Below are 112,767 nucleotides of genomic sequence, written 5' to 3' on the forward strand. Positions count from 1 at the left end.
TGGGTACCGCCGGATACTGCCCCGGCGCCGGTTGCCATTCGCAGGCTGACAGAGGTCACCTGGCGTGACCTGGTGCAGACCATCGACGCGGCCAACCTCAACCTGGTGGATCAGACCACGGCCTTTATCGCCGCCCTGGCCATTAAGCCAACAGCCTTGTCGCTGGGTTTTGCGGTCGAGTCGCGCGTGGGTTCGGCTGCATATGTTCGTGTGGGCCCAGGGGACTTTTGCCCAACCGGGTTGCTGGTCGCAGGCATCTCTTCCACGGCAACCAGCATCCAGCTCGGCGCCCCTAACAGCCTGGACCTGGTTGAGGTGGGCAGCGCAGCGTTGATCGACAATGAGATTGTGCGGGTCGACGCGATCAATCTCGAAACGCTCAGCGTGACTATCGCCCGCGGCTGTGTGGATACCGTACCGGCTGCCCACAGCGCCGGGGCGCGGGTATGGTTCTTTGAAGACTATGTGGGCGAAGACCCCACCGAGTACTCCTCCGGGGTGAGCGTCCAGGTGCGGCTACGCACCGTCACCAGCTCGGGAACGTTGGCTCCCGAGTTGGCCGGTACCGACACGCTTGCGCTTATTGCTCGGCAGGCGCGCCCTTATCCTCCGGGTCAGTTCAAGGTCAACGGACAGAGCGCGCCTAGCGTGATTGAAGGTGGCATTACATTGACCTGGTCCCATAGAGACAGGCTCACGCAAGCTGATCAATTAATTGATACAAGCATCGGAAACATCGGCCCAGAGGCTGGGACCACCTACAGCGCACGCATAGTGCGTGTTGACACCGGGGCGGTACTCGCCAGTCAGACTGCGATCAGCGGCACATCTAGCACTCTCTCTCCCCTATATGAGGGGCAAGTGCGCGTTGAGCTTTGGTCTGTGCGGGGTGGCCTGGAGAGTTTCCAGCGACATAGCCATCAGTTCACTCTGCTGCAGCCGCTGGTGGCTCCCTCCAGCCTCAGCGCCACGTATTTGGAGTCCTAAGATGGGTGTGCGGCTGACTTGGCATAACAACAGCGTTGGTGATAACAACGTCGTTTATCGCAGCTCCACCCCGATCGACCCTGAGGCGCTGCCTGTCCCACTAGCCGTACTGGCTGCCAATCAGGCTAGCTACGACGACCTCAGTGCGGTGGACGGTGAGACTTATTTCTACAGGGTCGCTTTGGTGCGCGGCGCTTCGAGCGCGCTTAGTGATGAGCTTTCTTTTGAGGTTCTTCCGCCAGCCGTGGGACCATTCGGCCCCTTGGTTTCGAGTTTGGCTCCTGCGTGCTGGCTCAGGCTCAATGAGACTACCGGCGCCGTTGCATATGACAGCTCTGGCAACAATCGAAATGCGTCATATGCGGTCAGCGCCGAATCGTTGACATCCGCAGGGCTGCTGGTTGGTGATGATGATAAGGGCATCGTCTTGCCGCCGACGCTGACACCTCTGGTGCTGTCATCTGCCCCAGTTGCGTCTGGTGGTGATTGGACTTTTGGAGTAATCGTCAGGCCAACTTCGGTACCGCCGCAGACCGCTCTTGGGGTCTTGCTTCAGTTGGGCGCCAATGGCACCGGCTGCCCTGAGCTTGATGTTATCGATAGGTCCGGCGGTACCTTCGGCTTTCGTGTTATGGCCTCTGGTACCAGCCAGCTTTTTGCGTCTCCATCGAGTTGGTCATATGGATCGGCTGTGGTCGTCTACCTGCGGCAGAGCGCAGCAGGGCGGCATCTCTTTGTTAACGGCGCGGCGCAAGGGAACACAACCGGGCGGTGGGGCAGTTTTACTGGCACCACCCGGCTTGGCTTCTCACGTTTCGGTGCGGATGCCTATCCGCTCCCTTGCGGGCTAGATGAAGTCCAGTTCTACGGGGCGGCGCTTTCCGACGCTCAGATTGCTGAGCTAACGGATGCGGCGCTGGGCATTTTGTGAAATTCCTTTGCCGCATGTGAAACTATCTCCGCGCCTCATTTATCGCGCATTCGCGCCAGTTTTTTCGCGCGGCGCTACAGCTATGCTCGGGTCATGACTGCTCCCGACTCGCTGCACGATCTGCTGCTGGGCTTGCGTACCCCGGCTGTGCGTGACCTGGCCTGGGCGCTGTTCTCGCCACCCATGCTGGGTGAGACCCCGAAAGTCCAGCGTCATCCGCTACAGGCCAGTTGCTGGACGCGGCAACCGCAGCGGCTGGCTGACTGGCTCGTGCAGCAGGACAACGATGCCGGTGCCCTGCATGCCTGGCTGGCCACGAAACCGGTGCGCCGCCTCGGCCTCTATTACGAACGCCTGTGGCAGTTCGCCCTGCATGCGGCACCGGATGTCGAGGTCGTCGCCGCCAATCTGCCGATCCGCCAGAACGGCCAGACGCTGGGCGAACTGGACCTGCTGCTGCGCGACGAAGAAGGCGAACACCATCTTGAATTGGCAGTGAAGTTCTATCTCGGCACGGACGGCAGCGACACCGCTGACTGGCTCGGCCCGGGCAGTCATGATCGGCTCGACCTGAAACTGAGCCACCTCGCGCAGCACCAGTTACCCCTGTCTTCGCGCCGGGAGGCACGGGGAGCGCTGAACGACCTGCAACTGGGCGAAACTCGATCCGCCTTCTGGCTCGGCGGCTACCTGTTCTATCCCTGGCCCGACGACTCCCCCGCGCCTCGCGGCGCCACGTCCGAACACTGCCGTGGGCGCTGGCTGCACCAGCGCGACTGGAATGACTTCGCCGCGACAAAGCCGGGCGCGCACTGGCAGCCGCTACCGCGCCTGGCCTGGTTGGCGCCGGCTCTGGTGAGTGCCGACGGAGTCTGGTCCGATGAAATGCTCCAGCAATGGCTGAACACGCTGCGCCCGGAGGCTCAGGCGCAACTGTTGGTAAGACTGGAGGAGGATCATGCCGGGAATTGGCGAGAGGTGGAGCGGATCTTTCTGGTCAATGATCAGTGGCCAACGCGCTCGTAGCCGGATGCAATCCGGAATGCATGCGCCTGCAATCCCCGGATTTCATCCGGACTACGCTTGCCCAAGAGCAAGCGCTGTTCAGCGGCTGCGCTCGGTACGCCCACCGGAACGAGCCAGATACCCTGCGCCGCTTTCACAGAGCAGCGCATCACGCTGCACCGCCGGCAGGACGTCCAGGCCACCGCGCAAGGCGTAAACGCTGTAACCCAGTTGCGAGAGTAGAAACACCGCGCTGCTGCTGCGCTTGCCGCTGTCGCAGTAGCACAGGTAGGTGCGTGATCGCTCCAGCAGGCGCGCCTTCAGACGCAACAGCTGCAGCGGCATGTGCAGCGCTTGCGGCGCATGTGCCTTTTCGTACTCTTCCAGCAGGCGTACGTCGAGCCACTGCGCGCCCTGCGTCAGTAACCTGGCGCCCTCGCCCAGCGACACCTCGGCCACCACGGGTGCCTTGAGCAAGGCAAAGAAATCCTGACGATCCAGACGCAACACACTGCCGGCCTCGACCATGGTCACCGTGGCATTTCGCGGCCGGTCGGCAAGCAGGGCCTCCTCGCCGAAACATGCGCCAACCTCCAGCTCCGCCAGCACCTGGTGCTCGCTACCAGCACCTCGGATCACCTCGGCGCGGCCGCTTTCCAGAAAATAGCAGCAATCGCCAGTGGCACCCTCTTCGATAATCTGGCTGCCAGCCGCCAGCTCGATCTTCTGCAAGCGAGCGAGCATGCTCTGCACGTTGGCCGGCGGCACCTTGGCAAACAACGGGTTTTCCAGCAGCCGCTCCAGCCACTCGACATCGACGCCGCTCTGCTGCAGCGCCAGCAACAGGTCCTGATGGGCCAGACGCCAGGTCAGCAGGCGATCGAGCGTGGCACTGTCGATCATCAGCACGCTGACATCGCTCACGGCGCGGGCGTCATGTAACCGCGGCAGGCCGGGCGACAACGGGTGGCAGCTGATCTCGCTACCGGCCTGCACCCTCTGCGCTCTGCCCTCGGCATCCTGCAGCTGCAACTCGCCGGCCAGCAGATAGCAGGTCAGGCGCGCCTGATCCCCCCGACGAAACAGCAGTTGCCCGGCCAACAGAGGCTGCGGCACCAGCTGGCTACGCAACTCGCGCCATTGCTGCTCAGAAAGCACGTTGAGCGGCGTCAGGCTGCGCAGTTGTTCGGGGGTAAGGGGTTCGCTCATGAGGATTTCCAGGCTCCGCTGGTCAGACCTGAGTGTAGTCGGCGCTGGCACCCATCAACACCCGACGCCCTTGCAAGCCGCCAGTATGAATGAATATCAGCCGACTGCCGCGCGCAAGTTGACCGCTCTTGCAGAAATCGCGCAGCGCCATAAGCGCCTTGCCGGTATACACAGGCTCCAGCGGCACACCGCTGGCCTGCTCGGTTTCCAGGATGAACTGGCGCAGTGGCTCGTCGAGACGCGCAAAACCGCCGCGCGCGGCGTCGATCAGTTGGTAGCGCCGCTCCGACGCCCCGGCCTCGTCCAGCAGCCTGGCGACCTGAGTGGCGACGCCATGGTCGCTCGGTACGGCCTGCGCGCCGAACACGATGCGCCGAACATCACCCAGCAGCACACCGGCCAGGGTGGTGCCGGTCCCCGTAGCCAGCCACCAGGCATCGAAATCAGACCAGCCGATATCTGCCAGCTGCGCTTCGGCCATCGCCACCAGACAGCTGCAGCCATTAGCGCCCTGAAGGCCCAGACCGCCCTCGCCGATCACCTGGAAACCCGGATAGCGGGCGAGCCAGGGCGCCCAGAAGTTCGGCTGATGCCGCGCACGGTAGCCGCCGTAACCCAGCCAGTGCAGCGCCATGCCCATGCGCTGCAGGTCATCGACGGTCGGGGTCTGCTGCGCTTCACCACGCAACAGACCGACGCAGGAGAAACCGAAACGCCGGCCCGCCGCGGCCAGCGCATGCAAATGATTGGAGTGCGCTCCTCCCAGGCTGATCACCCCCGGCGCGCCAGCCGCAGCGGCCTGCTCAAGATAGGGCGCGAGCTTGAACCACTTGTTGCCAGACAGCAGCGGGTCGACAAGATCCAGGCGCAGGCAGGCGAGCTCGACGCCGGCAGCCTCGAGCCAGTCCAGTTGCAGAGGTTGTAGCGGCGCCCGCGGGCGCCAGGTGGGAATCCGTATTGGCAAGGTCAGCTGACGGTGCGCAGACGACTGCTCGCCTTGTGCCGCGCGCAGCAGTTCGAATCACCCAGAGTGAAACGGCTGGGCGTATCGACACGATCGATGGGAATGGCGCAGCGCTCCCCACTGGGCAAGGATGCATCGCAGCTGGGCTGCTGATAATGCGCCAACCAGTGCCGATACTGCTCTTCGGAAACGAAGCATTTGCCAGCGGCGTAGGCCATGGGATTGTCCTGATAGCGGGCGACATCCTGCAGGGGAATGGTCAGGTGCCCGGCGCCGGGATGGTACACCACGAACACCACGCCAAGCTTGGCCAGACGATCCAGCACCTGGTCACCGCCCTGACTGGCGAACGCATCGCGCTCACGCTTGAGGCGTTCGATTTCCGCTTGCAACTGGGCATCCAGCTCGTTGCGATAGGCCAGTTCGACGTCGCGTATGGCGATCTGTTCCTTGTACTCCGCCACGGCCGCAGCGACCTTGGCGCGCATTTCACCATCGTACTGCGCACGCAGGATATCGCCCTCGGTACGACCATGACGCTCGAGGGCACGCAGTTGTTGAGTCATTTCCTCACGGCTGCTCTGGAAACTTTCGGCCTGGGCGGCCAGTTGCGCCTTGAGGTTGGCGTTGAGCTCCTCCTGCTGGCGCAGTGCCTGATGCAGCCCATGGATCTGCGCCTGCAGATTCTTGCTCTGCTCCTCGCTGGCCAGTTTGAACTTGGCCAGTTCGTCTTCATGCTGCTGGGTCAGGCTGGTGATGCGCAGGCGCTGCTGCTGAATCAGCTGCGCGGTCTTGGCACGATGCTCATGATCCATCTTCTGCGCCAGTTGCTCGGCCACTTCCTTGGCCGGGTCGGGCGCATACCATTTATCTTCGGAAGCTACCTGCAAACGCTCGGCAACCACCGACTGGGCACTGTCATCCTCGATCAAGAGCCCGAGCTGATTGCGTTTGACTGCATCGCGCAGCAATACCAGATCGTTCTGTGCGGGGGCCAGGCTGGGGTCCCACAGGTGCATCTGATGCCAGGACACCGGGCACTGGCTGCGACAGGCCAGGCGAATCGGCCCGGCGCCAAGATCCGGACCACGCCCGGCACGTTCGGCCAGATGTTGCAGAGGAATGTTCCAGCCCTTGTCGGGGCGACCGTCCTCGTCGAAATCCAGAAAGAAGAATACCGCCGCCCTGACCAGCAGCCGCGGGTTGATCACCACGAATACCGCGCGCATCTGTTCGTCGGCGAACTCGGGCATGTTCACCACACCATCGAGCAAAGCTTCGAACTCAGGGAACATCATCTGTTTGCAGATACCGCGTTCACTGAAGAACATCACGGCTTCCACCATCTGCGGCTTGTTCTGCATGCTCATTGAGGACCCTCTGGACCAACCGGGAATACGCGCGCGCATAGTCGCGTGCCGGAGCAGCGCATACTCCGGCACTGATATCGTCCTTGATATCTGAGGCAAGTCTAGGGGAAAACCCGACCACAGCAATGTGACTGGGTTGGCACTCACTCTGCGAGCCAGGCCGAATAGACCACCGCTTAGCGCAAAAATGTGACAAGACCGGAAAGTACGAAAGCTGCCAGCGGCCCGGTCCGCCTGGATGCTTAACAGCCTGCCAAGCACAACTCGATCGGCGGATTCTTGCTTTTCACCCCTGCCTCACAAGCGGAATTTTGCCTATTTCAGCCAGTGCCATTGGGCTCATCCGCTCTAGACCGGTGGTCCGACATCCTGGCACGTCACCTGCTCTGGCACTTACAAGCTCGCGTGCCTGTCGCGCGGCCGGACTGATAAAAAAGACAAGAGGTCAGCCATGTTCCGCCATCACTTCACTGCCAACCCCTCATCGTTCAATCCGCTTCGCGAGTGCCTATCCCGGCGCCAGAAGACTGCCTGCACAGCACTGCCGCGTCCTTAGCTAAAAACAACAACAACGGAGAATTCCCATGCACTTAGCCAAGCGCCTTGGCCTGCTCGCCGCTGCCGCGATTTTGGCCAGTAGCCCCAACGCTCACGCCAACCCAACCTCGATCAACATCCTTACCGGCGGTACCAGTGGCGTTTATTACCCGCTGGGTATGAGCCTGTCCGAGCTTTACAGCGAGCGCATCGCAGACTCGAACACCAGCGTACGGGCCACCAAGGCCTCGGTAGAGAACCTCAACCTGCTGCAGATCGCCCGTGGCCAGTTGGCCTTCGCCCTGGGCGACTCCGTTGCCGATGCCTGGAAAGGCGATGAAGAAGCTGGCTTCAGAGCCCCGCGTGATCGCCTGCGCGCTATCGCCGGGATCTACCCGAACTACATCCAGATCGTTGCCAGCAAGGCATCGGGGATCACCCGCCTGGAGGATCTGCGCGGCAAACGTATTTCCGTCGGGGCGCCGCGCTCAGGTACCGAGCTCAACGCCAGGGCCATCTTCAAGGCCGCGGGTCTCAGCTACGCGGATATGGGCCACGTCGAATTCAAGCCCTACGCCGAATCGGTCGAACTGATCGAGAAAGGCCAACTGGACGCCACCCTGCAGTCGGCCGGCCTGGGTATGGCGGCGATTCGCGACCTGGCCGAACGCGTGCCAATCACCTTCGTCGCCATCCCAGAGCAGGTGGTGTCACGTATCGGCAGCAGCGCCTATCAGTCAGGCACCATTCCTGCCGGCACCTACAAGGGCCAGGCCAACGACGTGACGACGGCGACCATCACCAACGTCCTGGTCAGCCAGACCAGCGTTTCCGACGCCGTGGCCTATCAGATGACCAAGTTGCTCTTCGAGAACCTCGACCGACTGGCCGAAGCGCATCCAGCCGCCAGGGACATCAGACTGGAACGGGCGACCAGTGGCCTGCCGATTCCGCTGCATCCCGGCGCCGAGCGCTTCTATCGTGAGGTGGGCGTTCTCAAGTAGAGCGCCCCTCAGCCCTTGGCGGCGGCGAGAAAGGGCGCCAGGCGCTGCGCCATTTCCGCGCCGAGCGCCTGCAGCCCGCTCATCGGGCGCACCATCACCTCGAACTCGACGATTCGCCCCGAGTCGTCGAAGCGAATCATGTCGATGCCCTTCAACTCGCGCTCGCCAACCTTGGCGGAAAACTCCAGCACCACACTGAGGCCATCGGCAGTTGCCAGTTCGCGGTGATAGGCAAAATCCTCGAACACCTTGAGCACGGTATTGAGGATCAGATTGACCACCTGCGCGCCAGGATAAGGGGTGTGCGCCATGGGCGAACGGAACACGACCTGAGGATGCAGCAACTCGGGCAAGGCGCTCAGATCCTTGGCGGCGACAAACTGGTGCCAGCGTTCGAGGCTGGTCGCAGCAGCAGGTTGTAGCTGGGCATTGAGAGACATCGGCTTCTCCTTGTTGTTTTAAGGCCAGAAAGCAAACGCCCCGCACTGAGCGGGGCGTCGGTTCGATCAGAGTTCGGCCGCCAGGCGCGAGCCCTGGTTGATCGCCCGCTTGGCGTCGAGCTCGGCAGCGACATCCGCACCGCCGATCAGGTGCACACGCTGGCCGGCGTTTTCCAGACCTTCCTGCAGCTCGCGCAGCGGGTCCTGGCCGGCGCAGACGATCACGGTATCGACTGGCAGCACCTGCTGCTCACCACCGGCAATGCGGATATGCAGGCCGGCATCGTCGATCTGCACGTACTCGACGCTGTTGAGCATCTGCACGCTCTTGTTCTTCAGGCCGGTGCGGTGAATCCAGCCGGTGGTCTTGCCCAGGCCATCGCCGACCTTGGACTTCTTGCGCTGCAGCAGGAACACCTGACGCGCCGCCGGGTGCGGATGCGCCTCGATCCCTGCCACGCCACCACGCGCTTCAAGCGCGGTGTCGATACCCCATTCCTTCCAGAACTCGTCACGGTCGAGGCTGGTGGCCTTGCCCTGGTGCGTGATGAATTCGGACACATCGAAACCGATACCGCCGGCACCGATGACAGCGACCTTCTGCCCGACCGGCTTGCGCTCGAGAATCGCGTCCAGGTAGCTGATCACCTTGGCATGCTCGATACCCGGAATATCCGGCGTACGCGGGGCAATACCGGTCGCCAGGATGATTTCGTCGAAGCCTCCGTTGAGCAGATCGTCCACCGACACACGGGTGTTCAAGCGCACGTCGACGCCGGTGGTTTCCAGCTTGCGCTTGAAGTAGCGCAGGGTCTCGAAGAACTCTTCCTTGCCCGGTACACGCTTGGCCACGTTGAACTGGCCACCGATCTCGCCAGCCGCGTCGAACAGGGTCACGCTGTGGCCGCGCTCGGCGGCGACGGTGGAAGCCGCCAGCCCGGCCGGGCCGGCACCGACCACGGCGATCTTCTTCACCGCGGTGGTGGGGATGTAGTTCAGCTCGGTCTCATGGCAGGCGCGCGGGTTGACCAGGCAACTGGTCAGCTTGCCGCCGAAGGTGTGATCCAGACAGGCCTGGTTACAACCGATGCAGGTGTTGATCTCATCGCTGCGGCCTTCGGCGGCCTTGTTGACGAAGTCCGGGTCGGCAAGGAACGGGCGCGCCATCGACACCATGTCGGCATCGCCCTCGGCCAGCACCTGCTCGGCGACTTCCGGGGTGTTGATGCGGTTGGTGGTGATCAGCGGAATCGACACCTCGCCCTTGAGCTTGGCGGTGACCTTGGTGAAAGCCGCACGCGGCACCTTGGTGGCGATGGTCGGGATACGCGCCTCGTGCCAGCCGATACCGGTATTGATCAGGGTGGCGCCGGCCTGCTCGATGGCCTTGGCCAGCAGCACGATCTCGTCCCAGGTGCTGCCACCCTCGACCAGATCGAGCATCGACAGGCGATAGATGATGATGAAGTTCGGCCCGACCGCCTCACGCACGCGACGCACGATTTCCACCGGCAGGCGCATGCGGTTCTCGTAGCTGCCACCCCAGCGGTCGGTGCGGTGGTTGGTGTGGGCGACCAGGAACTGGTTGATGAAATAACCTTCCGAACCCATCACCTCGACACCGTCGTAGCCCGCCTGCTGGGCCAGCGCGGCGCAATTGACGAAGTCGGCGATCTGCTTCTCGATACCCTCTTCGTCCAGTTCCTTGGGCTTGAAAGGATTGATCGGTGCCTGGATGGCGCTCGGCGCCACGGACTTGGGGCTATAGGCATAACGCCCGGCGTGCAGGATCTGCATGCAGATCTTGCCGCCGGCCTCGTGCACGGCCTGGGTGACGATCTTGTGCTTCTCGGCCTCTTCCATCGTGCTCAGCTTGGCCGCGCCGGAATACACGCCGCCCTCCTCATTCGGGCCGATGCCGCCGGTGACCATCAGCCCGACGCCGCCACGGGCGCGCTCGGCGAAGTAGGCCGCCATGCGCTCGAAGCCGCCCGATTTCTCTTCCAGGCCAGTGTGCATGGAGCCCATCAGCGTGCGGTTGCTCAGCGTGGTGAAGCCGAGGTCGAGCGGGGCCAGCAGGTGCGGGTAACGAGCAGTCATGGAATTCTCCACATCGCGGTGCAGTTCACGGATTGCCGCGGTCCCATGGTCACGCGGTCGGTTATGGAGCCAGACGATAAAGAGGCTGCCAGCCATGCTCAATGATCAAAACTAACAAGATAATGATCAAAACTAGCAATAGAGGTTGGCAGCGCGGCTCGACCGACCTAACCTGCACCGCAACCAAACCGAAAAAATCCAATGCGCCTACTGATCACCCTTCTGCTCGCGCTCGCACTGCTGACCGGTCTTGGCAGCTACGCCCACTGGATCGCGCAGCGCCCCAGCAGCCATTACCTGTCCGACCTGCGCAGCCAGGTCGCGCTCGATATCGGCGAGCCCAGCACACGCGGCAACCTGCTGGGCATCCAGCCTGAACTGTTCGCCGCCGACTACCAGAGCCTCGCGCGACTGCGCCTGAAGCTGGCCGCCTACCTCGATCACGCCCGTGACCAGGGCATGCTCAATGAGCGCACCGTCGTCGTGCTGCCCGAACATATCGGTACCTGGCTGCTCGCCGTCGGCGAGAAGGAAGAGCTCTACCGCGCCACCGAGCGCCGTCAGGCCATGCACTGGCTGGCGGCGAGCAATCCACTGGATTTTCTCGGCGCACTGCTCAGTGCTGGAAGCGACGCGCGCCTGGATGACGCCATGTTGCGCACCAAGGCCAAGGCCATGGCGCGCGACTATCAGCAGCTGTTTGGCGATCTGGCCCGCGACTACCAGATCACCCTGGTAGCAGGCTCGATCGTTCTGCCCGAGCCCCGCGTGGAACGGGGTCGCCTCGAAGTCGGTCGCGGGCCGCTGTACAACGTCAGCCTGGTGTTCGATCAGGCCGGTAACCCGCAGGGCCAGCCGCAACGCCACGCCTTTAGTGCCGGCGCACTCGCCACCAGAGCGCCGGAAGCCCTTCAGGTGCTGGAGACCCCGGCAGGCCGGCTTGGCGTACTGCTAGGCGGCACTATCGAACAGTTCCAGGCGAAGGCAATCGATGGCGAGGCAGTAGAGCTGCTGGCCATGCCCAGCGATCTGGATGGCCTGACGGACGATGCCGACTTCACCGAACAGCTGCAGGCCCACGGCATTCGTGCGGGAGTGAAAGTCCACCTGCGCGGCCGATTGTGGGAGCGTAGCGGTCAGTCCCAGGCGCTCGCCTTCGATGCCGGACGCAGCGAACGAGGCGCTAGCGAGCGCGGTGCGCAACTGATCAATCTATGGCTATAAAAGCATCACGCGTTCGCCTCGGCGATCTCTCCGTCGGCTTTACCCAGGCACTGGCCGACGCACTGCGCGAACAGGGTCAGCGCCCCGAACCCCTGCTCGAACAATTTGGCCTGGATGCCGCACGGCTCAGCGAGCCGCGCGCACGCCTGTCGATCCCGCGCTTCATGCGCCTGGGCCATAGCGCCATCGCCCTATGCGGCAACCCCGCCCTAGGCCTCGACATGGGCCGTCACAGCCGCCTCAGCCAGGTTGGCCTGGCCGGCATCTGCGCCGCGCAGGCGCCTGATCTGCGCGAAGCGGCACGCACCCTGACCCGCTTCGAGCCGTTGTACGCCGCCAACTATCGCGGCCGTTCGGGCTTCAGCGAGGATGCGCGCGGCGCCTGGCTGCATTTTTATTCCATCAGTCCCTACAACGCCTACAACCGTTTCGTGGTGGACTCGGTGCTGGCCGGCTGGCAGACCAACCTGAGCCAGGTGGTCGACCGCCCCATTACCCCGGAAAAAGTCGAGATCGAATTTCCCGCACCGGACTACGGCGAACGCTACGAAGCGCTGTTCGGCTGCCCCGTCGAGTTCAGCGCTGGCGCCAATCGCCTGCGCCTGAGCAGCGAAACCCTGGCCCTGCGCAACCCACAACATTGCCCAGGCACCTGGCGGCACCTGCTGGAGCTGTGCGAACGCGAACTGGAACAGCTGACCCGCACACGCAGCCTGCGCGAACGGGTCATCCAACTGCTCGGCCCGCTGTTGCACGGCCACGAGCCGGACCTGCAGGAAGTGGCGCGCAGCCTGCACCTGCCGAGCTGGACGCTGCGGCGCAAGCTGGCCGAGGAAGGCACGCAGTTTCGCACCATCCTCAACGACACCCGCCGTGACCTGGCCACGGCCTATATTCGCGATACCGAACTGGCCTTCGGCGAGATCGCCTATCTGCTCGGCTTCGCCTCGGCCGAAGCCTTCCAGCGCGCCTTCAAGCGCTGGCTCGGGCAAACACCCGGCGACTACCGCCGCGCGCAACGCAGAGCGGGCTGATCGCACGGCAACCTTGATCGTCAAGCTCTCGCAACTTAGAATCCTTTTCATCCGCGTTTGCGGTCGCTTCTTACTCCTTTCATTCCGTGCCGGCCCGCCGCGCGCGCCAACGACCCCGCGAACATGTCCAAGAAATCCCGTTCCAGACTCTGGTTTCTCGTCCACAGCTGGCTGGCCCTACCGGTCTGGTTCTTCCTGCTGATCATCTGTGTCACCGGCACCCTGGCCACGGTCAGTCAGGAGATCGTCTGGCTGGCCAACCCGGACGTACGCGCCAGCAAACCGTCCGATGATGCGCAGCGCCTGAGCTTCGGCCAGATACTGGAAGCGATCAATCGCGCCGAGCCCGAGCTGATCGTGCAGTCCATCGGCCGCCCGGACGAAGATCACTTCGCCCTCACCGCGCGCGTCAGCTATCCCGACGGCAGCTCGCCGTTGCTGTACGTCAACCCCTATAGCGGGGCGATCCAGGGGGTCAGCCCGGAGTTCGACTTCCGCCAGTTCACCCGTGCCCTGCATGGCTGGTGGCTGGTGCCGTTCACCAACGGCTACAGCTGGGGCTGGTACCTGGTATCGCTGATGGGGCTGCCGATGCTGCTGTCGCTGATCACCGGCCTGGTGGTCTACAAGAAGTTCTGGAAAGGCTTCTTCAGCCCACGCCTGCGCATAGGCCAGGGCGCACGCATCTTCTGGGGCGACTTCCACCGCCTCTCCGGCATCTGGTCGATCTGGTTCATCGCGGTCATTTCCATCACCGGCATCTGGTTCCTGATCCAGGCGATTCTCGGCGATACCCACGTGTCGATTTCCACCGAAGGCGTGCCGCCAGTGGTGGCGCGCGAGGAAGTACCGCTGGCGCCGAGCGCTGCCGAAGTGCCGCGCATCAGCCTGGACGCCGCCGTACTCAAGGCCACCGACGTCATCCCGGGCCTGGAGCCAAGTTTCGTCAGCCTGCCGGGCTATGCCTACGGTCATTATTCGGTCTGGGGCCGCGGCTGGTATCCGCTGATGTTCCAGTCCGCCTCGATCAACCCCTACAACGGCGACATCGACGCTACCCGGCTGCTCAGCGACCGCTCGGGCCTGGAGTTCGTCACCGAGTCCATGCGGCCGTTGCACACCGGCGACTTCGGTGGCCTGTGGGTCAAGCTGCTGTGGTTCGTCTTCGGCCTGCTGCTGAGCATGATGGTGCTCAGCGGCCTGCTGATCTGGACCAAGCGCACCGCCCAGGCCACGGTCGCAGCGGTCAAGCGGCCGGCACGCGCCGCCAAGCCGGCCCCGATCGTCGCCACCCGTGAAATCTCGGAGAGTAGCCCATGAGCAAGGCCGCAATCGCCCCCGCCCCGTCCGCTCTGGGCCGTTTCTGGTACAGGTGGCGCTTCCACCTGAACGTGCTGCTGGTGCTGATCCCCCTGGGCTTCATGCCCAAGTATTTCCAGGATGTCGCGCTATTCCGCGGCGACAGCGGCCTCGGCGAGCGCGAGTTCGGCGAGGTCCAGGTCGGCCCCTGGAGTCTGCGCCTGGCCGAGTTTCGCAACCAGCCGCCGCAACTGGAAGGCCCGGCCGGCTATATGAAGAGTTTCAACGCCGCGCTGTGCCAGGCGTGCATCAGCCAGGTCAAGGTGGTCTACCTGCGCATCGGCAAGCCGCGCAACTTGCGCGCCGCCGGCGGGTTGTTCTTCGGCAGCCCCTACCGCATGGGCACGAGCATTCCCGTACCGCCACGCACCAAGCCCGATGCCGAGTTGTGGATCACCGCCGAGGGCTGGGACGGCACGGTGCATCAGGCATCCATTCCCCTGGCCGAGGCGTCGCCCGCCACCATCGCCTGGCTGAAACAACAAGGAGGCAAACCATGACCCAAAGCGCCCGCATCGGTCTGCTGATGCTCTGCACCGGCCTGTCCCCTCTGGCTCTCGCGCACAACCCGATCTGCGAATGCGAGGAGCACGGCAGCGGCGAAATCGTCTGCACCGGCGGTTTCTCCGACGGCAGCGGCGCCCCCGGCGTGACCCTCGACGTGATCAGCTACGACGAAGAAGTGCTGGTGCCCGGCAAGCTCGGCGAAGACTCCAGGCTCAGCTTCAAGCGCCCGGACGGCGAGTTCTACGTGCTGTTCGACGCCGGCCCCGGCCACGTCGTGGAAATCGACCACACGGAAATCGCCAGCCAATGACCACCCAAGTGGTACGCCCGGCAGGCGCCGGGCATGAAAGCCTGTGGGTGGCCGTCCTCAGCCTGGCGATCATCCTGCTGGCCGCGACAGTCATCAGCCTGCGTAGCGAGAGCCACGAGGAAGAAAGCGTCGCGGCCCATCAGATCGACGCCCGCCGTGATCTCAACGCCGCCGAGCAAGGCATCCATACCGAGCTGGTGGTGGCCTTCGACGAGATTCTCATGCTGCAGGATGAACTGCAGGCCCTGCCCAAGCCGCAGCAACTGGCCGAAGAAGGCATTCCACCCTTCACCAACGACGCCAGCACCGTCACCCGTGGCCACCATGTCTGGCAACTGCTGCAGGTCGGTGATGACCATGCCTACCAGGGCCTGAGCGGTGACAGTGCCGTCGCCGGCTCCTTCCTGCTGCTGCCAAGCGCAGCGGGGGCCGACATCTGGCTCAACCGCGCCAGCGATGCCAGCGCCCCGCACAACCTGCATGCCGATGCCCTGATCGCCGCCGGCTGGCGCCAGGTCGCCAGCCAATACGACGCCGGCGTCACCCGCCAGCATCGCCACTGAATATCGGAACCCTCTTCATGCCCTCTCGCTTCGTCTCCCGCCGCCTGCTGGCCAGCCTTCTGCTGAGCCTGGGCGCCGCCCTCGCCCCTGTGCTCGCCAGCGCCGACAACCACCGCCTGCGCATCGGCATCACCCTGCACCCTTACTACAGCTACGTCAGCAATATCGTCGGCGACCGCGCCGACGTGGTGCCGCTGATCCCGGCCGGCTTCAACCCGCACGCCTACGAGCCGCGTGCCGAGGACATCAAGCGCATCGGCGGCCTCGACGTGGTGGTGCTCAACGGCGTCGGCCACGACGATTTCGCCGATCGCATGATCGCCGTCAGTGAGAACCCGCAGGTGCCGGTGATCGAAGCCAACGCCCGCGTTCCTCTGCTCGCCGCCACCGGTCAGGCCGCACGCGGCGCCGGCAAAGTGGTCAACCCGCACACCTTCCTCTCCATCACCGCCTCCATCGCGCAGATCAACAACATCGCCCGCGAGCTGGGCAAGCTCGACCCGGACAACGCCAAGTTCTACAGCCAGAACGCCCGCGCCTACGGCAAACGCCTGCGCGGCCTGCGCGCCGAAGCGCTGGGCAAGCTGACCGACGCCAAGGGCAGCGAGCTGCGCGTGGCCACCATCCACGCCGCCTACGACTACCTGCTGCGCGAGTTCGGCCTGGAGGTCACCGCAGTGGTCGAGCCGGCCCACGGCATCGAACCGAGCCCCAGTCAGTTGAAGAAGACCATCGACCAGCTCAAGGAACTGGACGTGCAGGTGATCTTCTCGGAGATGGACTTCCCCTCCAGCTACGTCGACACCATCGAGCGTGAATCCGGCGTAAAGATCTACCCGCTGACCCATATTTCCTATGGCGAGTACACCGCCAGGAAATACGAAGAGGAAATGGCCCGCAACCTCGACACCGTGGTACGCGCCATTCAGGACGAAGGCGTATGACCGCACTCGAAACCGCACCGCCGCGCCTGCTGGGCCCCGGCATCGAATTCGCTGGTGTCGACCTCAACCTCGGCCGCACGCGGATTCTCGACAAGGTCAGCTTTCAGGTGCGCGCCGGCAGCGTGCACGCCCTGGTCGGCCCCAACGGCGGCGGCAAGAGCTCGCTGATCAAGACCCTGCTCGGGCAGATGCCGCACCAGGGCGAGCTACGCCTGCACTGGCCGGCCGCCCCCGGCACCATCGGCTACGTACCGCAGGCGCTGGAATTCGACCGCGGCCTGCCGATGACAGTGGACGATTTCATGGCTGCCATGTGCCAGCGCCGTCCGGCCTTCCTCGGCCTGTCGCGACGCCACGCGCCGGCCATCGAACAGGCGCTGGCGCGGGTCGGCATGCTGGATAAGCGCAAGCGGCGCATGGGCGCATTGTCCGGCGGTGAGCGCCAGCGCGTGCTACTGGCCCAGGGCCTGGTGCCCGAGGCGCAACTGCTGGTGCTCGACGAACCGATGTCGGCACTGGACGAACCCGGCGTGCAGGTGTTCGAGCAACTGCTGCGCGACTGGCGCCAGGCCGGCACCACGGTGCTGTGGATCGAACACGACCTGCAGGCCGTCGGCCGCCTCGCCGACCGTGTCACCGGGCTCAACCGACGCGTGCTGTTCGACGATGCGCCGCAACAGGTGCTGACCCCCGAGCGCCTGCTCGAACTGTTCTCCAGCCATCCGCGCCCGCAAGAGGCCTCGTCATGAGTTTCGAAGACATCCGCCTGGCGATCCAGGCCTGGGCCAGCGCCGGCTATTTGCCCGAGGCCCTGGCCTACGGTTTCGTGGTCAACGCCCTGCTCGCCGGCCTGCTGATCGGCCCCGTGCTCGGCGGTCTCGGCACGCTGGTGGTGGTCAAGCGCTTCGCCTTCTTCTCCGAGGCGGTCGGCCACGCCGCGCTGACCGGCGTGGCGATCGGCATCCTGCTCGGCGAACCCTACACCGGCCCCTACGGCAGCCTGTTCGGCTACTGCCTGCTGTTCGGCATCCTGCTCAACTACCTGCGCAACCGCACCGGCCTGGCGCCGGACACCCTGATCGGCGTGTTCCTCTCGGTGTCGCTGGCGGTCGGCGCCAGCCTGCTGCTGGTGCTCGCCGGCAAGATCAACATCCATATCCTGGAGAACGTGCTGTTCGGCTCGGTGCTGACGGTCAACGCCCAGGACCTCGCGGTGCTGGCGCTGGTCTCGCTGCTGGTGCTGGGCCTGGCGCTGCCGCTGTACAACCGCATCATGCTGGCCAGCTTCAACCCGCAACTGGCCAGCGTGCGCGGCGTCGCGGTGAAGCCGCTGGACTACCTGTTCGTGATGCTGGTGTCGCTGGTCACCGTGGCCGCGGTCAAGGTCATCGGCGCCATCCTGGTCGGCGCCCTGCTGGTGATCCCGGCAGCCGCCGCACGGCTGCTCAGCCAATCGCTGAAGAGCTTCTTCTGGCTGTCGGTCCTGATCGCCACGTGCAGCACCCTGGCCGGCATCTTCCTGCCGATCGCCCTGGAGCTGCCGGTCCCCTCCGGCGCCGCGATCATCATGATCGCCGGCCTCGCCTTCGCCCTCGCCGCCATCGCCCGCGGCACACTGCCTAGCCTGAAAGGGAACCTGGGATGAACCTGCAACGCCTCAGCCTCGCCCTCGCCGCCTGCGCCCTGCTCGCCGGACCGCTGCACGCCGAAACACAGCCCGTGCGCATTCTCGCCAGCCTGCCGATCACCTACAGTCTCGGCGCCAGCCTGCTCGACGGCAGCGTCGTGCAGCTGCAACGCGCCGCGCCGGCCAACCTGCCGGCCAGCCGCCAGCTCTCGTATTTCGCCGGCCGCGGCGCGGGTGCACTGGAGAAGGCCGCGCGAGACGCCGACGCGGTGATCGCCCTGCGTTCGCTGTGGCCGGACGACCCGCTCTACCCGCTGGCGCGGCGCAGCAATATCCGCATCGTCGAAGTCGACGGCGCGCGCCCTGTGGACGGCGCCCTGCCCGGCATCGCCCTGCGCAGCGACGGCGGTGACGCCCTGGCCAGTCAACCCTGGCTCAACATCAACAACCTGGGGCGCATGGCCGATGTGATCGCCGCCGACCTGAGCCGCCTGGCACCAGAGGCCAAACCACAGATCGAGGCCAACCTGGCGACGCTCAAGCAGCGCCTGCTCAAGCTCAGCGCCGCCAGCGAAAACCGCCTGGCCGAACTGGACAACCTCAGCGTGGCCAGCCTGTCGGATCACTTCGACTACCTGATCGACGGCCTCAACCTCGACCTTGTCGAGCTGAGTGTGGCGAAGGACGCCGAATGGACCGCCGAAACCCTGGCGCAACTGAGCGCCGATCTGCGGGACAACGACGTCGCTGCCGTGCTTGTCCAGCGCCAGCCGCCAGCCGATCTGGCCAAGGCGATCAGCGATGGCGGCAGCCGCCTGGTGCTGATCGAAGACAGCCAGGACACCCCCATCGCCGGGCTGGAAACGGCCATCGGCCAGGTGCTGGACGCCCTGTCGCCCTGAGCGAAGCTCAGCGCCTCTGCCCGGGGCCTGGGTAGCCCGGATGAAATCGGGGAATGCCGACAATGCCGCACCCCGGATTGCATCCGGGCTACGAGAGCGCGCGGCAGCCGCTTGAGCAGCGCCTCATCCGGATCGGACCAGCACCCGAACCTGTTTTCGGCGAGCGCAGCGCGCTTTGTACCGGCCCTTACAGCTCGGTAGCGTCCTCGTCGCCATCCACTGCGCCCTGCTCAAGGGCGCTCAGTTCCAGCAGTTCTTCCTGATAATCATCCATTACTCGACTCTCCCGCATGAACCGTTCAACGACGAAACAAGCTGCATGTTCATCAGGCTAGAACGGCGGGATGAAGGCAATATGACGAAAAGTCGCGGGCAGGTGAAATGGCCATCGACACTCACGAATCACGAAGAACAAGCGCTGCCTGCGCAGGAGAGGCTTTAGCCGCGATGACAAGCATGCAAAGCTCGCCGCCTGAGCACTTGCCACAGCGAAGCGGATGCACAAACGACGGCCAATAAAAAACCCGCTGATCTCGCGATCAGCGGGTTTCGTATATGGCGCAGCGGACGGGACTCGAACCCGCGACCCCCGGCGTGACAGGCCGGTATTCTAACCGACTGAACTACCGCTGCGTGTCGGTTGGACTTTCGTCCAGAAAACGTTTGAAGCGTTATTACATCTGATGGCGCCTTTGCAGACTTTGCCATCTCAAACCGATGAAACATCGATCTGGAAAATATGGCGCAGCGGACGGGACTCGAACCCGCGACCCCCGGCGTGACAGGCCGGTATTCTAACCGACTGAACTACCGCTGCGCGTCGGTGGACTTTCGTCCTTCTCTCTAAGGCTATGGTGGGTGATGACGGGATCGAACCGCCGACCCTCTGCTTGTAAGGCAGATGCTCTCCCGGCTGAGCTAATCACCCATGTGCCTTAGCGAGGCGCGCACTTTATGCAGGCGGCGATGCTAAGTCAACACCCTGCTTGAATTTTTTCTGAAAAAGTCGGGTTCACCGCCCACCTCATTCCATCTCTGTGCACAACTCGGCCGCACGCAACAGAGCGGCAGTGAGGCTGTGGCGCTCCCAATCGGCCAGCGCGGCGAAACGCTGGTTGAATTCCGGCGGCATCAACGACGGTGCCTGCTGAATCAGCTCGCGCCCGGCAACGCTGATCAGCAACCACTGGCGACGGCGATCCTGGTCATCGCGCTGACGCTGTAACAGGCCGTGCTCTTCGAGACGATCAAGCAGACCGGAAAGCGTCGCCGCCGTGAGGCTGACGCGGCTGCTGAGCACGCTGGCAGTCATGCGCGTCTCGCTGGCCAGCACCTGAAGCACCATCAGCTGCATGGGCGTCAGCCCACCAAAACGTGCCAGACGCTTGGCATGCACCTCCCCCGCCTGCTGCAGACGTCGCAGGGCCTGGAACAGGGGCATTTCAAAGGCCATGACAGATGACAAATCTATTTCATCAGGAACTTTTTTATCAGTCATAAGCACCAATTCATAACAACCAAAACTTTGACATGAAAGCATTATTTTGTTTTGGTGTAAAAGGCTCGACCACGAGCCACTCCCCAACGGCAACACCGGTAAGGAACTATGTGCGGAATAGCTGGAGAACTTCGTTTTGATCGACGCCCCGCGGACCTGGCGGCAGTCGAACGCATCACCCACCACCTGGCCCCTCGCGGCCCCGACGCCCACGGTTTTCATAGCCAGGGCCCCATCGCTCTCGGCCATCGCCGGCTGAAGATCATGGACCTGGCCGAAGCCTCGGGCCAGCCGATGATCGACAGCGATCTCGGTCTGTCCATGGTGTTCAACGGCGCCATCTACAACTACCCCGAGCTACGTGCCGAGTTGGAGGCGCTGGGTTATCGCTTCTTCTCCGGCGGTGACACCGAAGTACTGCTCAAGGGCTATCACGCCTGGGGCGAGAAACTGCTACCCAAGCTCAACGGCATGTTTGCCTTCGCCGTCTGGGAGCGTGACAAGCAAAGCCTGTTCATCGCCCGCGACCGTCTCGGCGTCAAACCCCTGTACCTGTCGCGTACCGGCGAGCGCCTACGCTTCGCCTCGTCGCTGCCGGCCCTGCTGCAAGGCGGCGATATCGCCAAGACGCTGGATGCCGTCGCTCTCAACCACTATCTGAATTTTCACGCGGTGGTACCGGCGCCGCGCACCATCCTGGCGGGCGTGGAGAAACTGCCGCCGGCCACCTGGATGCGCATCGACGCCGACGGCAAGATCGAGCAGAAAACCTGGTGGACGCTGCAATTCGGCCCGCAAGATGATGAAGCCGGCTACGGCCTGGAAGAGTGGCGCGAGCAGGTGCTCGATACCATGCGCGAAGCCGTGGCGATTCGTCAGCGCGCTGCCGTGGATGTCGGCGTGTTGCTCTCCGGCGGCGTCGACTCGAGCATGCTGGTCGGCCTGCTGCGCGAAGCCGGCGTGGAAAACCTGCTGACCTTCTCCATCGGTTTTCAGGATGCCGGCGGCGAGCGCGGCGACGAGTTCCAGTATTCGGACCTGATAGCCCAACGCTTCGCCACCCGCCACCACCAGCTGCGCATCGGCGAGCACGAGATTCTCGATCAGTTGCCGCAGGCCTTCCGCGCCATGAGCGAGCCGATGGTCAGCCACGACTGCATCGCCTTCTACCTGCTCTCGCGTGAAGTCGCCAAGCACTGCAAGGTGGTGCAAAGCGGCCAGGGCGCTGACGAACTGTTCGCCGGCTATCACTGGTACCCGCAGGTCGATGGCGCCAAGGATGCCTTCGCCGCCTACCGCGCCGCCTTCTTCGACCGCGAGCATGACGAATACGCGGCCTGCGTACAGCCCGCCTGGCTGACCGGCGACATGGCCGGCGAGTTCGTTCGCGAGCACTTCGCCATGCCCGGTGCCGACGCTGCGGTAGACAAGGCGCTGCGCCTGGACAGCACGGTGATGCTGGTCGATGACCCGGTCAAACGCGTGGACAACATGACCATGGCCTGGGGCCTCGAAGCGCGCACGCCGTTCCTCGACTATCGCGTGGCCGAACTGTCGGCGCGTATCCCCGCGCAGTTCAAGCTGCCTGACGGCGGTAAACATGTGCTCAAGGAAGCGGCGCGCAAGGTCATCCCCAGCGAGGTGATCGACCGGCCCAAGGGCTACTTCCCGGTGCCGGGTCTCAAGCATCTCGAAGGCGCCACCCTGGGTTGGGTGCGCGACCTGCTGCTCGACCCCAGCCAGGATCGCGGCCTGTTCAACCCGACCATGCTCGATCAGTTGCTGACCAACCCGCAGAGCCAGCTGACGCCGCTACGCGGGTCCAAGCTGTGGCAACTGGCGGCGCTCAACCTGTGGCTGAGCGAACAGGGCCTGTAACTCACGTGGAGCGGCCCTCGGGCCGCTCCTGCAGGATCAATGGTCGTAGCCCGGATGCACTCCGGGATTTGTCGCGACTCAATGACGATCCGGCTCAGACCGGACGTAGTGAACACGGACAGGGACTATTCCATGCGCTCCACTGCCTTCAATCAACGCCTGCTGCGCGGCCAGACACCCTCCTACGAGCGTCTGCAGGCACGCCTGGCCGAGGATCACACCAGCCAGCCCAGTCAACCGCAATCCATCCATTGCGGCTGGGGCCGCCTGCTGATCGGCCATACCTACCCCGACGCCACGGCGCTGGCCGAATCCCTGCTGGGCGAACAGCCCGGCGAACGCGATATCGCGCTTTACGTGGCCGCACCGCATCAGGTGCTGGCCCATGCGCCGCAGCAACTGTTCCTCGACCCCTCCGACACCCTGCGCCTGTGGTTCACCGACTACCGCCCAGCGCGTCGCAGCTTCCGTGGTTTCCGTATTCGCCGGGCGCAGAACGACGCGGACTGGCAGGCGATCAACTGCCTGTACCAGACCCGCGGCATGCTGCCGATCGACCCGGCCAAACTCACCCCCTACAACGAGGGCGGCCCGACCTACTGGCTGGCCGAGGACGAAGACAGCGGCGCGGTGATCGGCAGCGTCATGGGCCTCAACCACCAGCGCGCCTTCCGTGACCCGGAAAACGGCAGCAGCCTCTGGTGCCTGGCGGTCGACCCGCAATGCAGCCGCCCAGGCGTCGGCGAGGTGCTGGTCCGTCATCTGATCGAGCACGGCATGAGCCGTGGCCTGAGCTACCTCGACCTGTCGGTGCTGCACGACAACAAGCAGGCCAAGAAGCTCTACGCCAAGCTCGGCTTCCGCGAACTGCAGACCTTCAGCCTCAAACGCAAGAACGGCATCAACCAGCCGCTGTTCCTCGGCCCTGGCCCGCAGGCCGAGCTCAACCCCTACGCGCGCATCATCGTCGACGAGGCGCTGCGCCGCGGCATCGAAGTGCAGGTGGACGACGCCGAGGCCGGGCTGTTCACCCTCAGCCACGGCGGTCGACGCATCCGTTGCCGCGAATCGCTGTGCGACCTGACCAGCGCCGTGAGCATGACCCTGTGCCAGGACAAGCGCCTGACTCATCGCGCCCTGTCGCGCGCCGATCTCAGCGTGCCGGCGCAGCGCCTGGCCGGTAGCGCCGAAGACAATGCCACTTTTCTCGCCGAGCATGGCTCGGTGGTGGTCAAGCCTGTCGACGGCGAACAAGGCCAGGGCGTGGCGGTCGATCTGCGCACGCCGGGCGAAGTGCAGGAAGCCATCGAGCGTGCCCGCGTGTTCGACCAGCGCGTGCTGCTGGAGAGTTATCACGAAGGCCACGACCTGCGCGTGCTGGTGATCGGCTACGAGGTAGTGGCCGCGGCCATCCGCCGCCCGGCCGAAATCATTGGCGATGGCCGCCACAGCATCGGCAAGCTGATCGATGCGCAGAGTCGTCGCCGCCAGGCCGCCACCGGCGGCGAAAGTCGCATCCCCAAGGACGCCGAAACCCTGCGCACTCTGCACGGTGCCGGCCTCGACTACGACAGCGTGTTGCCCGCCGGTGAGCGACTGGCCGTGCGCAAGACCGCCAACCTGCACACCGGCGGTACCCTGGAGGATGTAACCGCGATCCTCCATCCGGCCCTGCGTGACGCCGCCATCAAGGCTGCGCGCGCGCTGGAAATACCCGTGGTCGGCCTCGACCTGCTGGTGCCCGCCGCCGACCAGCCGCATTACGTGTTCATCGAAGCCAACGAACGCGCCGGCCTGGCCAACCACGAACCGCAGCCAACCGCCGAGCGCTTCGTCGATCTGCTGTTCCCGCTCAGCCAGAGGCCGAGCTGACCCTTCTCCCCCGGCCCTTTCCCACATGCGGGAGAGGGGAAAACCCAACGCCGAGGAGCTTGCATGCAACAACTACCCGAACCCGATCTCGACTACATGCAGAAGGTGCTGCTGGAGATGCTTGCCATCCCCAGCCCCACCGGTTTCACCGACACTATCGTGCGCTACGTCGCCGAGCGTCTCGAAGAACTGGAAATCCCCTTCGAGCTGACCCGCCGCGGCACCATCCGCGCCACCCTGCGCGGGCGTCAGAGTGAGTACGAACGTTTCGACCGTGCCGTTTCCGTGCACCTCGACACCATTGGCGCCATCGTCCGCGAGATCAAGGACAACGGCCGTCTCGGCCTGGCGCCGGTGGGCTGCTGGTCGAGTCGTTTCGCCGAGGGCAGCCGCGTCAGCCTGTTCACCGACAACGGCGTGATTCGCGGCAGCGTGCTACCGCTGATGGCCTCGGGGCACGCCTTCAACACCGCCGTCGACACCATGCCGATCAGTTGGGATCACGTCGAACTGCGCCTGGACGCCTACTGCGCCACCCGCGCTGATTGCGATTCACTGGGCGTTTGCGTTGGTGATTTCGTCGCCTTCGATCCGCTGCCGGAGTTTTCCGAGAGCGGCCATATCAGCGCCCGTCACCTCGACGACAAGGCTGGCGCCGCAGCACTGCTGGCGTCACTCAAGGCAATTCGCGATCAGGGCCTGCAACCGATGATCGACTGCCACCCGCTGTTCACCATCACCGAGGAGGTTGGCTCCGGCGCCGCCGCGGCCCTGCCCTGGGATGTCAGTGAGTTCGTCGGCATCGACATCGCTCCGGTCGCGCCAGGCCAGCAGTCCAGCGAGCACGCCGTCAGCGTGGCCATGCAGGACTCCGGTGGCCCCTATGACTATCACCTGTCACGCCAGTTGCTGCGTCTGGCGGCCGAACAGGAAGTACCGGTACGCCGCGACCTGTTTCGCTACTACCACAGCGACGCGCAATCGGCGGTCACCGCCGGCCATGACATTCGCACGGCGCTACTGGCGTTCGGCTGCGACGCCACTCATGGCTATGAACGCACCCATATCGACAGCCTCAAGGCCTTAAGCCGCCTGCTCACCGCCTACATGATGAGCCCGCCGGTATTTGCCAGTGACGCCCAGCCGGCGCAGGGTTCGCTGGAGCGCTTCAGCCATCAGCTGGAGCACGACGCGCAAATGGAAAGCGATACCCGCGTCCCACCTGTGGACAGCCTGGTCGGGCAACATGATCGGGACGCTTGAAGGCTTCGGCGCATAAAGGCAAAGTGACGCAAAAGGACGACAGGGGAGCATCAGCTCCCCTTTTTCTGGCCTGCAGTCAGTGGCCAACCTTCGGGCCGTCGCCAAGCGACGTTGAACATGACCCCCCGGCCATTTCCCATGGCCCTCTGAGGTTCACGGATGCCTCGCCTTTGTCTGGCCTTATTGCTGTTCTGGCTCGCCTGCCCAAGTTGGGCCCTTACACCTGCGCCGCTGGATAGTGACGACCTGCGTCTATCCCTGGGCCCTTATACCGGTTATTACGAAGACGTGGACGGCACCCTCAGCGTCGAGCAGGTGCGAGCCATGGATGACGACGCTTTCCGTAAACCCGGCGGCGAGCACGCCAACCTTGGCAAGAACGCATCGGTGTGGTGGTTCAAGGTTCGGCTGGTCAATACGCTGGAGCATGAGCTGGGCGGCTATCTCGAAGTCAACTATCCGCTGCTCGATCGCCTCCAGGTTCACCTGATCGGCCCCGACGGCACGCATCTGGAACAGGAAAGCGGCGACAGCTTCGCCTTCTCCCAGCGGCCGGTACAGGTACGTAACTTCTGGTTTCCCATGCAGCTGGAGCCTGGCGTCAACACCCTGCTGATCCGCGTGGAAACCAGCAGCACAGTGTTCGTGCCGCTGTTCTTCGCCACCTACGGTGCCAGCGCGGCGGCGCAGGAGAACCTGATGGGCTTCAACGGCGCGTTCTACGGCGTGCTGTTCGCCATGTTCTGCTACAACCTGTTCCTCTACCTGTCGCTGCGCGAATCGGCCTATCTCTGGTACCTGGCCTACAACCTCAACGTCGGTCTGCTCGCGGCCTGCTTCGACGGCATGCTGTTCAAGTTGCTACCCGAGCACGTGGCCTTTCAGTCGGTCAGCATCTACATCCTGATGTACGTGCACTGCCTCACGGCGATCCAGTTCAGCCGCCATTTCCTGCATGCACGCCAGTATTTCCCGCGTCTGGACACCGGCCTGCGCCTGCTGATGCTGATCTGCGTCGGCTGTCTGCTGTCGGTGCCGCTGATCGGCTTCGCCGCCTGGAACATCCTGGCCAGCGTTACCGTGTCCCTGGTGTCGCTGATCCTGCTGCTGACCGGCATCTACGTGTGGCGTCGTGGCGTGCGTTATGGCTCCTACTACACCCTGGCCTGGGCCATCCTGCTGTTCGCCTTCATCCAGGCCACCACCGGCTCGCTGGGCCTGGAGGTGTTCGGCGTGTTCGGCGCCACGGTGGTGAAGATCGGCGTGACCATCGAGCTGATCACCCTGTCCATCGGTCTTGCCGACCGCATCAACCTGCTCAAGGAAGAAGGCTTCCAGTCGCGTCGTGCGGCCGAGCAGGCCGCCTTCGAGAACCAGGCCAAGAGTCGCTTTCTGGCCAAGATGAGCCACGAGATCCGCACTCCGCTCAACGGCGTGCTGGGCATGCTGCAACTGCTGCGCGAAACGCCTCTGGATCGCAGCCAGCGCTTCTACGTCGACACCATTTCCAGCTCCGGTAGCTCGTTGATGGCGGTGATAAACGACATCCTCGACTACGCCCGCATCGAATCCGGCAAGCTCAGCCTGGAGCAGATCGAGTTCGATCTTGAAGAGATGATTTCCGAAACGCTCAGCCTGTTCACCGGCCAGGCCCTGGACAAACGTCTGCGCCTCTACGTCAGCCTGGAAAACGGCGTACCCCGGCGCATTCAGGGTGATCCGACGCGGCTCAAGCAGGTGCTGATGAACCTGCTCAGCAACGCTCTGAAGTTCACCGCCGAGGGTCATGTGGCGGTCAGCGTCAGCCGCCGCAGTGACAGCCATGGCAGGCCGCATCTGGTGATCGCCGTCAGCGACAGTGGCATCGGCATCAGCGAGCAGGCACTGGCGCAATTGTTCGAATCCTTCGCCCAGGGTGATTCCAGCACCACCCGCCGTTATGGCGGCAGCGGTCTGGGGCTGGCCATCAGCAAGGAACTGGTGGAAATGATGGGCGGTAGAATCGAAGTGCAGAGCACCCTGGGCCAGGGCACCCGCTTCGCCTTCGACATGCCGCTGCTGGCCGAACAGGACACCTCCGACGAACTCAGCCGTCTGCTGGCCGGACGCACCGCCCTGCTCGCCTCGCTCGACGGCCTTGGTCTGGATGCCATGAGCCGCCTGCTCGGACGCTGGGGCATGCGTACCGAGCGCTGCCAGACGCCGGAGCGCCTGCAGGACTACCTGGAGGACTTCGCTGCGCCGCCGCTGCTGGTGCTGATGGCGCCCTGGCCTGGTGGCGTCAACCACTGGCTTGACTCGCTGCGGCCCAAGCTGCAGCCGCAGCAGCGCGTGCTGCTGGTCTGCCCGCCCGAGGCCTGCCAGCAACTGCCAGCGAGCCACGAACTACGCCTGCAACACCTGGCCCAGCCAGTGGCGATAAACGCACTGCGCCAGGCCTTGAACGGGCTGTATGAAGAACCCAGAGCACAGGTACATCAGTTGGTCAGAGAAATACGCAGCGACAACAGCGAAGCCCCCTGCATTCTGGTAGCAGAGGACAACCCGGTGAACCAACTGGTGGTTCAGGGCTTTTTAAAAAAACGTGGCTATAGCGTGCGACTGGTCACCGACGGCCAGGCGGCGGTGGATGAATACGGTCGAGATCCGGCAGCCGTGCACTTGATCCTGATGGACTGCGAGATGCCGGTGATGGACGGCTTCGAAGCCACCCGGCAGATTCGCCGCCTGGAGCACAGCCGGCAACTCGCTGCCGTACCCATCATCGCGCTGACCGCGCATATCCTCGAAGAGCACCGCCAACACGGCCTGGATGCCGGCATGGACGATTTCCTCGGCAAACCGCTGGACAGTGGCCTGCTCTACAGCACCCTGGAACGTCACCTCAAGCGGCCCGGCATGATGCACTGAGAGAACTCGCAGCACAGCGCCCTCTGGCTCTATCATGGGCGCCAATAACTGGAGTCACTCGTTGTGCTGATCCCCGCTGAGCTGCTGCAAGCCGACACCCTCACCGCCCTTATCGAAGACTTCGTCACCCGCGACGGTACCGATAACGGCGATGAAACCCCGCTGGAAACCCGCGTGCAGCGCGTACGCCGCGCCCTGGACAAGGGCGAGGCGGTTATCGTTTTCGACCCTGACAGCCAGCAGTGCCAACTGGCGATGAAGCGTGACGTACCCAAGGAATGGCTGGAGGCCTTGCAGCAATCGCTCAGTGATTGACCGTGTGCGCCAGCATCACCGATAGCTGGCACAGCGGCCGACCGCTCTCGGCCTGCCACTGATTGAAGGCGGCCTGCACGGCAGCCAGGTCTTTCAGACTGGTCGGCGCCTTGTCGATCACGCCCTGCGCCTTGAGCGCGGCGACCATGTCATCGGTAGGGACGAAGGTGTCCTTGCCCACCATACGCAGGAAGCGCGGCGCCGACAGACCGCCAAGCTGACTACCATGCTTGGCCAGATACTTCCACAGGCCGACGATATCGCTCACTGGCCAATCGGCGATCAGGGCGCCAAAAGAGAAATGGGCCGCAGGCCCAGTCTGATGCCCTTCTCCCTCAGGGAGAAGGTGGCGCGCAGCGCCGGATGAGGGACTGCCCAACAAGCGTCCAGCCCGCACATCGAGAATGAACTGGGCGTTGCGCGGCACGCTTTTCAGCTTGCCCAGGTGGCGAATCAGCCGCGCATCCTGCATCAGGTTCTCCAGGCGCTCGGCGCCCATCAGCACCACCTTCTCCGGATCGAAGCCGAAGAACACCTCCTCGAAGGCCGGCCATTTGGCGTCCACTAGGCTGTGCTTGAGGCCGGCGCGAAAGATGCGCAGGCTGATCAGCGACAGATAACGGTCATCGCTCAGCGCCCGCAGCTGGGCATCGCTGCGCGGCTGCGGCAGCATGGCCTCCAGCGCCTTGGCCGAGCCGAAACGGTTGAGGCAGAACTCGTGCAGCCACTTGTAATCACGCATGAATCGATCCCTTCATGAAACGGACGACGAAGCCTGCACGCAGTAAGCCCCCGAGTACAAGTCCTGTGGGAGCCCCGCCCCGGGGCGAAGCGATTTGCCTCTACGCATCAGACCTGAGCACATTCGCCGCGATGCGGCTCCTACAGCAAAGCGCCGCCCGCCTACTCTCACCCGCGCAACTGCTCGGCTGCCTGGCGCAGCGCTACTTCGGTGTCTTTCCAGCCCAGGCAGCCATCGGTGATCGACACGCCGTAACGCAGCTCGCCGGAAAGCGCCTGGCACCCGTCGAACAGGTGGCTCTCCAGCATTACCCCGCGCAGGCTGGCATCCCCGGCCAGGCGCTGCTCGATCACGCTGTCCAGCACCGCAGGCTGACGCAAAGGGTCCTTGCCGCTGTTGGCATGGCTACAGTCGACCATGATGCGCGGCGCGATGCCCTGGCGCTGCAGCGCATCACGTGCGGCGGCGACGCTGACGGCGTCGTGGTTCGGCGCGCCGTGACCACCGCGCAGCACCAGATGGGTGTCCGGATTGCCAGCGGTATGCAACAGCGCCGGGTGCCCAAGGTCATCGATGCCGAAATGCTGATGCGCATGCGCCGCCGAACGCATGGCGTCGCTGGCGATAGCGACGCTGCCGTCGGTGCCGTTCTTGAAGCCCACCGGCAGATCCAGGCCACTGACCATCTCGCGATGCACCTGTGACTCGCTGGTGCGTGCGCCAATCGCCGCCCAGCCAAGCAGATCGTCGAAGTAACCGGCGGCTATCGGCTGCAGCAGTTCGGTGGCCAGCGGCAGGCCGCGGGCGAGGATATCCAGCATCAGTTGCCGCGACTGGCGCAAGCCTTCGGCCATGTCGCCGCTACCGTCCAGATGCGGGTCGTACAGCAGGCCCTTCCAGCCCACGGTGGTACGTGGTTTTTCCACGTAGGCACGCATCACCAGCAGCAGTTGATCGTCGACCTGTGGCGCCAGCTCGGCCAGGCGCTCGGCGTATTCGAGGGCGCTGGCGCGGTCATGCAGAGAACAAGGGCCGACCACCACCAGCAGACGCGAATCGCGGCCATCGAGCACCGCGCGGATGGCGTCACGGTCGGCGGCAATACGTTCGGCAAGTGCGGCGGACAACGGCAGGCGTTGGCGCAGAACGGCGGGACTGGGCAGCGGCTGGGCGCTGCGACGGGCGATGGTGGTAACGGGGCAAGCGAGTTGAGCGGAGACGGATGCATTCATGATCTGGCGGTTCCTTGGCCGGCGCGGCCTGCGCCGCGCGGCGCTAACTGAGTGTTCGTTGCAAAGGTGTCAGGACGGTGGTGAGGCTGCTAAATCGCCAGTCGTAGCGGTAGTTGCGGTAATAACGGTTCATCTGTGAGTCCTCGATCTGTGGCCGTTTTTCGGCCGGAAAAAACAAAACCCCCGGTCGGGTTGCCGACCGGGGGTTTTCTGGAAAACGTCTCTGGTGGCGACCCTGGTGTCTCAGGCCGCCTGTGGGGTATCAGGCGCGCCTGTGGCTAAACCAATACCCAAAGAAATAATACGCTGCCGCCACAAGTGCCTGTGCACGAGCCAGCGCGGCGCGCGAGGCACCGGATTGCAGCATGGACAGGAGGTTGAGGCAGACGGACATGGAATTCTCCAAAGCGATGGCCGAACCATACTCCAGGCCTTTGCGGCCTGGCAAGCGTCGCGGCTAAAGCCCCTCCCACATGCGACGCGAGCCATGGGAGGGGCTTTAGCCGCGATGGCTTACAGGCTCATTACATCGAGAAAGCGCGGCGTGGCGCTGTCGTCGATCTTCAGGCTCTTGAAGTCGAACAGGTTGCGGTCGGCCAGCTGCGAGGGGTGCACGTTCTGCAGGGCGCGGAACATGATTTCGACGCGGCCCGGGCTCTTGCGCTCCCACTCCTGCAGCATCTCCTTGACCACCTGACGTTGCAGGTTCTCCTGCGAGCCGCAGAGGTTGCACGGGATGATGGGGAATTCCTTGAGCTGGCTGTAGGCCTCGATATCGGCCTCGGCGCAGTAGGCCAGCGGGCGGATCACCACGTTGCGGCCGTCATCGGACAGCAGCTTGGGCGGCATGGCCTTGAGCGTGCCGCCGTAGAACATGTTGAGGAAGAAGGTTTCCAGGATATCGTCGCGGTGGTGCCCCAGGGCCATCTTGGTCGCACCGATCTCGTCGGCATAGGTGTACAGGGTGCCACGACGCAGACGCGAGCACAGCGAGCAGGTGGTCTTGCCCTCGGGGATCTTCTCCTTGACCACCGAGTAGGTGTCCTTCTCGATGATGTGGTAGGCAACGCCGATGGATTCCAGGTAGGCCGGCAACACGTGCTCGGGGAAGCCGGGCTGCTTCTGGTCCATGTTCACCGCAACGATCTCGAACTTGATCGGCGCCACCTTCTGCAGGTACAGCAGCACGTCGAGCATGGTGTAGCTGTCCTTGCCGCCGGACAGGCAGACCATCACCTTGTCGCCATCCTCGATCATGTTGAAGTCGGTGATGGCTTCGCCGGCCAGGCGGCGAATGCGCTTCTGCAGTTTGTTCTGGTTGACCGAAAGGGTGCCCATGGTGCGTCGAAATCCGAGGGAGTGGGAACGAAAGCGCGACATTTTACGCACAATGGCGCCGCGCCCCTACCCCGACAGCAATGAAATGCTAGTCTCGGCCGATGAACGACGACCTCGACCCCAACCTGGACCTCGCCGAGCAGGTACTGCAGTTGCTGCAGGCAGCACCGGACGGCATTGCCGAATACACCCTGATCCAGCAATTGAAAGACCGCCACAGCGGCCATGTCCCCAATCTACCCCTGGCCGACAAGCTGGTGCTGTTTCGCACTCATTTTCTGTTGTTCAACGCACTTTATCGCCTGCGTGAACGGCTATGGCAGGAGCAAACGCACCTGCTCGAGATCAGCCCCCTGTGTATCCGCCTGCTGCCCTATCAGCCGGGCAACGCGGCGCTCAGTGAGCGCGACGCATTGCGTGACTACTATCTGGACATGAGCAACCTGCAGGGCACCGACGAACGCGACGTCGAGCGTCTGCTGACCAGCTTCTGGACGCGCATGCAGGGCGGCGAAGAGAAGCAGGCTGCACTCGAGTTGTTCGAACTGGCCAATGAACGGTCGCTCGATCTGCCGAGAATCAAGCAACGCTACCGACAAATGGTCAGCGAACATCATCCGGACCGAGGCGGCAGCACAGAGCGGTTGCAGTCGATAAACCTGGCCATGGAAATTCTTGAGCGCTATTACCGCTGACTTCTAGAGAGCGATTTGCTCTAAGGCCAGACACTACGCCTGCTCCAGGCCCTGCCTATACTGCGACATAAGGTCGCATAGATTTCGGCCTGACACCCGGTGGCGCTGTACATGCGTGCCGGGCGTTCGCTGGGGGGCGACCGTCATAAGAAAGAGGAGGTGTCTGGCATGATCCACCACGTTTGGGGGCTCTTCACCCATCCCGATCAAGAATGGCAAGAAATCCGTGGCGAGGAAGAATCCATCAGCCACATGTATCTGACCCATGTGCTGATTCTTGCGGCAATTCCCGCCATTTCAGCCTACATCGGCACTACCCAGGTTGGCTGGGCGATTGGTGACCGAGCACCGGTAATGCTTACCGAAGGCAGTGCGATGGTGATGACCATCATGTCCTATCTGGCGATGCTCGCTGGCGTAGCCGTGATGGGCGCTTTCATCCACTGGATGGCACGTACCTACGACGCCAATCCCAGCCTGACCCAGTGCGTCGTATTCGCGGCCTACACCGCCACCCCGCTGTTCATAGGAGGTCTCGCAGCGCTTTACCCGCACCTGTGGCTGGGCATGGTCGTAGGCACGGTCGCGATCTGCTACACCGTTTATCTGCTCTATGTCGGCATACCGACCTTCATGAACATTCCTGAAGATGAAGGCTTCATGTTCTCCAGTTCCGTACTGGCGGTCGGCCTGGTCGTGCTGGTAGCGATGATCGCCAGCTCGGTCATTCTCTGGGGCATGGGCATCGGCCCGGTCTACACCAGCTGATAGTCACTAGACGCTAACCCACAGGCCGCCTTCGGGCGGCCTTTTCGTTGCCATGCGCCAGAAAATTTGGGTTGAACCCTACGCGGCTACGACTGCCCGAGATTTAAAGGCAGTCACGCGGATGGTCACACCATGTATGCGAACCTCTATACCCTTCTCACCCGCCCGGACCGCGCCTGGACGGCAATTCGTCAGGATGAAAAGCGCAACAGCGCCAACTACCTACCCTACCTGCTGCTTTTCAGCCTGTTGCCGGCAGTTTGCCTGTTCATCGGCACTCATTGGGTGGGCTGGAGTCTGGTAGACGAAGAGCGCATTCGCCTGGAGGTCGCGAGTGCCCTGCAACTGAGCGGGCTGCTTTATCTGGCTACGCTGGTCGGCGTTTTCATCATGGGTTACTTCCTGCGCTACATGTCGCGCACCTTCGAGGCCAGGCCCACCTTCAACCAGTGCATCGGCTTCATCGCCTACGCCTGCACGCCCTTCTTCCTGGCCGGTATCGCCGCGCTCTACCCCACACGCTGGCTGGCAATCAGCGTCCTGCTACTCGCCTGCGCCCATGCCGCCTACCTGATTTATGTCGGGCTGCCTCGCTTCATGCGCATCGACAACCAACAGGGTTTCCTCTACGCCTCCTCGATGATTGGCGTGGGGCTGCTGGTAATCGTCACCATTCTGGTCAGCATGATCCTGTTCTGGACCTACACCCTGGAGCCGGAGTATCAGCGCACGGTGCAGCAGGACCAAAGCCGCGGCACGCAGGAACAACGAATGCAGGCGCCAGGGGACGAGTGATACCTGCGCTGGCTGTCGGCTTGCGGCATAATTCACGCTCAGCCTGCACCAGCGCCTGTCCATGCCCGAACAGATTCACGCCCGCGTCGAAGCCTGCTACCAGCAGGCCGAAACCTTCTTCAAGCAACGCTTTGCCCGCCCCGAAATCAGCTTCAAGCTACGCGGGCAGAAGGCCGGTGTCGCGCACCTGACGGAAAACAAGCTGCGCTTCAACCTGCAGCTGTACCGGGCCAACCAGGAAGACTTCCTGCGCCAGACGGTGCCGCACGAAGTCGCCCACATGGTCGCCCATCAGCTATTCGGCCCACGCATTCAGCCGCACGGCGAGGAGTGGCAGCTGATCATGCGCGGCGTCTACGAGCTGCCGCCGCATCGCTGCCACAGCTACGAAGTCGAGCGGCGCAAGGTCAGTCGCTTCATCTATCGTTGTAGCTGCGCGGATGGCGAGTTCCCCTTCTCGGCCCAGCGTCACGCCCTGGTCGCCAAGGGCCGCCGCTACTACTGCCGGCGTTGCAAGGTGACGCTGACCTTCAGTGGTGAGCAGCGTCATGAGTGATGGGGGAAACTCCATAACGCCTCGGTGCGCACGGCGCACCCTACGCCCGTATCGAAGTCCCGCAGGGTGCTCTGTGCGCACTGACATTGCCAGACAGTGAGCCGTTCGACTCAACCCAGCGCCTTAGCCCTCCTCAACGCCGCGATCTGTTCGGCGTCATAACCCAGCTCCGCCAAGACTTCGACGGTATGCGCGCCAACCGCTGCACCGACATGCCGTGGTGGCGGCAGCCCTTCGGAGAACTTCAGCGGGCAAGCCAGCTGCGACTGCGCGGGCAGCCCCTCACGCGGCACTTCGACGACCAGCCCGCGAGACTTGATCTGCGGATGCTGCACCGCTTCGGAAAGCGGCAACATGGGTTCGACGCAGGCGTCAAGCTCAGCGAAGACTTCGCACCATTGCGCGAAATCGCGCTTCTCGAACTCGATCTCGATCTCACGCTTGAGCGCGCGCTGATCCTCGGGCCTCTGCGACAGGCCGCGTGCTGCCAGTTCGGGACGGCCAATGGCGGCGCAGAACTGCTGCATGAATTGGGGTTCCAGGCTGCCGACGGAGAACCAGCGACCGTCGCGCGTGCGGTAGTAGTCGTAAAAGCTGCCGCCATTGAGCGCCTGGTTTTCCATATCAGGCTCGACGCCGGCACCGAGGTAACCAGCGCCCGCCATGCCATGCAGGCTGAAGGCGCAGTCGGTCATGCTCACGTCGACCTGCTGCCCCACGCCGGTGGCCTGGCGCTGCACCACAGCCGCGAGCAGACCGATCACCCCATGCAGCGAGCCGCCCGCCAGGTCGGCCAGTTGCACGCCGAGCGGCAATGGGCCGCTGTCGCGGCGCCCGGTGTAGCTGGCAATGCCGGCCAGCGCCAGGTAGTTGATGTCGTGCCCGGCGCGATCACGATACGGCCCGGTCTGGCCATAGCCCGTGATCGACACGTAGATCAGCCGTGGGTTGATCGTCTTGAGTGCCTCGTAGCCGACGCCCAGCTTGTCCATCACACCGGGTCGAAACTGCTCGAGCACGATGTCGTACTCGCTCACCAGCTGCCTGACTACCTCGACCGCTTCAGGACGCTTGAGATCGAGGGCGATGCTGCGCTTGTTGCGGTTGAGGTAGGCGTGGCTGGTGGAGGTTCCACCATCGTGCGGCGGCAGCACGCGCACCAGATCCATGCGCGTGGGCGACTCTACCCGCAGCACCTCGGCGCCCATGTCTGCCAGCAGCAGTGACGCGAACGGCCCAGGCAGCAGCGTGGAAAAATCGAGAACCTTCAGCGATGACAACGGGCCGGACATGGCGACTCCAGATTACAAAAAGTGGCACAGGGCGAATCAGCGCTCCCAGACGATGACAGCATCACCGGGCATAGCGGCAATAGCCTCGGCATAACGTACCTCCAGCACATTGCGGCGAATTTTCATGGTCGGCGTCATGCTGCCGTTATCCACCGTCCAGGCCTCACTGACCAGATAGAAATGACTGACGCGCTCGTGCGCCTCGAGCCTTTGATTGACTGCATGTAGATGCTCGGCAAGTGACTGGCCGAGCATCTCGCGTGGTTGCTGGCGGGCAGCAGGCGAGAGTTCGATCAGCGCCAGCGGTTGATCGAGATTGCTGCCCATCAGGCACACCTGCTCGACCCAGTGACTCTTGGCGATCTCGCCCTCGATGGGTGCCGGCGCCACGTACTTGCCCTTGCTGGTCTTGAAGATGTCCTTGACCCGCCCGGTGATGCGCAGGTAGCCCGCCTCGTCCAACTGGCCGCGATCACCTGTGTGCAACCAGCCATCCTTGAGCGTCTCGGCGGTCTTCTCCGGCTCACGGTAATAGCCCTGCATCAGCGTCTCGCTGCGCAGCAGGATCTCGCCGCTGGCGTCGATGCGTACCTGCAGATGCGGCATCGGCCTGCCCACGGTACCGAAGCGCACCTGCCCGGGGCGATTGAAACAACCGTAGGCGAAGTGCTCGGTCATGCCGTAGCCCTCGCAAATGGTCATGCCCAGGCGCCGGTACCACTCCAGCAGCCCGTTGGAAATCGCCGCCGCACCGGACACCAGCACGCGCGCACGATCCAACCCCAACCCCGCCCGCACCTTGCGCGCCACCAGCCACCCCAGCAGCGGGATACGCAGCAGACGCTCGAGCTTGTGCGCCGGCAACTTCTCCAGCACGCCCTGTTGAAAGCGCGTCCACAACCGTGGCACCGAGAAGAACACGGTGGGACGCACCTGGCGCAGGTCGCTGGCGAAGGTCTCCAGCGACTCGACGAAGGCCACCGGTGCGCCGCAGTAGAGGCTGTTGAATTCGACCAGGAAGCGCTCGGCGGCATGCGATAGCGGCAGGTAGGAGAAGAACTGATCCTGCGGCGTCATGTTCAGCTCCGCCGTGGCGTTGGCCGCTGAGAACGCCATGGCGTGGGCCGAGAGCATGACGCCCTTGGGCTGCCCGGTGGTGCCGGAGGTATAGAGGATCGACAGCAGATCCTCGCCGCGTTGCAGATGCGCGCCGAGCAGCGGCTCATGCGCCGCCAGCAAGGCCTGCCACTGGTGCTCGGCAGGCATGGTCGGATAGGGCATGGCGATGCGGGTGATATGCGCCGCGATACCGGTGGCCAGCTTGTCCGGCTCATCCAGCTTGCCAACCAGGATTACCTTGCAGCCCGCGTGCTCCAGCACGTAGGCGATCTGTTCCGGCGCCTGCAGCGGATACAGCGGCACGCTCACCAGTCCGGCGTGCTGGATCGCCAGGTCGCTGATAAACCATTCGGCGCAGTTCTTCGCCAGCAGCGCAACGCGCTCGCCCGGCACGCAGCCCAGCGCCAGCAGCGCACTGGCCAGGCGGCGCGCCTGCTCGTCGACCTGGCGCCAGGTGAAGTCATGCCACACGCCATTGACCGGCTGACGCAGCCAGACGGCATCGGGTTGCCGATCCAGCCAGTGGTTGAAGCGTTGCAGCGGCAGTTGCAATGGTTCGGTCATCGCGGCGCACCTGTTGTCGGTTGTTGTGCGGGGCCAGCGGCAGATCCCGGCATGGCGCCGGGGGTGTATCGATCAGTCGGACATTACAGGCCAAACACCCGGCGGGCGTTACCGTACAGAAATTGTGCCTCCACCTCGGCGGCCAGACCGAGTTCCTTGACCTGGGCCATGCAGCGGCTCAGGGACAGTTGGGGGAAGTTGCTGCCGAACAGCACCTTGTGCGCGCCGTAGCTCTGCATGTAATGCAGCAGCTGCGCCGGGTAATAACGAGGCAGATAGGCCGAGGTATCGATGAAGACGTTATCGTGCTTCCAGGCCACGCCGATCATCTCGTCCGTCCAAGGATGGCCAATATGCCCGGCGACGATGCGCAGCTCCGGGAAGTCCAACGCCACCTCGTCCAGATAGGGTACCGGTCGCCCGGTTTCCGACGGCAGCAGCGGGCCGGTATGGCCAACCTGAGTGCAGAAGGGAATATCCAGCTCGATGCACTTCACGTACAGCGGGTAGTAGCGCCGGTCGTTCGGCGGCAACTTCCACAGCCAGGGCACGATGCGCAGTGCCTTGCAGCCCAGCTCGTGCACGGCCCGCTCCAGCTCGCGCACGGCGGCCATCGGCTTGCTCAGATCGACAGTAGCCACGCCGACGAAGCGCTCGGGAAAGGCCCGGGTAAACTCGGCGATATCATCGTTGCTGAACACCCAACCCTCGGGGCGGCACCAGGCGGCCAGCATCAGCTTGTCGACACCCGCCTCGTCCATCAATGCGATGGTCTCCTCGGGACCGAGTCGCACATCCAGCAGGTGCGCACTGCCGGACTTCTCGAATAGCCGCGCCACTTCCGGCATGCGCTCGCGCAGTTGGCCACCGGCGGGCTGAGCCCATGCGTCAATCGCAAGATTCATATCCACTCTCCGTCAAACGGCCGCTACAGCTTCATACCGCGGCTGATGATTTCCTTCATGATTTCCGAGGTACCGGCGAAGATGCGCTGGATGCGCGCGTTCGCGTACATCTTGCAGATCGGGTATTCCCACATGTAGCCCCAGCCGCCATGCAGCTGCACACCCTCGTCCACCACCTTGCAGAGCAGCTCGGTGGTGAACAGTTTGGCCTCTGCGGCGACTTCTGCACTGAGCTTCTTCTGGTTGTGATCCATCACGCAGCGGTCGGTGAACACCTGGGCCACGTCGATCTGGGTGCGCATCTCGGCCACCTTGAAACGGGTGTTCTGGAAATGCGCCACCGGGCGGCCGAAGGCCTGGCGTTCCTTGACGTACTCGATGGTGGTCTGCAGGGCCGCCTCGGCGCCGGCCACCGCGCCACAGGCATTGGTCAGGCGCTCCTGGGCGAGCATGTTCATCAGGTAGAAGAAGCCGCCCTTGGCATCGCCCAAGAGGTTCTCCTTGGGCACCTTGACGTCGTTGAAGAACAGCTCGGCGGTGTCCTGGCTGTGCATGCCGAGCTTCTTCAGTTTCTTGCCGCGCTCGAAACCCGCCATGCCGCGCTCCACCAAAAACAGGCCCATGGCGTGCTTGTTGGCCGGGTCGGTCTTGGCTGCGACTATCACCACATCGGCCAGATAGCCATTGGAGATGAACACCTTAGAGCCGTTGAGCAGCCAATGATCGCCCTTGTCCACCGCCGTGGTGCGCATGCCGGCGAGGTCGGAGCCCGCTGACGGCTCGGTCATCGCCACCGCCAGGATGGTCTCGCCACTGATGATGCCCGGCAGCAACCGCGCTTTCTGCTCGGCAGTGCCGTACTCGGCGATATAGGGGCCGCACAATGCCGAGTGCAGCGGGATCATGAAACCCGGTTCGTTGATGCGCGCCAGCTCCTCGCACATGATCTGCTCGTAGCGAAAGTCCTTGAGCCCGGCACCGCCGTACTCCTCGTCCGCCCAGGGCAGCAGAAAACCCATCTCGCCGGCTTTGCGCCACACGCTGCGATCAACCACCCCAGCGGCCTCCCACTCCTCCTGATGCGGCACCACCTCTTTATCTAGAAACGCGGCGAAAGCGTCGCGGAACAGGTTGTGCTCGGTGTCGAAATGGTTGCGTTGCATGGGGCGGGTCCTCCGCTGTTGTTATGCCCTTGAGGTTAAGGGCCGCCCCGCCGCCTCTCAATGACCCATGCGCTCAGCCTCGGTTGACCCAATCGCTCGGTTGGCTTGCCCTGGCTGGGAGCAACTGCCTACCATCGACCACCCTCGCTTTCGGAAACCCAGCATGCGCGAACGCACCATTGCCAGCCACTTCGTCCGCGCCGCCCTGCGCGGTGCGGATCGCCAGGGCCTGGCCTGCGAGCTGATACTGCGTCAGGCTGGCATCCAGAGCGCCGTGCTGGTCGAGCCGCGCGCACGCATCGCCCCGGAACAGTTCGCCCGGCTGATGCAACTGCTTTGGGAAGCGCTGGACGACGAATACCTCGGGTTCGGCCGCCAGCCGAGCAAACGCGGCACCTTCGCCATGATGGGCCACGCCATCATCCACTGCCGCAGCCTGGAAAAAGCCCTGAGCCGTGGCGCGATGTTCTACGGCCTGTTTCCCGACGCACCAGGCATCAGCCTGCAACGCGAAGGCGACTGGGCACGCCTGAGCGTGGACGACAGCACGCTATGGGACCCGGATCATTTTCTGGTGGAGAGCCTGCTGGTGATCTGGCACCGCCTCGGCAGTTGGCTGATCGGCCAGCGCATCCGCCTGGAAGAAGCCACCTTCGCCTACCCCGAACCCGCGCATGCCGCCGAATACGAGCTGCTGTTCCCCTGCAATCGACGTTTTGCCGCCGCGCAAAACAGCCTGCTGTTCCACGCCCGCTACCTGGCGATGCCTCTGCTACAGGACGAACGCACGCTCAAGCAATTCCTGGAGCACTCCCCCGCCGACCTGCTGGCCCGCCCGGACAGCGGCGACAGCCTGATCAGCCAGATTCGTCGCCTGCTCGGCCGCGACTGCCGCACCTGGCCGGACCTGGAGCAGGTCGCCCAACAACTGCACACCAGCCCGCAAACCCTGCGTCGTCACTTACGCGAGGAAGGCACCAGCTTCCAGGAACTCAAGGACCATCTGCGCCGCGACCTCGCCATCTACCACCTGGGCCGCGACGAACTGGCGATTCAGGACATCGCCGAACAACTCGGCTTCTCCGAGCCCTCGGCCTTTCACCGCGCGTTCAAGAAATGGACGGGGCTGACACCAGGGGCTTATCGGGCACAGGAGGGATGAGCCAATTCGCTCAGCCATATGCGGAAACATTTGCATTGGCGGTCTGACCGATTATGCCCTAGATATTAAATTGATGACCTCAGCATCATTATCCCCCCCGGCAAAGGCCTGCCACGATGTTCACGACCAGACTGAAGCAAGAGTTAAAAGCATTGCGCGAAGAACTGTCGCTTTTCGAGCAGGTGCGCGACAGCCTCGACAAAGAAATGATCGCCGCCTCCCTCGACCCGCAGGGGCGCTTTCTCTCGGTCAATGCCAATTTCGAGAAAGAGATGCTCTACCGCGCCGATCAGATCCTCGGCCGCCCTCTGCTGGAGCTGATACCGAATCACCTGCGTAACCAGGACTTCTTTCACCGGGTTCGTCATGCCCTCGAACGCGGCGAACACTTGGCCGGGGTGATCCGCCTCAAACGGGGTAATGGCGAGGAGGCCTGGCTGCGCTCGATCCTACAGCCGATACGCAACAGCCAGAACCAACTGCAGTCCTTCTCGATCTATGCCAGCGACCTGACGCGCACCATCGAGACTTCACGCGAACATGAAAACCTGGTCAAGGCGCTGCAACGCTCCACCGCCGTGATTGAGTTCAATCTCGACGGTGAGATCGACACAGCCAACCAGCCCTTTCTCGACGCCATGGGTTATAACCTCGCGCAGATAAAGGGTAAGCATCACCGCATCTTCTGTGACCCTGCGATGGTCAACTCGCCGGAGTACCAACGCTTCTGGGAACAACTGCGCCGCGGAGAATTCGTTACCGGACGCTTCAAGCGAGTCGATGCCCACGGCCGGGAAGTCTGGCTGGAGGCGTCCTATAACCCAGTCACTGACGCTCAAGGCAACCTCTACAAGGTGGTGAAGTTCGCCACCGTGATCACCGACCAGGTCAACCGAGAAAGCGCCGTGGCCGAAGCCGCTGGCATCGCCTTCGAGACCTCGAAAGGCACGGACGATAGCGCCAAGAACGGCGCGACTGTAGTGCAGCAGATGCTCGATGCCATGCGTGAACTGTCCGCGCGCATGCAGGAAGCGGCACAGGGCATCGAGGCGCTGGACAAGCAGTCGCAGATCATCGGCTCCATCGTCAAGAACATCAGCAGCATCGCCGACCAGACCAACCTGCTGGCCCTCAATGCCGCCATCGAGGCGGCGCGCGCCGGCGAGCAGGGCCGTGGTTTCGCCGTGGTGGCCGATGAGGTTCGCCAACTGGCTTCGCGTACCAGTGCAGCGACGGAAGAAATCGCCCAGGTGGTCGGACAGAACCAGCAGTTGGCAGAACGCGCGGTCGAGCTGATCGACCGCGGCAAGACCCAGGCGGAGCGCGGCTTGGAGCTTTCCGCTCAGGCCGGACAAGTGATCGCCGAAATTCAGGATGGTGCCAAGCACGTGGTCAATGCGGTGGAGCGCTTTGCGACGCAGTTGTAATACCGCCGGAGCGCAGCATTGCAGCAGTAACGACTGCCGTCAGTCGTACAACCGCACCCTGAAGCAGGCACCGCCCCATTCGGAATCTTCCAGGCTCAATTCACCGTCGTAGCTTTCGACGATGTCTTCCACCACCGCCAGGCCGATGCCCTGCCCCGGATTCTGTGCATCCAGACGCTCGCCGCGCTGTAGCACCCGCTCACGCTGCTGCTGCGGTACACCGGGGCCGTCGTCCTCGATGGTGATCAGGCAACCGCCAGCCAGGGGTTGCAGCCTGACGCGTACGCGATGCAGGCAGAGGCGGTAAGCGTTCTCCAGCAGGTTGCCGAGCAGCTCCATCAGCGCGCCACGTTCCATGGTGATCTGACTGTGCTCGGGAACTTCCAGCGTCGCTTCGACGCGCTTGTCGCGGTAGACCTTGTCCAGCGAGCGGCACAAGCCGTCGAGCACCGGCCAGACCTGCTCGCGATGACGTACCAGGCCACTGCGGCGCAGGCTGGCGCGCTGCAATTGATAGCCAACCTGCTGACTCATGCGTTCGATTTGCGCCTGCATCAGTTGCGCCTGCTCGCGATTCTCGTGCTGAGCGGCGAGGGTTTCACCTATGCCTTGCAACACGCTGAGTGGTGTTTTCAGGCTGTGGGCAAGGTCTTCCAGTGAGTCGCGATAACGCTCGCGCTGACGCCGTTCGCTGTCGAGCAGGCGGTTAAGGGAGTTGGTCAGGCGCAGCAGTTCGCGTGGGTGTTCGTCACTCAGGCGCTGGCGGGTACCGGCCTCCACACCATCGAGCTCGTCGCTGAGACCGCGCAGACTGCGAAAGCCCCAGGTCAGGCCAAACCAGAGCAGACCCAGCAATACCAGTAGGGCGATGCCCAGCCAAAGTCGCAGCTGCCAGGCAAAGCCGTTGAACAGCCCCTGGTATTCGCGCGTCGGCTGCATGGTCACGATGCTCAGCGCGGTCTGGTCACCACGCAGCAAATCCACTTCCACGTCGTATACGAAATATTCCTGGCCGCTGTCGTCGCGAATGCGGATGAACTCGTGACCGCGACCATCGTAGCGTGGCAGGTAGCGCACCAACTCGTCGATGGAGGAACGTGAGCGCCAGATCATCTGGCCTTCACGGTCGAAGATGAAGCCCAGCAGGTGCGAATCGAGGTTGTCGAATTCCTCGTCGGGCATCTTGTCCGGCATGTGCAACTGGCCATCATGGATGCGCGCAGCAGATATCAGCGCAGCCGCATCGGAGGCCAGACGTTTCTCCACGGTCTGCTCCAGGGCCATGAGAAATACGCCCTGCAGTACGGGCATCAGCAACAGCATGAACAGCATCGCCAGTGCGGCACTTGCCAGCATCAGGCGCAGCCGCAGCGAACCGAAACGCATGCGCAGCTTGCGCAGAACGGCGCGCGTTCGACTCACTTGCAGCGCTCGTTGAACATGTAGCCCTGGCCGCGCACGGTTTCTATCGGTTTGCCGCCCAGCACCGCCTCCAGCTTGCGCCGCAAGCGGCCAACCAGCACCTCTATGACATTGGGGTCACGCTCGTCATCGCCCGGATAGAGCTGCTCCATCAGGCGTTCCTTGGCCACCACCTGCTGGTGATGCAGCATGAGGTACTCGAGGATGCGGTACTCGTAGGCCGTCAGTTGCAGCGACTGTTCATCCACTGTGGCCTGCTTGCGGTTGAGGTCCAGCACCAGCGAACCTGCCTCGATGGTTGACTTGGTGAACCCAGAGGAGCGTCGCAGCAGCGCGTTCAAGCGTGCTTCCAGCTCTTCGAACTGGAACGGCTTGACCACATAGTCGTCGGCGCCGCAGGACAGGCCTTCGACCTTGTCCTGCCAGTTGCCGCGCGCGGTGAGGATCAGGATTGGAAAGTTCTTGTCCTGGCTGCGCAGCTCACGGATCAGGTCGATACCGCTCATACCGGGCAGACCGAGGTCGACCAGGGCCAGGTCATGATTGAAGGACTCAGCTCGGTACAGTGCTTCTTCGGCGGTGCGCACGGCATCCACCACATGCCCGTTTTCACTGAGGCGAGTGAACAGATGGTGACGCAGCAACGCCTCATCCTCCACCACCAGCAATTTCATGAGACTCCCCCTTTTTCAGTTGTACGAAGGCCGGGCAAATCAGTCGGTGTGAAAACTACTGCGCTCGGCCATGCTGCGTTAAAACCCGGCTCAGAATGCTCATTTACAAGTCGTAAACTGCGCTTCTTCGCCGGCTTTATTCGCTGGTGCTCACCCTTCGGGCCAACCTTCGGTTGTTACTCCCGCTGGTCGTTGCGCCTTGCCTGACCTTCGCTCGCTGGTTTTCACTCGGACTGATGCCCGGCCTGATAACGCTAAGCCGCCATTAGAAGGCGAAGTTGGCGCCGAGGTAGAGCTGCGAACTGCTATGCAGATCCAGCGAACCAGCCTTGCCTTCGCCATGCGGTGCCATTTCTGTGCTGGCGTTGGTACGCATGTAACGATAGCCGGCTTCGATCGATGTATTGCTGTTCAGTTCCTGCAGGATACCGGCCTGCAAACCTGCAGCAAATCCGATGTCGCTGTCACGGGAGAAGCCGCGGCTCTCTTGCTCGAGTTTGACCAGGCCGGCGGTTACACCACCGAACAGCTTGGTGTTGTTGCTACCCAGCGGGACGAACATGTCGTAGCTGCCGAGCAGATTCTGCTGACGCAGTTTGTAGCCATTGTGACTGTCGGAAACATTCTCGTAAGTTGCGTAGTAGCGAGCATCGGCGGTCTTCTGGCCGGCACGGATACCCCAGGTACCCTCGCCATCGATCACTTTGTCCAACTTGGGATTGCCGAGGTTGGCATTCAGCGCGTTGGATTTCTGGATGTTGTTGTCAGTCTGACCCCAGGTCAGGCCGACGAAATTGTCGTTGGCCTGGGCAGCGGTTGCGCCCAGGGCCAGGCAGGTAGCGAATGCGATACGGTTCAGGGTGATTTTCATTGAATCGTTCCTCTCGTTGCAGTTTTGATCAACTCGGCAACAAGTCTGCGGGAAGACTACTGAATCCCTCCTGAACCCTCCTTGAACCTGCACTGAACGAGCGGCAGACAGCCTAGATACGCCGTACCAGAGCGCTGGCGAGGATAAATAACGTGGCCAGAACGCCGAGTAACGCCAGCCAGCCGGCGTGCTCCCAGACATAACCACCAACGTAGCCCACCAGGCTGGAACCAAGGTAATAGGCACACAGGTATAGCGCCGAGGCCTGCGCCTTGGCCCCCTGCGCATGGATACCGACCTGCCCGCTGGCAACCGCATGAGCCGCGAAGAAACCCAGGGTGAACAGCGCCAGCCCCACCACCGCAGCGCTCAGCCAGGGCGCAGCGCACAGGACTACCCCCAGCAGCATCAGACCGATGCCGCCATGCAACACCTGGCGAGCGCCGAAGCGTGGCACCAGGCGCCCTGCCCAACCGGCACTGAAGATGCCCAGCAGATAGACGGTGAACAGCAGACCGATCACCGTCGCCGACAGATTGAATGGCGCACCGGCCAGGCGAAAGCCGACGTAGTTGAACAGCGCGACGAAGCCGCCCATGAGCAGGAATGCCAGGGCGAACAGCACGCGCAGACGCGGGTTGCTCAGGTGCAGGGCGAAGTTGCGCAGCAGCCCACGCAAGGACAGCGGCTGAGCCGTGAAATGCCGCGAGGGCGGCAACAGCCAGAGAAACAGGCCCAATGCCAGCAGCCCGAGCCCGGCAATTCCACCAAGGGCCCAGGGCCAACCACCCAGATCACTGAGCAACCCCGCCAACAAACGCCCGAGCAGCCCACCCAGCGCCGTACCACCGATATACAGCCCCATAGCCGCCGGCAGCGCTTCGGGGTCGAACTCCTCACCGACATAGGCCATGGCCAACGCGGGCAAACCGCTCAGCGCCAGCCCCAGCAGAGCGCGCAGAATCAGCAGGCTGCCCCACTCCTCCACCAGTGCGCAGGCGACCCCCAGAACCGCTGCCAACCCCAGCGCCGCAGCCATCACCGGCTTGCGCCCCCAGCTCTCGGCCAGCGCACCGGATACCAGCAGGCACAACGCCAGGCTCAGCGTGGTCAGCGACAGCGCCAAGCTGCTGCTGGCCGCAGAAACGCGAAAGTGCGCCGCCAGCAGAGGTAGCAGCGGCTGCACGCAGTAGAGCATGGCGAAGGTGGCGAAACCGGCGCAGAACAGCGCCAGGGTGGCGCGCCGATAACCGGCGCTGCCACGGGTAAGGTGGGTAGCGGACATCAGGCAGACTCATGAAGCACGGCGCAGGTTCGGCCGGAGCAAAAGCTTAGCATGCTACCTATCACCACGACTGCCCATCGCAGCGGTTTTTCTCGGCGTCACTACTCCCGCAACTGCTTCAGACGCGCCTGCAATCCTGCCGACGTCTGCTCGCCTACCAGGCGCTCACGTAGCCTGCCATCGGCGTCGACAATGTAGGTCACCGGCAGTACGTCATTGCGCGGCAGCTCGAAGCGCGCCGCCGGGTCCTGCGCCAGCACGGTGAAACGAATGTCGAAACTGTCCGCGGCACGCTTGAGGTCATCGCCCTGCAGGGCATCGAAGTTGACGCCGATTACCCGCGCCGACTGGGTTTTCAGCTGTTCTTCCAGGGCGTTGAGTTCGGGAATTTCCGTGCGGCACGGCGCACACCACTCAGCCCAATAATTAATGACTAGCCACTGGCCATCCAGGCTCTCAGCCGTTACCTTTCGTCCATGCTGATCAAGGCCGTAATCTTCGGCACAAGCCGTCAGCAGCAGACCGGCGCAGATACCCATAACAGCCTTGCCGAAACTCCGGAGCCCTAAGCCCATGTACTCGATCCTCGTCCACCCGGGGTTGATATGACGCTGGATGCCCTGCGCCTGGAAGTACCGGACATCCGCGAGGACAACAGCGTATCGCCGGCGGAAATCGCTCAACGACTCGCGGCAGCTCGCCACCTGGAGCCGGAAAACGGCCTGCAACAAGTGCTGGGCCTGTTGTTTTCGCTCAATCGCAGCGCTCTGACCTTACTGGAAAGGCAGCGTGCGCTGCAAAACTTCAGTGATGAGTACCGCCATTACGCCAGCCTTGCCAATCGCCAGCATCCGCCAAGCACGCTGTTCGTGCGTTTCTGCGGCGAGTTGGCGATCGGCTTCAAACGCCTGCTGCTGCAAATCCTGCAGGGTCGCCAGCCGTCGATGCCACACCTGGCCTGGTGCCTGTACATGGCCCAGCATTTCCTGGCCCAGCAGTTGCTGCGCCACTACCAGCTGTACCAGGAGCCACCTGCAGCGCTCTGGCGCGACAGCCACTTGCTGTACTGGATCGGCGAGCATCAGCAGTGTCTGGACGAACCAGTGGCGGCGGCCTTCGAGCCGAAACCGGCCAGTACCCTGCGCGGCCTTTACCAGCAGATGCTGCTCTTGGCCCTGAGCAATCCCTTCCATCTCGACGAAGGCGAATGCCTGACCCTGTTCAGCGCGCTGGCACCTCTGGCGGCGCTGGCCAGATTGCAAGCCTGGGACGAAGAAGACGACGCCGAAGGCCCGATAGTCGATCTTAGCGAATCACAGGCCTGCCTGAGTTTCGAACAGCGTATCGAAGGCAAAGCCGCCAACCTGCGCCGCTTCGAACTGGGCGCGCTGCTGATCGCCCTGCATGAACCGGCGCCACTGCAAAGCATGCAGGAACGCCAGTTGCTCGAACGGGTACGCCAGCACTGGCTGGGGCGCCAGCAACGTCGCCATGAACGCGCCGAACTGGACGGGCAGTGCAGTCTGGTGGTGGGCCTGCCGGCCATTCATGCGCAATTGCTGGACAAGCTGCCGCAACGCACCGAGGCGCAGATTCTCGATGCCAGCCCAGGTGGCGCGCGCCTGCTGTGCAACGCCAACGAGGGCGGACAACTGCAGGTCGGGCAACTGGTTCTACTGCTTACCAATGGCACACCGACTCTGGCATTGGTGCGCTGGCGTCATCTCAATAACGAAGGCTTGCACCTCGGACTGCGCTATCTCAAAGGCCTGCCTCGGCCTGTCTGGCTGCGCCGCGCCCCCAATGCACAGACTCATCCAGGCGTGCTGCAGAGTACCCCGGCACCGGGCAACGGTTGGCACCACGGACTGTGGCTGCCCAACGGCCAGTTCAGCTCCGGCGAGCACCTCTGGCTGCAACTGGCCAGCGTGCATAACCAAGCGATCCTGCCGCTGCCCGACAGCAACCTGCAGACCTCATCGGTTACCCGTCACCCGCTGCGCCTGGCCTGATATGCGAAACTGCGACTCCAGTCACGCGGCCTGTCCGCCGAGTGCACAGTTTCGCCAGCAGGTGGCTGCTTATAATTCCTGGCACTCAAGTCTCACCCAGCCTGGAATTTCACCATGTCCCAAGCGCAAGACAAGCTGATTGGCTCCGTGCCCTCGCGCATCGTCGACGTCGCTCACCTGCTGGTCACGCCCTACGAGGGGCGCGTAGCCGAATACAACGTCGCCACCTGGCTGCAACTGCCGGGGCTGGCCAATCTGCCGGTGTCGCTGCTGGTGAGTTACCGCGACGGGGACAAGCGTCGCGAGGTGAATGTCGACCACGGCAAGGTCAATGCCCATGGCAAGATCCTGCTCTCCGGAATCGCTCGCATGCCAGTACGACTGAAGATCGAAGACATGCAGGTGCGCCTGCGCTCGGCGGTGCCGGCGCAGAGCCTGGTAGTCGAGGAGTTCTTCGTTCAGGCCGTCGAATTGGCCAACAGCGAGAGCCGCCAGGCCATGGCCTGAACCACAAATGCAACATCGAACCCCGCGCATCGACGCGGGGTTTTGCTTTCAGCCGGAGGAAACTCCAGGGCTGGGCGCGGCCTGCGGACTTGAATCGTCAGCGTCTGGCTGCAGGTTTTCGGCAGCCACGTGCTCGAGCAGCGACTCCGGCCAGCGTGCGAAGTGCAGCCCGGTGATTCGATTGAGCCGCGTCAGCGCTTCCTGCGGATCGCGTCGATGAAGGTGGATTACCCTGTTTTTTACCGTCATTACTGCCTGCGTCCTCAGCGATCCCTGCCCTGCTGGCAGTTCGATAGCAACTGACCTTGCAGTTGCTAGAAGTGTGCCAGGCCTTCTGTAACGTATTCATTGACGCCTGCCCCTGCGCCCAGATCACAGCAGGCCTAGGCAACGCCTGAAACTGACGTTTTTTGTCACCCCTTTTCGGCGCCTTCTCTCATTTACTGTCGCCCACAATGTCGCGCAAGTTTGCTCAGCCCTTTCCCGGTAACCAGTCCGCCAGACTGACTCCGAACTGCTCCTCGCGCTCCGCTTGCAGGCGCTCCAGTCCCTCGCGCAATGCCGGATACCAGGGTTCGTCGAGCTGAGCGGGCAGTTGCGACAGAGTCGGCAACGGCCACGGGCTGCACTCGAGCAACTGATGCAGGGAAAAATTGTGCAGATCACGGCACAGCACCCAGCCGCCGCCGCTGGCCTTGCAAGCCAGGTGCTCACGCTCGAGAAAGTCCATCACCTGGCTCCACTCGTCTTCCGGCAAACGCCAGCCAGCGCGCTGCATATCGCCGTAGTGCAGGGCCTCGCCCTTCTGCTGGCGCTTGAGCAACAGGCGCAACACCACCAGCAGAACCAGTCCCTTGGGGATGGGTTCGCGACGCCAGTGCCGTGGTTGCGAGAGGCCGTACACCAGCTCGGCGCCCAGCAGCACGATCAACCAGGACAGATAGATCCACACCAGAAACAGCGGCACCGTGGCGAAGGCGCCGTAGATCAGGTGATAACCGGGAAACAGGCGCACGTAGAGGCCGAACAGCGCCTTGGCCACTTCGAACAGCACGGCGCTGAACAAGCCGCCCAGCACCGCATGGCGCAAGGGCACCCGAGTATTGGGGACCGCCGCATAGAGCAAGGTGAAGGCCGCAATGCTCGATAGCAACGGCGTGAAGGCAAGCAGCGTCTTGGCGCCGACCACTGCGTCCGGACCGGAAATCAGCGACAGCGAGGCGATATAGGTACTGACCGCAAAACCTGCACCCAGTAACAAAGGTCCGAGGCTGAGAATCGCCCAGTACAGCAGGAAACTGGACATGCCGCGACGCGGCTGGCGCACCCGCCAGATCACGTTGAAGGTCTTCTCGATGGTTACCAGCATGAGGAAGGCGGTGACGGCCAGCAGCCCGACGCCAAACCAGGTCAGCTGCCGCGCCTGGGTGGTGAACTCACGCAGATATTCCTGCACCGTCTCGCCAGTGGAAGGTACGAAGTTGTTGAAGATGAACCCCTGGATGTCCTCGCCCACGCCCTTGAATGCCGGAATGGCCGAAAGCATGGCGAAGGTCACGGTCATCATCGGCACCACGGCGAACAGGGTGGTATAGGTCAACGCCGCTGCGTTGCCGGCGCCACGGTTCTCCACGAAACGCTTATAGAGACTCAGCCAGAACCCCAGCCAGTCCTTAAAACGAACCTGCATGACCTCTCCTTAGCCCTCAAACCTAAACAGACAGACAATACGCCGCGTGAAAAGGTCGCAGCAAAGCGGCCCAGCGGTTTGCGTGCATCCGCGCATCAGGCGGTTAGAATAGCCGCCACTTCAAGCCGGATGCGAGCCACCATGACCGACCTGACCCTCTACCACAACCCGCGCTGCTCGAAATCCCGCGGTGCTCTGGAGCTGCTCGAAACCCGCGGCCTGCAACCGCAAGTAGTGCGCTATCTGGAAACGCCACCCAGCGCCAACGAACTCAAGAGCCTGCTCGGCAAGCTGGGTATCGCCGCCCGCGACCTGTTGCGTACAGGTGAAGACGAATACAAGACACTGGGCCTGGCCAACTCCAGCTTGAGCGAAGCTCAGCTGATCGAAGCGATGGTCAAACATCCCAAACTGATCGAGCGCCCGATCCTCATCGCTGGCGACAAGGCCGTGATCGGTCGCCCGCCGGAAAAAGTGCTGGAGCTACTGGCATGAGCGCGCCTTATATCCTCGTCCTCTACTACAGCCGCCATGGCGCCACCGCACAGATGGCCAAACAGATTGCCCGTGGCATCGAGATGGCCGGCCTGGAGGCACGCCTGCGCACGGTGCCGGCAGTATCCAGCGAATGTGAGGCCGTTGCGCCGAGCGTGCCGGAGGACGGCGCCATGTACGCCACCCTAGATGACCTGAAGAACTGCTCGGGTCTGGCCCTGGGCAGCCCAACCCGATTCGGCAACATGGCCGCTCCACTCAAGTACTTCATCGATGGCACCAGCAACCTGTGGCTGACCGGCGAACTGGTCGGCAAGCCGGCAGGCGTATTCACCTCCACCGCCAGCCTGCATGGCGGCCAGGAGACCACCCTGCTGTCGATGGTGCTGCCTCTGTTGCACCACGGCATGCTGGTCTGCGGCCTGCCCTATAGCGAATCGGCCCTGCTCGAAACCCGCGGCGGTGGTACGCCCTACGGCCCCAGCCACCATGCGGGTGGCGACGGTAAACGCGCGCTGGACGAACATGAAATCGCCCTGTGCCGTGCACTGGGTCAACGCCTGGCGCAAACTGCCAGCAAACTGGAGCGCTGAACGTGGCCCGAGCGAAGAAGCCTCTGCCCAGCCTTGAATGGCTGGAGCCGCGGGTCAAACTCAGTCGAGCACTGAGCCTGTTCAGTTTCATCGCCCTGCTGACCCTGCTGCTGGTGTGGAACCTGGCCTTCGCCGATCTGCATGGCGCACGGGTCGGGGTTGTATTGGCGATCCAGTTGCTGCCGCTTGCACTGCTCGCCCCGGGCATGTTGCTGGGCAACGCCCGCGCTCATGCCTGGACCTGTTTCGTGGTCAATATCTACTTCATCCAGGGCGTGTTAGCGGCCATCGACCCGGCGCGTGCACTGTTCGGCGCGTTGGAGGCGGTGATCAGCTTCGGCCTGTTCTGCACGGCGCTGCTGTATACGCGCTGGCGCTTTCAGTACGACCGCAAGCTGGCCGGAGAAGTCTGATGCGCCTGGTGTTGCTGCCTGGCCTCAACGGCAGCAGTGCCCTCTTCACGCCCCTGCTCGAGACCCTCGCAGGCACCGACTGCTGGCCACTGAGCCTGCCGGAACAAGGGCCGCAGGATTATCCAAGCCTGGCCGACGCACTATTCGAGCAGCTTGGTACGACACCTTTCGTGTTGCTGGGCGAATCGTTTTCCGGCCCTCTCGCCTACCAGTTGGCCCTGCGCCAGCCCACCGGGCTACAAGGCCTCATCTTCGCCGCCTCGTTCCTGAGCAGACCCAATCCTGCCCTGGCCTTGCTCGCGCATCTGCCCATGCCCCAGGCCCTGGCCACACAGCCCTGGCTGCTGCGCGCCTTGTGCCTGGGCAAAACGGCAGACGAGCACGTCCTGCAACAGGTGCAGAGGGAAATTCGCCAGCTGGATCAAAGGCTGCTGCACGCGCGAATGGCGACGCTGGCCAGCCTGCAAGCACCGACGCAACCCGTGGACCTACCCTGCCTGCACCTCTGGCCGCAGCAGGATCGCCTGGTCGCAGACGGCGCTGCAAAACGACTGGCCCAGACTTGCGGCGATATCCGCCAGATTCGCCTGGATGGTCCGCACTTCATCCTGCAGACACAGCCAAAGCTCTGTGCCAGAGCAATCGCTGAGTTCATGCAGGGAATAGTCGCGAGCTAGACCGTAGCCCGGATGAAATCCGGGATTGTGTGTCAGGATTCGCGGATTGCATCCGGGCTACGCTCTTGCTGGCAGCTTGAGGCCCCTGCCCCCTACCAACCCAGGGTTTCCTTAAGGAAGGGAATGGTCAGCTTGCGCTGGGCTTGTAGCGAGGCCTGATCAAGACGTTCCAGCAGCTCGAACAACGCGCTCATGCTGCGTTCGCCACGGGTGAGGATGAAACGGCCGACTTCGTCGCTCATTTGCAAACCGCGACGCGAGGCGCGCAATTGCAGGGCGCGCAGTTTGTCCTCATCGGACAGCTCGTGCAGCTGGAAAACCAGCGCCAGGGTCAGTCGTGATTTGAGGTCGGGCAACTGAATCGGCAACTCGCGCGGCGACATGGTGCCGGCCAGCAGCAGGCGTCGACCGCTGTCACGCAGACGATTGAACAGGTGGAACAAGCCTTCTTCCCAGTCGCTGCGCCCCGCCACCGCATCGAGATCATCGAGGCAGACCAGCTCGCACAGTTCAAGGTTGTCGAGCAGCTCCGGGCCGTGCTGCACCACTTCGCTGAGCGGCAGATAGACCACCGCTTCGCCACGCTGCTCGAAACGCAGGCAGGCAGCCTGCAGCAAGTGGCTGCGCCCTACGCCCTCAGCGCCCCACAGATAGATCAGGCTTTCCGTCCAGCCGGCATCGGCCTCGCACAGACGCTCGACATAGCCCAGGGCCGCGGCATTGGCGCCGGGGTAGTAGTTGGCGAAGGTGGCGTCGTCACGCAGACGCACCCCCAGAGGCAGCTGGATAGGTTTCATGCAGGGCTCGGCGGTTCGTCAGAACCGCTGTTGGACTCTCCGTAAAGACCGGAAAGTTTATACAAATCATGAGCATGGCGCAGCAGAACCATGATCACCGCGGCGACCGGCAAAGCCAGCAGCACGCCGGTGAAGCCAAACAGCTGGCCGCCAGCGAGGATGGCGAAGATCACCGCGACCGGATGCAGGCCGATGCGATCACCCACCAGCATGGGCGTGAGGACCATGCCTTCAAGCAATTGACCAATCATGAAAACCACGCCGATACCGATCAGCGGATAGGGTTCGAGACCGAACTGGAACAGCGCAGCAGCCAGCGCTGCACCGATACCGACGATAAAGCCCATGTAGGGCACGATGCTCGCCAGTCCCGCCAGCACACCGATCAGCAATCCCAGCTCCAAGCCCACCAGCATCAGGCCAGCGGAATAGATGACGCTCAATGCCAGCATCACCAGCAATTGGCCGCGCAGGAAGGCGCCCAGTACTTCATGACATTCGCCCGCCAGCTTGACCACCAGCCCCTCGCGCTGGCGCGGCAGCAGGCGGCGCACCCGCTCGACCAGCACATCCCAGTCGCGCATCAGGTAGAAGCTCACCACCGGAATCAGCAGCAGGTTGCCCAGCCAGGCCAGCAGCGCCAGGCCTGAAGACGTCGCCTGAGCCAGCACCGCCTTGAGCACGTCGGTGGTCTTGCCGATGTTGTCGGTAAAGACCTGCTTGAGCTGATCGACCTGCAGCAGATCACTCTGCAGGCCCAGGTGCGACTGCGACCAAGGCAAGGCAGTGCCCTGCAGCCAGTCGAGCATCTCCGGCGCCAGTTGATACAGACGCACCAGTTGCCTCCCCAGCATGGGCACCAATACCAGCAGCAGGATCAGCAACAGCAGCGAGAACAGCGTGAACACCACCACCACACCGCCGGTGCGCGACAGGCGATGCCGCTCGAGACGATCGACCAGCGGATCCCCCAGATAGGCCAGCAGGATGCCGATCAGGAACGGGGAAAGAATCGGGTGTAGCAGGTACAGCAGCCAGCCGAGCAGAAACAGCCCAGCCATCCATAGCCAACGGGTGGAATCGGTCATGCTCGCGTCCTCGATGCGAAACGGGCCCGAAAGGCGCCGTGTGTAACTGGGCTGTGGTCTACCCGGCGCCAATTCTACCAGCGAAAGCGCAACTGATCGGTGCGCGGTTTCACCTGCGGAGCCTCGGTTGCACCCGTTTCAGCAGCCTCTACCGGCGCTGCGGCGTCGAGCGGTTCGCTGACCTCCTGGAGCTGAGCCAATGCCAGCTGCGCGCGCAGTTGCTCCGGGCTGGCACTGACCTGATAGACCAGGCGCTGGCCGTCGATCTCCTGCAAACGCGCGGCGAAGGGTTCGAGCAAGCGCTCCAGCGCCGCGAAACGTCCCAGGTCAGCACCTTCGATCACCAGCGTCAGGCTCTGCGCCGCGCCAGGCTTGACGACGAAACGCGGCGCCAGGCGCTCGGCCACGGCCAACAGCACTGCATCGGCCAGCGCAGCCTGATCGGCGCCCTCAGCCTTGCCCTGTTCACGCTCGTCGCCTAGCCACAGGCGCCAGGTAGCCTGCCAGTTACCGCTACCCTCGGTCGCCTGTACGGCCAGCAAGGCATCGGCGCCATAGCGCTCGGAGGCCTCACGCAGTGCCTGCGGATCGTTGGCCAGCAGCGTATCGGCGCTGCCCAGCGCCTGCTCGCTCAGGTCCGCCAGCGGCAGACGCAGCGGCAGACCACGATGCTGAGCCGCATCGCGCAGCAGCGCCGATGCACTCTGGCTTTCGCCAACCAGCTGGCTGCCTTCCGGCGATTCGTTGAGCCACCAGGTGAGGATGGCCGGACGGTTGGCCCCCCACAGGGCAAGGCCAGCCTGGCGCAGTTGCTGATCGGTACTGGCCGGATCGAACTCGACCAACAACGCGTCGCCTTCATAACCGTACTGGCTGACGATCTGTTGCGGGTCCTTGCGCAGGCCTTCCAAGCCGGCGCTCTGCAGCGCCTTGGCATCACCGGTCAAACGCAGCACCAGGGTCTGCAAGGCCTTCTGCATGGCCGCGTCGCGGCTTTCCGGCTGTTGATCCGCCACGGGTTCACGCACCTGATAAAGACCGGTAACCGGCGCGGCCAGTGCTGGCAGGCTCAGGAGCGACAGACAGAAGAACAGCAGGCGGATGGGCAAACGCATTGGGGTTGACTCTCGCAGGGGATGGCCGCGCGACGGGCAGGCACAAAGGTCTATACCTTAAACAGCCGCTCAAGCCCCGGCAACCAGAGCCGCTGCCCGCGACGAAGCGCATGCACGCGAGTGGCCGCTGCCGGGCAAGCCTGATAAAATCGCGCGCCTTCGCCAGCCGGTACGCGCGCCGGGCTCCTTGGATGAGCCCGCGCCACGTCGGCGCCTACACGAACTCCCATCCAAAGGCCCGGATCTATGAGCAAGCAACCCTCCATCAGCTACAAGGACGCAGGCGTCGACATCGATGCCGGTGAAGCCCTGGTCGAACGCATCAAAGGCGTCGCCAAGCGCACTGCGCGTCCGGAAGTCATGGGTGGCCTGGGCGGCTTCGGCGCCCTGTGCGAGATCCCGGCCGGCTACAAGCAACCGGTGCTGGTGTCCGGCACCGACGGCGTCGGCACCAAGCTGCGCCTGGCACTGAACCTGAACAAGCACGACAGCATCGGCCAGGACCTGGTCGCCATGTGCGTCAACGACCTGGTGGTCTGCGGCGCCGAGCCGCTGTTCTTCCTCGACTACTACGCCACCGGCAAGCTCAACGTCGACGTCGCCGCCACCGTGGTCACCGGCATTGGCGCTGGCTGCGAACTGGCTGGCTGCTCCCTGGTCGGTGGTGAAACCGCCGAAATGCCGGGCATGTACGAAGGCGAAGACTACGACCTGGCCGGCTTCTGCGTTGGCGTGGTGGAAAAGAGCGAAATCATCGACGGGTCCAAGGTCGTCACTGGCGACGCGCTGATCGCCCTGCCCTCCTCCGGCCCGCACTCCAACGGCTACTCGCTGATCCGCAAGATCATCGAAGTCTCCGGCGCCGACATCGAACAGGTGCAACTGGATGGCAAGGCCCTGGCCGACCTGCTGATGGCACCGACCCGTATCTACGTCAAGCCACTGCTCAAGCTGATCAAGGACACCGGTGCGGTCAAGGCCATGGCCCACATCACCGGTGGCGGCCTGCTGGACAACATCCCGCGCGTGCTGCCGCAAGGCGCCCAGGCAGTGATCGACGTGGCCAGCTGGAATCGCCCAGCCGTGTTCGACTGGCTGCAGGAACAAGGCAACGTCGACGAGCACGAGATGCATCGCGTGCTGAACTGCGGCGTCGGCATGGTCATCTGCGTTGCCCAGGATCAGGTCGAAACCGCCCTGGCCAGCCTGCGCGCCAGCGGCGAGCAACCTTGGGTTATCGGCCAGATCACCGAAGCGGCAGAAGGTGCAGCCCAGGTTCAGCTGAATAACCTGAAAGCCCACTGATGCCCTGCAATGTCGTCGTCCTGATCTCCGGGTCAGGCAGCAATCTGCAAGCGCTGATCGACAGCGTCGCCCACGACGGCACTCCGGCCCGCATCGCCGCGGTTATCTGTAACCGCGCCGGTGCCTACGGCCTGGAGCGGGCGAAACAGGCCGGGATCGCCACCGAACTGCTTGATCACAAGCAGTTCGACGGCCGCGAAGCCTTCGATGCAGCCCTCATCCAGGCCATCGACGCCCACCAGCCCGACCTGGTGGTGCTGGCCGGTTTCATGCGCATTCTCACGCCAGGCTTCGTTCAGCACTATGCAGGCCGCCTGCTCAATATCCACCCGTCACTGCTACCCAAGCACAAAGGCCTGCACACTCATCAACGGGCTATCGAAGCCGGCGACAGCGAACACGGCTGCAGCGTGCACTTCGTCACCGAGGAACTCGATGGTGGCCCTCTGGTCGTACAAGCTGTGCTGCCAGTCATGGCAGATGACACGGCCGAAAGCCTGGCCCACCGCGTGCATCAGCAGGAGCACCAGATCTATCCTCTGGCTGTACGCTGGTTTGCCGAAGGCCGCTTGCGTCTTGGCGCTCAAGGCGCAATGCTGGATGGCCAGCCACTGCCCGCCAGCGGCCACCTGATTCGAACCTAGGAGACTCTATGCGTCGTGCCCTGCTGTTCGCCCTGACACTGTTCAGCCTGCCCGCCCTTGCCGAGGATCTGCAGCCCTTCTCCGCCAGCTACACCGCGGACTGGAAGCAGCTGCCGGTCAGTGGTAGCGCCGAGCGCAGCCTCAAGCGCGAAGACGACGGCCGCTGGACCCTCAACTTCGAAGCCTCGATGCTGGTCGCCGGCCTGACCGAAGAGAGCACCTTCCGCGTCGACAACGGTGCCCTGCTGCCGCTGACCTACCGCCTCAACCGTAGCGGCCTGGGCAAAGGCAAGAAGGTCGAGCAGGACTTCGACTGGGAACAGAAGCAGGTCATCGGCACCGACCGTGGCGACGCTGTACGCTTCCCGCTCAATCGCGGCCTGCTGGACAAGTCGACCTACCAGGTCGCCCTGCAACAGGACGTCGCCGCCGGCAAGAAAAGCGTGAGCTATCAGGTGGTCGACGGTGACGAAATCGAAACCTACGACTTCCGTGTGCTGGGCGAAGAAGTGGTGCGCACCAAGGCTGGCCTGATCGACGCGATCAAGGTCGAGCGCGTGCGTGACCCCACGCAAAGCACCCGCAAGACCGTACTGTGGTTCGCCAAGGACTGGGGCCATCTGCTGGTGCGCCTGCATCAGGTGGAGACCGATGGCAAGGAATACCAGATCATGCTCAAGGACGGCACCGTCGCCGGCAAGCCGGTCGAAGGTCGTCGCGACTGATTGGCAAGCGCACAAAAAACCGGGCCAATGCCCGGTTTTTTATTGCCTGCTCCGGGCGCTGATGACAACGCCCGGCTGGTATCTCAGTCCTGGCTTACCGCGCCGATCTTGTGGATCGACAGGTCGGCGCCGTTGTATTCCTCTTCCTGACTCAGGCGAATGCCCAGCGACGCCTTGAGCAGGCCATACACCGCAAAGCCACCGACCAGCGCGACCACCACGCCCAGCGCAGTGCCGATCACCTGGCTGGCCAGGCTGACGCCACCCAGACCACCGAATGCTTCGAGGCCGAAGATGCCGCAGGCAATGCCACCCCAGATGCCGCACAGGCCATGCAGCGGCCAGACGCCGAGCACGTCATCGATCTTCCACTTCACCTGAGTCGCGGTGAATGCCCAGACGAACAGGGCACCGGCAATCGCGCCAGTGACCAGGGCACCGATCGGATGCATCAGGTCCGAGCCGGCGCAGATCGCTACCAGGCCGGCGAGCGGACCGTTGTGCAGAAAGCCCGGGTCATTGCGCCCTACCAGCAGCGCGGCGACGGTACCACCGACCATGGCCATCAGCGAGTTGACCGCCACCAGGCCACTGACGCCCTCGAGCGTCTGCGCACTCATCACGTTGAAGCCGAACCAGCCGATGATCAGGATCCACGAGCCCAGCGCCAGAAATGGAATGTTCGACGGCGCCATGGCCACCAGCTTGCCGTCGCGATAGCGACCATTGCGGCGCCCCAACAACAGCACCGCGCCGAACGCCAACCAGCCGCCCATGGCATGCACCACCACCGAACCGGCAAAGTCATGAAAGCCCGCGCCGAAGCGAGTCTCGAGCCAGGCCTGGAAGCCGTAGTTGCCGTTCCAGATCATGCCTTCGAAGAAGGGATAGACGAACGCCACGATCAATGCAGTCGCGCATAGCTGCGGGCCGAACCTGGCGCGCTCGGCGATACCACCGGAGATGATTGCCGGAATCGCCGCGGCGAAGGTCAGCAGGAAGAAGAACTTCACCAGACCGTACCCGTGATTCTCCGTCAGCACCGCCGCCGGCTCGAAGAAGTTGATGCCGTAGGCGATCCAGTAGCCAATGAAGAAATACGCCAGGGCGGAAATGGCGAAATCCGAAAGAATCTTCGATAGCGCATTGACCTGGTTTTTCTGCCGCACCGTTCCCACTTCGAGGAAGGCAAACCCGGCGTGCATGGCCAGGACCATGATTGCACCCAGCAGGATGAACAGGGTATTGGAGCCGTGGATCAGCGTGGCCACGGCACTGTTGATGTTTTCCATCGAGAAAGAAAACTCCGGAGGCAAAAGAAAAAGCACCAAACGAAGGCACGAAACCGAAAACACGCACCACAATGCAGCCAGCGCATGCAGCTCGCCCTCGAAAAGTGCCGTTTGGCGGCCCCAAAATGGCGCCACCAAAGATCGATTGATCGATGCTTATTTCTTGTTAATCAAATGGTTATGCGCGAAATTGACCATCCTGAGCCACATCGAGAAAGCCCCATCACAGGGCATTTCGCGACCTTCGCGCACCAGCAAAATGCAATCGCTATACCAAACACCAGACCGGTCACTTCACGACTATTCTTGCGGAACCCTCACGCTGCAGAGCACTCGTAAACAGTACATACCCAACGCAGAGGACTGCTCACCATGCCACGCAAAGCCGCTACTCCAAGCACCAAGGACGCCCTGCTGGATGAATTCCAGGCTCTGGTCAGCGACACCGAGAAGCTCCTGCAACATTCCGCCAGCCTTGCTGGTGAACAGGCAGAAGCGCTGCGCGATGACATTCGCAGCAGCCTTGACCGTGCCCGTGACACCTTGCACAAAGCGGAGTCCAGCCTGCGCGAACAGGGCAAGATCGCCGTCGACGCCACTGAGGATTACGTGCACAAGCACCCGTGGCAGGCGCTCGGCCTGTCGGCCGCTATCGGCCTGGTGCTCGGCCTGCTGATCAGCCGCCGTTGACAGCGCCCATGTCCAACGGCCCCTCGCCACGGCGCCTGGGTGCAGCCCTACTGGGTCTGCTCCAGAGCCATGTGGCGCTGCTGGCCCATGAACTCGAAGACCAACGCGACCAGGCACTGCGTGCGCTGCTCCTTGGCGGTTTGTGCCTGGCCTTCGCCCTGCTCCTGCTGATAGGTCTGTCCGCTCTGCTGCTGATCGTCTACTGGGATACCCACCGCCTGGCAGTCGCTATCGGCCTGTGCCTGTTCTACGGCTTTGGCCTGCTCGGTTGCGGCGCCTGGCTGCTGAGCAGTCTGCGCAACGCCGAACCGCCGTTCAGCGCCAGCCTTGAAGAACTGCAACGTGACCGCGAGCAACTGCTGCCATGACGCCGACCCTGCCTCCTGGCGCCTCGCGCCGTGAACTTCGTAAAGCCGTGCTGCGCATGCGCCTGGAAATGCATCGCCAGGAACTGCGCCATGAAATCCTGCAGATCACCCATCCACTGCAGCAGGTACGCGAGTACGGGCAGCGGCTGCGCAAAGGCAACGCACCATTTTTGCTCACTGGCGGGGCGCTGGCTCTGGCCGGGCTGCTTGGCCGCAAACGCGGCTGGCGCCGCTGGCTGCGCCTGGCGTTGATCGTCATCCCGCTGCTGCGGCGCGCGCAACATGGTACGCGCGGGCGTTCACCTTTGGTCTAGACCTGGGCTGGCCGCGATCTTGCTAGGTTGAGCCACTCTGCCACCATCTGGCGGCTCAACCGCTGCGCGCTAAGGAAATCCCAGGTGATCGACGGACTGCCTTTTGCCGTCTTCCAACCCTTTATCGACACCGCCACCGGCCGGATCGCGGGCGTCGAGGCCTTGGCGCGACTACGCGATGCCGAGGGCCAGGTGCGCTCGGCCGGGCCGCTGTTCGCCGACCCGAAAACACCGCCAGCAGCCCTGCGCCGCCTCGACCGCCAGGTACGCGAGGACGCCCTGCACCGCTTCCATCAGGCTCCGGCGGACTGGTTCCTCAGCCTGAACATTTCACCACGCTGGATCAGCCGCCTGCGCCCGGCACAGCCACTGCCCAGCCTGATACAACTGCAGCGCAGCGGTATCGACCCTGCGCGCATCGTCTTCGAGATCACCGAGCTGGGCGGTGCCAGCCAGCGCTTACCCGATGTGGTGGCGCGCTACCGCGACGCCGGCGCGCGCATCGCTATCGACGATTTCGGCGCTGGCTATTCGCAGCTCGACCGTGTGCTGGCACTGCAACCAGACATCCTCAAGCTTGACATGCGCCTGTTCCAGGAAGCCGCTCGCGGCGGCCCTAGCGGTGAAGTGGTCAAGGCGCTGGCACAGATGGCCGAAAAGACCGGTTGCTGGATCATCGCCGAAGGGGTGGAAACCGAAGCCGAGCTGAACTTCGCCCTGGAGTGCGGCGCCCGTTACGTCCAGGGGTTCCTGTTCGCCAGGCCGGAGGAAGAATTGTTCGCCAGCGACGCCTTCGTCGGCCGTTTCGCGCGTCTACGTGACAGCTACGTACAGCAGAAGCTCGCCGAGCGCGCGCGCCTGGTCAGCCTGCGCCAGCAACTGGCCGAATTGATGTCCGAACTCCGCTTCTGGGCCGAAAGCGGCGCCCCGGCAACGAGCCTTAACGCGCCGGACAATTATCCCTGGCTGTTGCGCATCTATCAGTGCGACCGCCATGGCACCCAGCTCACACCCAACCTGCAGTGGCACCAGAACATCTGGCAGGCCGACGACCGCTACCTTGGGCATAACTGGTCATGGCGCCCCTACTTCTATCAACTGCTGGCCGAAGGCTGGGAAGAGCGCCGCCTGACGCTCTCCACCACCTACCGCGACGCCACCACCAACCAGTACTGCCTGACCGCCGGGCAGTTCATCGACAATGGTCGTCGCCTACTGCTGGTGGACATCGACGCCGCCGGTTTCTGAGTACGCAGCTAGGCTTAGCAACAGGCTATCGGACTTCTCTCGGCACAGTCGAACAAGGCGCGCCTCGAGCCAGACGCATCTCGGATACATCCGTGCCCACAGAAGCCTCGCGCCGAACGGCTGAATGATCTGCCCCAGTCTTCGAGGCTGCGCTTATGCTCTGGCTAGCCCTGCGCCTGCTCACCCTACTGCTGCTCAGCGCCAGTGTGCTGGCCGCCGCATCCCCGACCTACCACGACGACATCGCTCCGCTACTGGCCAACCGCTGCCTGGTTTGCCACAGCGGCGCGCAGGCCCCGCTGGGCCTGCGCCTGGACAGCCTGGAAAATCTGTTGCGCGGCAGCCAGCGCGGGCCGGTGGTCCACGCTGGCGATGCCACCGGCAGCGAGCTGCTGCGCCGCCTGACGGGCAACAGCCAACCGCGCATGCCGCTGAGCGGCCCGCCCTTTCTCGAAGCCGCCGAGATCGCCATGGTCGAACGCTGGATAAACGCCGGCCTGCCAGCAGGCAACGAAAGCGTAACCCGGCCTGCCGCCGCCGTCCCAAGCCTCGACGAGGTGGTCGACTACCGCCACGTCGAAGCCATCCTGCTGCGCCGCTGCGCTACCTGCCATTCCGCCAGCGGCATGATGGGCGCGGCTCCCGAGGGTTATCTGCTGTCATCCTACGCAGCGACCCTGGCCAGCGGCGAACGCGCTCGGGTGGTGCCCGGCAACCCTGCAGCCAGCGAGCTGGTGCGGCGCATTCGCGGCCAGGCGCGCCCGCGCATGCCTTATGACGGCCCGCCCTATCTAACGGATGCGGAAATCGACCTGATCGAGGCCTGGATCGAACAAGGCGCACGCGATGTTGCCGGGCAGCCAGCACCCGTGCCGGTGGGTGCCCGAGTACGTCTGCATGGCCGCCTGGATGATGCCGGCAAGCTGGACGGCCTGGCGCTACTGATCGACGCACGTACGCGCCTGGACGATGCGCCGCGTCCTGGCGCCTACGTGCAGGTACGCGGCCGCCTCGATGCCGGCGGCCGCGTGCAGGTAGAACGTCTACGCCTGCGCTAACTGCTCGGCAGGCGCCTCACTCGGGCGATAGGCGGTGTGCACCACCTTACTATCGACATGATTGATGGTGGACAGGATCTGCGCGGCATCGGTCAGTGACGGCGCCATGGTCCAGCGGTCCAGTGCGTCGTTGCCGATGCGCAGCATGCCGGTATGGCTCAGATCGTTGAGGTCCACCACCGGGTCGACATCGTAGAAACCCAGGGCACGGCGCAGTTGTTCGATATCGGCGCGCACGCCGGTGAGAAACTGCCAGCCCGGACCGATATGGTGGCGCTCGACGTACTCGCGCAAACGCTCGGGGCTGTCCAGCTCCGGCTGCAGCGTCAGCGAATACAGGTGCACATCGCGCCCGGCGCGCTCGCCGAGCATCTCCTGCACCAGACGCAGGTTGGCGGTGGTAGCCGGACAACTGTTGCTGCACTGGGCATACATCATGTTGATCGCCACCACCTTGCCACGCACCAGGTCGTCGTAGAAGCGCACTTCACGCCCCTCGTGGGTCAGCAGCGGGACATTGGGAAACCGTGTACCGCCCACCCCGGCCAGCGGCGCAGCCGGCTGCTGCACGCTGCTGCCGGAGCGCCAGGCGGCCCAGCCGAACGCAGCGACGCCCAGCCCTGCCAGTACCCTTCTTCGCGTATTCATGGCAAACCTCCAGATGGCTCAGACGATGTCCCAACGCAGCATCATGGCGTGGTCTTCGTGGATCAGGTTGTGGCAGTGCATCACGTACTTGCCCTTGTAGTCGCGAAAACGCATCAGCACGCGAAGGACAGTACGATCAGAGATGTTGAATACGTCCTTGCGCCCCTTCTCATGCGCAGCAATCGCCACATTCTTGCCATTGGTGGTCTTGCTCAGCAGGCGGCCCTCCTCGAAATGGATATGAACGGGGTGATCCCAGCCGTCATCGACGCTGTACAGCTCCCAGATCTCCATGGCCCCCATCGGCACCAGGGCGCGCGGAGTATTGAGATTGATGAACTGACCGTTGATTGCCCACATGTTCTGTCGGCGCTCGAAGAGGAACTTGCGCACCGGCAGCGCCGCCAGCTGGGCGGTCGTCGGCAGCGGCGGCAGCGGCCGCAGATTGGCCGGCACCTGGCTCAGGTCCTGCTCCGGCGGCTCGCGGTCGACCACTATCTTCAGCACCCATTCGCCGGGTGCCACCACCTGATAGGGGCGACGGGTGTCCTCAGGGCGATGAGTCAGGCGGTTGGCCAGGTACAGCTCGGTGCCCACCGGGTAGCGCGAAAAATCCACCACGATATCGGCCCGCTCGGCCACACCCAGGCGCACGTTGGTCTGATTGAGCAGCGGTTTCTCCAGCAGGTTGCCGTCGTTGGCGATGTACGTGAAGGGCTGGATCACGTTGTTCGGCCGCACCAGGTAGAACTGGTAGAAGCGGCTCGGCCCACCGTTAAGCAGACGCAGGCGGTACTTGCGCCGAGCCACCCGCAGCACCGGCTGGATCTTGCCGTTGACTATGGTCTTGTCGCCGAGGATGCCCTCGGGGCTGACCTGGTCGTAGTAAAGGATGCCGTTGGGGTCGAAACGCCGGTCGCAGAAGCTCAGCGGGTAATCATAGGGGTGACTGGGCAGACGCAGGGCAGCCGGGTTGGGGTCCTTCTCGTTGCCCGAGTCGAGATGATCGAACAGCAGGAAGAAACCCATCAGCCCGCGGACGATGTTGGGCGCGGTGAAGTCCAGGGTATGGTCGTGGTAGAACAAGGTGCCAAGGGCTTCGCGGTAGTCGCCGATGCCATTCTGCAGCTCGTCATAGCCAGCGTAGATGTTGGAGTAAAGGTGGTCCTTGAAACCGCCTGGCGCGGTCAGGCTGGGCCCGGCCTTGGTGGGGCTGTAGTAGTCGCCGGGAAAGCCGTCACTCTCCGACCCGATGTGAGCGTTGTGCAGGTGGGTGCTGATCTCCGGCGTACCGAAACCGGTGTGGTTGGCCGGCAGGTCATTGTAGATGCGGCAGATCATCGGATGGCCGTAGTGCGAGTGCACCACCGGACTGAGCACGGACAGATCCGCAACGGCGGCCTGGAAGGTCCATACCGGTTGTGGTGGATAGGCTGGATTGAACACCCAACCCTCGCGCTGCGCCGCATGCAACTCGTAGTGCTCGGCCTGCGGGCCGAACTCGGCCCAGCGCTGATGCGCCGGCCGCCCGGCCTCGCCGGCGGCGGTGTTGGCCAGCTCGGTAGGCGGCGGATTGAGCGTGCTGCCGTAAAGCAGTGCGGGCTCATTGGGCAGAAATTCCTGCCAGGCAATGGTTGGCGGGCTAGGCGGTACAACTGCCTCGCTGCGACTGGGCGCCAGGATCAGCGGCGCCGCGGCCAGCGCAGCACTACCTTGAAGAAAACTGCGTCGTGATAGCTGCCCAGGCGGCGCCAGCTCTCCATCAGCGGGGCACACAGTGCCCTGTGCCTCGGTCGGGCCTGAACTGGGTGATATAGGTTTCATGCTGCATCTCCCCGACGCCCGACTGTCGCTCCTGCGTGCACGCGTTACCCCGTACACGGACGATATACGCACGTCGTCTGAAAAACGGTCGACTCGACTGAGGCCTCCAGGCCGAGACAACTACCAACGACCAGACAGCCCATAGGGGCAGCACGCCAGAGCGAGTCGACTCGGCTCCAGCAAGGTCGGTGCACGGGAAATAGGCAGATGAACAATGAAGGCGTGGCAACTGCGCCTCGCTGATACGGGGTGCATGGTCCGGCACAACGGCAAGCTGTCCATGACGTTCTCCCTAGCAACCTCTACTACCGGTATGCGGAGCCCTCTCCTTCACCACACACCGTCAAATAACAAGCAACCACAGGTGTCACTTAAGCTCGCCAATCGCAAAAAGTCAAATACACGTCACTTTATATAAATGACTCCAATATGCTCGATAAGCATATGCATAAAAGCCAATTTATTGACTAACCCGTTACTCATCATCCTTGCCTCGGGTTGCGCAGCGCTGCGCGAACGCCGAAGCTAGGAGGCCTGGATCAACTTGGCGAGGATCGGCCTTGGATTGGCACACCCTGCTCACCCGCGAACGTCTCGGTAAACCTGCGCCCAGCTCGGCAGAGCTGGGACGCAGTCCTTTCCACAAGGATCACGACCGCATCATCTTCTCCGGTGCCTTCCGCCGCCTGGGACGCAAGACCCAGGTACACCCGGTGTCGAGCAACGACCATATCCACACCCGCCTGACCCACTCCCTGGAAGTCAGCTGCGTCGGCCGTTCGCTGGCCATGCGCGTTGGCGAGATGTTGCGTGACGACCTGCCCCACTGGTGCACGCCGAGCGACCTGGGCATGGTGGTGCAGTCCGCCTGCCTGGCCCACGACATAGGCAACCCACCGTTCGGCCACTCCGGCGAAGACGCCATTCGCCACTGGTTTCAGCAGGCCGCCGGACGCGGCTGGCTGGATGCGATGAGCGATGCCGAACGCGGCGATTTTCTCAATTTCGAAGGTAACGCCCAGGGTTTTCGCGTGCTCACCCAGCTGGAGTACCACCAGTTCGACGGTGGTACACGGCTGACTTACGCCACCCTCGGCACCTACCTCAAGTACCCCTGGACGGCCCGCCATGCGGACGCACAGGGCTACAAGAAACACAAGTTCGGCTGCTACCAGAGCGAGCTGCCACTGCTCGAACAGATCGCCGCCAAGCTCGAACTGCCACAACTGGAAACGCAGCGCTGGGCGCGTCACCCGCTGGTCTATCTGATGGAAGCGGCGGACGACATCTGCTACGGCCTGATCGACCTGGAAGACGGTGTGGAAATGGAGCTGCTCGACTACACCGAAGTCGAGGCGCTGCTGCTCGATCTGGTAGGCGATGACCTGCCGGAGACCTATCGCCAGCTCGGCCCCAAGGACTCGCGCCGGCGCAAACTGGCGATCCTGCGCGGCAAGGCCATCGAACACCTGACCAACGCGGCTGCCAGCGCCTTCGTCGAACAACAGCAGGCCCTGCTGGGCGGCGGCCTGCAGGGCGATCTGGTCGAACACATGCATGGCGCTGCCAAGCACTGTGTGCAGAGCGCGAAGTTACTGGCGCGCGAGAAGATCTTCCACGACAAGCGCAAGACATTGCATGAAATCGGCGCCTATACCACGCTGGAAATCCTCCTCAACGCCTTCTGTGGTGCGGCACTGGAGCTGCACAGTGGGCGCGCGCTGTCGTTCAAGCACCGGCGTATTCTCGATCTGCTCAGCTACTACGCGCCTGAACCGGGTTGGCCCCTGTATCGCTCGTTCATGCGGGTGATCGACTTCATCGCCGGCATGACGGACAGCTACGCTACGGAAATGGCAAGGGAGATGACGGGCCGTTCGAGCCCGATCTGACGAAAAGAGCGCATGAAGAACCTGATTCGCAACAGTTTCACCTGGCATGCGGGCCCGCCGGCCTGGGGTCCGGCCGTGGTCGCCGGGCTGGGTTGTGCCTTGCCGCTGGTGCTGGGCCTGTTCACCGCTCACAGTGGTTTTCTCTGGGCCTCGGCTGGCGCCTTTCAGGCCGCACAGGCGAACCCGCTGCACCGCTTCGGCATGCTGCGCATGCTGTTGCTCACCGGCCTCGGTGCCTGCAGCGCCGGCCTGGGTTTCTGGGCCGCCAGCCACCCGCTGATCAGCCTGGGCATTTTCGCTGCTTTCGGCCTGCTGCTGGCCTGGCTGCAACGCTTCGGCAGCGAAGCCGGCAAGCTGGGTATCGGTCTGTGCATCTGCCTGTGCCTCGGCCAGGGACAATTCGGCATCGGCAATCTGCACAACCCTTATGCGGTGGCCATGCTGTTCATTCTCGGCGGGCTCTGGGTGATGCTGCTGGCCTTCGGCCTGCGTGGCCTGCACGGCCTGCGCATGTGGCCGTACATGCCGCGCTTTCTGGCCATTCTCAAGGTACTCAAGCGCCACGCGCAGCGCCTGCCTCGCCAGCAATGGCGTCTGCATGCCCTGGCCTGCATGCTGGCTTTTGCCGCGTCAGGGCTGATCGTCAATCTGGCCGGCCTGTCGCGTGGTTACTGGCTGACGCTGACAGTCATCACCACGCTACAGCTGGAGTTCCAGGGCAGCCTGGTGCGAGCGCTGCAGGCGAGCCTGGCCAGCCTCGCCGCCGCCGGCCTGCTGATCGTCTTCGGCCACAGCCTGCAAAGCCCCCCGACGATGGTCATGACCTTGCTGGTGCTGGTGATTCTCAGCCGCGCGCTGCAGGCCAATCACTACGGCTTGTTCGTGCTGCAGACCAGCCTGTGCTTCGTGCTCCTGGCCGAGAGCCTTGCTCAGGACTGGCACCTGGCGGAGGTGCGCCTGCTCAACGCGCTGATCGGCGTGGCCTTGAGCCTGACCGTGGCGCTTCTGGTCCATGGCCTGCGCCTGCAACTGAACAAACCGAGCAAAGCCGAGGACAATTCTCGGCAGCCTTTATAACGTTTCGGCAGATTCGCCCACTCTTCACTATGCTGTGGAAGCCTGCAGCGCCCGCAAGGAGTGAAGTGCGATGCTCAATACCGCCGTTCCCAGAGAACGCCGTTTCCCCCTGCACGTTCATATCAGTGTCCTGTTCACGCTTCTGCTGCTGTTCACCGGTGTCGTGCTGGGGCTGTTCAATTACCAGCAGACCAGCCGACTGATCTTCTCCAGCAGTTCGACACTCTTCGAGCGCATCCAGCACGACGTACAGAGAGATCTGGACAATACCTACCGTCCCATACGCCACCTGCTCAGCCTGCTGGCCCTGCACCCTGCCACCGAGGCCGACACGCTCGATGAACGCCTGGAAATGCTGCCGCTGTTCGTTCAGGCCCTGCGCGACAACCCCAAACTGGCCTCGATCTATCTCGGCTATGAGGATGGCGACTTCTTCATGGTCAGGCCGCTGCGCAGCGACATGCTCAAGCAGCGCTTCGACGCGCCGGACAAAGCGGCTTATCAGGTCTGGGCCATCGACCGCAGCAGCGCCGGGACCGACAGCGATTACCTGTTCTATGACGGCTCACTGAACCAGCTCAGCCGCCGGCAGAAACTCAGCGAGCCTTACGATCCCAGGCAGCGCGACTGGCTCAAGCGCGCGCGCGGCGATGGCGGACAGATCACCACCGCACCCTATCTGTTCTTCTCCACCCAGGAAATTGGCACCACATTGGCCAGGCGCAGCGGCCTGACCACCGTGATCGGCGCCGACCTGACGCTCGACGATCTCTCGGCCACCTTGGCCAGCCACCGCGTCACCCCCAACAGCCAGGTGGTACTCGCCGACAACGACGGCAATGCCGTGGCCTACCCCGAGAGCAGCCGCCTGCTCAAGGAGGTCGACGGCAAGGTATCGCTGGTCAAGGTCAGTGAACTCAATCCGGCCCTGGGTGAACTGCTGTCCGGCCAACTGAACGAACGAGACGAGGGCATCGTCGAACTGGCCAAGCAGCGTTGGGCCATGGCTCACCGGCACATTCAGGAGGGTGGCCCACAGGGGTTGCATCTGGCCCTGCTGGTGCCCGAGCAAGAGCTGCTGGCAGAGGCTTATCGCATCCGCTGGCAGGGCGCGCTGATCACTCTCACCACCCTGCTGCTGTGCCTGCCGCTGGGCTGGCTCACCTCACGTCTGGTGGTCAAACCGCTGCGCAGCCTGGTGCAGGAGGCGCAGGCCATCCGCCGTTTCGACTTCGCCCACCCGGCCAGCGGTCGCTCGCCGATTCTCGAGGTCGACCAGCTAGCGGTGTCGATGAGCAGCATGAAGGACACCCTGTCGAGCTTTCTCGACATCGCTGCCAGCCTCTCGGCGGAAACCCAGTTCGACGCGCTGATCAAACGCGTCATGGACGCCACCGTCTCCATCAGCGCGGCCCAGGGCGGCCTGCTTTATCTGCTGGACAATGACAGCGGCCGCCTGGAGCCACAGGGGTTGGTGATCGACGGCCAGAGCCGCAGCCTCGCCGATCTGGGCATCCACGGACTGGCCCATGACGATCCGACCTTACCCAGCTGGCTGCAACGTCCGGCCAGCGGCGGCGACAGTGTCGCCACCTCCATCGGTTTCGATCAGGCGGGTAAATTTCAAGGGCTGCTGTCGGCCATGGACAGTCCGCGCCTGCACTTGATCGCTGCCGGCCTGCATAACCGTCAGGGTGACACCGTTGGCGTGCTGGTACTGTTGCAACGCGATACCGGCGAGGATAACGAAAGCATGCTCAGCCCGGATCGCGTCGCCTTCGTCGACGCCGTCTCAGGCAGTGCAGCCCTGTGCATCGAGAGCCAACGCCTGCTGGCCAGGCAGAAGCAGTTGCTCGATGCCTTCATCCAGCTGATCGCCGGCGCCATCGACGCCAAGAGCCCCTACACCGGCGGCCACTGTCAGCGCGTACCGGAAATCACCCTGATGCTGGCCCGTGCTGCAGCCGAGAGCGACGCCCCCGAGTTTCGTGACTACAACCCCAGCGACGAGGAGTGGGAGGCACTGCATATCGCCGCCTGGCTGCACGATTGCGGCAAGGTCACCACCCCCGAGTACGTGGTGGACAAGGCGACCAAACTGGAAACCCTGTACGACCGCATCCACGAAGTACGCATGCGCTTCGAGGTACTCAAGCGCGATGCCTGGGTCGCCTATTGGCGTGGTCGTGCCGAAGGTGCTGAAGAAAGTGCACTGGCGGCTCTGCGCGACCAGCTGCTGAGCGATCTGGACGACGAATTCGCCTTCATCGCGCGCATCAATCTGGGTGGCGAAGCCATGGCCGATGACGACCAGACTCGCCTCAAGCAGATCGCCGAACGACGCTGGCTGCGCACACTGGACAATCGCCTGGGCGTTTCCTGGGAGGAAGCCAAGCGCCTGGAACACTCGGCCCCCAGCAGCCTGCCGGTGGAGGAGCCGCTGCTCGCTGACCGCCTCGACCATCTGATCGAGCGCGCCGACCAGGAGGTGATCGCGCCAGACAATCGCTGGGGCTTCAAGCTGGAAGTGCCGCAATACAAATTCAACCGTGGCGAACTGCACAACCTGAGCATCGCCCGCGGCACGCTGACGGCCGAAGAGCGCTACATCATCAACCACCACATCGTGCAGACCATCCTGATGCTCGACCGCCTGCCCTTCCCCAAGCATCTGCAGAATGTCACCGAGATCGCCGGTGGGCACCACGAGAAGATGGACGGCACGGGCTATCCCAAACGTCTGACGCGCGAACAGATGAGCCTGCCGGCACGCATGATGGCGATCGCCGATATCTTCGAAGCCCTGACGGCAGTGGATCGCCCTTACAAGAAGGGCAAGACACTGTCGGAAGCACTGAACATCATGGTCGGCATGTGCAAGGGTGCGCACATCGACCCGCAGCTGTTCGCTCTGTTCATTCGCGCAGGCATCTACCGGCGCTACGCCGAGCGTTTCATGCAGGCCGAACAGATCGATCAGGTGGACGAGCAGATGCTGCTGGAAAAAGCCGGAGCTCTGTAGGGGGCGCTCCGCGCACCGAGCTTCGATATCAGGTCAAACGCTGGGTGCGCGCGGCGCACCCTACCTGATGACTGGCGCCAGAGAGCCCGGCGCCGAGTAGCGATCAAGCCTGGTTGATCGGGTTTTCCGGGTACCAGACGTCCTGCAACGGGCTGAGTTCGAACTTCTCCAGTTCGTCACGGCCTTTCAGCCAGGCCTCGACGGCAGCACGCTGCTCCTCGTTGACCGAGCCACGCTTGGCCAGGCAGACCAGACCGAAGTCTTCGCCACCTACGTAATCCAGACCATTGCCGGCGATGGCCTGATCGAGGAACTGATCGACGAAATCGTCGAGGGTCTGGTCGCTCAAGTCGGCCTTGAAGTTCAGGGTCAGCTCGAAGCCCAGCTCCTGGAATTCATCGACACAGAGCTTCTTGCGCAGACGGCGGGAACGGTTGGTCGCCATGAAACAATCCTCAAAGGTAATAACGCGCGGCACTCTAGCAGTTTCGCCGCCAGAGCGCCTGTTTTGTATCGCTCTGCCGGCCCTTCGAACATGTTGAACGCCAGCTGTTTGCAGTGACTGTTTTTAACCCGGCGGGGCCGACTGCGAGCAGAATCTTGCGGCATAATGCCGGCAACTTTTCCCCGAGTCGGACTGTCGTTTGTCTGTCTCCCACGTCACTCCCGCCTGACTGCGGAAGGTTCCTGTCGATGATTCAGCGGTTTCGCCAACTGGCGCTGAGCGCCCTGCTTCTCCCCCTCGCCCTGTCCTGCCACGCTGCCAGCGCCGCACTCCCTGCCAAGGTCGAGCAGGCGCTGAAGGCCAACAAGATTTCCAACAACTCGCTGTCGGTGATGACCGTGCCTCTCGGCGGACAGGCTGGCGGCCTGCAGTTCAATGCCGATATATCGGTCAACCCGGCCTCCACCATGAAGCTGGTGACCACCTACGCCGCCCTGGAATTACTGGGACCCAACCATCAATGGAAGACCGAGTTCTATGCCGATGGTCCGCTGAAGGATGGTGTGCTGCATGGCAACCTCTACCTCAAGGGTGGCGGCGACCCGAAACTGAACATGGAGAAACTCTGGCTGCTGCTGCGCGATCTGCGCCTCAACGGCGTGCGCCAGGTTCAGGGCGATCTGGTGCTCGATCGCAGCTTCTTCGTTGCCCCGCAGTTGCCGGCGTTCAATGATGACGGTGGCGATGCCAACAAACCCTTCCTGGTAAAACCCGACTCCCTGCTGGTCAACCTCAAGGCGCAGCGTTTCATCACCCGCGCCGAAGGCGGCAAGGTGCATATCGCCATGGACCCGCCAATCGCCACTGTCCGTATCGACAATCAGGTTCGCGTGCTCAAGGCTGCAACCTGTCCGGCCTGGCCCGATATCCGCTACAACGCGGTGGAGCAGTACGACGGCACGACCCTGATCGTCAGCGGCCAACTGGCTGAAGGCTGCAGTGCGCAGACCTACCTGTCGCTGCTCGACCATCCCAGCTACGCCGCCGGCGCGGTACGCGGTATCTGGCAGGAGCTGGGCGGCAAGATTCTTGGCAAGGACCGTCTGGGCCCTGTTCCGGAAAAAGCCCGCATGCTGGTGCGCGCCTTCTCCCCGGATGTGGTGGAGATCGTTCGCGACATCAACAAGTACAGCAACAACACCATGGCTCGGCAGCTGTTTCTCAGCATCGGCGCACAGTTCCGTACAGAGGCCGACAAGGATGACTCCATGGCCGCGCAGCGCGTCATTCGCAGCTGGCTGGCCCGCAAGGGCATCACGGCGCCGCATCTGGTGATGGAGAATGGCTCCGGCCTGTCGCGCGCCGAACGCATCAGCGCACGGGAAATGGCACTGATACTCCAGGCAGCCTGGCGCAGCCCTTACGCTGCCGAGTTCCGCAGCTCGATGCCACTGGTGGCAATGGACGGCACCATGCGTCGGCGCCTGCAGCGCACACCACTGGTGGGTGAGGCGCACATCAAGACCGGCACCCTGAACAACGTGCGCGCCATTGCCGGCTACAGCCGCGACAGCAACGGTCAGGACTGGGCCGTGGTAGCCATCCTCAACGATCCGAAACCCTGGGGCGCTACCTCGATCCTCGATCAGGTGCTGCTGGAAACCTACAAGCAGCCAAAACGCTGACCACGCTGTAGCCCGGGGATGCAATCCGGGGGCTCTTTTGAACCTGAGCTCCGGATTGCATCCAGGCTACGCTGTCAGCGTGCAGTGAAACGCCAGGCGCGGTGGATCTTCGGGTTGCGGACGAAGTCCGGGTCCAGCGTCTGCGCGCTGATCTCTTCGACCTGATAGCGCGCCACCAGGCTCTCATCCAACTGGAACTTGCGGAAGTTGTTGGAGAAATACAGCACACCGCCACGAGCCAGACGCGCCATGGCCAGGTCGAGCAGTTCGACGTGGTCACGCTGCACATCGAACACGCCTTCCATGCGCTTGGAATTGGAGAAGGTTGGCGGGTCGATGAAGATCAGCTCGTACTCACCGCGATCCTCTGCCAACCAGGTCATCACATCGCCCTGCTCCAGGCGGTGCTTGTCGGAAAAACCGTTGAGCGCGAGATTACGCCGCGCCCAGTCCAGGTAAGTTTTCGACAGATCCACGCTGGTGGTGCTGCGCGCGCCACCCTTGGCCGCATGCACGGTAGCCGTCGCGGTGTAACAGAACAGATTGAGGAAGCGTTTGCCAGCGGCCTCGCGCTGCAGACGCAGGCGCAACGGCCGGTGATCGAGGAACAGCCCGGTATCCAGATAGTCGGTGAGGTTGACCAGCAGCTTGACCCCGCCTTCATTCACCTCCATGAACTCGCCCTGCGCGGCCTGACGCTGATACTGCTTGGTGCCCGTCTGGCGCTCACGACGCTTGATCACCACGCGACTCTGCGCCACGCCCAGCGCCTGCGGGATCGCGGCCAAGGCATCGAGCAGGCGTGCCTGGGCCTTGTCCGGGTCGATTGAGCGCGGCGCTGCATATTCCTGGACATGTACGTAGTCGCGGTACAGATCGACTGCCACGGCATACTCGGGCATGTCGGCGTCGTACAACCGGTAGCACTCGACGCCTTCGCGGCGTGCCCACTTGCCCAGCTGCTTGAGGTTCTTCTGCAGGCGGTTGGCGAACATCTGCCCGCCTTCGGACAAACGCGCCTGCTGTGGTGCTTCGCTCACCGGCTGTTGATCGTCCTCGCGCGCACGCCGCTCACCGGTAACGAACTGCTCGGTCTGCACCTTGATCAACAACAACTTGCAGGGCAGTGCGCCGTTCCAGAACGCATACTGCTTGTGGCTGCGCAGGCCCATACGTTTGCCCAGCTCGGGCGCGCCAGTGAATACCGCTGCCTCCCAGCCCAGGCAGGCCTGGCGCAGACGCTCGCCGAGGTTCTGGTAGAGGTACAACAGGCTGGCTTCGTCGCCCAGGCGTTCGCCGTATGGCGGGTTGCTGATCACCAGGCCCTTCTGATTCTGGTCCGGACGCGGCTCGAAACTGCCCAGTTCGCCCTGATAGATCTTCACCCAGTCGGACAGACCAGCCCGCTCGACGTTATTACGCCCAGGCTGGATCAGCCTTGGGTCGGCTTCATAACCGCGAATCCACAGGGGCGGCCTGGCCAGACCGGCCGCCGCGCGTTGCTCGGCCTCGGCATGCAGCTTCTTCCAGATCGCCGGCACATGACCGAGCCAGTTGGAGAATCCCCAGCGTTCGCGCTTGAGATTGGGGGCGATATCGGCAGCCATCAGCGCCGCCTCCACCAGGAAGGTACCCACACCGCACATCGGGTCGGCCAATGCACCGCCCTCGGCAGCAATGCGCGGCCAGCCGGCACGGATCAGCACTGCCGCGGCCAGGTTCTCTTTCAGCGGCGCAGCGCCCTGCTGCAGGCGGTAACCGCGCTGGTGCAGGCTGTGCCCGGAAAGGTCCAGCGACAGCACCGCCTCGCCGCGATCCAAACGCAGATGCACGCGCAAATCAGGATTGAGTTTGTCGATGCTGGGCCGCTCGCCACCGGCGGTGCGCAGGCGGTCGACGATCGCGTCCTTGACCTTGAGCGCGCCGAAGTGGGTGTTGTCGATCCCCGAACCGTTGCCGCTGAATTCCACCGCCAGGCTGCCGGAGGGCTCCAGATGGTCGCGCCAGTCCACTGCATGCACGCCGTCATAAAGCTCGTCGGCGTTGTTCATGGCAAAGCGCGACAGCACCAGCAGCACGCGGTTGGCCAGGCGCGACCACAGGCACAGTCGATAGGCCACCTCGATTTCGGCATGACCGCGGACCGCCGCCGTTTGCTCGCGCGCATCTTCCAGCCCAAGTCCTCTGGCCTCTTCCAGCAGCAGGCCCTCGAGCCCCTTGGGGCAGGTCAGCACGATTTCGTAACGATCAGACATGGATGTTCCACTGCCTATGGCAATCAGGGAGGTGCAGCGGCGCACCTCGACTCAAAATAAGTGACAAAAGGTCACAGCGCGACCCTTCGTCGGAATAAGCAAGCACTCTCATTTGCACTAGCAAAATGACGGCATCTGCGTGTACAGCCAGATACGACGGCGTCTGGCTGAAAGATGCTGGACGTATCTCCAGCGCCCTTATGGCCTCACCCGCATTTAGGTTACGCCCTTATGACAAATCGATCATTCACAGGCCCCAATGCATTCGTTAGAACACTACCTAAGGCTTTCGCTGCAACGGCGCAGGCACAGAAAGTTCGCCACGCCGGCAGCGGACTTTCGTAGGCAGAAGATTTCTGCCCGGCCTTGCCACAAGGCCAACGGGACATAACAGTCAACAGTGAGGGCAACACCCTATGAGAAGACTTAAGCGTGATCCGTTAGAAAGAGCTTTTTTGCGCGGCTATCAGTACGGCATCAATGGTAAATCCCGCGAACTTTGCCCCTTTACCCTACCTTCGGTTCGTCAGGCCTGGCTCAATGGCTGGCGTGAGGGCCGTGGCGATAACTGGGATGGGCTGACCGGCACGGCCGGTATTCATCGACTCAACGAACTTCACGCTGTCGGCTGATCAGGATCACACCCGACTTCACCATGCCGACCCCCTCCGGGCGGCGGGCGCAAGCCCAGGGGCTCCTTCGGGAGCCCTATTTATTTACGCGGCTTATTTACGCAGCGCGGCAATCGCATCCACCGCCTCGCGAATCAGCGCCGGCCCCTTGTAGATGAAACCCGAATAAATCTGGACCAGGCTCGCACCCGCAGCGATCTTTTCGGCAGCATGCTTGCCCTCAGTAATACCGCCAACGGCAATGATCGGCAGACGACCCGACAGCTCGCCCGCCAGCACCTTGACGATATGCGTGCTCTTGTCGCGTACCGGAGCGCCCGACAAGCCGCCGGCCTCATCCCCATGGGCCAGACCTTCGACACCTTCGCGGCTGAGCGTGGTATTGGTGGCGATCACCGCATCCATATCGGCGCCCAGCAGCGCTGATACCACCAGTGCGGTCTCTTCGTCACTCATGTCCGGGGCGATCTTGATCGCCAGTGGCACGCGCTTACCGTGCTCCTGGGCCAGATCCTCCTGACGACGACGCAGCGCCTCGAGCAACTCCTTCAGCGAATCGCCGAACTGCAAACTGCGCAACCCCGGCGTATTGGGTGAGCTGACGTTGACCGTGACGTAGCTGGCGTGGGCGTACACCTTGTCCAGGCAGGCCAGGTAATCATCCACCGCCCGCTCGACTGGCGTATCGAAGTTCTTGCCGATATTGATACCCAGCACACCCTTGAACTTCGCTGCCTTGACCCGCTCAAGCAGGTGATCGACGCCATGGTTGTTGAAACCCATGCGGTTGATCACCGCCTCGGCCTCCGGCAGACGAAACAGGCGCGGTTTGGGGTTGCCCGGCTGCGGACGCGGGGTAACGGTGCCGATCTCGACGAAACCGAAGCCGAGCTGGGCGAAGCCATCGATGGCGTCGCCGTTCTTGTCCAGCCCTGCCGCCAGGCCGACCGGATTGGCGAACTGCAAACCCATCACGTTTACTGGCAGGCTGGTCGGCGCCTTGGTCAGCAAGCCATTGAGCCCCAGCCGGCCACCTGCACCGATCAGATCGATGGACAGCTCATGGGAGGTTTCCGGGGACAGTTTGAACAGCAGCTCGCGGGCCAGGGAGTACATGATCAGGCTCAGCTCGACAGGTAGAGGGTTGGCAGCCGGCGATTATAGCCGCGCAGGCGTCGTCGGCGCGAGGCAAGCGCGCCAGATCAGTCCAAAGGGCGTAAACTCAACAGCTCGCCGGAGCTACTGAATTCCAGTACGAAGGAACCAAAGATACCGGCGTGAGTCAGATACGGCCGCAGATGGTGGGCCGGCAAACTGACGCGGCGCCCATCCCGGCTTTGCGCCATAATCCGGTTGGCCTGGCCACGATAGATGGCCTGCAATCGTTCGGCCGATAACGCAATATCCAGCACCAAGCTGGGCATGGAGGCACCCTCGCAAATGAATGCGGCTATTTTGCCACAGACCCGCAACGCGACAGGCACTCACGCGCCGCGCTACGCTATATGGGCAATAGCCATCCGCGTCTGCCACACTGCAGCAGACGCTTCAGGAGCGATCTGCCGGCCATGAGCCTGTCCGAATCCTCAACTCTCAGCAGCCGCCTGGCAGCACTGGCTCAGCGCATGGGCCTGCTCGGCCGTAGCTCACGACAGATATTCGCCAGGGCCAGCGCCCTGCGCCTGCCATTCAAACCGTTGCCGGCAGCGGTCGAAAGCATTGGTTGGCATGACGGCCCGCAATTGCAGCTTCTGCTCAACCTGCCTCGCGGCGCGCTCTCCGGCCCGGTACAGGAAGACAAAGCACAGGCCCATTGCGCACTGACTCAAGTAGTGGAAGCGCAAATGCAGCAACTGCAGTCTTTCGATCTGCGCCTGATCGACGGCTTCGCCTACCCTTGTCCTGCGCCAGGCTACGTGAGCTTCGAAGACTACGCAGCAAGCGAACACTGCAAGCAGGTGCGCATCATCAGCTACAAGGATTTCGTCAAAACCATCGGCCTGGCGTTGCCGCGTTTTCTCGCTGGCGAACCGATCGAGCTGCGTCAGGCCAACTGGCGTGGCTCGCGCACCTTCTGGTCAGGTGATGTGCAAGGCGAAGCCTTCGCTGGAGCAATCGCCTATGCGCGCAGACGCGAACTGGAAGTGCTGCTGCCAGCCAATCTGGTTCGCTATCGCTTGAATGAAGCGGGCCTGGACAACCTGCAAAAGCGCTATCACGTACTGGCCATGCCAGAAGCGGCTTGGAGCGACCCCAGCTTCATGGGGCTGCTACTGGACAACGGCATACCCTATGCACGCCTGTCGCTACTGAAGAAAGCCGGCACCCCAGAGTTCCTCCTCCTGCCCAAAGAGCATCAGGAAGCCACTGCGCTTGGCGAGGGACTGCGCCTGGCCGGCGCACCAGACGTGCCGAGCCATCTACGTCAGCTGGCCGTCCAGCCAACCTGAGCAGACTCACGAGCTATTCGTCGCAACCGCGCAGCAGACGCCCAATCATGTCCAACGAATAGCCACGGTAGGCCAGAAAGCGGCCTTGCTGAGCACGCTCACGAGCATCAGCCGGAAGCCGACCGGCAAACTTGCGCTGCCAGGTTTCACGCAACTGCTCGAACCAGTCGATGCCACTGTCACGCAAAGCCTGATCGACATCGCCACGCGCGAGCCCACGCTGGCCGAGCTCCTCGCGAATACGCAGCGGACCGTAACCAGCACGCGCGCGATAAGCGACGAAGCTTTCCAGATAGCGGGCCTCGGATAGCAAGCCCTCCTCTGACAACCGTTGCAAGGCCGTGTCGATCATGTCCTCGGGGGCGCCACGCTTGCGCAACTTGCGCGCAAGCTCGACACGCCCATGCTCACGTCGCGCCAGCAGATCCATGGCCGCCCGCCTGACGGCGAGCGGGTTATCCAGTACGACGGTCATGCTCTGACGGCTTAGAAGTCGACTTCAGCATCAGCCAGATCGGCAGCCGTGGCCTTGGCCGGAGCGCTGCTGACCAGCAACTTCTCGCGAATCAGACCTTCGATCTCGCGCGCCACTTCCTGGTTGTCTTCTAGGTACTTGGCCGCATTGGCCTTGCCTTGACCGATCTTGTTGCCCTTGTAGCTGTACCAGGCACCCGACTTCTCGACCAGGCCCTGTTGCACGCCGAGATCGATGATCTCGCCATTACGGTAGATGCCCTTGCCATAGAGAATCTGGAACTCGGCCTGACGGAACGGTGGTGCGACCTTGTTCTTGACGATCTTCACGCGGGTTTCGCTACCCACGACCTCTTCGCCTTCCTTCACCGCGCCGGTACGACGGATGTCCAGGCGAACCGAGGCATAGAACTTCAGCGCGTTACCACCGGTGGTGGTTTCCGGGCTGCCGAACATCACGCCGATCTTCATGCGGATCTGGTTGATGAAGATCACCAGGCAGTTGGCGTTCTTGATGTTACCGGTGATCTTGCGCAGCGCCTGGCTCATCAGGCGCGCCTGCAGACCGACGTGCATGTCACCCATTTCACCTTCGATTTCCGCCTTGGGCACCAGAGCCGCCACGGAGTCGACGATGATCACGTCAATGGCATTGGAGCGCACCAGCATGTCGGTGATTTCCAGCGCCTGCTCACCGGTGTCCGGTTGCGATACCAGCAGGTCATCGACGTTGACGCCGAGCTTGCCGGCATAATCCGGATCCAGTGCGTGCTCCGCATCGACGAAGGCACAGGTAGCACCAAGCTTCTGCGCTTCGGCGATCACCGACAGGGTCAGCGTGGTCTTACCGGAGGATTCCGGGCCGTAGATCTCGACGATACGGCCTTTTGGCAAACCGCCGATGCCCAGCGCGATATCCAGCCCCAGCGAACCGGTGGAGATGGCCGGAATGGCCTGACGCTCATGGTCGCCCATGCGCATGACCGCACCCTTGCCGAACTGCTTCTCGATCTGACCCAGGGCAGCCGCCAAAGCGCGCTTCTTGTTCTCGTCCATTACCATCCTCACGTATTAACAAGGGCCTCGAGGGCCGCCAACAACTGTATAAGTAGCCAGTATTATTCCACAGGGCAAGTCGCCCGCCTACCCCACAAGCGGATTTTCCTCCGCCAACAGGCGCAGAAGCCCTGCCAGAGCAGCCTCGACCGTTTGTCGGCGCACCTCATCGCGGTTACCAGCGAACTGCTTGCGCACACTGAAAAGACGCTCGCCATCGCCCCAGGCCAACCAGACGGTACCGACCGGTTTCTCCACGGAACCACCGCCCGGCCCCGCCACCCCACTGACAGCCACCGCATAGCGCGCCCCGCTATTGGCCTGAGCGCCACGCACCATCGCCTCGACCACCTCCTGACTGACCGCGCCGACGCTGACGAAAAGCTCGGCACAAACATCCAGCTGCCTGGTTTTCTGCGCATTGGAATAGGTCACGTATCCAGCCTCGAACCAGGCCGAACTACCCGGTATGCGAGTAATTGCCTCGGCGATACCACCGCCGGTGCAGGATTCGGCGGTACTCACCTGAGCAGCCCGCGCAGTCAGTGCCTTGCCAAGTTGCTCGGCCAGTTGGGTGATTCTGTCCATTTCCGCTCCTCTTCCTAGAGTGTCCAACCCTACACATCTTGAGCTGCCAGTGAAAACTGGGTGTGCCGTTAACTTTTCCCTATAACCACCGGCACGGCGCGCTGCTAATCGGTATCAGCAGCGATTCGGGGTCCACGCGATAGGCGAAGTATGGGAAGATTCCCGGCTTCGTCACACCCACCGCACGTAAGGCCCGGCATGACCGATCTCTCCGCTCACACCCCGATGATGCAGCAGTACTGGAAGCTGAAGAACCAGCACCCGGATCAGTTGATGTTCTATCGCATGGGTGACTTCTACGAGATCTTCTACGAAGACGCGAAGAAAGCAGCCAAGCTGCTCGATATCACCCTGACCGCACGCGGCCAGTCGGCCGGCCAATCGATTCCCATGTGCGGCATTCCTTTCCATTCGCTCGAAGGCTACCTGGCCAAGCTGGTCAAGCTCGGCGAATCGGTGGTGATTTGCGAACAGATCGGCGACCCGGCCACCAGCAAGGGCCCGGTGGAACGTCAGGTGGTGCGCATCATCACCCCCGGCACCATCAGCGACGAAGCCCTGCTCGATGAGCACCGCGACAACCTGCTTGCTGCAGTCCTCGGTGATGAGCGCCTGTTTGGTCTGGCCGTGCTGGATATCACCAGCGGCCGCTTCAGCGTGCAGGAGATCAAGGGCTGGGAAAACCTGCTGGCCGAACTGGAGCGCCTGAGCCCCGCCGAGCTGCTGATCCCGGACGACTGGCCGCAAGGCCTGCCCGCCGAGAAGCGCAAGGGCTCGCGCCGCCGCGCACCCTGGGATTTCGACCGCGACAGCGCCTTCAAGAGCCTGTGCCAGCAATTCAGCACCCAGGACCTGAAGGGCTTCGGCTGCGAGAACCTGACCCTGGCCATCGGCGCCGCCGGCTGCTTGCTCAGCTATGCCAAGGAAACCCAGCGCACCGCCCTGCCCCACCTGCGCAGCCTGCGTCACGAGCGCCTGGACGACACGGTGATCCTCGATGGCGCCAGCCGCCGCAACCTGGAGCTGGACATCAACCTCGCCGGTGGCCGCGACAACACCCTGCAATCGGTGATGGATCGCTGCCAGACCGCCATGGCCAGCCGCCTGCTGGGCCGTTGGTTGAACCGTCCGCTGCGTGATCGCGCGGTGCTGGAGGCACGCCAGGAGGCCATCGCACGCCTGCTTGATGGCTATCGCTTCGAAACGCTACAGCCGCAGCTCAAGGAAATCGGCGACCTGGAGCGTATCCTCGCGCGTATCGGCCTGCGCAACGCCCGTCCGCGCGATCTCGCCCGCCTGCGTGACGCCCTGGCGGCACTGCCCGAGCTGCAGCTGGCGATGACCTCGCTGGATACCCCGCACCTGCAACAGCTGGCCAGCAGCATCTCCACCTACCCGGAACTGGCCGACCTGCTGGCCCGCGCCATCATCGACAACCCGCCAGCGGTAATCCGCGACGGCGGCGTGCTGAAGACCGGCTATGACGCCGAGCTGGACGAGCTGCAGGCCATGAGCGAGAACGCCGGACAGTTCCTCATGGATCTGGAAGCGCGGGAGAAGGAACGTACCGGCCTGGCCAACCTCAAGGTCGGCTACAACCGCGTGCACGGCTACTTCATCGAACTGCCGACCAAACAGGCCGAATCCGCACCTGCCGACTATATCCGCAGGCAGACGCTCAAGGGCGCAGAGCGCTTCATCACCCCGGAACTGAAGGAATTCGAAGACAAGGCGTTGTCGGCCAAGAGCCGCGCCCTGGCCCGCGAAAAGATGCTCTATGACGAGCTGCTCGAGCGCCTGATCGGCCATCTAGCGCCACTGCAGGACAGTGCCGCGGCTCTCGCCGAACTGGACGTACTGAGCAACCTGGCAGAACGCGCACTGAATCTCGATCTGAATCGCCCGCGCTTCGTCGACGAGCCGTGCATGCGCATCGACCAAGGCCGTCACCCGGTGGTCGAGCAGGTGCTGACCACGCCTTTCGTGGCCAACGACCTGGATCTGGACGACAACCGCCGCATGCTGATCATCACCGGACCGAACATGGGCGGTAAATCTACCTACATGCGCCAGACCGCACTGATCGTGCTGCTGGCCCATATCGGCAGCTTCGTCCCGGCTGCGGCCTGCGAGCTGTCGCTGGTCGACCGCATCTTCACCCGTATCGGTTCCAGCGATGACCTGGCCGGCGGCCGCTCCACCTTCATGGTGGAGATGAGCGAAACAGCCAATATCCTGCACAACGCCAGCGAGCGCAGCCTGGTACTGATGGACGAGGTCGGACGTGGCACCAGCACCTTCGACGGCCTGTCGCTGGCCTGGTCGGCAGCCGAGCATCTGGCGCGCCTGCGCGCCTTCACCCTGTTCGCCACGCACTATTTCGAGCTGACCGTGCTGCCGGAAAGCGAGCCGGTGGTAGCCAACGTGCACCTCTCGGCCACCGAGCACAACGAGCGTATCGTCTTCCTCCACCACGTTCAGCCAGGCCCCGCGAGCCAGAGCTACGGCCTGGCCGTGGCGCAACTGGCTGGCGTGCCGGGCACGGTAATCAGCCGTGCACGCGAGCACCTGGCGCGCCTGGAAGCCACCAGCCTGCCTCACGACCTGCCACGCCAGGAACCCGGCCAAGCGCAAACGCCGATGCAGAGCGATCTGTTCGCCAGCGGGCCGCACCCACTGCTGGAGCAATTGACCAAGATCAATCCGGATGATCTGACTCCGCGCAAGGCGCTGGAGCTGTTATATACATGGAAGACGCAGATCTAACGTTCAATACAACAAACTGCTAGAATCGCGCGCAATTTTACGACCGCCCGGTTTACAGCCTGAGCCGCGGCCACAGACAGAGCGCCTGGCAGCCCTTCACAGAAAGGGCCCAGGCCGCCGCCCGAGGAGAGAATCAGACATGACCTTCGTCGTCACCGACAACTGCATCAAGTGCAAATACACCGACTGCGTGGAGGTCTGCCCGGTCGACTGCTTCTACGAAGGCCCGAACTTCCTGGTCATTCACCCGGACGAGTGCATCGACTGTGCCCTGTGCGAGCCGGAGTGCCCCGCGCAGGCGATCTTCTCGGAAGACGAGGTACCGGAGGATCAGCAAGAGTTCATCGAGCTGAACGCTGATCTGGCCGAAGTATGGCCGAACATCACCGAGAAGAAAGATGCACTGCCGGACGCCGAAGAGTGGGATGGCGTGAAGGACAAGCTGCAACATCTGGAGCGCTGAGTTCGCCCTGAAACACAAAGACCCGCCAAGTGCGGGTCTTTTACTTTCAGGCTCCGGGCCGACTGCCCGCCAGGCTGGCGCCACAAACAGCACGCGCAAAAAAAGGGGCGGCTTGCGCCGCCCACTTTTATTCCCTAATCCCTTTATTTCCCAACTCATCATCCTGATGAATCGCTTCTTGCGATGTTCCTGATCATCATCCTGATGACCTGTGCTTGTCCCTGAGCACGGATTCGATATTAGCCGCTACAGGATGCAATACAACCCGAGTGAATCACCCCCAAAAGGGTTCACACTCAATCCATCCATTCTTTATAAATCATTTAAAAACATACAGTTAACAACGCATTCAGGTAAAGAAAGCAGGATATCCCCCAAGCGTTCAGCACAAACACTGACAACAGCTGTAAGCAATGGCTTACATACCCGCACATAAAAAACCCGGCCGGAGCCGGGTTCATGATCGAAGCGAAACCTCACTGGAACAAGGCGTCGCTGGACAAGCCGTTCTTCTCCAGGATTTCCCGCAGACGCTTGAGCGCCTCAACCTGAATCTGCCGCACCCGCTCGCGGGTCAGGCCGATCTCCTGCCCCACCTCTTCCAGGGTACAGCTTTCATGGCCGCGCAGACCGAAGCGGCGCACAACGACTTCCCGTTGTTTGTCGGTCAGGTCGGAGAGCCACTGATCGATGCTCTGCGACAGATCATCGTCCTGCAACAGCTCGCAGGGATCGGTCGGACGATCATCGGTCAGGGTGTCGAGCAGCGTCTTGTCCGAATCCGGACCGAGCGAGACGTCCACCGAGGACACTCGTTCGTTGAGGCCGAGCATGCGCTTGACCTCGCCCACCGGTTTTTCCAGCAGGTTGGCAATTTCTTCCGCAGAAGGCTCATGGTCAAGCTTCTGGGTCAGTTCACGAGCTGCACGCAGGTATACGTTGAGCTCCTTGACCACATGAATCGGCAAACGGATGGTTCGCGTCTGGTTCATGATGGCGCGTTCGATGGTCTGGCGGATCCACCAGGTTGCATAGGTCGAGAAACGGAACCCCCGCTCCGGATCGAATTTTTCCACGGCGCGAATCAAGCCGAGGTTGCCCTCCTCGATCAGATCGAGCAGAGAGAGACCACGGTTGACGTAACGCCGAGCGATCTTCACGACCAGGCGCAGGTTGCTCTCGATCATGCGTTTGCGCCCGGCAGGATCGCCCTTCTGCGCCAGACGCGCGAAGTGCACTTCCTCTTCGGGAGTGAGCAAGGGAGAGAAACCGATTTCGTTGAGGTAAAGCTGAGTGGCGTCTAGCGCCCGGGTGTAGTCGATGTATTTGTGCTGCTTGGAGGGGGTGGCGTTTTTGGCCTTGGTACGTGCGACCGGTGCTTCCACCTCATCGCCCTGAACCTCGCCGAAAACGATGCCTGGCTCCATGAGGAGCAGTTCATCGTCGACGTCAAACTCCGGCGCTTCTTTTTTGATGAGAGCCATTGTTGTTGTCCCTAGCTGAGTTCGACAACAGACTCTGGCGGAACCGTCCTGGCCACACCTGAGCCCGTCCCTCCTACGTGATGGAACGGGTCAGCGACGGATCAACGACGTGGCAGATATTGCAGCGGATCGACAGGTTTACCTTGGCGGCGAATCTCGAAGTGCAGCTTCACCCGGTCGGCCCCTGTGGACCCCATTTCGGCAATACTTTGCCCGGCTTTGACCTGCTGCCCCTCCCGTACCAACAACCTGCGGTTATGACCGTAAGCACTTACGTAGGTATCGCTGTGTTTGATGATGATCAACTCGCCGTAGCCCCGCAAACCACTCCCGGCGTACACCACTGATCCATCAGACGCAGCTAAAACAGGCTGGCCTAATTGCCCTGCGATATCAATGCCTTTATTCAAACTACCGTTTGAGGAAAAACGACTGATTACTGTGCCCTCGGTTGGCCAGGACCAACCACTGGCCGAGCGACTCACTGGTGTTACTGGCGTAGTCGCTGGCGTGTTGGCTACCGGCGGGCGGGCGGGCTGAGTTGCAGGCGGCGCAGTCACGGCAACCGGCGGACGACTGGGTACCGGCTGAGTGACAACGGGCGAGGTGGCCGCAGGCGGCGTCGAAACGACCGGCTGACTGCTGGCCACCGGGCGGTTGTCGAAACGGATCGTCTGACCCACGCGGATCAGATAGGGATCGCGCAAACCGTTATGAGCAGCGAGTGCCTTCCAATCCCAGCCGAAACGAAAGGCGATCGAATAAAGGGTATCGCCACGCTGCACCACGTAGTGACCGTTGCGCACGGGCTGACGCTGAACCACCGGGGCACGACTCTGGTTCTGGCCACGGTCGACCACCTGCACGCCACCCGGTGGCGAACTGACGCAACCGGCCAACGCCGAGGCGGCAAGCATGGCGAGCGGCAGGCGAAACGCTGCAACTGCGCGGACTAGCACGTGAAGGACGGTGAAACTCACCCAACTGCTCCCTGAATGATTCCGGGTACGGCGCCCATTGTGCCGTATTTATTCGGTGCGACCAGTATCGAGCGCCTGACGACCAGCCAGCCACTCCAGGCCCAGCACCAAGGCGATACCGACGATTGCCAATACCACGGCAAGCAAGAGCTGTGGGTCCTGGCCACTGATTTCTGCAAAATGCCCCGGCAGCAGATTGCTCTGCAGCAGCGGCACCTGCTCACCTTTACTGTCGATACGCCAGCTCAGGGTCTCCTTCCAGGGCCAGACCTTGTTCAGCGACCCCAGCATCAGGCCAACCAGAAACGCCAGACTGAGGTCACGCCAACGTGATAGCAGCCAACTGAGCAGGCGCGCGAAACTGAGAATGCCAACCAGGCAGCCGCTGGCGAACACCGCCATGACCAGCAGATCGAGGTCCTTCACCGCCCCCAGCACCACCGAGTAGAGCCCGAGCAGAAGCAGGATGAAGCTGCCCGAAATACCCGGCAGAATCATCGCGCAGATGGCGATGGCACCAGCCAGGAACAAGGTCGGCAGGTCACTGCCCCACTGCATCGGGGCGGCAACGGTGATCCAGTAGGCGAAAGCCAGGCCAAGCAGAAAGCTCACCGCCCGGCTCCAGTTCCAGCGATTGATTTCTCGTCCGACCATATAGGTAGACACCAGAATCAGGCCGAAGAAGAACGACCATACCGGAATCGGATGATGCTCAAGCAGATAGGTAATCAGGCGTGCAAGCGTGAGAATGCTGGTCAGGATGCCGCACAGCAGCACCAGCAGGAAGGTCGCGTTGGCCATCTGCCAGGCGTCCCTGATACGGCCACGCAGTAGCAACAGAAGCGCTTCGGGAATGCTGGCGATGGAGCGCAGCAGTTCGTCATAGATACCGCTGATAAATGCGATGGTGCCGCCAGAAACGCCTGGCACCACATCGGCAGCGCCCATGGCCATGCCCTTGGCATAGAGCAGGAAATGTTTCTTCATGGATCCTTCCAGAGCAATGGAGCGGTCAGGCCAGCGGCCCATTGAGCAACGGCACGAAACGCACCGCATCGAGCACGTGACGGGAAAAACCACCCTCTTCACGCACGATCAGCAACAGTTGTTGCACATCACCGCTACCAACCGGAATGACTAGACGTCCGCCTGGGGCCAGTTGATCGAGCAAGGCCTGAGGCACTTGCGCGGCGGCAGCGGTGACGATGATGCCGTTGTACGGACCGAGCGCGTTCCAGCCTTCCCAGCCATCCCCCCAGCGAAAGACCACGTTGCGCAGCTTGAGTTCGGCCAGACGCTCCTTGGCGCGATCCTGCAGCACCTGAATACGCTCGACCGAAAACACTCGCTCGACCAATTGCGCCAGCACAGCGGTCTGGTAACCAGAGCCGGTACCGATTTCCAGCACCTTGTCCAGCGGGCCCGCAGCCAACAGTAGCTCGGTCATGCGCCCAACCATATAAGGCTGGGAAATGGTCTGGTTATGGCCGATAGGCAGCGCGGTGTCTTCATAGGCGCGGTGCGCCAGGGCTTCGTCGACGAACAGATGGCGCGGCGTACGGCGGATCACCTCCAATACCCGCGCGTTGGACAGCCCCTCCTCATAGAGGCGCTGGATCAATCGTTCGCGGGTGCGCTGCGAGGTCATGCCGATCCCGCTGCGCTGCATCTCGTCCTGTCCACGCATCAGAAGATGCCCTCCAGCCAGCCATCCATCGTTTCGAGGGCCTCATTGAACGTGCGATCAAGCCGTAGCGGCGTGATCGATACATAACCTTGCATCACGGCATGAAAATCGGTGCCCTGACTGCCATCCTCGACATCACCGGCGGCGGCAATCCAGTAACCTTCCTTGCCACGCGGGTTGACCACCTTGACCGGCGCCGCCGCACGCGCGCGATGACCGAGTCGGGTCAGCTGCACACCACGGATATGTTCCAGCGGCAGATTCGGCACGTTGACGTTGAGTACGGTACGCGGCGGCAGTTCGAGGCGCTCGTGCGCCTCCACCAGCTTGCGGGCGAAATAGGCCGCAGTCGGCAGATTGTCGGGCAGGCGCGAGAGCAGCGAAAAGGCGAACGCCGGCTTGCTCAGGAAACGTCCTTCGAGCGCTGCGGCGACGGTACCGGAATAGAGCACGTCATCGCCCAGGTTGGCGCCCAGGTTGATGCCGGAGACAACCATATCCGGCGTCTGCTCGAGCAGACCGTTGAGCCCCAGGTGCACGCAATCGGTCGGCGTGCCATTAAGGCTGATGTAGCCATTGGCCAAGGCCATGGGATGCAGCGGACGATCGAGCGTCAGCGCACTGCTGGCACCGCTCCTGTCTTCGGCAGGGGCGATCACCAAGCACTCGGCATAGTCGGCCAGCGCTTGGTGCAACGCAGCGATACCGGGCGCGTTCACCCCGTCGTCGTTGGAAATCAGAATTCGCATGGAGTATCCGTCTGCCCTGCTGGCACCAGATCGAGCAATTCGCGCACCACCACGGTGGCGAAACACCCGGCCGGCAGGACGAATGCAAGTTGCAGAATATCGGGTTCGGGATAATGCCATGACAGGCCGCCGATGGGGAGGCGCAGAATTCGCCGTTCGTGCGCCATGTCCGCCTTGATCAGCCATTGCACCAGTTGCGCGGCCTCATCGGCTACTTCCTGCTCCAGCTGTCGGGTCTCACCAGCGGTCGGCAAAGGCCCGTCGCCCCACAGCGGGCCGGTCGGATGCAGGTCAAGAATGGCCAGGCGCGGGTCAATGCGCTCGGCCTCGCCAGCCATAAAGAAACTGCGGCTGGCGGTGAAGGCCAGCAAGTCACCGATCTGCGCCTGATTCCAGGTGCCAGCAGCCACGCGCTTGGCCAACACTTGATTGAACAGGTAGCTGCGTGCCGAAGAGAGCAGTCGCGAGCGCAGGTTGCGCTGCACCGGCAACTCCAGGCGCGCGGCAAAATCGCGGGCCTGCTCGACATTACCGCCATCGAAGCCGAAGCGCTGCGAGCCGTAGTAATTGGGCACGCCTTGCGCAGCGATACGCTGCAGGCGCAGCTCCAGCGCATCGCGGTCCGCTTCGAGGGCTGTCAGGCGCAGGGTGAAACCATTGGCGGCATGGGCGCCGCGCTGCAGCTTGCGGTTATGCCGCTCACTGCGCTGGATCACCAGATCATCGCCCTGCGCGGCCGCCAGATCGGGATCGGCCTTGCCCGGCAGGTGCAGGCTGAACCACTGGCGGGTCAGTGCCTGACGATCCTTGAGTCCCGCGTAACTGACCGCCTTGAGCGGCAGGCCGGCAGCGCGGGCGATACGCCGGGCGGCCTCTTCGGTATTCAAACCACGCTTTTCCACCCATAGCCAGAGGTGCTCACCCTGGCCAGTGAGCGGGATGTCGAGCACTTCGTCGACCTGGAAGTCCTCGGCCGTGGCCTTCAGCACCGCGCGCCCACAGGCCTCGCCGTGGGCCCGCGGCCCGAGCAGTTGCAGCTCGTTCATGCCTTGACCAGCAGGGCCACGGCATGCACCGCGATACCTTCCTCACGCCCGGTGAAACCCAGCTTCTCGGTGGTGGTGGCCTTGACGTTGACCTGATCCAGTTCCACGCCGAGGTCTTCGGCGATACGCTCGCGCATGCTCTCGATATGCGGCGCCATCTTCGGCGCCTGGGCGATGATGGTAGCGTCGACATTGCCCACGGCGTAGCCCTTGGCCTGTACCAGGCTGAATACGTGACGCAGCAGTGCGCGGCTGTCGGCGCCCTTGAAGGTCGGATCGGTATCAGGGAAGTGCTTGCCGATATCACCCAGCGCCACCGCACCGAGCAGGGCATCGCTCAGCGCGTGCAGCAGCACGTCGCCGTCGGAGTGAGCGACAAGACCGAATTTATGGGGAATCCGTACGCCGCCGAGGGTGATGAAATCGCCTTCGCCGAAGCGGTGTACGTCATAGCCATGACCGATACGCATAAAGAACAACGCCCTGAAAAAGTCAGGGCGTGATTCTACATGCACAGGCCGCCGTAGGGTGCGCCGTGCGCACCGAGCGCTAGAGTTCACCCCGGTGCGCACAGCGCACCCTACGCCAACGCTCCGGCATGATGACGCAGGTGATCATCGATGAAACTGGCGATGAAGTAGTAGCTGTGGTCATAGCCCGGCTGCATGCGCAGCGTCAGTGGATGACCGGCGGCCTTGGCGGCAGCCTGCAATGCCTGGGGTTTGAGCTGGCCTTCGAGGAAATCATCACGATCACCCTGATCGACCAGGATCGGCAGTTGCTCGCTGGCTTCGGCGATCAATACGCTGGCATCCCATTCGCGCCAGCGCGAACGCTCCTCGCCCAGATACAGGGAAAAGGCCTTCTCGCCCCAGGGGCAGTTCATCGGATTGCTGATCGGTGAGAACGCCGATACCGACTGATAACGCCCTGGGTTCTTCAGCGCGCAGATCAGCGCACCGTGACCGCCCATGGAGTGACCGGCAATGCCGCGCTTGTCGGTGACTGGAAAATTGGCCTCGATCAGCGCCGGCAACTCCTGCACCACGTAATCGTACATGCGGTAGTGTCGCGCGAAGGGCTCCTGGGTGGCATTGACATAGAAGCCTGCACCCAGACCGAAGTCATAGGCGCCGTTGGCATCATCGGCCACGCCTTCGCCACGCGGGCTGGTATCCGGCGCGACGATGATCAGCCCCAGCTCGGCGGCCATACGCTGGGCGCCGGCTTTCTGCATGAAATTCTCGTCCGTGCAGGTCAGGCCGCTGAGCCAGTACAGCACTGGCAACTTGGCACCCTGCTCAGCCTGCGGCGGCAGGTAGACGGCGAATACCATGTCGCAGTTGAGACTGCTGGAGCGATGGCGATAGCGCTTGTGCCAGCCACCGAAGCTCTTGTTGCTGGAAACGATTTCGAGGCTCATGGGCATCTCCGTAGGGTGCGCCGTGCGCACCACTTGATCCTGGTGCGCATGGCGCACCCTACAGTCAGGTCACCCTGAACTCAGAAATGAATGACGGTACGAATGCTCTTGCCTTCGTGCATCAGCTCGAAGGCCTCGTTGATTTCTTCCAGCGGCAGGTTGTGGGTGATGAAAGTGTCCAGCGGGATTTCACCGCTCTGCGACTTCTCGACATAGCTGGGCAGCTCGGTACGACCCTTGACGCCACCGAAAGCGCTGCCGCGCCAGACGCGGCCGGTCACCAGCTGGAATGGTCGGGTGCTGATCTCTGCGCCGGCCGGTGCGACGCCAATGATGGTCGACTCGCCCCAGCCCTTGTGGCAGCACTCCAGCGCGGCGCGCATCAGTTGCACATTGCCGATGCACTCGAAGCTGTAGTCGACGCCACCGTCGGTCATCTCGACGATGACTTCCTGGATCGGCTTGCTGTGATCTTTCGGATTGACGAAATCGGTGATACCCAGCTCACGCGCCACCGCCTCTTTGGCCGGATTGATATCGATACCGATGATGCGCGAAGCCTTGGCCATCTTCGCGCCGATGATCGCCGCCAGTCCGATACCGCCCAGGCCGAAGATGGCCACAGTGGAGCCCTCGGTGACCTTGGCGGTGTTGAGCACGGCACCGATACCGGTGGTCACGCCACAACCGAGCAGGCAGACCTTCTCCAGCGGCGCCTCCTTGGGGATCTTGGCCAAGGAGACTTCCGGCAGCACGGTGTACTCGGAGAAGGTCGAGCAGCCCATGTAGTGATAGACCGGCTCGCCATTGTAGGAGAAGCGACTGGTGCCGTCAGGCATCAGACCCTTACCCTGAGTGGCGCGTACCGAGCTGCACAGGTTGGTCTTGTTGGATTTGCAGAATTTGCACTCGCCGCACTCGGCGGTGTACAGCGGGATCACGTGGTCGCCGACCGCCAGCGAGGTAACGCCCTCGCCCACCGCCTCGACAATGCCACCACCCTCATGGCCGAGAATGCAGGGGAACACACCCTCGCTGTCCTGGCCGGACAGGGTATAGGCGTCGGTGTGGCAGACGCCGGTCGCGACGATACGCACCAGCACCTCGCCAGCCTTGGGCGGCGCCACATCGACTTCGACGATTTTCAGGGGTTCATTCGGGGCGAAGGCAACGGCGGCACGAGACTTGATCATGACAGTTCTCTCAGGGGAGCGTGGACAATGACCGGCAGTCTAGTTCATGGCCCACACGAGATAATCACCAGAAGAGCAAAACATTATTGCCATACAGGGATAATATTAAGCCTCTTATGCAGGAGCCGGCCTGCCGGCGATTACGCTCGCATCCGGCTACAGGAGAAGGAGAATCGATGAATCGCTGGGAAGGACTCGACGAATTCGTTGCCGTCGCCGAATGCGGGCAATTCAGTGCCGCCGCCGAGCGCCTGGGATTGTCCACCTCGCAGGTCAGCCGCCAGGTCGCACGCCTGGAAGAGCGTCTGCAGAGCCGCCTGTTCTACCGTAGCACCAGACGGGTCGCGCTGACCGAGGCCGGCCAGTTGTTTCTACAACACTGCCAGCGCCTGCAGGATGCACGCGAAGAAGCGCTACGAGCAGTTGGCGATCTCGGCGCTGAACCCAAGGGGCTGCTGCGCATGACCTGTGCGGTGGCTTACGGCGAGCGCTTCATCGTACCGCTGGTCAACGAATTCATGGCGCGGCATCCGCAGCTGCGCGTGGAGATCGAACTGTCCAACCGTCAGCTCGACATGCTGCACGAGGGACTGGACCTGGCCATCCGCCTGGGGCGCCTGCAGGACTCGCGCCTGATGGCCATGCGTCTCGCGCCTCGAGAAATGTATCTGTGCGCTGCTCCCGACTATCTGCAACGCTACGGGCGCCCGCACTCGCTATCCGAGCTAGCCCGACACAATTGCCTGGTGGGTAGCAGCGACCACTGGAGCTTTGCCGAGAACGGTCGCGAAACCCAGGTGCGCATACAGGGTAACTGGCGTTGCAATAGCGGCCAGGCCGTGCTCGACGCAGCGCTGCGCGGTTTTGGGCTGTGCCAGCTGCCGGACTATTACGTATTGGAACACCTGCGCAGCGGAAGGCTGATCTCTCTGCTGGAGCAGCATCGCCCACCCAACACCGCAGTTTGGGCGCTTTACCCGCAGCAACGTCACCTTTCGCCCAAGGTACGTCAGTTGATCGACTCGCTGCGCCAGGGGCTTGGCCAACGCGCCGAATACCTCGATCACTCCTGAGATTCTGCAACAACCTTGTCACCCAGCTGAACGGTCATGGAATGTCACAAGCTGGGGCGAAACTTGAGCGAGGCGACCGCGTCACAATCCATGCACCCCGCCAAACGGGGCCTCACGAACTCAGTTACATGAGGACATGGTTATGCAGGTTCTGGTCAACAGTGGTAAGCACGTCACCTCCTCGATGGACTTCAAGGATGACATTCGCAGTCGCATCCGGGACAAGCTCCAGCGCTACGAGGACCACCTCACCCGGATCGAAATTCATCTCTCCGACGAGAACGCGCTCAAGAGTGGCCCACAGGACAAGCGCTGCAAGGTCGAGGCGCGGATGAAGGGACGCGATCCACTGACGGTCTCCCACGATGCCAGCGAACTGCAGCAGGCGATCGACGGCGCCATGAACAAGCTGACCAACGCGCTGGATCGCAACCTGGGCAAAGATGCCAAACGCTGGACACACTGATGCGACAGTTCTAGTTCAACGGTCTTGCGGCCATATGGACTGTAGATAATGCAAATCTTCCGGGCGGGTGACCTTGAGGTTATCCGCCCGGCCTTCGATGAGCCGGGGCGACTGCCCTGCCCACTCCATGGCCGAGGCTTCATCGGTCACTGCCACACCTTCTTCGAGCGCTTGCGCCAGTGCCTCGCGTAACGCCCCCAGGCGGAACATCTGCGGTGTGTAGGCCTGCCAGATCACGCTACGATCCACGGTCTCCAACACTCGACCATCGCGCCCGATACGCTTGAGCGTATCGCGCACCGGCACCGCCAGCAGGCCGCCGACCGGATCATCAGTCAGACTGTCCAACAGGCGATCCAGATCCTCAGGGGTGAGGTTGGGACGCGCGGCGTCGTGCACCAGCACCCAGTCATCTCTATCGGCACCACCGGCCAGTAACGACTCCAGCCCGGCCAGCACCGAGTCGGCGCGCTCACGCCCGCCAGGTGCACGGCGAATACGCGGATCACGCGCCAGTGGCAGCTGCGGCCAGAACGGGTCATCCACGGCAACGCATACCACCGCGCCCAACAGGCCGGGATGGTCGAGAAAACAATGCAGAGTATGTTCGAGAATGCAGCGGCCGGCGATCTGCAGGTACTGCTTGGGTCGGTCGGCGGCCATCCGCGCGCCGACGCCGGCGGCCGGGATCACCAGCCAGAACTTCGTGATCATTCGGTCAGCAGATAGAGGGTTTCACCCTCTTTGAGCATGCCCAACTCCTGACGCGCCCGCTCTTCCACGGTTTCCATGCCGCGCTTGAGCTCCATCACCTCGGCCTCGAGGATGCGGTTGCGCTCCAGCAACCGCTCGTTCTCGCCCTGCTGTTCGGCGATCTGCTGTTGCAGACGGCTGGCAGCAGCCAGGCTGCCGTCGCCAATCCACAGTCGATACTGCAGACCGACCAGCAACAGGATCAGCACGATAAACAGCCAATACGGACTACGCATGGAGCGGCTCGCAGATTGAGTCATCGGCATGGTAGGGGCTGCGTTCATGCTTGAAAAGAAGCCGTCTGATGAGTGACATGGGGTTTCGGTACCTGCATCCGTGCATTGGTTCCCAAGGATCGACGAAGCGTCCACGAAAAAGGCCATGCCCGCAATGACGCAGACTTTGTAGGAGCGGCTTCAGCCGCGAAAATTCTCGGATAAATCCGCTCCTACAGCATGCAGCACCAACGCTGGGATAACCACGAAAAAGGGCGACTTGCGTCGCCCTTTTCAGTCTACACGACGGTTAGCCGCGGAACTCGGCACGGCCCTTGTACGGAGCCTTGGCGCCGAGTTGCTCTTCGATACGCAGCAACTGGTTGTATTTGGAAACGCGGTCGGAACGGCACAGCGAACCGGTCTTGATCTGACCGGCGGCAGTACCCACGGCCAGGTCGGCGATGGTGCTGTCTTCGGTTTCGCCACTGCGGTGCGAGATCACGGCGGTGAAGCCAGCAGCCTTGGCCATCTGGATGGCTTCCAGGGTCTCGGTCAGCGAGCCGATCTGGTTGAACTTGATCAGGATCGAGTTGCCGATCTTTTCGTCGATGCCGCGCTTGAGGATCTTGGTGTTGGTGACGAACAGGTCGTCGCCAACCAGCTGTACCTTGGCACCGATCTTGTCGGTCAGGACTTTCCAGCTGGCCCAGTCGGACTCGTCCATGCCGTCTTCGATGGAGATGATCGGATAACGCTCAGTCAGGCCCGCCAGGTAGTCGGCGAAACCTTCACCGCTGAATACCTTGCCTTCGCCGGCCAGGTCATATTGACCATTCTTGTAGAACTCGCTCGATGCGCAGTCCAGCGCCAGGGTCACGTCGTCACCCAGCTTGTAGCCGGCGTTGGCAACGGCTTCAGCGATGGCGGCCAGAGCGTCTTCGTTGGAGGCCAGGTTCGGCGCAAAGCCGCCTTCGTCACCCACAGCGGTGTTCAGGCCACGGGCCTTGAGCACGGCCTTGAGGTGATGGAAGATCTCGGCGCCCATACGCAGCGCCTCGGCAAAGCTCGATGCGCCAACCGGCTGCACCATGAATTCCTGGATGTCGACGTTGTTGTCGGCATGCTCGCCGCCATTGATGATGTTCATCATCGGCACCGGCATGGAGTAGACGCCCGGGGTGCCGTTCAGATCAGCGATGTGCGCATACAGCGGCACACCCTTGGCCTGGGCAGCGGCCTTGGCGGCAGCCAGGGACACGGCGAGGATGGCGTTGGCGCCCAGTTTGGCCTTGTTCTCGGTACCGTCGAGCTCGATCATCGCGCGGTCCAGCGCCTGCTGATCGGTCGCGTCCTTGCCCAGCAGCAGGTCACGGATCGGGCCGTTGATGTTGGCGACGGCTTTCAGCACGCCCTTGCCCAGGTAACGGCTCTTGTCGCCGTCACGCAGCTCCAGCGCTTCGCGCGAGCCGGTGGAAGCGCCGGACGGAGCGCACGCGCTGCCGACGATACCGCCTTCCAGAATTACATCCGCTTCCACGGTGGGGTTGCCGCGGGAGTCGAGAACCTCACGACCCTTGATGTCGACGATCTTTGCCATTCTTGATAACGCTCCAAAGGTTGACGATAAGACGGCAGCAGCAGGCTGCACTGGGCCGCCGCTGCCGGAGGGCAGATCGACGGCTCACTCTGACTCACGGGTCAGGGGGATTTTTCTCGGGCGGCACTTTACCGGATTACGACCGGCTCAGGCAGTCTCGATTGGCGGAAAACTCTTGATCAGGTCATCCAGCTGCTTGAGCTGAGTGAGGAACGGCTCCAGCTTGTTCAGGCGCAGGGCGCATGGACCGTCGCACTTGGCGTTTTCCGGATCCGGATGGGCCTCGAGGAACAGGCCTGCCAGGCCCTGGCTCATGCCGGCCTTGGCCAGATCGGTAACCTGGGCGCGGCGACCGCCAGCAGAGTCGGCGCGACCACCCGGCATCTGCAGGGCGTGGGTCACATCGAAGAACACCGGATACTCGAACTGCTTCATGATGCCGAAGCCGAGCATGTCCACCACCAGGTTGTTGTAACCGAAGGAGGAACCACGCTCGCAGAGGATCAACTGATCATTACCGGCCTCTTCGCACTTGGCCAGGATGTGCTTCATTTCCTGCGGGGCGAGGAACTGTGCCTTCTTGATGTTGATCACCGCACCGGTCTTGGCCATGGCCACCACCAGGTCGGTCTGCCGCGACAGGAAGGCCGGCAGCTGGATGATGTCGCACACCTCGGCCACTGCAGCCGCCTGGTGCGGTTCGTGAACGTCGGTGATCACCGGCACACCGAAGGTCTTCTTCACTTCCTCGAAGATCTTCATGCCCTCCTCCAGGCCCGGGCCACGGAAGGAGGTGATGGAGGAACGGTTGGCCTTGTCGAAACTGGCCTTGAACACGTAGGGGATGCCGAGCTTCTCGGTCACCCGTACGTACTCTTCGCAGGCCTGCATGGCCAGGTCACGCGACTCGAGCACGTTGATGCCACCGAACAGCACGAACGGCTTGTCGTTGGCGATCTCAATGCCGCGAACCTTGATGATCTTCTGTGCCATGGATCAGACCTTCTTCGCTTTCTGTGCCAGGGCAGCGTTGACGAAACCGCTGAACAGCGGGTGACCGTCACGCGGCGTGGAGGTGAATTCCGGGTGGAACTGGCACGCGACGAACCAGGGATGGTTCGGCGCCTCGACCACTTCGACCAGCGCGCCATCGCCGGAACGACCAGTGACCTTCAGGCCAGCCTCGGTCAGCTGCGGCAGCAGGTTGTTGTTCACTTCGTAGCGATGACGGTGACGCTCGACGATCACGTCCTTGCCGTAGCAGTCATGCACCAGAGAGCCAGCCTGCAGCTGGCAGTCCTGAGCACCCAGGCGCATGGTGCCGCCGAGGTCGGAGCTTTCGCTACGCTGCTCGGTCGCACCGGTCGCGTCCTGCCATTCGGTGATCAGGCCGACCACCGGATGCGTGCTGGCCATGTCGAATTCGGAAGAGTTGGCGTCGGTCCAGCCCACGACGTTACGGGCGTACTCGATCACTGCCACCTGCATGCCGAGGCAGATACCCAGGTAAGGAATCTTGTTCTCACGGGCGTACTGCACGGTCTTGATCTTGCCTTCCACGCCACGCAGACCGAAGCCGCCCGGCACCAGGATGGCATCGACACCTTCAAGCAGCGCGGTGCCCTGATTCTCGATGTCTTCGGAATCGATATAACGCAGGTTGACCTTGGTACGGTTCTGGATGCCGGCGTGGCTCATCGCCTCGATCAGCGACTTGTACGCATCGAGCAATTCCATGTACTTGCCGACCATGGCGATGGTGACTTCTTTTTCCGGGTTGAGCTTGGCATCGACCACGCGATCCCACTCGGACAGGTCGGCACCGCCGCATTCCAGGCCGAAGCGCTCGACGACGAAGTCGTCCAGGCCCTGGGCATGGAGCACGCCCGGAATCTTGTAGATGGTGTCGACGTCTTCCAGGCTGATCACCGCACGCTCTTCGACGTTGGTGAACAGGGCGATCTTGCGCCGCGAGGACACATCGATCGGGTGGTCGGAACGGCACACCAGCACGTCCGGCTGCAGGCCGATGGAGCGCAGCTCCTTGACCGAATGCTGGGTAGGCTTGGTTTTGGTCTCGCCGGCGGTGGCGATATACGGCACCAGGGTCAGGTGCATCAGCATGGCGCGCTTGGCGCCCACTTCCACACGCAGCTGACGAATGGCTTCGAGGAACGGCTGCGACTCGATGTCGCCGACGGTACCGCCGATTTCCACCAGGGCCACGTCGGCATCGCCGGCGCCCTTGATGATGCGACGCTTGATCTCGTCGGTGATGTGCGGAATGACCTGGATGGTCGCGCCCAGGTAGTCACCACGGCGCTCCTTGCGCAGCACGTCTTCGTACACCCGACCGGTGGTGAAGTTGTTGCTCTTGGTCATCGTGGTGCGGATGAACCGCTCGTAGTGACCCAGGTCGAGGTCGGTCTCGGCGCCGTCGTGAGTGACGAACACCTCACCGTGCTGGAACGGGCTCATGGTGCCCGGATCGACGTTGATGTAAGGGTCCAGCTTGAGCATGGTGACCTTCAGGCCCCGCGCCTCCAGGATGGCCGCCAGTGAAGCCGAGGCGATGCCTTTCCCCAATGAAGAAACAACACCACCCGTGACGAAGATGTAGCGCGTCATGAAAAACCCTAGAAGTCTGCGTTTAAGCGGTCAGTGCCGCCGGGGAAAGCGAAGGAGCGCCATCAGTACGAACAATGGCAAGCTCGCCAAGCTCCCTGAGGGAGTCGGCAAAAGCTGTAGTAAGACGGGAGCGTAGTCTACCCGAAAGGCCTTACCAGCTCAAACCTTGCGCGCCGATAGGCGGCGACCAGTGCAGACGCACCCCGCCGGCCTGGATTTCTGACGACTGCGACAGGTTCGCCACCGCCATCAGCTCATCACCAGCGAACAGCAGCGGCAGCCGTGGACGCACGAATGCCGGCACGCGCAGCTCGTTGAGCAGACGCTTGAGATCACGCCTGCCACGCCCCGGCAGTAGCAGCGACTCACCGCCCTGGCGGTAACGCAAATGCCAGCGACCTTGCGGCAACTCGCCCTGTAGATGCACATGACCATTGTCGGGAAGTTCGACCGATTCGGAAAACGAGTCGCAGGCCAGATCGAGTGGATCCAGCGGCCGCAGCCACTCACCACTGAGCCACCAAAGCCGACCATCGGCACGGTGCAACTCGCCATCGGTCAGTTTCCAGATCGGTGCCGCATCCGTGGCGGCATCACGCAGGTCACACCAGCCGGCCCAGTGATCGCTATCGGGCAGGCGCGTCAGTGGCGCCAACCAGTGGCGCAGCAGATTACGCTGACGCGCATCGCTCAGCGCGCTCACTACCGACAATTCCAGAGACGGTAGAGTCAGCCAGGGGCATGCCGAAACGCCATGGGTAGCCGCCAGGTCCATCGCAGCCAACTCATCCAGCAATTGCTGAGTTTCACCCAGGTGCCTGGCGCTACGCGCGATATTTGCCGTGAACTGCGGCCAGCGTTCGGCCAGCAGCGGCATCACCTGTCTGCGTAGGAAATTGCGACTGAAACGCTCGTCGGCATTGCTCGGGTCCTCGATCCAGGTAAGGCCATGACTCTGCGCATATTCACGCAACTCAGCTCGAGAGCTGTCGAGCAACGGCCGAAACAGACCGCCCTGCCCCAACGACCGACTGGCCGGCATCGCCGCCAGCCCGCGTACGCCGGCACCGCGCAACAGACGAAATAACAGAGTTTCGGCTTGATCGTTGCGATGCTGGCCATTTAGCAACACTTCGCCCGGTTTCAACCGCTCGCAGAAAGCCTGGTAACGCGCGCTTCGTGCAGCCTGTTCAAGGCTGGCACCTGGCGTGACCCGAACCCTGACGACTTCGAGAGCAATGCCCAACTGCTCGCAGACACGTGCGCAATGTTCCGGCCAGGCGTCGCCGGCCGGCTGCAGTCCATGATGGACATGAATGGCAGAAATCGGCGGCAGATCTTCGCAGCGCGCCCAGTCGGCGAGCAGATGCAGCAGCACGCTGGAATCCAGGCCACCGGAGAAGGCAATACGCCAGGCAGGGGCCGTACGCCAGGGCTGCAGAGCCTGGCGCAGGCGAAGTTCGAGAGCAGTCATCATTCAAGCTTAAACAACAACGGGCCCGAAGGCCCGTTGATATATGCGTAGAAAAGACTCAGGCGATGCCGTAGCTCATCAGACGGTCATAACGACGCTTGAGCAGCGTCTCGGTGTCATGCTTCTGCAGGCTGGCCAGTTGCTTGGTCAGCTCCTGGCGGATCGACTCGGAAGCCGCCGCCGGGTCGCGGTGCGCGCCGCCCAGCGGCTCGGCGATCACCTGATCGACGATCCCCAGATCCTTCAGGCGCTCGGCGGTGATGCCCATGGCCTCGGCGGCGTCCGGCGCCTTCTCGGCAGTGCGCCAGAGAATCGAGGCGCAGCCTTCCGGCGAGATCACCGAATAGGTGGAGTATTGCAGCATGTTGAGCTGGTCGCAGACACCGATGGCCAACGCACCACCGGAACCACCTTCACCGATGACGGTGGCGATGATCGGGGTTTTCAGGCGCGCCATCACGCGCAGGTTCCAGGCGATGGCCTCGCTCTGGCCGCGTTCCTCGGCATCGATACCCGGGTAGGCACCAGGCGTGTCGATGAAGGTGAGAATCGGCATCTTGAAGCGTTCGGCCATTTCCATCAGGCGGCAGGCCTTGCGGTAACCTTCCGGACGCGGCATGCCAAAGTTGCGGCGCACCTTCTCGCGCACCTCACGGCCCTTCTGGTGGCCGATGATCATCACCGGCTGGTCGCCCAGACGGGCAATGCCACCGACGATGGCGGCGTCGTCGGAGAAGTGACGATCACCATGCAGCTCGTCGAACTCGGTGAAGATGTGCTGGATGTAATCCAGGGTATACGGGCGGCGCGGATGGCGAGCCAACTGAGCGATCTGCCAGCTGGTCAGGTTGCCGAAGATGCTTTCGGTCAGGGTGCTGCTCTTGTCCTGCAGGCGGGCAATCTCATCGCCGATATTCAGCGAGTTGTCGTTACCAACCAGGCGTAGCTCTTCGATCTTGGCTTGCAGGTCGGCGATCGGCTGTTCGAAATCGAGGAAATTCGGGTTCATAGTCATCCGTCTTGCGTCGACGGCCAAGTGGCCGGGGAGCTGTATCCATTAGGCGCCCTACCTTAAGGGATAGGACGCAGCGGGTCGACACCCGCAGGTGTCGATGCCAACACAAAGGGGTATTTTTCCCCTCTTGCATCAGCGGTAGTGCAAAAAGACGTTGTCGCGCCCGAACTGGTCACGCAATGCCTGAATCAAAGTGTCGGCCGGGTCGATTCGCCAGGCATCGCCGAATTGAAGCAAGGCGCGTGCCTCCTCGCCACTGTAGTCGACGGTCACCGGGCAAGCGCCTTTGTGCTTGCTGCACAACTCGGCCAGCCAACGGAGGCGATCCCCCTTGAGCGCTTCGCTGGCGACCTTCACCCGCAGGCTGTCGGCCAGGCCGGTACGCGCCTCTTCCAGGCTCATCACGCGCTTGGCGCGCAGACGCAGGCCACCGGAGAAGTCGTCGTTGCTGACCTCGCCTTCGACCACCACCAGCGCATCGTTCTGCAGCAGCGCCTGGTTGCTGGCGAAGGCATCGGCGAACAAGGACGCCTCGATACGTCCGGAGCGGTCGTCGAGGGTGATGAAGCCCATCTTGTCGCCCTTCTTGTTCTTCATCACCCGCAGGTTGACGATCATCCCGGCGATGGTCTGGGTGTCCCGCGCCGGCTTGAGCTCAACAATGCGCTGGCGGGCGAAACGGCGAATCTCGCCTTCGTACTCGTCGATGGGGTGACCGGACAGGTAGATACCCAGGGTGTCCTTCTCGCCTTTCAGACGCTCTTTGATCGGCAGCTCGCGGGCCTTGCGGTGGTTGGCATAGACGTCGGCCTCGGGCTCGGCGAACAGGCCGCCGAACAGGTCCATGTGGCCGCTCTCGGCGCTGCGCGCAGTCTGCTCGGCGGACTGCACGGCCTCTTCCATGGACGCCAGCAGCACGGCGCGGTTCTTGTCGACACTGGCCTGGTAGGCTTTGAGCTCGTCCTGATAGTACGGGCCGAGACGATCCAGCGCGCCGCTGCGGATCAAGGCTTCAAGGGTGCGCTTGTTGATGCGCTTGAGGTTGACACGGTTGCAGAAGTCGAACAGGTCCTTGAACGGCCCACCTTCGGCGCGGCATTCGACGATGGCCTCGACCGGGCCCTCGCCCACGCCCTTGACCGCACCCAGGCCATAGACGATGCGGCCGTCGTCGTTGACGGTGAACTTGAACTCGGAGACGTTCACGTCTGGCGGTTCGATGCGCAACTTCATGTTGCGGCACTCCTCCACCAGGATCACCACCTTGTCGGTGTTGTGCATATCCGCCGACAGCACGGCGGCCATGAACGGCGCCGGGTAATGCGCCTTGAGCCAGGCGGTCTGGTAGGAGACCAGACCGTAAGCGGCCGAGTGCGACTTGTTGAAACCGTAACCGGCGAACTTTTCCACCAGATCGAAGATGTTGCCCGCCAATTCAGCGTCAATACCATTATTGGCGCAACCTTCGATGAAGCCGCCGCGCTGCTTGGCCATTTCCTCGGGCTTCTTCTTGCCCATGGCACGCCGCAGCATGTCCGCCTGCCCCAGGGTGTAGCCACCCATGACCTGAGCGATCTGCATCACCTGTTCCTGATACAGAATGATGCCGTAGGTAGGCTTGAGCACCGGCTCGAGGCCGGCGTACTGATAATCCGGATGCGGATAGGACAGCTCGGCGCGGCCGTGCTTACGGTTGATGAAGTCGTCCACCATGCCGGACTGCAGCGGGCCCGGGCGGAACAGCGCCACCAGTGCAATCATGTCTTCCAGGCAGTCGGGCTTGAGCTTCTTGATCAGCTCCTTCATGCCGCGCGATTCAAGCTGGAAGACCGCGGTGGTCTCCGCCTTCTGCAGCATGTCGTAGGTTTTCTTGTCATCCAGCGGGATGAAGTCGATGTTGACCAGGTCCTCATCCGAGGCGCCATCGCGCTTCTGGATGCGGTGGACGGTTTCCAACGCCCACTTGATGATGGTCAGGGTGCGCAGGCCGAGGAAGTCGAACTTGACCAGCCCGGCCTGCTCGACGTCGTCCTTGTCGAACTGGGTCACCAGGCCGCCACCCTCCTCGTCACAGGCGATCGGCGAGAAGTCGGTGAGCTTGGTCGGCGCGATCACCACACCACCAGCGTGCTTGCCGGTACCGCGCACCACCCCTTCGAGTTTGAGGGACATGTCCCAGATTTCCTGGGCTTCCTCGTCGTTCTTGAGGAACTCGCGTAGCGGCTCCTCCATCTCGTAGGCCTTCTCCAGGGTCATGCCCACTTCGAAGGGGATCATCTTCGACAGACGGTCGGCCAGACCGTAGGACTTACCCTGCGCCCGGGCGACGTCGCGCACCACCGCCTTGGCCGCCATCGAGCCGAAGGTGATGATCTGGCTCACCGCGTTGCGCCCGTATTTCTCGGCCACGTAGTCGATCACACGGTCGCGGCCGTCCATGCAGAAGTCGACGTCGAAGTCGGGCATGGAAACCCGCTCGGGGTTGAGGAATCGTTCGAACAGCAGGTCATAGGCCAGCGGATCGAGGTCGGTGATCTTCAGCACGTAGGCCACCAGCGAACCGGCACCCGAACCACGGCCCGGGCCGACCGGCACGCCGTTGCTCTTGGCCCACTGGATGAAGTCCATCACGATCAGGAAGTAACCGGGGAAACCCATCTGGATGATGATGTCGAGTTCGAAGTTGAGGCGGTCGATGTAGACCTGCTTCTTGGCCTCGTAATCCGGCGTATCCTTGGGCAGCAGCACTTCGAGACGCTCTTCCAGGCCCTCGAACGAGGCGTGGCGCAGGTAGTCATCGATGCCCATGCCATTGGGCGTGGGGAAATCCGGCAGAAAGTATTTGCCGAGTTGCACGTCGATGTTGCAGCGTTTGGCGATCTCGACGGTGTTCTCCAGTGCCTCGGGCAGGTCGGAGAACAGCTCCCACATTTCCTCGGCGCTTTTCAGGTACTGCTGATCGGAGTAATGCCGCGGCCGGCGCGGGTCGTCCAGGGTACGACCTTCACCGATGCAGACGCGGGTTTCGTGCGCCTCGAAATCGCCCTGCTTGATGAAGCGCACGTCGTTGGTTGCCACCAGCGGCGCCTCGACGCGATCGGCCAGGGCCACGGCGGCATGCAGATATTCCTCATCGCCAACACGGCTGGTGCGCTGCACCTCCAGATAGAAGCGATCCGGGAACACTGCCATCCATTCACGCAAGCGCATTTCGGCCAGCGCTTCATCACCGGCCAGCAGCGCCTGGCCGACTTCGCCTTCACGCGCGCCGGATAGCGCGATGAGGCCCTCGGCGGCGTCCTTGACCCAGTCGCGCTGGATGATCACCAGGTCGTTGCTCTGCCCTTCAGACCAGCCACGAGAGATCAGTTCGGTGAGGTTGCGGTAGCCCTTGGCGTTCATCGCCAGCAGGGTCAGGCGCGTCAGCGGGCCGTCTTCCTCGGCGCTGGCCATCCAGATATCGGCACCACAGATCGGCTTGACCCCGGCGCCCATGGCCGCCTTGTAGAACTTCACCAGTGAGCACATGTTGCTCATGTCGGTGACCGCAACCGCCGGCATGCCGGCCCCGGCCACGGCCTTGATCAGCGGTTTGACCCGCACCAGGCCATCGACCAGTGAGTATTCGGTGTGCAGACGCAGGTGGACGAAAGCTTGGGTCATGGGCGGCCTTGCAGGTGAAAACGACAAAGCGCGGATTGTAGCCTAAGCGGGTCTGGCTGAGGGCCAGAGGTTCAGACTGTAGCGGCGATACAATCGACAGCTACAGGCTCGAGCAACGCGCGCACTGGTGCGAAGGAACGCCGATGAATAGGCGTCGGCCCCAGGCGCTGCAAGGCTTCCAGGTGAACGGGCGTGGGGTAGCCCTTGTGGCCGGCGATGCCGTAACCGGGATAGAGACGATCCATCTCGAGCATCTCGCGGTCGCGACTGACCTTGGCCAGGATCGAAGCCGCGGCTATTGCCGGCACCCGGCTATCGCCCTTGACCACCGGCGCACTCGGCACCGCCAGCTTTGGACAGCGATTGCCGTCGATCAATGCCAGTCTGGGTGTCACTTGAAGCCCTTCGACCGCGCGCTGCATCGCCAGCATGGTGGCATGCAGGATATTCAGCTGGTCGATTTCCTCCACCTCGGCGCGGGCGATGCACCAGGCCAGAGCCTTCTCGCGAATCTCGTCGAACAGCGCTTCACGGCGCGCCTCGGAGAGTTTCTTCGAGTCGTTCAGGCCGAGAATCGGCCGCGCCGGATCGAGGATCACCGCAGCCGTGACCACGGCACCGCAGAGCGGGCCACGGCCGACTTCGTCGACACCGGCGACCAGTTCTTCGACCAGGGTAAAATCGAGGCCCAACTGCATCAGCCACGCCCTGCCAGCTTGAGCACCGCATCGGCCGCCGACACCGAGGCATCGCGGCGCAGCGCACGGTGAATCACGTCGAAGCCCTCGGTCTGCACTTGCCCGCCGTCGATCAACGGCGCAACGGCCTGGGCCAGAGCCTCGGGAGTCGCTGCATCCTGAATCAGCTCAGGCACCAGCAGACGCTCGGCCAGCAGATTAGGCAACGAGATATAGGGGCTCTTCACCAGGCGCTTGAGGATGCGATAGGTCAGCGGCGCTACGCGGTACGCCACCACCATAGGCCGCTTGTACAGCAGCGCTTCCAGGGTCGCAGTACCCGAAGCGATCAACACCGCATCGCAGGCAGCCAGCGCTTCGTGGGATCGACCGTTGAGCAGCGTCAGCGGCAAATCACGCCCTGCCAGCATCTGCTCCAACTGCTCACGGCGCTCGGGGGTGGCGCAAGGCAGGAGGAAATGAATACCTGGGCGCAGTGCGCGCAGTCGGATCGCCGCCTCGAGAAACAGCTCGCCCAGACGCGCGACCTCGCCACCACGGCTACCCGGCATGAGCGCGACCACGGGCTCGTCCTGCGGCAGATCGAGCGCCTCGCGCGCGGCGGCACGATCAGCTTGCTGTGGAATCGCATCGGCCAGCGGATGACCGACAAAGCGCACCGGTACCTGATGTTCGTCGTAGAACTGCGCCTCGAACGGGAACAGGGTCAGCATCAAGTCGCAGGCTTCGCGAATCTTCAGCACACGCTTCTGCCGCCAGGCCCAAACCGAAGGACTGACGTAATGCACGGTCTTGATCCCGGCCCGGCGTAGCTTGAGTTCCAGGCCCAGGTTGAAATCGGGAGCATCGATGCCGATGAAAACATCAGGTTGCGCGGCAATCAGGTCGCGAGCCAGTTGCCGACGGCGGCGGAGCAACTCGAACAGACGGCCAAGCACCTCGACCAAGCCCATCACGGCCAGGCGCTCCATCGGGAAATAGGATTTAAGGCCTTCGGCTTCCATGCGCGCGCCGCCAACACCGATGAACTCGGCATCCGGATGGCGCTGCTTGATGGCCTGCATCAGGCCGGAACCGAGGATGTCACCGGACGCCTCACCGGCGACCAGTGCGACGCGAATAGGTCTGCTCATAGGTATCAGCGCGTGATGCCGCGCGTGGAGGCCTGAATCGAATCACGGAAAATCGCCACTTCCGGGAACTGAGCAGCGGACTCGGCCAGTTCGGCCAGCGCCTGCTCGACGGTCAGCCCCTGGCGATAAACCAGCTTGTAGCCCTTGCGCAGGGCGGCGATGGCCTCGGCAGAGAAACCACGCCGGCGCATGCCCTCGAAGTTCATGCTGCGCGCTTCGGCCGGGTTGCCGAACACGGTAACGAAAGCCGGAACATCCTTGCCAATCGCAGTGCCCATGCCCGAGAAGCTGTGCGCGCCAATGCGGCAGAACTGATGCACCAGGGTATAGCCGGACAGAATCGCCCAGTCATCGACCCAGACATGCCCTGCCAGGGCCGTGTTGTTGACCAGGATGCAATGATTGCCGATCACACTGTCATGGCCGATATGGGCATAGGCCATGATCAGGTTGTGATCGCCAATGGTGGTTTCGCTGCGATCCTGCACGGTGCCACGGTGAATGGTGACACCCTCACGAATCGTATTGTGATCACCGATCACCAGGCGCGTCGCCTCGCCCTTGTATTTCAGGTCTGGGGTGTCTTCACCGACCGAAGAAAACTGGTAGATGCGGTTGTGCTTGCCGATCACGGTCGGCCCCTTGAGCACGACGTGCGGGCCGATGACTGTACCCTCGCCGATTTCCACATCGGCCCCGACAATGCTCCACGGGCCAACGACGACGTCGTCGGCCAATTTGGCACTGGGATCGATGATCGCGCGGGGGTCAATCAAACTCATAGCTTGCGTTCCGCACAGATGATTTCAGCGGAGCAGACTTCCTTGCCATCGACAGTGGCGCGGCACTCGAATTTCCAGATGCTGCGACGATCGCTCAGGTATTTGGCTTCCAGCGTAAGCTGATCACCCGGCAGCACCGGCGAACGGAAACGCAGTTTGTCGGAGCCGACGAAGTAATACAGGGTGCCATCGGCCGGCTTCACGCCCATCATCTTGAAGCCGAGGATACCGGCAGCCTGGGCCATGGCCTCGATGATCAGAACGCCGGGCATGATTGGATGCTCGGGGAAATGACCGTTGAAGAACGGCTCATTGATGCTGACATTCTTATAGGCGCGAATCTGCTTGCCTTCGACGTCCAGGTCCACCACGCGGTCCACCAGCAGGAACGGATAGCGGTGCGGCAAATATTCACGAATTTCGTTGATGTCCATCATGTCCGGTTAAGCCTGTAAGAAAAGAAAAGAGCACGGTCACACCGTGCTCAGGCATCAGATGAGACGTTTGCCGTCTGGGTCACGGCGGCCAGCTGTTTTTCCAGCTCACGCAGTCGCTTGGCCATATCGTCCAACTGACGAATACGGGCTGCACTCTTCTTCCACTCGCCCGCCGGTTGCATGGCAGTGCCTGAAGAATAGGCGCCCGGCTCGGTGATCGAGCGAGTCACCATGGTCATACCGGTAACGAACACGTTGTCGCACACCTCGATATGGCCAACCATGCCCACACCGCCGGCGATCATGCAGTTCTTGCCGATCTTGGTGCTGCCGGAAATACCGCAGCAGCCCGCCATGGCCGTGTTGTCACCGATCTGCACGTTGTGCGCGATCATGATCTGGTTATCCAGCTTCACGCCATTACCGATCAAGGTATCGGACAGCGCACCGCGATCCACCGTGGTGTTGGCGCCGATCTCGACGTCATCACCGATGGTCACCCCACCGATCTGTGCGATCTTCTGCCAGACGCCCTTTTCGTTGGCGAAACCGAAGCCTTCGCCACCAATCACCGCGCCGGACTGGATCACTACACGCTTGCCGATCTGCACATCGTGGTACAGCGTCACGCGCGGAGCCAGCCAACCACCCTCACCGATCACGCTACGCGCGCCCACCACGCAATGCGCACCGATACTCACATCAGCGCCGATGCGAGCACCGCTTTCGATGACCGCAAAGGCGCCGATACTGGCGCTCGGATCGACCTGAGCATCACCTGCAACCTGCGCAGTGGCGTGAATGCCGGGAGCTGCCTTGGGCTTGCGGTCGAACACATGCGAAAGCTGGGCATAGGCCAGATAAGGATTGGCAACGATCAAGGCATCGCCAGCATAGCCTTCAGCATCGGCTGCGGTGAGCAACACGGCACCGGCCTGGGTCTGCACCAGAAACTTGCGGTACTGGGCATTGGCCAGGAAGCTCAATTGTTCGGGCCCGGCCTCCTGTAAGGTGGCCAGGCCCGTGATGACCTTAGCTTCGGCGCCACGCAAGGTGGCGCCCAGGCGCTCGGCCAGCTGGCCGAGGGTAAATGTCGCAGTCATGCTTAACGCATCTGATTCATGCGCTCGATGACCTGGCGAGTGATGTCGTACTGAGGTTTGACATCGATCACCGCACCGCGCTCGAGCACCAGGTCGAAGTTACCGTTCTTGATCACTTCTTCGACGGCCTTGTCCAGGTTCGGCTTCAGCTTGGCCAGCATCTCGCGGTCAGCGATGGCCTTGGCTTCGTTCAGCTCCTTGGACTGGAACTGGAAGTCACGAGCCTTCTGCTTGAATTCGAGCTCGAGGCGCTCGCGCTCGGCCTGCTGCATCTTCTCGCCGTCCTTGACCATGCGATCCTGGATACGCTTGGCGTCGCTTTCCAGGGTCTTGAGCTTGTTCAGCTGCGGGCCGAACTTCTTCTCGGCATCGACGGCGTAGCGCTTGGCTGCGTCCGACTCGAGCAGCGCCATCTGATAGTTCAGCACGGCCACCTTCATCTCGGCGAACGCCGGAGTGGCGATCAGGGCGGCGGTGAACAGAACCAGTTGAGTCAACTTACGCACAATGCACTCCTGCAACAAAACTGTTGGCTTTCTGTGAAACGAACTTAGAAGGTTTGACCCAGGGAGAACTGGAATACCTGGGTATCGGCATCATCCGGCTTCTTGATCGGCATGGCCAGACTGAAGCTCAGCGGGCCCAGTGCGGTGATCCAGGTCAGGCCGACACCCACGGAGCTGGCCATGCTGCTGAAGTCGATATCGCAGCTGTCGCTCAGCCTTTTCTGGCTGGAGCTGCAGTTGGTATCGAAGACATTACCCACGTCCCAGAACAATGCGGTACGCAGCGAGCGCTGATCCTTGACGAACGGCAGCGGGAAGAGCATCTCGACACCACCCTGCACCAGCACGTTACCACCGAACGGCAGCGGGTCCTGGTCCGGGTCGCGCAGGGTGCCCGGTTTGGCACCGCTACTCGGCGTACTGCGCGGCCCAAGGCTGCTGTCTTCGAAACCACGTACCGAGTTGAAGCCACCCGCGTAGTAGTGCTCGTAGAACGGCAGCTCAGCCGTGGAACCGTAGCTGTCGCCATAACCCAGCTGGGTATGGAAGCGCAGGGTGTAGTTGTCGCTGATCGGGGTGAAGACCTGACCACGGTAGTCGAGCTTGTAGAACGACAGATCGCTACCTGGCAGCGTGGTTTCCAGCACCAGGCTCTGCGAATGACCACGGTTGGCCAGTACACCACGGTTCAGGGTCGACTCGGACCAGCCGATGGAACCCTTGAAGTTCAGGTAGTTATCGCCCTCAGAGTCGATGAAATCAAAGATCTCGTCGACGGTATAACGACCGGTATCGATGGTGTCCTGCTGCACGGTCAGACCGTAGGTCAGACGTGCGGTTTCGCTGATCGGGTAGCCAATGTTGACACCTGCACCCAGGCTGTCGACCGAATAGCTGGATACGTCGACATCGAGCTCATCGTAGTCGGTGGTACGGTAGAAGGCGTTGTAACCCAGGCTGACACCGTCGACGGTCCAGTAGGGGTCAACGAAGCCGAAGCTGTATCGGGTCTGGTATTCGCTGCGGGTCAGGCCGATGCTGACGCGGTTACCGGTACCCAGGAAGTTGTTCTGGCTGATCGAGCCACCTAGGATCAGACCGGCGTTCTGGGCGAAACCGACGCTGGCGGTGATGGAGCCGGACGGCTGCTCTTCGACGCTGTAGTTGACGTCGATCTGGTCGTCGGTACCCGGTACCTGCGGGGTTTCGACGTTAACCTCCTTGAAGAACCCCAGACGCTCCAGACGCACCTTGGACTGGTCGATCAGGTAGGTCGAGGCCCAGCCACCTTCCATCTGACGCATTTCACGACGCAGCACCTCGTCCTCGGACTTGGTATTGCCGCGGAAGTTGATGCGGTTGACGTAGGCGCGCTTGCCAGGATCGACAAAGAAGGTGATCGAGACGGTGTTGTCCTCGTCGTGCGCTTCAGGCACGCCATTGACGTTGGCGAAGGTATAGCCTTCGTTACCCAGGCGGCGGGTGATCAGCTCGCTGGTGGTGGTCATGATCTTGCGCGAGAAGACCTGCCCTTCCTTGACCAGCAGCAGTGCACGCACGTCTTCTTCCGGCACCTTGAGGTCACCGG

The 112,767-nt window shown here is 62.8% G+C and carries 105 protein-coding genes, 3 tRNA genes and 1 pseudogene (1 of these 109 only partly in view); 49 read left to right on the forward strand and 60 right to left on the reverse strand.

Going from position 1 to position 112,767, the window contains the following annotated elements:
• From BM186_RS26680 to BM186_RS20675, 3 genes and pseudogenes are all read left to right on the forward strand, one after another.
• Positions 1–987: pseudogene (locus BM186_RS26680) on the forward strand (hypothetical protein); the annotation flags it as partial.
• Position 988: 1 nt separating this feature from the next.
• Positions 989–1,918, forward strand: coding sequence for a LamG-like jellyroll fold domain-containing protein (locus BM186_RS20670; protein ID WP_074913943.1), 930 nt, complete (start codon positions 989–991; stop codon positions 1,916–1,918).
• Between the two features lie 93 nt (positions 1,919–2,011).
• A complete protein-coding gene (locus BM186_RS20675; protein ID WP_072425375.1) occupies positions 2,012–2,944 on the forward strand; it encodes a DUF1853 family protein in 933 nt (310 codons plus the stop codon).
• 78 nt (positions 2,945–3,022) lie between these two features.
• On the opposite strand, the gene BM186_RS20680 is transcribed toward BM186_RS20675, so the two are convergent.
• From BM186_RS20680 to BM186_RS20690, 3 genes are read right to left on the reverse strand one after another with little or no spacing between them, the layout of a single operon-like run.
• Positions 3,023–4,132 (reverse strand): cyclic nucleotide-binding domain-containing protein, encoded by a 1,110-nt coding sequence (locus BM186_RS20680; RefSeq protein ID WP_072425376.1) that lies wholly within the window; start codon positions 4,130–4,132, stop codon positions 3,023–3,025.
• Positions 4,133–4,154: 22 nt separating this feature from the next.
• Positions 4,155–5,096 carry a 1-aminocyclopropane-1-carboxylate deaminase/D-cysteine desulfhydrase gene (locus tag BM186_RS20685; RefSeq protein ID WP_074918033.1) on the reverse strand — a complete coding sequence of 314 codons (942 nt, stop codon included), beginning with the start codon at positions 5,094–5,096 and terminating at the stop codon, positions 4,155–4,157.
• Positions 5,097–5,098: 2 nt separating this feature from the next.
• Positions 5,099–6,466 (reverse strand): chromosome partitioning protein ParA, encoded by a 1,368-nt coding sequence (locus BM186_RS20690; protein WP_072425378.1) that lies wholly within the window; start codon positions 6,464–6,466, stop codon positions 5,099–5,101.
• A 584-nt stretch (positions 6,467–7,050) separates the two neighbouring features.
• Here BM186_RS20690 and BM186_RS20695 point away from each other — a divergent pair.
• Entirely contained in the window at positions 7,051–8,007 is a 957-nt protein-coding gene (locus tag BM186_RS20695) for a TAXI family TRAP transporter solute-binding subunit (protein ID WP_074918034.1), read from the forward strand.
• Between the two features lie 8 nt (positions 8,008–8,015).
• Here BM186_RS20695 and BM186_RS20700 read toward each other — a convergent pair whose 3' ends face one another.
• Positions 8,016–8,447, reverse strand: coding sequence for a nuclear transport factor 2 family protein (locus tag BM186_RS20700; RefSeq protein ID WP_074918036.1), 432 nt, complete (start codon positions 8,445–8,447; stop codon positions 8,016–8,018).
• Positions 8,448–8,513: 66 nt separating this feature from the next.
• Positions 8,514–10,547: an NADPH-dependent 2,4-dienoyl-CoA reductase gene (locus BM186_RS20705; RefSeq protein WP_074918037.1), complete on the reverse strand. Its 2,034-nt coding sequence runs from the start codon at positions 10,545–10,547 to the stop codon at positions 8,514–8,516.
• Positions 10,548–10,748: 201 nt separating this feature from the next.
• On the opposite strand from BM186_RS20705, the gene BM186_RS20710 reads away from it, so the two are divergent.
• The 10 genes from BM186_RS20710 to BM186_RS20755 all read left to right on the forward strand — a co-directional run bounded on the left by BM186_RS20710 (position 10,749) and on the right by BM186_RS20755 (position 19,017).
• On the forward strand, positions 10,749–11,771 hold the full coding sequence (locus BM186_RS20710; protein ID WP_074918039.1) for a carbon-nitrogen hydrolase family protein: 1,023 nt from the start codon (positions 10,749–10,751) through the stop codon (positions 11,769–11,771).
• Complete coding sequence (locus tag BM186_RS20715; protein WP_074918042.1) at positions 11,762–12,805, forward strand: AraC family transcriptional regulator; 1,044 nt, start codon at positions 11,762–11,764, stop codon at positions 12,803–12,805. The genes BM186_RS20710 and BM186_RS20715 overlap by 10 nt, the downstream gene beginning before the upstream one ends.
• A gap of 123 nt (positions 12,806–12,928) precedes the next feature.
• On the forward strand, positions 12,929–14,125 hold the full coding sequence (locus tag BM186_RS20720) for a PepSY-associated TM helix domain-containing protein (protein ID WP_074918044.1): 1,197 nt from the start codon (positions 12,929–12,931) through the stop codon (positions 14,123–14,125).
• A complete protein-coding gene (locus BM186_RS20725) occupies positions 14,122–14,664 on the forward strand; it encodes a hypothetical protein (protein ID WP_045735202.1) in 543 nt (180 codons plus the stop codon). The genes BM186_RS20720 and BM186_RS20725 overlap by 4 nt, the downstream gene beginning before the upstream one ends.
• Positions 14,661–14,981, forward strand: coding sequence for a hypothetical protein (locus tag BM186_RS20730; RefSeq protein WP_059391388.1), 321 nt, complete (start codon positions 14,661–14,663; stop codon positions 14,979–14,981). Before BM186_RS20725 ends, BM186_RS20730 begins: the two co-directional genes overlap by 4 nt.
• Complete coding sequence (locus BM186_RS20735) at positions 14,978–15,544, forward strand: DUF6162 family protein (RefSeq protein ID WP_074918046.1); 567 nt, start codon at positions 14,978–14,980, stop codon at positions 15,542–15,544. Before BM186_RS20730 ends, BM186_RS20735 begins: the two co-directional genes overlap by 4 nt.
• Positions 15,545–15,561: 17 nt before the next feature.
• Positions 15,562–16,488, forward strand: coding sequence for a metal ABC transporter substrate-binding protein (locus BM186_RS20740; protein WP_074918048.1), 927 nt, complete (start codon positions 15,562–15,564; stop codon positions 16,486–16,488).
• A complete protein-coding gene (locus tag BM186_RS20745) occupies positions 16,485–17,237 on the forward strand; it encodes a metal ABC transporter ATP-binding protein (RefSeq protein WP_045735198.1) in 753 nt (250 codons plus the stop codon). Before BM186_RS20740 ends, BM186_RS20745 begins: the two co-directional genes overlap by 4 nt.
• A complete protein-coding gene (locus BM186_RS20750) occupies positions 17,234–18,133 on the forward strand; it encodes a metal ABC transporter permease (RefSeq protein ID WP_074918050.1) in 900 nt (299 codons plus the stop codon). Before BM186_RS20745 ends, BM186_RS20750 begins: the two co-directional genes overlap by 4 nt.
• Positions 18,130–19,017 carry a metal ABC transporter substrate-binding protein gene (locus tag BM186_RS20755; protein WP_074918052.1) on the forward strand — a complete coding sequence of 296 codons (888 nt, stop codon included), beginning with the start codon at positions 18,130–18,132 and terminating at the stop codon, positions 19,015–19,017. Before BM186_RS20750 ends, BM186_RS20755 begins: the two co-directional genes overlap by 4 nt.
• Before the next feature lie 556 nt (positions 19,018–19,573).
• Here the strand turns inward: BM186_RS20755 and BM186_RS20760 are convergent.
• The 4 genes from BM186_RS20760 to BM186_RS20775 all read right to left on the reverse strand — a co-directional run bounded on the left by BM186_RS20760 (position 19,574) and on the right by BM186_RS20775 (position 20,515).
• Positions 19,574–19,650, reverse strand: a tRNA-Asp gene (locus BM186_RS20760).
• 107 nt (positions 19,651–19,757) lie between these two features.
• A tRNA-Asp gene (locus BM186_RS20765) sits at positions 19,758–19,834 on the reverse strand.
• A 35-nt stretch (positions 19,835–19,869) separates the two neighbouring features.
• A tRNA-Val gene (locus BM186_RS20770) sits at positions 19,870–19,945 on the reverse strand.
• A 96-nt stretch (positions 19,946–20,041) separates the two neighbouring features.
• Positions 20,042–20,515 (reverse strand): MarR family winged helix-turn-helix transcriptional regulator, encoded by a 474-nt coding sequence (locus tag BM186_RS20775; RefSeq protein WP_072425389.1) that lies wholly within the window; start codon positions 20,513–20,515, stop codon positions 20,042–20,044.
• 108 nt (positions 20,516–20,623) lie between these two features.
• On the opposite strand from BM186_RS20775, the gene BM186_RS20780 reads away from it, so the two are divergent.
• The 5 genes from BM186_RS20780 (at position 20,624) to BM186_RS20800 (ending at position 28,753) form a co-directional block, all read left to right on the forward strand.
• On the forward strand, positions 20,624–22,393 hold the full coding sequence (locus BM186_RS20780; protein WP_074918054.1) for an N-acetylglutaminylglutamine amidotransferase: 1,770 nt from the start codon (positions 20,624–20,626) through the stop codon (positions 22,391–22,393).
• A gap of 132 nt (positions 22,394–22,525) precedes the next feature.
• Positions 22,526–24,265 (forward strand): N-acetylglutaminylglutamine synthetase, encoded by a 1,740-nt coding sequence (gene ngg, locus BM186_RS20785; RefSeq protein ID WP_074918056.1) that lies wholly within the window; start codon positions 22,526–22,528, stop codon positions 24,263–24,265.
• A 63-nt stretch (positions 24,266–24,328) separates the two neighbouring features.
• The gene (locus BM186_RS20790) at positions 24,329–25,528 is read left to right on the forward strand and encodes an osmoprotectant NAGGN system M42 family peptidase (RefSeq protein WP_045735192.1); all 1,200 of its coding nucleotides are present in this window, start codon (positions 24,329–24,331) and stop codon (positions 25,526–25,528) included.
• A 159-nt stretch (positions 25,529–25,687) separates the two neighbouring features.
• The gene (locus tag BM186_RS20795; RefSeq protein ID WP_074918058.1) at positions 25,688–28,438 is read left to right on the forward strand and encodes a hybrid sensor histidine kinase/response regulator; all 2,751 of its coding nucleotides are present in this window, start codon (positions 25,688–25,690) and stop codon (positions 28,436–28,438) included.
• 63 nt (positions 28,439–28,501) lie between these two features.
• Positions 28,502–28,753, forward strand: coding sequence for a YheU family protein (locus tag BM186_RS20800; RefSeq protein WP_017679028.1), 252 nt, complete (start codon positions 28,502–28,504; stop codon positions 28,751–28,753).
• Here BM186_RS20800 and BM186_RS20805 read toward each other — a convergent pair.
• The 3 genes from BM186_RS20805 to ttcA all read right to left on the reverse strand — a co-directional run bounded on the left by BM186_RS20805 (position 28,743) and on the right by ttcA (position 32,065).
• Entirely contained in the window at positions 28,743–29,495 is a 753-nt protein-coding gene (locus BM186_RS20805; RefSeq protein ID WP_074918060.1) for a DNA-3-methyladenine glycosylase I, read from the reverse strand. The two genes, BM186_RS20800 and BM186_RS20805, sit on opposite strands and share 11 nt — an antisense overlap.
• Positions 29,496–29,662: 167 nt before the next feature.
• Positions 29,663–30,727 (reverse strand): 3-deoxy-7-phosphoheptulonate synthase, encoded by a 1,065-nt coding sequence (locus BM186_RS20810; protein ID WP_074918062.1) that lies wholly within the window; start codon positions 30,725–30,727, stop codon positions 29,663–29,665.
• 513 nt (positions 30,728–31,240) lie between these two features.
• On the reverse strand, positions 31,241–32,065 hold the full coding sequence (gene ttcA, locus BM186_RS20815; protein WP_003244364.1) for a tRNA 2-thiocytidine(32) synthetase TtcA: 825 nt from the start codon (positions 32,063–32,065) through the stop codon (positions 31,241–31,243).
• A gap of 101 nt (positions 32,066–32,166) precedes the next feature.
• On the opposite strand from ttcA, the gene BM186_RS20820 reads away from it, so the two are divergent.
• The 4 genes from BM186_RS20820 to BM186_RS20835 all read left to right on the forward strand — a co-directional run bounded on the left by BM186_RS20820 (position 32,167) and on the right by BM186_RS20835 (position 34,879).
• A complete protein-coding gene (locus tag BM186_RS20820; protein WP_074918064.1) occupies positions 32,167–32,760 on the forward strand; it encodes a DNA-J related domain-containing protein in 594 nt (197 codons plus the stop codon).
• Between the two features lie 168 nt (positions 32,761–32,928).
• The gene (locus BM186_RS20825) at positions 32,929–33,528 is read left to right on the forward strand and encodes a Yip1 family protein (protein WP_021489753.1); all 600 of its coding nucleotides are present in this window, start codon (positions 32,929–32,931) and stop codon (positions 33,526–33,528) included.
• Positions 33,529–33,660: 132 nt separating this feature from the next.
• Entirely contained in the window at positions 33,661–34,323 is a 663-nt protein-coding gene (locus tag BM186_RS20830; RefSeq protein ID WP_074918066.1) for a Yip1 family protein, read from the forward strand.
• A 61-nt stretch (positions 34,324–34,384) separates the two neighbouring features.
• The gene (locus BM186_RS20835; RefSeq protein ID WP_074918068.1) at positions 34,385–34,879 is read left to right on the forward strand and encodes a SprT family zinc-dependent metalloprotease; all 495 of its coding nucleotides are present in this window, start codon (positions 34,385–34,387) and stop codon (positions 34,877–34,879) included.
• A gap of 110 nt (positions 34,880–34,989) precedes the next feature.
• Here BM186_RS20835 and BM186_RS20840 read toward each other — a convergent pair whose 3' ends face one another.
• The 4 genes from BM186_RS20840 to BM186_RS20855 all read right to left on the reverse strand — a co-directional run bounded on the left by BM186_RS20840 (position 34,990) and on the right by BM186_RS20855 (position 39,922).
• Positions 34,990–36,171, reverse strand: a complete 1,182-nt coding sequence (locus tag BM186_RS20840; RefSeq protein WP_074918070.1) for a CaiB/BaiF CoA transferase family protein — start codon at positions 36,169–36,171, stop codon at positions 34,990–34,992.
• Positions 36,172–36,207: 36 nt separating this feature from the next.
• Positions 36,208–37,854 (reverse strand): AMP-binding protein, encoded by a 1,647-nt coding sequence (locus BM186_RS20845; protein WP_074918072.1) that lies wholly within the window; start codon positions 37,852–37,854, stop codon positions 36,208–36,210.
• Between the two features lie 83 nt (positions 37,855–37,937).
• Entirely contained in the window at positions 37,938–38,759 is an 822-nt protein-coding gene (locus tag BM186_RS20850) for an amidohydrolase family protein (protein WP_074918074.1), read from the reverse strand.
• A 23-nt stretch (positions 38,760–38,782) separates the two neighbouring features.
• A complete protein-coding gene (locus BM186_RS20855) occupies positions 38,783–39,922 on the reverse strand; it encodes an acyl-CoA dehydrogenase family protein (RefSeq protein ID WP_074918076.1) in 1,140 nt (379 codons plus the stop codon).
• A gap of 163 nt (positions 39,923–40,085) precedes the next feature.
• On the opposite strand from BM186_RS20855, the gene BM186_RS20860 reads away from it, so the two are divergent.
• Together BM186_RS20860 and BM186_RS27005 are read left to right on the forward strand one after the other, a co-directional pair.
• Positions 40,086–41,084, forward strand: coding sequence for an AraC family transcriptional regulator (locus tag BM186_RS20860; RefSeq protein ID WP_074918078.1), 999 nt, complete (start codon positions 40,086–40,088; stop codon positions 41,082–41,084).
• A gap of 116 nt (positions 41,085–41,200) precedes the next feature.
• Positions 41,201–42,511, forward strand: a complete 1,311-nt coding sequence (locus BM186_RS27005) for a methyl-accepting chemotaxis protein (RefSeq protein ID WP_074918080.1) — start codon at positions 41,201–41,203, stop codon at positions 42,509–42,511.
• Between the two features lie 39 nt (positions 42,512–42,550).
• Here BM186_RS27005 and BM186_RS20870 read toward each other — a convergent pair whose 3' ends face one another.
• The 5 genes from BM186_RS20870 to BM186_RS20890 form a co-directional block, all read right to left on the reverse strand.
• The gene (locus BM186_RS20870; protein ID WP_162843950.1) at positions 42,551–43,897 is read right to left on the reverse strand and encodes an ATP-binding protein; all 1,347 of its coding nucleotides are present in this window, start codon (positions 43,895–43,897) and stop codon (positions 42,551–42,553) included.
• Between the two features lie 32 nt (positions 43,898–43,929).
• Entirely contained in the window at positions 43,930–44,607 is a 678-nt protein-coding gene (locus BM186_RS20875) for a response regulator transcription factor (RefSeq protein WP_017679011.1), read from the reverse strand.
• A gap of 265 nt (positions 44,608–44,872) precedes the next feature.
• On the reverse strand, positions 44,873–45,478 hold the full coding sequence (locus tag BM186_RS20880) for an outer membrane beta-barrel protein (protein WP_074918082.1): 606 nt from the start codon (positions 45,476–45,478) through the stop codon (positions 44,873–44,875).
• 112 nt (positions 45,479–45,590) lie between these two features.
• A complete protein-coding gene (locus BM186_RS20885) occupies positions 45,591–46,763 on the reverse strand; it encodes an MFS transporter (protein ID WP_074918083.1) in 1,173 nt (390 codons plus the stop codon).
• 101 nt (positions 46,764–46,864) lie between these two features.
• On the reverse strand, positions 46,865–47,338 hold the full coding sequence (locus tag BM186_RS20890; RefSeq protein ID WP_072425407.1) for a TlpA disulfide reductase family protein: 474 nt from the start codon (positions 47,336–47,338) through the stop codon (positions 46,865–46,867).
• 30 nt (positions 47,339–47,368) lie between these two features.
• Here BM186_RS20890 and BM186_RS20895 point away from each other — a divergent pair, with 30 nt between their 5' ends.
• Positions 47,369–48,775, forward strand: coding sequence for a pilus assembly protein PilZ (locus tag BM186_RS20895; RefSeq protein WP_072425408.1), 1,407 nt, complete (start codon positions 47,369–47,371; stop codon positions 48,773–48,775).
• Positions 48,776–48,889: 114 nt separating this feature from the next.
• Positions 48,890–49,282 carry a hypothetical protein gene (locus tag BM186_RS20900; RefSeq protein WP_072425409.1) on the forward strand — a complete coding sequence of 131 codons (393 nt, stop codon included), beginning with the start codon at positions 48,890–48,892 and terminating at the stop codon, positions 49,280–49,282.
• Between the two features lie 48 nt (positions 49,283–49,330).
• Here the strand turns inward: BM186_RS20900 and BM186_RS20905 are convergent, their stop codons facing one another.
• Both BM186_RS20905 and BM186_RS20910 read right to left on the reverse strand, forming a co-directional pair.
• The gene (locus tag BM186_RS20905; RefSeq protein ID WP_074918085.1) at positions 49,331–49,531 is read right to left on the reverse strand and encodes a hypothetical protein; all 201 of its coding nucleotides are present in this window, start codon (positions 49,529–49,531) and stop codon (positions 49,331–49,333) included.
• A gap of 223 nt (positions 49,532–49,754) precedes the next feature.
• Positions 49,755–50,972, reverse strand: coding sequence for a YihY family inner membrane protein (locus BM186_RS20910; RefSeq protein WP_074918087.1), 1,218 nt, complete (start codon positions 50,970–50,972; stop codon positions 49,755–49,757).
• Between the two features lie 141 nt (positions 50,973–51,113).
• On the opposite strand from BM186_RS20910, the gene arsC reads away from it, so the two are divergent.
• From arsC to BM186_RS20930, 4 genes are read left to right on the forward strand one after another with little or no spacing between them, the layout of a single operon-like run.
• Entirely contained in the window at positions 51,114–51,467 is a 354-nt protein-coding gene (gene arsC / locus BM186_RS20915; RefSeq protein ID WP_074918089.1) for an arsenate reductase (glutaredoxin), read from the forward strand.
• Positions 51,464–52,060, forward strand: a complete 597-nt coding sequence (gene wrbA, locus BM186_RS20920) for an NAD(P)H:quinone oxidoreductase (RefSeq protein WP_074918091.1) — start codon at positions 51,464–51,466, stop codon at positions 52,058–52,060. Before arsC ends, wrbA begins: the two co-directional genes overlap by 4 nt.
• 2 nt (positions 52,061–52,062) lie before the next feature.
• On the forward strand, positions 52,063–52,473 hold the full coding sequence (locus BM186_RS20925; protein WP_074918093.1) for a DUF2069 domain-containing protein: 411 nt from the start codon (positions 52,063–52,065) through the stop codon (positions 52,471–52,473).
• A complete protein-coding gene (locus BM186_RS20930) occupies positions 52,473–53,150 on the forward strand; it encodes an alpha/beta fold hydrolase (RefSeq protein ID WP_074918094.1) in 678 nt (225 codons plus the stop codon). Before BM186_RS20925 ends, BM186_RS20930 begins: the two co-directional genes overlap by 1 nt.
• 92 nt (positions 53,151–53,242) lie before the next feature.
• Here the strand turns inward: BM186_RS20930 and hda are convergent, their stop codons facing one another.
• The 3 genes from hda to BM186_RS20945 all read right to left on the reverse strand — a co-directional run bounded on the left by hda (position 53,243) and on the right by BM186_RS20945 (position 56,150).
• On the reverse strand, positions 53,243–53,947 hold the full coding sequence (gene hda, locus BM186_RS20935) for a DnaA regulatory inactivator Hda (protein ID WP_017678995.1): 705 nt from the start codon (positions 53,945–53,947) through the stop codon (positions 53,243–53,245).
• Positions 53,944–55,035 carry an AI-2E family transporter gene (locus BM186_RS20940; RefSeq protein ID WP_074918096.1) on the reverse strand — a complete coding sequence of 364 codons (1,092 nt, stop codon included), beginning with the start codon at positions 55,033–55,035 and terminating at the stop codon, positions 53,944–53,946. Before BM186_RS20940 ends, hda begins: the two co-directional genes overlap by 4 nt.
• A gap of 74 nt (positions 55,036–55,109) precedes the next feature.
• Positions 55,110–56,150 carry a DUF2066 domain-containing protein gene (locus BM186_RS20945; RefSeq protein WP_074918098.1) on the reverse strand — a complete coding sequence of 347 codons (1,041 nt, stop codon included), beginning with the start codon at positions 56,148–56,150 and terminating at the stop codon, positions 55,110–55,112.
• A 246-nt stretch (positions 56,151–56,396) separates the two neighbouring features.
• On the opposite strand from BM186_RS20945, the gene purM reads away from it, so the two are divergent.
• The 3 genes from purM to BM186_RS20960 are packed head-to-tail and all read left to right on the forward strand — an operon-like array spanning position 56,397 to position 58,824.
• Positions 56,397–57,455 carry a phosphoribosylformylglycinamidine cyclo-ligase gene (purM, locus tag BM186_RS20950; protein ID WP_072425417.1) on the forward strand — a complete coding sequence of 353 codons (1,059 nt, stop codon included), beginning with the start codon at positions 56,397–56,399 and terminating at the stop codon, positions 57,453–57,455.
• Positions 57,455–58,099, forward strand: coding sequence for a phosphoribosylglycinamide formyltransferase (gene purN / locus BM186_RS20955; RefSeq protein ID WP_074918100.1), 645 nt, complete (start codon positions 57,455–57,457; stop codon positions 58,097–58,099). Before purM ends, purN begins: the two co-directional genes overlap by 1 nt.
• Positions 58,100–58,107: 8 nt before the next feature.
• Entirely contained in the window at positions 58,108–58,824 is a 717-nt protein-coding gene (locus BM186_RS20960) for a DUF3108 domain-containing protein (protein ID WP_017678990.1), read from the forward strand.
• An 83-nt stretch (positions 58,825–58,907) separates the two neighbouring features.
• Here the strand turns inward: BM186_RS20960 and BM186_RS20965 are convergent, their stop codons facing one another.
• The gene (locus tag BM186_RS20965; protein ID WP_074918101.1) at positions 58,908–60,116 is read right to left on the reverse strand and encodes an ammonium transporter; all 1,209 of its coding nucleotides are present in this window, start codon (positions 60,114–60,116) and stop codon (positions 58,908–58,910) included.
• A gap of 372 nt (positions 60,117–60,488) precedes the next feature.
• Here BM186_RS20965 and BM186_RS20970 point away from each other — a divergent pair, with 372 nt between their 5' ends.
• The 5 genes from BM186_RS20970 (at position 60,489) to BM186_RS20990 (ending at position 63,794) form a co-directional block, all read left to right on the forward strand.
• On the forward strand, positions 60,489–60,806 hold the full coding sequence (locus BM186_RS20970; protein WP_074918103.1) for an ElaB/YgaM/YqjD family protein: 318 nt from the start codon (positions 60,489–60,491) through the stop codon (positions 60,804–60,806).
• 8 nt (positions 60,807–60,814) lie between these two features.
• Positions 60,815–61,174 (forward strand): phage holin family protein, encoded by a 360-nt coding sequence (locus BM186_RS20975; protein WP_074918105.1) that lies wholly within the window; start codon positions 60,815–60,817, stop codon positions 61,172–61,174.
• Entirely contained in the window at positions 61,171–61,488 is a 318-nt protein-coding gene (locus BM186_RS20980; protein ID WP_074918107.1) for a hypothetical protein, read from the forward strand. The genes BM186_RS20975 and BM186_RS20980 overlap by 4 nt, the downstream gene beginning before the upstream one ends.
• Positions 61,489–61,572: 84 nt before the next feature.
• Positions 61,573–62,736: an EAL domain-containing protein gene (locus BM186_RS20985; protein ID WP_074918109.1), complete on the forward strand. Its 1,164-nt coding sequence runs from the start codon at positions 61,573–61,575 to the stop codon at positions 62,734–62,736.
• A 155-nt stretch (positions 62,737–62,891) separates the two neighbouring features.
• Complete coding sequence (locus BM186_RS20990) at positions 62,892–63,794, forward strand: c-type cytochrome domain-containing protein (RefSeq protein ID WP_074918111.1); 903 nt, start codon at positions 62,892–62,894, stop codon at positions 63,792–63,794.
• On the opposite strand, the gene BM186_RS20995 is transcribed toward BM186_RS20990, so the two are convergent.
• Together BM186_RS20995 and BM186_RS21000 are read right to left on the reverse strand one after the other, a co-directional pair.
• Positions 63,780–64,442 (reverse strand): SCO family protein, encoded by a 663-nt coding sequence (locus BM186_RS20995; RefSeq protein WP_074918113.1) that lies wholly within the window; start codon positions 64,440–64,442, stop codon positions 63,780–63,782. The genes BM186_RS20990 and BM186_RS20995 overlap by 15 nt on opposite strands.
• A gap of 18 nt (positions 64,443–64,460) precedes the next feature.
• Positions 64,461–66,266, reverse strand: a complete 1,806-nt coding sequence (locus BM186_RS21000; protein WP_239690053.1) for a multicopper oxidase family protein — start codon at positions 66,264–66,266, stop codon at positions 64,461–64,463.
• 560 nt (positions 66,267–66,826) lie between these two features.
• Between BM186_RS21000 and BM186_RS21005 the strand changes: the two genes are divergently transcribed.
• The 3 genes from BM186_RS21005 to BM186_RS21015 all read left to right on the forward strand — a co-directional run bounded on the left by BM186_RS21005 (position 66,827) and on the right by BM186_RS21015 (position 72,257).
• A complete protein-coding gene (locus BM186_RS21005) occupies positions 66,827–68,158 on the forward strand; it encodes a deoxyguanosinetriphosphate triphosphohydrolase (protein WP_074918118.1) in 1,332 nt (443 codons plus the stop codon).
• Positions 68,159–68,170: 12 nt separating this feature from the next.
• Positions 68,171–69,235, forward strand: a complete 1,065-nt coding sequence (locus BM186_RS21010) for an FUSC family protein (protein WP_072425428.1) — start codon at positions 68,171–68,173, stop codon at positions 69,233–69,235.
• Positions 69,236–69,305: 70 nt separating this feature from the next.
• Positions 69,306–72,257: an HD domain-containing phosphohydrolase gene (locus BM186_RS21015; protein WP_074918120.1), complete on the forward strand. Its 2,952-nt coding sequence runs from the start codon at positions 69,306–69,308 to the stop codon at positions 72,255–72,257.
• 103 nt (positions 72,258–72,360) lie between these two features.
• Here BM186_RS21015 and BM186_RS21020 read toward each other — a convergent pair whose 3' ends face one another.
• Entirely contained in the window at positions 72,361–72,702 is a 342-nt protein-coding gene (locus BM186_RS21020) for a YggL family protein (RefSeq protein WP_045735171.1), read from the reverse strand.
• 248 nt (positions 72,703–72,950) lie between these two features.
• On the opposite strand from BM186_RS21020, the gene dacB reads away from it, so the two are divergent.
• A complete protein-coding gene (gene dacB / locus BM186_RS21025) occupies positions 72,951–74,387 on the forward strand; it encodes a D-alanyl-D-alanine carboxypeptidase/D-alanyl-D-alanine endopeptidase (protein ID WP_074918122.1) in 1,437 nt (478 codons plus the stop codon).
• Between the two features lie 74 nt (positions 74,388–74,461).
• Here the strand turns inward: dacB and rlmKL are convergent, their stop codons facing one another.
• On the reverse strand, positions 74,462–76,642 hold the full coding sequence (rlmKL, locus tag BM186_RS21030; protein WP_074918124.1) for a bifunctional 23S rRNA (guanine(2069)-N(7))-methyltransferase RlmK/23S rRNA (guanine(2445)-N(2))-methyltransferase RlmL: 2,181 nt from the start codon (positions 76,640–76,642) through the stop codon (positions 74,462–74,464).
• 416 nt (positions 76,643–77,058) lie between these two features.
• Here rlmKL and rmf point away from each other — a divergent pair, with 416 nt between their 5' ends.
• Positions 77,059–77,274 carry a ribosome modulation factor gene (rmf, locus tag BM186_RS21035; protein ID WP_003244273.1) on the forward strand — a complete coding sequence of 72 codons (216 nt, stop codon included), beginning with the start codon at positions 77,059–77,061 and terminating at the stop codon, positions 77,272–77,274.
• A gap of 93 nt (positions 77,275–77,367) precedes the next feature.
• Here rmf and BM186_RS21040 read toward each other — a convergent pair whose 3' ends face one another.
• On the reverse strand, positions 77,368–78,390 hold the full coding sequence (locus tag BM186_RS21040; protein ID WP_074918126.1) for a quinone-dependent dihydroorotate dehydrogenase: 1,023 nt from the start codon (positions 78,388–78,390) through the stop codon (positions 77,368–77,370).
• 86 nt (positions 78,391–78,476) lie between these two features.
• A complete protein-coding gene (locus BM186_RS21045) occupies positions 78,477–78,698 on the reverse strand; it encodes a DUF2835 domain-containing protein (protein WP_072425434.1) in 222 nt (73 codons plus the stop codon).
• 144 nt (positions 78,699–78,842) lie between these two features.
• On the opposite strand from BM186_RS21045, the gene BM186_RS21050 reads away from it, so the two are divergent.
• Positions 78,843–79,724 (forward strand): DUF6685 family protein, encoded by an 882-nt coding sequence (locus BM186_RS21050; protein WP_074918128.1) that lies wholly within the window; start codon positions 78,843–78,845, stop codon positions 79,722–79,724.
• 13 nt (positions 79,725–79,737) lie between these two features.
• Here BM186_RS21050 and recX read toward each other — a convergent pair whose 3' ends face one another.
• The 3 genes from recX to BM186_RS21065 form a co-directional block, all read right to left on the reverse strand.
• Entirely contained in the window at positions 79,738–80,199 is a 462-nt protein-coding gene (gene recX, locus BM186_RS21055; RefSeq protein WP_074918130.1) for a recombination regulator RecX, read from the reverse strand.
• A gap of 11 nt (positions 80,200–80,210) precedes the next feature.
• Positions 80,211–81,254 (reverse strand): recombinase RecA, encoded by a 1,044-nt coding sequence (gene recA / locus BM186_RS21060; RefSeq protein ID WP_074918132.1) that lies wholly within the window; start codon positions 81,252–81,254, stop codon positions 80,211–80,213.
• An 87-nt stretch (positions 81,255–81,341) separates the two neighbouring features.
• Positions 81,342–81,842 (reverse strand): CinA family protein, encoded by a 501-nt coding sequence (locus BM186_RS21065; RefSeq protein WP_074918134.1) that lies wholly within the window; start codon positions 81,840–81,842, stop codon positions 81,342–81,344.
• A 198-nt stretch (positions 81,843–82,040) separates the two neighbouring features.
• On the opposite strand from BM186_RS21065, the gene mutS reads away from it, so the two are divergent.
• Both mutS and fdxA read left to right on the forward strand, forming a co-directional pair.
• Positions 82,041–84,608, forward strand: coding sequence for a DNA mismatch repair protein MutS (gene mutS, locus BM186_RS21070; protein ID WP_074918137.1), 2,568 nt, complete (start codon positions 82,041–82,043; stop codon positions 84,606–84,608).
• Positions 84,609–84,747: 139 nt separating this feature from the next.
• Positions 84,748–85,071 carry a ferredoxin FdxA gene (gene fdxA, locus BM186_RS21075; protein WP_013716392.1) on the forward strand — a complete coding sequence of 108 codons (324 nt, stop codon included), beginning with the start codon at positions 84,748–84,750 and terminating at the stop codon, positions 85,069–85,071.
• A 476-nt stretch (positions 85,072–85,547) separates the two neighbouring features.
• On the opposite strand, the gene rpoS is transcribed toward fdxA, so the two are convergent.
• The 9 genes from rpoS to BM186_RS21120 form a co-directional block, all read right to left on the reverse strand.
• Positions 85,548–86,555, reverse strand: coding sequence for an RNA polymerase sigma factor RpoS (gene rpoS / locus BM186_RS21080; protein ID WP_004424060.1), 1,008 nt, complete (start codon positions 86,553–86,555; stop codon positions 85,548–85,550).
• A gap of 101 nt (positions 86,556–86,656) precedes the next feature.
• Positions 86,657–87,535, reverse strand: coding sequence for a peptidoglycan DD-metalloendopeptidase family protein (locus tag BM186_RS21085; protein ID WP_079783290.1), 879 nt, complete (start codon positions 87,533–87,535; stop codon positions 86,657–86,659).
• A gap of 48 nt (positions 87,536–87,583) precedes the next feature.
• Positions 87,584–88,522 carry a polyprenyl-phosphate transporter gene (locus BM186_RS21090; RefSeq protein ID WP_074918139.1) on the reverse strand — a complete coding sequence of 313 codons (939 nt, stop codon included), beginning with the start codon at positions 88,520–88,522 and terminating at the stop codon, positions 87,584–87,586.
• A 25-nt stretch (positions 88,523–88,547) separates the two neighbouring features.
• A complete protein-coding gene (locus BM186_RS21095) occupies positions 88,548–89,222 on the reverse strand; it encodes a protein-L-isoaspartate(D-aspartate) O-methyltransferase (protein ID WP_017674762.1) in 675 nt (224 codons plus the stop codon).
• A complete protein-coding gene (gene surE, locus BM186_RS21100; RefSeq protein WP_074918140.1) occupies positions 89,222–89,971 on the reverse strand; it encodes a 5'/3'-nucleotidase SurE in 750 nt (249 codons plus the stop codon). Before surE ends, BM186_RS21095 begins: the two co-directional genes overlap by 1 nt.
• A complete protein-coding gene (gene truD / locus BM186_RS21105) occupies positions 89,959–91,017 on the reverse strand; it encodes a tRNA pseudouridine(13) synthase TruD (protein ID WP_074918142.1) in 1,059 nt (352 codons plus the stop codon). Before truD ends, surE begins: the two co-directional genes overlap by 13 nt.
• Entirely contained in the window at positions 91,014–91,487 is a 474-nt protein-coding gene (ispF, locus tag BM186_RS21110) for a 2-C-methyl-D-erythritol 2,4-cyclodiphosphate synthase (protein ID WP_074918144.1), read from the reverse strand. Before ispF ends, truD begins: the two co-directional genes overlap by 4 nt.
• A gap of 110 nt (positions 91,488–91,597) precedes the next feature.
• Positions 91,598–92,440 (reverse strand): S-formylglutathione hydrolase, encoded by an 843-nt coding sequence (fghA, locus tag BM186_RS21115; RefSeq protein WP_074918146.1) that lies wholly within the window; start codon positions 92,438–92,440, stop codon positions 91,598–91,600.
• Between the two features lie 80 nt (positions 92,441–92,520).
• Positions 92,521–93,633 (reverse strand): S-(hydroxymethyl)glutathione dehydrogenase/class III alcohol dehydrogenase, encoded by a 1,113-nt coding sequence (locus BM186_RS21120; protein WP_074918148.1) that lies wholly within the window; start codon positions 93,631–93,633, stop codon positions 92,521–92,523.
• Positions 93,634–93,809: 176 nt separating this feature from the next.
• Between BM186_RS21120 and BM186_RS21125 the strand changes: the two genes are divergently transcribed.
• Complete coding sequence (locus BM186_RS21125; RefSeq protein WP_072425442.1) at positions 93,810–94,706, forward strand: LysR substrate-binding domain-containing protein; 897 nt, start codon at positions 93,810–93,812, stop codon at positions 94,704–94,706.
• 142 nt (positions 94,707–94,848) lie between these two features.
• On the forward strand, positions 94,849–95,172 hold the full coding sequence (locus BM186_RS21130) for an HPF/RaiA family ribosome-associated protein (protein ID WP_017674769.1): 324 nt from the start codon (positions 94,849–94,851) through the stop codon (positions 95,170–95,172).
• A gap of 15 nt (positions 95,173–95,187) precedes the next feature.
• On the opposite strand, the gene ispD is transcribed toward BM186_RS21130, so the two are convergent.
• The 15 genes from ispD to bamA form a co-directional block, all read right to left on the reverse strand.
• A complete protein-coding gene (ispD, locus tag BM186_RS21135; protein ID WP_074918150.1) occupies positions 95,188–95,886 on the reverse strand; it encodes a 2-C-methyl-D-erythritol 4-phosphate cytidylyltransferase in 699 nt (232 codons plus the stop codon).
• Positions 95,883–96,161: a septum formation initiator family protein gene (locus BM186_RS21140; protein ID WP_074918152.1), complete on the reverse strand. Its 279-nt coding sequence runs from the start codon at positions 96,159–96,161 to the stop codon at positions 95,883–95,885. The genes ispD and BM186_RS21140 overlap by 4 nt, the downstream gene beginning before the upstream one ends.
• 289 nt (positions 96,162–96,450) lie before the next feature.
• Positions 96,451–97,740, reverse strand: a complete 1,290-nt coding sequence (gene eno, locus BM186_RS21145; RefSeq protein WP_059391342.1) for a phosphopyruvate hydratase — start codon at positions 97,738–97,740, stop codon at positions 96,451–96,453.
• 147 nt (positions 97,741–97,887) lie between these two features.
• Positions 97,888–98,733 carry a 3-deoxy-8-phosphooctulonate synthase gene (gene kdsA, locus BM186_RS21150; RefSeq protein ID WP_072425445.1) on the reverse strand — a complete coding sequence of 282 codons (846 nt, stop codon included), beginning with the start codon at positions 98,731–98,733 and terminating at the stop codon, positions 97,888–97,890.
• 3 nt (positions 98,734–98,736) lie between these two features.
• A complete protein-coding gene (locus BM186_RS21155; protein ID WP_072425446.1) occupies positions 98,737–100,368 on the reverse strand; it encodes a CTP synthase in 1,632 nt (543 codons plus the stop codon).
• A gap of 151 nt (positions 100,369–100,519) precedes the next feature.
• Positions 100,520–101,842: a tRNA lysidine(34) synthetase TilS gene (tilS, locus tag BM186_RS21160; RefSeq protein ID WP_074918154.1), complete on the reverse strand. Its 1,323-nt coding sequence runs from the start codon at positions 101,840–101,842 to the stop codon at positions 100,520–100,522.
• A 58-nt stretch (positions 101,843–101,900) separates the two neighbouring features.
• Complete coding sequence (locus tag BM186_RS21165) at positions 101,901–102,851, reverse strand: acetyl-CoA carboxylase carboxyltransferase subunit alpha (protein ID WP_017674776.1); 951 nt, start codon at positions 102,849–102,851, stop codon at positions 101,901–101,903.
• A 138-nt stretch (positions 102,852–102,989) separates the two neighbouring features.
• On the reverse strand, positions 102,990–106,520 hold the full coding sequence (gene dnaE / locus BM186_RS21170) for a DNA polymerase III subunit alpha (RefSeq protein ID WP_074918156.1): 3,531 nt from the start codon (positions 106,518–106,520) through the stop codon (positions 102,990–102,992).
• Between the two features lie 71 nt (positions 106,521–106,591).
• Positions 106,592–107,218, reverse strand: a complete 627-nt coding sequence (gene rnhB, locus BM186_RS21175) for a ribonuclease HII (protein WP_072425449.1) — start codon at positions 107,216–107,218, stop codon at positions 106,592–106,594.
• Entirely contained in the window at positions 107,218–108,351 is a 1,134-nt protein-coding gene (lpxB, locus tag BM186_RS21180; RefSeq protein WP_074918158.1) for a lipid-A-disaccharide synthase, read from the reverse strand. The genes rnhB and lpxB overlap by 1 nt, the downstream gene beginning before the upstream one ends.
• A gap of 5 nt (positions 108,352–108,356) precedes the next feature.
• Positions 108,357–109,133, reverse strand: coding sequence for an acyl-ACP--UDP-N-acetylglucosamine O-acyltransferase (gene lpxA, locus BM186_RS21185; RefSeq protein WP_074918160.1), 777 nt, complete (start codon positions 109,131–109,133; stop codon positions 108,357–108,359).
• Positions 109,130–109,570: a 3-hydroxyacyl-ACP dehydratase FabZ gene (gene fabZ, locus BM186_RS21190; protein WP_003244215.1), complete on the reverse strand. Its 441-nt coding sequence runs from the start codon at positions 109,568–109,570 to the stop codon at positions 109,130–109,132. The genes lpxA and fabZ overlap by 4 nt, the downstream gene beginning before the upstream one ends.
• A 47-nt stretch (positions 109,571–109,617) precedes the next feature.
• Positions 109,618–110,673 (reverse strand): UDP-3-O-(3-hydroxymyristoyl)glucosamine N-acyltransferase, encoded by a 1,056-nt coding sequence (gene lpxD / locus BM186_RS21195; protein ID WP_074918162.1) that lies wholly within the window; start codon positions 110,671–110,673, stop codon positions 109,618–109,620.
• Positions 110,674–110,675: 2 nt separating this feature from the next.
• Positions 110,676–111,179, reverse strand: coding sequence for an OmpH/Skp family outer membrane protein (locus BM186_RS21200; protein WP_013716416.1), 504 nt, complete (start codon positions 111,177–111,179; stop codon positions 110,676–110,678).
• 44 nt (positions 111,180–111,223) lie between these two features.
• Positions 111,224–112,767, reverse strand: the 3' portion of a protein-coding gene (gene bamA / locus BM186_RS21205) for an outer membrane protein assembly factor BamA (protein ID WP_074918164.1). The gene runs 817 nt beyond the window's last position; only the last 1,544 of its 2,361 coding nucleotides appear in the window; its start codon lies off the right edge, out of view — the gene reads right to left on this strand; its stop codon occupies positions 111,224–111,226.

Origin of the sequence: Ectopseudomonas toyotomiensis, assembly GCF_900115695.1 — a bacterium.
Taxonomy (GTDB): domain Bacteria; phylum Pseudomonadota; class Gammaproteobacteria; order Pseudomonadales; family Pseudomonadaceae; genus Aquipseudomonas; species Aquipseudomonas toyotomiensis.

What these genes read in the sequence shown, in the direction of transcription:
- BM186_RS20740 (WP_074918048.1), top strand. Translation starts at nt 15,562, where the DNA reads ATGCCCTCTCGCTTCGTCTCCCGCCGCCTGCTGGCCAGCCTTCTGCTG.
- BM186_RS20890 (WP_072425407.1), bottom strand. Translation starts at nt 47,338, where the DNA reads ATGGGCTTAGGGCTCCGGAGTTTCGGCAAGGCTGTTATGGGTATCTGC.
- BM186_RS20795 (WP_074918058.1), top strand. Translation starts at nt 25,688, where the DNA reads ATGCCTCGCCTTTGTCTGGCCTTATTGCTGTTCTGGCTCGCCTGCCCA.
- ispF (WP_074918144.1), bottom strand. Translation starts at nt 91,487, where the DNA reads ATGCGTATCGGTCATGGCTATGACGTACACCGCTTCGGCGAAGGCGAT.
- rmf (WP_003244273.1), top strand. Translation starts at nt 77,059, where the DNA reads ATGAGAAGACTTAAGCGTGATCCGTTAGAAAGAGCTTTTTTGCGCGGC.
- fghA (WP_074918146.1), bottom strand. Translation starts at nt 92,440, where the DNA reads ATGAGCCTCGAAATCGTTTCCAGCAACAAGAGCTTCGGTGGCTGGCAC.
- BM186_RS20810 (WP_074918062.1), bottom strand. Translation starts at nt 30,727, where the DNA reads ATGAATGCATCCGTCTCCGCTCAACTCGCTTGCCCCGTTACCACCATC.
- BM186_RS20970 (WP_074918103.1), top strand. Translation starts at nt 60,489, where the DNA reads ATGCCACGCAAAGCCGCTACTCCAAGCACCAAGGACGCCCTGCTGGAT.
- BM186_RS20885 (WP_074918083.1), bottom strand. Translation starts at nt 46,763, where the DNA reads ATGTCCGCTACCCACCTTACCCGTGGCAGCGCCGGTTATCGGCGCGCC.
- BM186_RS20780 (WP_074918054.1), top strand. Translation starts at nt 20,624, where the DNA reads ATGTGCGGAATAGCTGGAGAACTTCGTTTTGATCGACGCCCCGCGGAC.
- dnaE (WP_074918156.1), bottom strand. Translation starts at nt 106,520, where the DNA reads ATGACCCAAGCTTTCGTCCACCTGCGTCTGCACACCGAATACTCACTG.
- BM186_RS21010 (WP_072425428.1), top strand. Translation starts at nt 68,171, where the DNA reads ATGAAGAACCTGATTCGCAACAGTTTCACCTGGCATGCGGGCCCGCCG.
- ngg (WP_074918056.1), top strand. Translation starts at nt 22,526, where the DNA reads ATGCGCTCCACTGCCTTCAATCAACGCCTGCTGCGCGGCCAGACACCC.
- BM186_RS20900 (WP_072425409.1), top strand. Translation starts at nt 48,890, where the DNA reads ATGTCCCAAGCGCAAGACAAGCTGATTGGCTCCGTGCCCTCGCGCATC.
- recA (WP_074918132.1), bottom strand. Translation starts at nt 81,254, where the DNA reads ATGGACGAGAACAAGAAGCGCGCTTTGGCGGCTGCCCTGGGTCAGATC.
- BM186_RS20745 (WP_045735198.1), top strand. Translation starts at nt 16,485, where the DNA reads ATGACCGCACTCGAAACCGCACCGCCGCGCCTGCTGGGCCCCGGCATC.
- dacB (WP_074918122.1), top strand. Translation starts at nt 72,951, where the DNA reads ATGATTCAGCGGTTTCGCCAACTGGCGCTGAGCGCCCTGCTTCTCCCC.
- BM186_RS20670 (WP_074913943.1), top strand. Translation starts at nt 989, where the DNA reads ATGGGTGTGCGGCTGACTTGGCATAACAACAGCGTTGGTGATAACAAC.
- BM186_RS21165 (WP_017674776.1), bottom strand. Translation starts at nt 102,851, where the DNA reads ATGAACCCGAATTTCCTCGATTTCGAACAGCCGATCGCCGACCTGCAA.
- BM186_RS21045 (WP_072425434.1), bottom strand. Translation starts at nt 78,698, where the DNA reads ATGCCCAGCTTGGTGCTGGATATTGCGTTATCGGCCGAACGATTGCAG.
- BM186_RS20820 (WP_074918064.1), top strand. Translation starts at nt 32,167, where the DNA reads ATGAACGACGACCTCGACCCCAACCTGGACCTCGCCGAGCAGGTACTG.
- BM186_RS21015 (WP_074918120.1), top strand. Translation starts at nt 69,306, where the DNA reads ATGCTCAATACCGCCGTTCCCAGAGAACGCCGTTTCCCCCTGCACGTT.
- BM186_RS21090 (WP_074918139.1), bottom strand. Translation starts at nt 88,522, where the DNA reads ATGAAGAAACATTTCCTGCTCTATGCCAAGGGCATGGCCATGGGCGCT.
- rpoS (WP_004424060.1), bottom strand. Translation starts at nt 86,555, where the DNA reads ATGGCTCTCATCAAAAAAGAAGCGCCGGAGTTTGACGTCGACGATGAA.
- arsC (WP_074918089.1), top strand. Translation starts at nt 51,114, where the DNA reads ATGACCGACCTGACCCTCTACCACAACCCGCGCTGCTCGAAATCCCGC.
- ispD (WP_074918150.1), bottom strand. Translation starts at nt 95,886, where the DNA reads ATGATCACGAAGTTCTGGCTGGTGATCCCGGCCGCCGGCGTCGGCGCG.
- BM186_RS21065 (WP_074918134.1), bottom strand. Translation starts at nt 81,842, where the DNA reads ATGGACAGAATCACCCAACTGGCCGAGCAACTTGGCAAGGCACTGACT.
- BM186_RS20680 (WP_072425376.1), bottom strand. Translation starts at nt 4,132, where the DNA reads ATGAGCGAACCCCTTACCCCCGAACAACTGCGCAGCCTGACGCCGCTC.
- BM186_RS21020 (WP_045735171.1), bottom strand. Translation starts at nt 72,702, where the DNA reads ATGGCGACCAACCGTTCCCGCCGTCTGCGCAAGAAGCTCTGTGTCGAT.
- tilS (WP_074918154.1), bottom strand. Translation starts at nt 101,842, where the DNA reads ATGACTGCTCTCGAACTTCGCCTGCGCCAGGCTCTGCAGCCCTGGCGT.
- BM186_RS20690 (WP_072425378.1), bottom strand. Translation starts at nt 6,466, where the DNA reads ATGAGCATGCAGAACAAGCCGCAGATGGTGGAAGCCGTGATGTTCTTC.
- eno (WP_059391342.1), bottom strand. Translation starts at nt 97,740, where the DNA reads ATGGCAAAGATCGTCGACATCAAGGGTCGTGAGGTTCTCGACTCCCGC.
- ttcA (WP_003244364.1), bottom strand. Translation starts at nt 32,065, where the DNA reads ATGGGCACCCTTTCGGTCAACCAGAACAAACTGCAGAAGCGCATTCGC.
- BM186_RS20775 (WP_072425389.1), bottom strand. Translation starts at nt 20,515, where the DNA reads ATGACTGATAAAAAAGTTCCTGATGAAATAGATTTGTCATCTGTCATG.
- BM186_RS20705 (WP_074918037.1), bottom strand. Translation starts at nt 10,547, where the DNA reads ATGACTGCTCGTTACCCGCACCTGCTGGCCCCGCTCGACCTCGGCTTC.
- BM186_RS20855 (WP_074918076.1), bottom strand. Translation starts at nt 39,922, where the DNA reads ATGCAACGCAACCATTTCGACACCGAGCACAACCTGTTCCGCGACGCT.
- BM186_RS20840 (WP_074918070.1), bottom strand. Translation starts at nt 36,171, where the DNA reads ATGTCCGGCCCGTTGTCATCGCTGAAGGTTCTCGATTTTTCCACGCTG.
- BM186_RS21120 (WP_074918148.1), bottom strand. Translation starts at nt 93,633, where the DNA reads ATGATCAAGTCTCGTGCCGCCGTTGCCTTCGCCCCGAATGAACCCCTG.
- lpxD (WP_074918162.1), bottom strand. Translation starts at nt 110,673, where the DNA reads ATGACTGCGACATTTACCCTCGGCCAGCTGGCCGAGCGCCTGGGCGCC.
- BM186_RS21140 (WP_074918152.1), bottom strand. Translation starts at nt 96,161, where the DNA reads ATGCGTAGTCCGTATTGGCTGTTTATCGTGCTGATCCTGTTGCTGGTC.
- BM186_RS20720 (WP_074918044.1), top strand. Translation starts at nt 12,929, where the DNA reads ATGTCCAAGAAATCCCGTTCCAGACTCTGGTTTCTCGTCCACAGCTGG.
- BM186_RS20850 (WP_074918074.1), bottom strand. Translation starts at nt 38,759, where the DNA reads ATGAATCTTGCGATTGACGCATGGGCTCAGCCCGCCGGTGGCCAACTG.
- BM186_RS20755 (WP_074918052.1), top strand. Translation starts at nt 18,130, where the DNA reads ATGAACCTGCAACGCCTCAGCCTCGCCCTCGCCGCCTGCGCCCTGCTC.
- BM186_RS20980 (WP_074918107.1), top strand. Translation starts at nt 61,171, where the DNA reads ATGACGCCGACCCTGCCTCCTGGCGCCTCGCGCCGTGAACTTCGTAAA.
- BM186_RS20830 (WP_074918066.1), top strand. Translation starts at nt 33,661, where the DNA reads ATGTATGCGAACCTCTATACCCTTCTCACCCGCCCGGACCGCGCCTGG.
- BM186_RS20710 (WP_074918039.1), top strand. Translation starts at nt 10,749, where the DNA reads ATGCGCCTACTGATCACCCTTCTGCTCGCGCTCGCACTGCTGACCGGT.
- BM186_RS21155 (WP_072425446.1), bottom strand. Translation starts at nt 100,368, where the DNA reads ATGACGCGCTACATCTTCGTCACGGGTGGTGTTGTTTCTTCATTGGGG.
- BM186_RS20790 (WP_045735192.1), top strand. Translation starts at nt 24,329, where the DNA reads ATGCAACAACTACCCGAACCCGATCTCGACTACATGCAGAAGGTGCTG.
- BM186_RS20750 (WP_074918050.1), top strand. Translation starts at nt 17,234, where the DNA reads ATGAGTTTCGAAGACATCCGCCTGGCGATCCAGGCCTGGGCCAGCGCC.
- BM186_RS20715 (WP_074918042.1), top strand. Translation starts at nt 11,762, where the DNA reads ATGGCTATAAAAGCATCACGCGTTCGCCTCGGCGATCTCTCCGTCGGC.
- BM186_RS20825 (WP_021489753.1), top strand. Translation starts at nt 32,929, where the DNA reads ATGATCCACCACGTTTGGGGGCTCTTCACCCATCCCGATCAAGAATGG.
- BM186_RS20860 (WP_074918078.1), top strand. Translation starts at nt 40,086, where the DNA reads ATGCGCGAACGCACCATTGCCAGCCACTTCGTCCGCGCCGCCCTGCGC.
- BM186_RS20845 (WP_074918072.1), bottom strand. Translation starts at nt 37,854, where the DNA reads ATGACCGAACCATTGCAACTGCCGCTGCAACGCTTCAACCACTGGCTG.
- rnhB (WP_072425449.1), bottom strand. Translation starts at nt 107,218, where the DNA reads ATGCAGTTGGGCCTCGATTTTACCCTGGTCGAAGAACTGGTCGCCGGT.
- rlmKL (WP_074918124.1), bottom strand. Translation starts at nt 76,642, where the DNA reads ATGTCTGATCGTTACGAAATCGTGCTGACCTGCCCCAAGGGGCTCGAG.
- BM186_RS21000 (WP_239690053.1), bottom strand. Translation starts at nt 66,266, where the DNA reads ATGAAACCTATATCACCCAGTTCAGGCCCGACCGAGGCACAGGGCACT.
- BM186_RS20905 (WP_074918085.1), bottom strand. Translation starts at nt 49,531, where the DNA reads ATGACGGTAAAAAACAGGGTAATCCACCTTCATCGACGCGATCCGCAG.
- BM186_RS21130 (WP_017674769.1), top strand. Translation starts at nt 94,849, where the DNA reads ATGCAGGTTCTGGTCAACAGTGGTAAGCACGTCACCTCCTCGATGGAC.
- surE (WP_074918140.1), bottom strand. Translation starts at nt 89,971, where the DNA reads ATGCGAATTCTGATTTCCAACGACGACGGGGTGAACGCGCCCGGTATC.
- BM186_RS20895 (WP_072425408.1), top strand. Translation starts at nt 47,369, where the DNA reads ATGACGCTGGATGCCCTGCGCCTGGAAGTACCGGACATCCGCGAGGAC.
- BM186_RS20675 (WP_072425375.1), top strand. Translation starts at nt 2,012, where the DNA reads ATGACTGCTCCCGACTCGCTGCACGATCTGCTGCTGGGCTTGCGTACC.
- wrbA (WP_074918091.1), top strand. Translation starts at nt 51,464, where the DNA reads ATGAGCGCGCCTTATATCCTCGTCCTCTACTACAGCCGCCATGGCGCC.
- BM186_RS20805 (WP_074918060.1), bottom strand. Translation starts at nt 29,495, where the DNA reads ATGCGTGATTACAAGTGGCTGCACGAGTTCTGCCTCAACCGTTTCGGC.
- purN (WP_074918100.1), top strand. Translation starts at nt 57,455, where the DNA reads ATGCCCTGCAATGTCGTCGTCCTGATCTCCGGGTCAGGCAGCAATCTG.
- purM (WP_072425417.1), top strand. Translation starts at nt 56,397, where the DNA reads ATGAGCAAGCAACCCTCCATCAGCTACAAGGACGCAGGCGTCGACATC.
- BM186_RS20735 (WP_074918046.1), top strand. Translation starts at nt 14,978, where the DNA reads ATGACCACCCAAGTGGTACGCCCGGCAGGCGCCGGGCATGAAAGCCTG.
- lpxA (WP_074918160.1), bottom strand. Translation starts at nt 109,133, where the DNA reads ATGAGTTTGATTGACCCCCGCGCGATCATCGATCCCAGTGCCAAATTG.
- mutS (WP_074918137.1), top strand. Translation starts at nt 82,041, where the DNA reads ATGACCGATCTCTCCGCTCACACCCCGATGATGCAGCAGTACTGGAAG.
- BM186_RS20940 (WP_074918096.1), bottom strand. Translation starts at nt 55,035, where the DNA reads ATGACCGATTCCACCCGTTGGCTATGGATGGCTGGGCTGTTTCTGCTC.
- fdxA (WP_013716392.1), top strand. Translation starts at nt 84,748, where the DNA reads ATGACCTTCGTCGTCACCGACAACTGCATCAAGTGCAAATACACCGAC.
- recX (WP_074918130.1), bottom strand. Translation starts at nt 80,199, where the DNA reads ATGACCGTCGTACTGGATAACCCGCTCGCCGTCAGGCGGGCGGCCATG.
- hda (WP_017678995.1), bottom strand. Translation starts at nt 53,947, where the DNA reads ATGAAACCTATCCAGCTGCCTCTGGGGGTGCGTCTGCGTGACGACGCC.
- BM186_RS21040 (WP_074918126.1), bottom strand. Translation starts at nt 78,390, where the DNA reads ATGTACTCCCTGGCCCGCGAGCTGCTGTTCAAACTGTCCCCGGAAACC.
- lpxB (WP_074918158.1), bottom strand. Translation starts at nt 108,351, where the DNA reads ATGAGCAGACCTATTCGCGTCGCACTGGTCGCCGGTGAGGCGTCCGGT.
- BM186_RS20945 (WP_074918098.1), bottom strand. Translation starts at nt 56,150, where the DNA reads ATGCGTTTGCCCATCCGCCTGCTGTTCTTCTGTCTGTCGCTCCTGAGC.
- BM186_RS20990 (WP_074918111.1), top strand. Translation starts at nt 62,892, where the DNA reads ATGCTCTGGCTAGCCCTGCGCCTGCTCACCCTACTGCTGCTCAGCGCC.
- BM186_RS21095 (WP_017674762.1), bottom strand. Translation starts at nt 89,222, where the DNA reads ATGCGTGGACAGGACGAGATGCAGCGCAGCGGGATCGGCATGACCTCG.
- BM186_RS20870 (WP_162843950.1), bottom strand. Translation starts at nt 43,897, where the DNA reads ATGCGTTTCGGTTCGCTGCGGCTGCGCCTGATGCTGGCAAGTGCCGCA.
- BM186_RS20730 (WP_059391388.1), top strand. Translation starts at nt 14,661, where the DNA reads ATGACCCAAAGCGCCCGCATCGGTCTGCTGATGCTCTGCACCGGCCTG.
- fabZ (WP_003244215.1), bottom strand. Translation starts at nt 109,570, where the DNA reads ATGATGGACATCAACGAAATTCGTGAATATTTGCCGCACCGCTATCCG.
- BM186_RS20695 (WP_074918034.1), top strand. Translation starts at nt 7,051, where the DNA reads ATGCACTTAGCCAAGCGCCTTGGCCTGCTCGCCGCTGCCGCGATTTTG.
- BM186_RS20975 (WP_074918105.1), top strand. Translation starts at nt 60,815, where the DNA reads ATGTCCAACGGCCCCTCGCCACGGCGCCTGGGTGCAGCCCTACTGGGT.
- BM186_RS21125 (WP_072425442.1), top strand. Translation starts at nt 93,810, where the DNA reads ATGAATCGCTGGGAAGGACTCGACGAATTCGTTGCCGTCGCCGAATGC.
- BM186_RS20700 (WP_074918036.1), bottom strand. Translation starts at nt 8,447, where the DNA reads ATGTCTCTCAATGCCCAGCTACAACCTGCTGCTGCGACCAGCCTCGAA.
- BM186_RS20965 (WP_074918101.1), bottom strand. Translation starts at nt 60,116, where the DNA reads ATGGAAAACATCAACAGTGCCGTGGCCACGCTGATCCACGGCTCCAAT.
- BM186_RS20930 (WP_074918094.1), top strand. Translation starts at nt 52,473, where the DNA reads ATGCGCCTGGTGTTGCTGCCTGGCCTCAACGGCAGCAGTGCCCTCTTC.
- BM186_RS20880 (WP_074918082.1), bottom strand. Translation starts at nt 45,478, where the DNA reads ATGAAAATCACCCTGAACCGTATCGCATTCGCTACCTGCCTGGCCCTG.
- BM186_RS20960 (WP_017678990.1), top strand. Translation starts at nt 58,108, where the DNA reads ATGCGTCGTGCCCTGCTGTTCGCCCTGACACTGTTCAGCCTGCCCGCC.
- BM186_RS27005 (WP_074918080.1), top strand. Translation starts at nt 41,201, where the DNA reads ATGTTCACGACCAGACTGAAGCAAGAGTTAAAAGCATTGCGCGAAGAA.
- kdsA (WP_072425445.1), bottom strand. Translation starts at nt 98,733, where the DNA reads ATGGCACAGAAGATCATCAAGGTTCGCGGCATTGAGATCGCCAACGAC.
- BM186_RS20835 (WP_074918068.1), top strand. Translation starts at nt 34,385, where the DNA reads ATGCCCGAACAGATTCACGCCCGCGTCGAAGCCTGCTACCAGCAGGCC.
- truD (WP_074918142.1), bottom strand. Translation starts at nt 91,017, where the DNA reads ATGAACGAGCTGCAACTGCTCGGGCCGCGGGCCCACGGCGAGGCCTGT.
- BM186_RS20725 (WP_045735202.1), top strand. Translation starts at nt 14,122, where the DNA reads ATGAGCAAGGCCGCAATCGCCCCCGCCCCGTCCGCTCTGGGCCGTTTC.
- BM186_RS20910 (WP_074918087.1), bottom strand. Translation starts at nt 50,972, where the DNA reads ATGCAGGTTCGTTTTAAGGACTGGCTGGGGTTCTGGCTGAGTCTCTAT.
- BM186_RS20875 (WP_017679011.1), bottom strand. Translation starts at nt 44,607, where the DNA reads ATGAAATTGCTGGTGGTGGAGGATGAGGCGTTGCTGCGTCACCATCTG.
- BM186_RS20995 (WP_074918113.1), bottom strand. Translation starts at nt 64,442, where the DNA reads ATGAATACGCGAAGAAGGGTACTGGCAGGGCTGGGCGTCGCTGCGTTC.
- BM186_RS21050 (WP_074918128.1), top strand. Translation starts at nt 78,843, where the DNA reads ATGAGCCTGTCCGAATCCTCAACTCTCAGCAGCCGCCTGGCAGCACTG.